Annotated in this window: 96 protein-coding genes, 1 tRNA gene and 1 pseudogene (1 of these 98 running past the window's edge); 37 read left to right on the top strand and 61 right to left on the bottom strand. The window is 56.3% G+C overall.

Annotated features, from left to right (window positions below):
• Together ACR0B7_RS11250 and ACR0B7_RS11245 are read left to right on the top strand one after the other, a co-directional pair.
• Nucleotides 1-711 carry the 3' portion of a bifunctional enoyl-CoA hydratase/phosphate acetyltransferase gene (locus tag ACR0B7_RS11250; RefSeq protein WP_170416010.1) on the top strand. 684 nt of this gene lie to the left of the window's left edge, so only the last 711 of its 1,395 coding nucleotides appear in the window; its start codon lies beyond the left edge, outside the window; the stop codon is at nucleotides 709-711.
• Nucleotides 704-1,876, top strand: coding sequence for an acetate/propionate family kinase (locus ACR0B7_RS11245; protein ID WP_170416008.1), 1,173 nt, complete (start codon nucleotides 704-706; stop codon nucleotides 1,874-1,876). Before ACR0B7_RS11250 ends, ACR0B7_RS11245 begins: the two co-directional genes overlap by 8 nt.
• A 2-nt stretch (nucleotides 1,877-1,878) precedes the next feature.
• On the opposite strand, the gene ACR0B7_RS11240 is transcribed toward ACR0B7_RS11245, so the two are convergent.
• From ACR0B7_RS11240 to ACR0B7_RS11210, 7 genes and pseudogenes are all read right to left on the bottom strand, one after another.
• A complete protein-coding gene (locus tag ACR0B7_RS11240) occupies nucleotides 1,879-2,349 on the bottom strand; it encodes a phage holin family protein (protein ID WP_170416006.1) in 471 nt (156 codons plus the stop codon).
• A gap of 10 nt (nucleotides 2,350-2,359) precedes the next feature.
• Entirely contained in the window at nucleotides 2,360-2,605 is a 246-nt protein-coding gene (locus tag ACR0B7_RS11235; RefSeq protein WP_170416004.1) for a hypothetical protein, read from the bottom strand.
• Between the two features lie 243 nt (nucleotides 2,606-2,848).
• Nucleotides 2,849-3,514, bottom strand: coding sequence for a D-lyxose/D-mannose family sugar isomerase (locus ACR0B7_RS11230; protein ID WP_170416002.1), 666 nt, complete (start codon nucleotides 3,512-3,514; stop codon nucleotides 2,849-2,851).
• A 17-nt stretch (nucleotides 3,515-3,531) separates the two neighbouring features.
• Complete coding sequence (locus ACR0B7_RS11225; RefSeq protein ID WP_170416000.1) at nucleotides 3,532-4,458, bottom strand: carbohydrate kinase family protein; 927 nt, start codon at nucleotides 4,456-4,458, stop codon at nucleotides 3,532-3,534.
• A 38-nt stretch (nucleotides 4,459-4,496) separates the two neighbouring features.
• The gene (locus tag ACR0B7_RS11220) at nucleotides 4,497-5,477 is read right to left on the bottom strand and encodes a glucokinase (protein ID WP_480681609.1); all 981 of its coding nucleotides are present in this window, start codon (nucleotides 5,475-5,477) and stop codon (nucleotides 4,497-4,499) included.
• A gap of 42 nt (nucleotides 5,478-5,519) precedes the next feature.
• Nucleotides 5,520-6,821 (bottom strand): annotated as a pseudogene (locus ACR0B7_RS11215) (GH1 family beta-glucosidase); the annotation flags it as partial.
• A complete protein-coding gene (locus ACR0B7_RS11210; protein ID WP_170415996.1) occupies nucleotides 6,818-7,855 on the bottom strand; it encodes a substrate-binding domain-containing protein in 1,038 nt (345 codons plus the stop codon). The gene ACR0B7_RS11210 and the pseudogene ACR0B7_RS11215, both read right to left, overlap by 4 nt.
• A gap of 220 nt (nucleotides 7,856-8,075) precedes the next feature.
• On the opposite strand from ACR0B7_RS11210, the gene ACR0B7_RS11205 reads away from it, so the two are divergent.
• The 9 genes from ACR0B7_RS11205 (at nucleotide 8,076) to ACR0B7_RS11165 (ending at nucleotide 19,191) form a co-directional block, all read left to right on the top strand.
• The gene (locus ACR0B7_RS11205) at nucleotides 8,076-9,344 is read left to right on the top strand and encodes an ABC transporter substrate-binding protein (RefSeq protein WP_170415994.1); all 1,269 of its coding nucleotides are present in this window, start codon (nucleotides 8,076-8,078) and stop codon (nucleotides 9,342-9,344) included.
• A 66-nt stretch (nucleotides 9,345-9,410) separates the two neighbouring features.
• Nucleotides 9,411-10,418: a carbohydrate ABC transporter permease gene (locus ACR0B7_RS11200; RefSeq protein ID WP_170415992.1), complete on the top strand. Its 1,008-nt coding sequence runs from the start codon at nucleotides 9,411-9,413 to the stop codon at nucleotides 10,416-10,418.
• A 4-nt stretch (nucleotides 10,419-10,422) separates the two neighbouring features.
• Complete coding sequence (locus ACR0B7_RS11195; RefSeq protein WP_170415990.1) at nucleotides 10,423-11,571, top strand: carbohydrate ABC transporter permease; 1,149 nt, start codon at nucleotides 10,423-10,425, stop codon at nucleotides 11,569-11,571.
• Nucleotides 11,572-11,580: 9 nt separating this feature from the next.
• The gene (locus tag ACR0B7_RS11190; RefSeq protein ID WP_170415988.1) at nucleotides 11,581-13,236 is read left to right on the top strand and encodes an alpha-glucosidase; all 1,656 of its coding nucleotides are present in this window, start codon (nucleotides 11,581-11,583) and stop codon (nucleotides 13,234-13,236) included.
• A gap of 3 nt (nucleotides 13,237-13,239) precedes the next feature.
• Nucleotides 13,240-14,328: a sn-glycerol-3-phosphate ABC transporter ATP-binding protein UgpC gene (locus tag ACR0B7_RS11185; RefSeq protein WP_170485897.1), complete on the top strand. Its 1,089-nt coding sequence runs from the start codon at nucleotides 13,240-13,242 to the stop codon at nucleotides 14,326-14,328.
• Nucleotides 14,329-14,645: 317 nt separating this feature from the next.
• Nucleotides 14,646-15,770, top strand: coding sequence for an extracellular solute-binding protein (locus tag ACR0B7_RS11180; RefSeq protein ID WP_170389218.1), 1,125 nt, complete (start codon nucleotides 14,646-14,648; stop codon nucleotides 15,768-15,770).
• Between the two features lie 118 nt (nucleotides 15,771-15,888).
• Nucleotides 15,889-17,001 carry an ABC transporter ATP-binding protein gene (locus tag ACR0B7_RS11175; protein WP_170415983.1) on the top strand — a complete coding sequence of 371 codons (1,113 nt, stop codon included), beginning with the start codon at nucleotides 15,889-15,891 and terminating at the stop codon, nucleotides 16,999-17,001.
• Nucleotides 17,002-17,014: 13 nt separating this feature from the next.
• On the top strand, nucleotides 17,015-17,935 hold the full coding sequence (locus tag ACR0B7_RS11170) for an ABC transporter permease (protein ID WP_170389216.1): 921 nt from the start codon (nucleotides 17,015-17,017) through the stop codon (nucleotides 17,933-17,935).
• The gene (locus tag ACR0B7_RS11165) at nucleotides 17,932-19,191 is read left to right on the top strand and encodes an ABC transporter permease subunit (RefSeq protein WP_170415981.1); all 1,260 of its coding nucleotides are present in this window, start codon (nucleotides 17,932-17,934) and stop codon (nucleotides 19,189-19,191) included. The genes ACR0B7_RS11170 and ACR0B7_RS11165 overlap by 4 nt, the downstream gene beginning before the upstream one ends.
• A 38-nt stretch (nucleotides 19,192-19,229) precedes the next feature.
• Here ACR0B7_RS11165 and ACR0B7_RS11160 read toward each other — a convergent pair whose 3' ends face one another.
• The 10 genes from ACR0B7_RS11160 to ACR0B7_RS11115 all read right to left on the bottom strand — a co-directional run bounded on the left by ACR0B7_RS11160 (nucleotide 19,230) and on the right by ACR0B7_RS11115 (nucleotide 30,483).
• Nucleotides 19,230-21,149 (bottom strand): beta-galactosidase, encoded by a 1,920-nt coding sequence (locus tag ACR0B7_RS11160; protein ID WP_170415979.1) that lies wholly within the window; start codon nucleotides 21,147-21,149, stop codon nucleotides 19,230-19,232.
• On the bottom strand, nucleotides 21,146-22,006 hold the full coding sequence (locus ACR0B7_RS11155; RefSeq protein WP_480681481.1) for an SMP-30/gluconolactonase/LRE family protein: 861 nt from the start codon (nucleotides 22,004-22,006) through the stop codon (nucleotides 21,146-21,148). The genes ACR0B7_RS11160 and ACR0B7_RS11155 overlap by 4 nt, the downstream gene beginning before the upstream one ends.
• A complete protein-coding gene (locus ACR0B7_RS11150) occupies nucleotides 22,003-22,608 on the bottom strand; it encodes a 2-dehydro-3-deoxy-6-phosphogalactonate aldolase (RefSeq protein ID WP_170415975.1) in 606 nt (201 codons plus the stop codon). Before ACR0B7_RS11150 ends, ACR0B7_RS11155 begins: the two co-directional genes overlap by 4 nt.
• Entirely contained in the window at nucleotides 22,605-23,498 is an 894-nt protein-coding gene (locus tag ACR0B7_RS11145; RefSeq protein WP_170485896.1) for a 2-dehydro-3-deoxygalactonokinase, read from the bottom strand. Before ACR0B7_RS11145 ends, ACR0B7_RS11150 begins: the two co-directional genes overlap by 4 nt.
• 4 nt (nucleotides 23,499-23,502) lie before the next feature.
• Nucleotides 23,503-24,270, bottom strand: a complete 768-nt coding sequence (locus ACR0B7_RS11140) for an SDR family oxidoreductase (RefSeq protein ID WP_170415972.1) — start codon at nucleotides 24,268-24,270, stop codon at nucleotides 23,503-23,505.
• Complete coding sequence (locus ACR0B7_RS11135) at nucleotides 24,270-25,979, bottom strand: IlvD/Edd family dehydratase (protein WP_170415970.1); 1,710 nt, start codon at nucleotides 25,977-25,979, stop codon at nucleotides 24,270-24,272. The genes ACR0B7_RS11140 and ACR0B7_RS11135 overlap by 1 nt, the downstream gene beginning before the upstream one ends.
• Nucleotides 25,980-25,992: 13 nt before the next feature.
• Nucleotides 25,993-27,333 carry an alpha-glucosidase/alpha-galactosidase gene (melA, locus tag ACR0B7_RS11130; RefSeq protein WP_170415968.1) on the bottom strand — a complete coding sequence of 447 codons (1,341 nt, stop codon included), beginning with the start codon at nucleotides 27,331-27,333 and terminating at the stop codon, nucleotides 25,993-25,995.
• A gap of 22 nt (nucleotides 27,334-27,355) precedes the next feature.
• Complete coding sequence (locus ACR0B7_RS11125) at nucleotides 27,356-28,204, bottom strand: carbohydrate ABC transporter permease (protein ID WP_170389207.1); 849 nt, start codon at nucleotides 28,202-28,204, stop codon at nucleotides 27,356-27,358.
• Nucleotide 28,205: 1 nt separating this feature from the next.
• Nucleotides 28,206-29,129, bottom strand: coding sequence for a carbohydrate ABC transporter permease (locus ACR0B7_RS11120; protein WP_170389206.1), 924 nt, complete (start codon nucleotides 29,127-29,129; stop codon nucleotides 28,206-28,208).
• 94 nt (nucleotides 29,130-29,223) lie between these two features.
• Nucleotides 29,224-30,483: an ABC transporter substrate-binding protein gene (locus ACR0B7_RS11115; RefSeq protein WP_170485895.1), complete on the bottom strand. Its 1,260-nt coding sequence runs from the start codon at nucleotides 30,481-30,483 to the stop codon at nucleotides 29,224-29,226.
• 138 nt (nucleotides 30,484-30,621) lie between these two features.
• Here ACR0B7_RS11115 and ACR0B7_RS11110 point away from each other — a divergent pair, with 138 nt between their 5' ends.
• From ACR0B7_RS11110 to ACR0B7_RS11080, 7 genes are all read left to right on the top strand, one after another.
• A complete protein-coding gene (locus tag ACR0B7_RS11110) occupies nucleotides 30,622-31,428 on the top strand; it encodes an IclR family transcriptional regulator (protein ID WP_170415964.1) in 807 nt (268 codons plus the stop codon).
• Complete coding sequence (locus ACR0B7_RS11105) at nucleotides 31,425-32,483, top strand: sn-glycerol-3-phosphate ABC transporter ATP-binding protein UgpC (protein WP_170415962.1); 1,059 nt, start codon at nucleotides 31,425-31,427, stop codon at nucleotides 32,481-32,483. The genes ACR0B7_RS11110 and ACR0B7_RS11105 overlap by 4 nt, the downstream gene beginning before the upstream one ends.
• A 157-nt stretch (nucleotides 32,484-32,640) precedes the next feature.
• Nucleotides 32,641-33,600 carry a dihydrodipicolinate synthase family protein gene (locus ACR0B7_RS11100; protein ID WP_170485894.1) on the top strand — a complete coding sequence of 320 codons (960 nt, stop codon included), beginning with the start codon at nucleotides 32,641-32,643 and terminating at the stop codon, nucleotides 33,598-33,600.
• Complete coding sequence (locus ACR0B7_RS11095) at nucleotides 33,591-34,523, top strand: 4-hydroxyproline epimerase (RefSeq protein WP_170415958.1); 933 nt, start codon at nucleotides 33,591-33,593, stop codon at nucleotides 34,521-34,523. The genes ACR0B7_RS11100 and ACR0B7_RS11095 overlap by 10 nt, the downstream gene beginning before the upstream one ends.
• Entirely contained in the window at nucleotides 34,520-35,758 is a 1,239-nt protein-coding gene (locus ACR0B7_RS11090; protein ID WP_170415957.1) for an FAD-dependent oxidoreductase, read from the top strand. Before ACR0B7_RS11095 ends, ACR0B7_RS11090 begins: the two co-directional genes overlap by 4 nt.
• A 9-nt stretch (nucleotides 35,759-35,767) precedes the next feature.
• On the top strand, nucleotides 35,768-36,793 hold the full coding sequence (locus ACR0B7_RS11085) for a trans-3-hydroxy-L-proline dehydratase (protein WP_170485893.1): 1,026 nt from the start codon (nucleotides 35,768-35,770) through the stop codon (nucleotides 36,791-36,793).
• A gap of 207 nt (nucleotides 36,794-37,000) precedes the next feature.
• Nucleotides 37,001-39,214 (top strand): NADP-dependent isocitrate dehydrogenase, encoded by a 2,214-nt coding sequence (locus ACR0B7_RS11080; protein WP_170563298.1) that lies wholly within the window; start codon nucleotides 37,001-37,003, stop codon nucleotides 39,212-39,214.
• Nucleotides 39,215-39,379: 165 nt separating this feature from the next.
• On the opposite strand, the gene ACR0B7_RS11075 is transcribed toward ACR0B7_RS11080, so the two are convergent.
• The 12 genes from ACR0B7_RS11075 to ACR0B7_RS11020 form a co-directional block, all read right to left on the bottom strand.
• Nucleotides 39,380-40,486 (bottom strand): transporter substrate-binding domain-containing protein, encoded by a 1,107-nt coding sequence (locus tag ACR0B7_RS11075; protein WP_170389197.1) that lies wholly within the window; start codon nucleotides 40,484-40,486, stop codon nucleotides 39,380-39,382.
• Between the two features lie 42 nt (nucleotides 40,487-40,528).
• A complete protein-coding gene (locus ACR0B7_RS11070) occupies nucleotides 40,529-41,758 on the bottom strand; it encodes a transporter substrate-binding domain-containing protein (protein WP_170415951.1) in 1,230 nt (409 codons plus the stop codon).
• A 19-nt stretch (nucleotides 41,759-41,777) separates the two neighbouring features.
• Nucleotides 41,778-42,566, bottom strand: a complete 789-nt coding sequence (locus tag ACR0B7_RS11065; protein WP_170415949.1) for a PP2C family protein-serine/threonine phosphatase — start codon at nucleotides 42,564-42,566, stop codon at nucleotides 41,778-41,780.
• A gap of 3 nt (nucleotides 42,567-42,569) precedes the next feature.
• A complete protein-coding gene (locus ACR0B7_RS11060) occupies nucleotides 42,570-43,679 on the bottom strand; it encodes an FHA domain-containing protein (RefSeq protein WP_480681473.1) in 1,110 nt (369 codons plus the stop codon).
• A 101-nt stretch (nucleotides 43,680-43,780) separates the two neighbouring features.
• Complete coding sequence (locus tag ACR0B7_RS11055; protein ID WP_170576784.1) at nucleotides 43,781-45,898, bottom strand: serine/threonine protein kinase; 2,118 nt, start codon at nucleotides 45,896-45,898, stop codon at nucleotides 43,781-43,783.
• 337 nt (nucleotides 45,899-46,235) lie between these two features.
• A complete protein-coding gene (locus tag ACR0B7_RS11050; RefSeq protein ID WP_170485890.1) occupies nucleotides 46,236-47,522 on the bottom strand; it encodes a dynamin family protein in 1,287 nt (428 codons plus the stop codon).
• Nucleotides 47,519-49,561, bottom strand: coding sequence for a dynamin family protein (locus ACR0B7_RS11045; RefSeq protein WP_170576785.1), 2,043 nt, complete (start codon nucleotides 49,559-49,561; stop codon nucleotides 47,519-47,521). Before ACR0B7_RS11045 ends, ACR0B7_RS11050 begins: the two co-directional genes overlap by 4 nt.
• A 67-nt stretch (nucleotides 49,562-49,628) precedes the next feature.
• Nucleotides 49,629-50,489 (bottom strand): hypothetical protein, encoded by an 861-nt coding sequence (locus tag ACR0B7_RS11040; RefSeq protein WP_170485889.1) that lies wholly within the window; start codon nucleotides 50,487-50,489, stop codon nucleotides 49,629-49,631.
• A 23-nt stretch (nucleotides 50,490-50,512) separates the two neighbouring features.
• On the bottom strand, nucleotides 50,513-50,914 hold the full coding sequence (locus ACR0B7_RS11035) for a hypothetical protein (protein ID WP_170485888.1): 402 nt from the start codon (nucleotides 50,912-50,914) through the stop codon (nucleotides 50,513-50,515).
• Nucleotides 50,915-50,945: 31 nt separating this feature from the next.
• On the bottom strand, nucleotides 50,946-52,667 hold the full coding sequence (locus ACR0B7_RS11030) for a dynamin family protein (protein WP_170485887.1): 1,722 nt from the start codon (nucleotides 52,665-52,667) through the stop codon (nucleotides 50,946-50,948).
• Nucleotides 52,668-52,675: 8 nt separating this feature from the next.
• Entirely contained in the window at nucleotides 52,676-54,688 is a 2,013-nt protein-coding gene (locus ACR0B7_RS11025) for a dynamin family protein (RefSeq protein ID WP_170485886.1), read from the bottom strand.
• Between the two features lie 2 nt (nucleotides 54,689-54,690).
• A complete protein-coding gene (locus ACR0B7_RS11020) occupies nucleotides 54,691-55,095 on the bottom strand; it encodes a hypothetical protein (RefSeq protein WP_480681469.1) in 405 nt (134 codons plus the stop codon).
• A gap of 521 nt (nucleotides 55,096-55,616) precedes the next feature.
• On the opposite strand from ACR0B7_RS11020, the gene ACR0B7_RS11015 reads away from it, so the two are divergent.
• Together ACR0B7_RS11015 and ACR0B7_RS11010 are read left to right on the top strand one after the other, a co-directional pair.
• A tRNA-Leu gene (locus ACR0B7_RS11015) sits at nucleotides 55,617-55,701 on the top strand.
• 260 nt (nucleotides 55,702-55,961) lie between these two features.
• Nucleotides 55,962-57,719: an FkbM family methyltransferase gene (locus ACR0B7_RS11010; RefSeq protein ID WP_170485885.1), complete on the top strand. Its 1,758-nt coding sequence runs from the start codon at nucleotides 55,962-55,964 to the stop codon at nucleotides 57,717-57,719.
• 28 nt (nucleotides 57,720-57,747) lie between these two features.
• On the opposite strand, the gene ACR0B7_RS11005 is transcribed toward ACR0B7_RS11010, so the two are convergent.
• The 8 genes from ACR0B7_RS11005 to ACR0B7_RS10970 all read right to left on the bottom strand — a co-directional run bounded on the left by ACR0B7_RS11005 (nucleotide 57,748) and on the right by ACR0B7_RS10970 (nucleotide 72,525).
• Nucleotides 57,748-58,485 (bottom strand): hypothetical protein, encoded by a 738-nt coding sequence (locus ACR0B7_RS11005; protein WP_170576786.1) that lies wholly within the window; start codon nucleotides 58,483-58,485, stop codon nucleotides 57,748-57,750.
• A 422-nt stretch (nucleotides 58,486-58,907) separates the two neighbouring features.
• Nucleotides 58,908-62,747, bottom strand: coding sequence for a non-ribosomal peptide synthetase (locus tag ACR0B7_RS11000; protein WP_170485883.1), 3,840 nt, complete (start codon nucleotides 62,745-62,747; stop codon nucleotides 58,908-58,910).
• Between the two features lies 1 nt (nucleotide 62,748).
• On the bottom strand, nucleotides 62,749-66,858 hold the full coding sequence (locus ACR0B7_RS10995; RefSeq protein WP_170576787.1) for a non-ribosomal peptide synthetase: 4,110 nt from the start codon (nucleotides 66,856-66,858) through the stop codon (nucleotides 62,749-62,751).
• A 5-nt stretch (nucleotides 66,859-66,863) separates the two neighbouring features.
• A complete protein-coding gene (locus tag ACR0B7_RS10990) occupies nucleotides 66,864-67,130 on the bottom strand; it encodes an acyl carrier protein (protein WP_170576788.1) in 267 nt (88 codons plus the stop codon).
• Nucleotides 67,111-68,628, bottom strand: a complete 1,518-nt coding sequence (locus ACR0B7_RS10985) for an amino acid adenylation domain-containing protein (protein ID WP_170415927.1) — start codon at nucleotides 68,626-68,628, stop codon at nucleotides 67,111-67,113. Before ACR0B7_RS10985 ends, ACR0B7_RS10990 begins: the two co-directional genes overlap by 20 nt.
• Complete coding sequence (locus ACR0B7_RS10980) at nucleotides 68,628-69,878, bottom strand: HupE/UreJ family protein (RefSeq protein ID WP_170485881.1); 1,251 nt, start codon at nucleotides 69,876-69,878, stop codon at nucleotides 68,628-68,630. The genes ACR0B7_RS10985 and ACR0B7_RS10980 overlap by 1 nt, the downstream gene beginning before the upstream one ends.
• Entirely contained in the window at nucleotides 69,875-71,032 is a 1,158-nt protein-coding gene (locus ACR0B7_RS10975; RefSeq protein WP_170485880.1) for an acyl-CoA dehydrogenase family protein, read from the bottom strand. Before ACR0B7_RS10975 ends, ACR0B7_RS10980 begins: the two co-directional genes overlap by 4 nt.
• A gap of 167 nt (nucleotides 71,033-71,199) precedes the next feature.
• On the bottom strand, nucleotides 71,200-72,525 hold the full coding sequence (locus ACR0B7_RS10970; RefSeq protein WP_170485879.1) for a glycosyltransferase: 1,326 nt from the start codon (nucleotides 72,523-72,525) through the stop codon (nucleotides 71,200-71,202).
• A gap of 213 nt (nucleotides 72,526-72,738) precedes the next feature.
• Between ACR0B7_RS10970 and ACR0B7_RS10965 the strand changes: the two genes are divergently transcribed.
• From ACR0B7_RS10965 to ACR0B7_RS10935, 7 genes are all read left to right on the top strand, one after another.
• The gene (locus tag ACR0B7_RS10965) at nucleotides 72,739-73,407 is read left to right on the top strand and encodes a Crp/Fnr family transcriptional regulator (protein ID WP_170415918.1); all 669 of its coding nucleotides are present in this window, start codon (nucleotides 72,739-72,741) and stop codon (nucleotides 73,405-73,407) included.
• A gap of 107 nt (nucleotides 73,408-73,514) precedes the next feature.
• Nucleotides 73,515-73,727, top strand: a complete 213-nt coding sequence (locus tag ACR0B7_RS10960) for a YgaP family membrane protein (protein WP_170576789.1) — start codon at nucleotides 73,515-73,517, stop codon at nucleotides 73,725-73,727.
• Nucleotides 73,724-74,158 (top strand): YeeE/YedE thiosulfate transporter family protein, encoded by a 435-nt coding sequence (locus ACR0B7_RS10955; RefSeq protein WP_170415914.1) that lies wholly within the window; start codon nucleotides 73,724-73,726, stop codon nucleotides 74,156-74,158. Before ACR0B7_RS10960 ends, ACR0B7_RS10955 begins: the two co-directional genes overlap by 4 nt.
• 3 nt (nucleotides 74,159-74,161) lie before the next feature.
• Nucleotides 74,162-74,599: a DUF6691 family protein gene (locus tag ACR0B7_RS10950; RefSeq protein ID WP_170415912.1), complete on the top strand. Its 438-nt coding sequence runs from the start codon at nucleotides 74,162-74,164 to the stop codon at nucleotides 74,597-74,599.
• A 24-nt stretch (nucleotides 74,600-74,623) separates the two neighbouring features.
• On the top strand, nucleotides 74,624-75,508 hold the full coding sequence (locus tag ACR0B7_RS10945; protein ID WP_170415910.1) for an MBL fold metallo-hydrolase: 885 nt from the start codon (nucleotides 74,624-74,626) through the stop codon (nucleotides 75,506-75,508).
• A gap of 20 nt (nucleotides 75,509-75,528) precedes the next feature.
• Nucleotides 75,529-77,208, top strand: a complete 1,680-nt coding sequence (locus ACR0B7_RS10940) for a bifunctional protein tyrosine phosphatase family protein/NAD(P)/FAD-dependent oxidoreductase (RefSeq protein ID WP_170415908.1) — start codon at nucleotides 75,529-75,531, stop codon at nucleotides 77,206-77,208.
• Entirely contained in the window at nucleotides 77,208-78,959 is a 1,752-nt protein-coding gene (locus ACR0B7_RS10935) for a sulfate permease (protein WP_170415906.1), read from the top strand. The genes ACR0B7_RS10940 and ACR0B7_RS10935 overlap by 1 nt, the downstream gene beginning before the upstream one ends.
• 54 nt (nucleotides 78,960-79,013) lie before the next feature.
• On the opposite strand, the gene ACR0B7_RS10930 is transcribed toward ACR0B7_RS10935, so the two are convergent.
• Genes ACR0B7_RS10930 through ACR0B7_RS10910 form a run of 5 tightly spaced genes read right to left on the bottom strand, consistent with a single transcriptional unit; the run spans nucleotide 79,014 to nucleotide 84,348 of the window.
• Nucleotides 79,014-79,991 (bottom strand): HpcH/HpaI aldolase/citrate lyase family protein, encoded by a 978-nt coding sequence (locus ACR0B7_RS10930; protein ID WP_170415904.1) that lies wholly within the window; start codon nucleotides 79,989-79,991, stop codon nucleotides 79,014-79,016.
• Nucleotides 79,992-80,019: 28 nt separating this feature from the next.
• Complete coding sequence (locus ACR0B7_RS10925; RefSeq protein WP_170416137.1) at nucleotides 80,020-80,991, bottom strand: 2-hydroxyacid dehydrogenase; 972 nt, start codon at nucleotides 80,989-80,991, stop codon at nucleotides 80,020-80,022.
• On the bottom strand, nucleotides 80,991-81,881 hold the full coding sequence (gene sucD / locus ACR0B7_RS10920; protein WP_170415902.1) for a succinate--CoA ligase subunit alpha: 891 nt from the start codon (nucleotides 81,879-81,881) through the stop codon (nucleotides 80,991-80,993). The genes ACR0B7_RS10925 and sucD overlap by 1 nt, the downstream gene beginning before the upstream one ends.
• On the bottom strand, nucleotides 81,881-83,077 hold the full coding sequence (locus tag ACR0B7_RS10915; RefSeq protein WP_170485877.1) for a malate--CoA ligase subunit beta: 1,197 nt from the start codon (nucleotides 83,075-83,077) through the stop codon (nucleotides 81,881-81,883). The genes sucD and ACR0B7_RS10915 overlap by 1 nt, the downstream gene beginning before the upstream one ends.
• A gap of 29 nt (nucleotides 83,078-83,106) precedes the next feature.
• Nucleotides 83,107-84,348, bottom strand: a complete 1,242-nt coding sequence (locus ACR0B7_RS10910) for a pyridoxal-phosphate-dependent aminotransferase family protein (protein ID WP_170576791.1) — start codon at nucleotides 84,346-84,348, stop codon at nucleotides 83,107-83,109.
• A gap of 219 nt (nucleotides 84,349-84,567) precedes the next feature.
• Here ACR0B7_RS10910 and ACR0B7_RS10905 point away from each other — a divergent pair, with 219 nt between their 5' ends.
• On the top strand, nucleotides 84,568-85,197 hold the full coding sequence (locus ACR0B7_RS10905) for a response regulator transcription factor (RefSeq protein WP_480681460.1): 630 nt from the start codon (nucleotides 84,568-84,570) through the stop codon (nucleotides 85,195-85,197).
• A gap of 11 nt (nucleotides 85,198-85,208) precedes the next feature.
• Here ACR0B7_RS10905 and ACR0B7_RS10900 read toward each other — a convergent pair whose 3' ends face one another.
• The 5 genes from ACR0B7_RS10900 to paaZ all read right to left on the bottom strand — a co-directional run bounded on the left by ACR0B7_RS10900 (nucleotide 85,209) and on the right by paaZ (nucleotide 91,042).
• Nucleotides 85,209-86,546, bottom strand: a complete 1,338-nt coding sequence (locus ACR0B7_RS10900) for a TRAP transporter large permease (RefSeq protein WP_170485875.1) — start codon at nucleotides 86,544-86,546, stop codon at nucleotides 85,209-85,211.
• A 5-nt stretch (nucleotides 86,547-86,551) separates the two neighbouring features.
• Nucleotides 86,552-87,058 carry a TRAP transporter small permease gene (locus tag ACR0B7_RS10895; RefSeq protein WP_170415893.1) on the bottom strand — a complete coding sequence of 169 codons (507 nt, stop codon included), beginning with the start codon at nucleotides 87,056-87,058 and terminating at the stop codon, nucleotides 86,552-86,554.
• On the bottom strand, nucleotides 87,055-88,068 hold the full coding sequence (locus ACR0B7_RS10890; RefSeq protein ID WP_170415891.1) for a TRAP transporter substrate-binding protein: 1,014 nt from the start codon (nucleotides 88,066-88,068) through the stop codon (nucleotides 87,055-87,057). Before ACR0B7_RS10890 ends, ACR0B7_RS10895 begins: the two co-directional genes overlap by 4 nt.
• Before the next feature lie 109 nt (nucleotides 88,069-88,177).
• Nucleotides 88,178-88,915, bottom strand: a complete 738-nt coding sequence (locus ACR0B7_RS10885; RefSeq protein ID WP_170415889.1) for a hypothetical protein — start codon at nucleotides 88,913-88,915, stop codon at nucleotides 88,178-88,180.
• 87 nt (nucleotides 88,916-89,002) lie between these two features.
• A complete protein-coding gene (paaZ, locus tag ACR0B7_RS10880) occupies nucleotides 89,003-91,042 on the bottom strand; it encodes a phenylacetic acid degradation bifunctional protein PaaZ (RefSeq protein ID WP_170485874.1) in 2,040 nt (679 codons plus the stop codon).
• Nucleotides 91,043-91,150: 108 nt separating this feature from the next.
• Between paaZ and paaG the strand changes: the two genes are divergently transcribed.
• The 4 genes from paaG to ACR0B7_RS10860 are packed head-to-tail and all read left to right on the top strand — an operon-like array spanning nucleotide 91,151 to nucleotide 94,298.
• The gene (paaG, locus tag ACR0B7_RS10875; RefSeq protein ID WP_170415885.1) at nucleotides 91,151-91,936 is read left to right on the top strand and encodes a 2-(1,2-epoxy-1,2-dihydrophenyl)acetyl-CoA isomerase PaaG; all 786 of its coding nucleotides are present in this window, start codon (nucleotides 91,151-91,153) and stop codon (nucleotides 91,934-91,936) included.
• 1 nt (nucleotide 91,937) lies between these two features.
• A complete protein-coding gene (gene paaI / locus ACR0B7_RS10870; protein ID WP_170415883.1) occupies nucleotides 91,938-92,363 on the top strand; it encodes a hydroxyphenylacetyl-CoA thioesterase PaaI in 426 nt (141 codons plus the stop codon).
• Nucleotides 92,364-92,374: 11 nt separating this feature from the next.
• Nucleotides 92,375-93,685, top strand: a complete 1,311-nt coding sequence (gene paaK / locus ACR0B7_RS10865; RefSeq protein ID WP_170485873.1) for a phenylacetate--CoA ligase PaaK — start codon at nucleotides 92,375-92,377, stop codon at nucleotides 93,683-93,685.
• Nucleotides 93,686-93,689: 4 nt separating this feature from the next.
• Nucleotides 93,690-94,298: a TetR/AcrR family transcriptional regulator gene (locus ACR0B7_RS10860; RefSeq protein ID WP_170389134.1), complete on the top strand. Its 609-nt coding sequence runs from the start codon at nucleotides 93,690-93,692 to the stop codon at nucleotides 94,296-94,298.
• Here ACR0B7_RS10860 and ACR0B7_RS10855 read toward each other — a convergent pair.
• The 5 genes from ACR0B7_RS10855 to paaA are packed head-to-tail and all read right to left on the bottom strand — an operon-like array spanning nucleotide 94,295 to nucleotide 97,895.
• Nucleotides 94,295-95,362 (bottom strand): ferredoxin--NADP reductase, encoded by a 1,068-nt coding sequence (locus tag ACR0B7_RS10855; protein WP_170576792.1) that lies wholly within the window; start codon nucleotides 95,360-95,362, stop codon nucleotides 94,295-94,297. The genes ACR0B7_RS10860 and ACR0B7_RS10855 overlap by 4 nt on opposite strands.
• An 11-nt stretch (nucleotides 95,363-95,373) precedes the next feature.
• Complete coding sequence (gene paaD, locus ACR0B7_RS10850) at nucleotides 95,374-95,832, bottom strand: 1,2-phenylacetyl-CoA epoxidase subunit PaaD (protein WP_170415877.1); 459 nt, start codon at nucleotides 95,830-95,832, stop codon at nucleotides 95,374-95,376.
• Between the two features lie 5 nt (nucleotides 95,833-95,837).
• Complete coding sequence (gene paaC, locus ACR0B7_RS10845) at nucleotides 95,838-96,605, bottom strand: 1,2-phenylacetyl-CoA epoxidase subunit PaaC (protein ID WP_170415875.1); 768 nt, start codon at nucleotides 96,603-96,605, stop codon at nucleotides 95,838-95,840.
• Complete coding sequence (gene paaB, locus ACR0B7_RS10840; protein ID WP_170415873.1) at nucleotides 96,605-96,895, bottom strand: 1,2-phenylacetyl-CoA epoxidase subunit PaaB; 291 nt, start codon at nucleotides 96,893-96,895, stop codon at nucleotides 96,605-96,607. Before paaB ends, paaC begins: the two co-directional genes overlap by 1 nt.
• Before the next feature lie 4 nt (nucleotides 96,896-96,899).
• Nucleotides 96,900-97,895 carry a 1,2-phenylacetyl-CoA epoxidase subunit PaaA gene (gene paaA / locus ACR0B7_RS10835; protein ID WP_170415871.1) on the bottom strand — a complete coding sequence of 332 codons (996 nt, stop codon included), beginning with the start codon at nucleotides 97,893-97,895 and terminating at the stop codon, nucleotides 96,900-96,902.
• A gap of 210 nt (nucleotides 97,896-98,105) precedes the next feature.
• On the opposite strand from paaA, the gene ACR0B7_RS10830 reads away from it, so the two are divergent.
• Nucleotides 98,106-98,951, top strand: a complete 846-nt coding sequence (locus tag ACR0B7_RS10830) for a Rossmann-like and DUF2520 domain-containing protein (protein WP_170563264.1) — start codon at nucleotides 98,106-98,108, stop codon at nucleotides 98,949-98,951.
• A gap of 36 nt (nucleotides 98,952-98,987) precedes the next feature.
• Here ACR0B7_RS10830 and ACR0B7_RS10825 read toward each other — a convergent pair whose 3' ends face one another.
• The 3 genes from ACR0B7_RS10825 to ACR0B7_RS10815 all read right to left on the bottom strand — a co-directional run bounded on the left by ACR0B7_RS10825 (nucleotide 98,988) and on the right by ACR0B7_RS10815 (nucleotide 102,369).
• Complete coding sequence (locus ACR0B7_RS10825) at nucleotides 98,988-100,319, bottom strand: MATE family efflux transporter (RefSeq protein WP_170559437.1); 1,332 nt, start codon at nucleotides 100,317-100,319, stop codon at nucleotides 98,988-98,990.
• 263 nt (nucleotides 100,320-100,582) lie between these two features.
• A complete protein-coding gene (locus ACR0B7_RS10820; RefSeq protein WP_170485868.1) occupies nucleotides 100,583-101,047 on the bottom strand; it encodes a GFA family protein in 465 nt (154 codons plus the stop codon).
• A gap of 32 nt (nucleotides 101,048-101,079) precedes the next feature.
• A complete protein-coding gene (locus tag ACR0B7_RS10815; protein WP_170559435.1) occupies nucleotides 101,080-102,369 on the bottom strand; it encodes an NADH:flavin oxidoreductase/NADH oxidase family protein in 1,290 nt (429 codons plus the stop codon).
• A 198-nt stretch (nucleotides 102,370-102,567) separates the two neighbouring features.
• Here ACR0B7_RS10815 and ACR0B7_RS10810 point away from each other — a divergent pair, with 198 nt between their 5' ends.
• A complete protein-coding gene (locus tag ACR0B7_RS10810; RefSeq protein WP_170485866.1) occupies nucleotides 102,568-103,611 on the top strand; it encodes an AraC family transcriptional regulator in 1,044 nt (347 codons plus the stop codon).
• A gap of 7 nt (nucleotides 103,612-103,618) precedes the next feature.
• On the opposite strand, the gene ACR0B7_RS10805 is transcribed toward ACR0B7_RS10810, so the two are convergent.
• Nucleotides 103,619-104,554, bottom strand: a complete 936-nt coding sequence (locus ACR0B7_RS10805) for a LysR substrate-binding domain-containing protein (RefSeq protein WP_170741048.1) — start codon at nucleotides 104,552-104,554, stop codon at nucleotides 103,619-103,621.
• 109 nt (nucleotides 104,555-104,663) lie between these two features.
• Here ACR0B7_RS10805 and ACR0B7_RS10800 point away from each other — a divergent pair, with 109 nt between their 5' ends.
• Both ACR0B7_RS10800 and ACR0B7_RS10795 read left to right on the top strand, forming a co-directional pair.
• A complete protein-coding gene (locus tag ACR0B7_RS10800; protein WP_170570488.1) occupies nucleotides 104,664-105,377 on the top strand; it encodes a sterol desaturase family protein in 714 nt (237 codons plus the stop codon).
• A 499-nt stretch (nucleotides 105,378-105,876) separates the two neighbouring features.
• On the top strand, nucleotides 105,877-106,776 hold the full coding sequence (locus tag ACR0B7_RS10795) for a bile acid:sodium symporter family protein (protein WP_170418807.1): 900 nt from the start codon (nucleotides 105,877-105,879) through the stop codon (nucleotides 106,774-106,776).
• A gap of 58 nt (nucleotides 106,777-106,834) precedes the next feature.
• Here ACR0B7_RS10795 and ACR0B7_RS10790 read toward each other — a convergent pair whose 3' ends face one another.
• The 5 genes from ACR0B7_RS10790 to gntH form a co-directional block, all read right to left on the bottom strand.
• Entirely contained in the window at nucleotides 106,835-107,290 is a 456-nt protein-coding gene (locus ACR0B7_RS10790) for an acyl-CoA thioesterase (RefSeq protein WP_170485863.1), read from the bottom strand.
• A 360-nt stretch (nucleotides 107,291-107,650) separates the two neighbouring features.
• On the bottom strand, nucleotides 107,651-108,913 hold the full coding sequence (locus ACR0B7_RS10785) for a HupE/UreJ family protein (RefSeq protein WP_170485862.1): 1,263 nt from the start codon (nucleotides 108,911-108,913) through the stop codon (nucleotides 107,651-107,653).
• A gap of 4 nt (nucleotides 108,914-108,917) precedes the next feature.
• Complete coding sequence (locus ACR0B7_RS10780) at nucleotides 108,918-110,696, bottom strand: hypothetical protein (RefSeq protein ID WP_170418801.1); 1,779 nt, start codon at nucleotides 110,694-110,696, stop codon at nucleotides 108,918-108,920.
• Nucleotides 110,647-111,456, bottom strand: coding sequence for a hypothetical protein (locus ACR0B7_RS10775; protein ID WP_480681453.1), 810 nt, complete (start codon nucleotides 111,454-111,456; stop codon nucleotides 110,647-110,649). The genes ACR0B7_RS10780 and ACR0B7_RS10775 overlap by 50 nt, the downstream gene beginning before the upstream one ends.
• Nucleotides 111,457-111,518: 62 nt before the next feature.
• Nucleotides 111,519-112,853, bottom strand: coding sequence for a guanitoxin biosynthesis MBL fold metallo-hydrolase GntH (gene gntH / locus ACR0B7_RS10770; protein WP_170576793.1), 1,335 nt, complete (start codon nucleotides 112,851-112,853; stop codon nucleotides 111,519-111,521).
• A 170-nt stretch (nucleotides 112,854-113,023) separates the two neighbouring features.
• On the opposite strand from gntH, the gene ACR0B7_RS10765 reads away from it, so the two are divergent.
• Nucleotides 113,024-114,352: a tetratricopeptide repeat protein gene (locus ACR0B7_RS10765; RefSeq protein WP_170485861.1), complete on the top strand. Its 1,329-nt coding sequence runs from the start codon at nucleotides 113,024-113,026 to the stop codon at nucleotides 114,350-114,352.
• Nucleotides 114,353-115,343: the final 991 nt, after the last annotated feature.

Here is a 115,343-nt window from a genome sequence, read left to right as displayed (position 1 = left end):
GAGGCGCGGGACCACGGCCTTGCTGCACATCGTGCGGTGGATTTGGTGGTTGAAGGCAAAGCACAGACCCTGATGAAGGGGTATCTGCATACGGATGACCTGTTGCGCGCCGTCTTGCGACGTGAAAACGGGCTGCGAACCGGTCGGCGTTTGTCGCATGTCTTTGTGATGGATGTGCCGGGCATGCCGAGACCCATCATGGTAACAGACGCGGCGGTGAATATTGCGCCGGACCTAGAAACCAAAGCCGACATCGTTCAGAACGCAATTCACTTGGCTCAATCCATTGGGATCGAAACGCCTAAGGTCGGTGTCTTGTCTGCCGTCGAAACCGTGAACCCGCATATGCCGTCTTCCGTGGATGCAGCACTGCTGTCCAAAATGGCTGAACGGGGACAGATTACCGGCGGATTGGTTGACGGCCCTCTTGCGATGGACAATGCGGTCGACCTGAAAGCAGCCCGAACCAAGGGCATCACGTCCGAGGTCGCCGGGTCAGCGGATATTCTTGTCGCCCCGAATATTGAGGCGGGCAACATGGTTGCGAAACAGCTGACCTTCATCTCTCATGCCGAGGCCGCAGGGATCGTCGTAGGGGCTGGTGCCCCGATCATCTTGACATCGCGGTCCGATGATGATGCCTCGCGCTTGGCGTCTTGCGCGGTTGCGGCGCTGCACGCTTATGCAAGTAAAGGTAAGCTCTATGGCTGATCATGTACTGGCGCTGAACGCCGGGTCTTCATCACTGAAATTTGCGTTGTACGAAGTTGTCGAAGAAAACCGTCCCAGCATGCGCTGGCGTGGCCAGATCGAGCGTTTGGGCGATGCCCCCCGATTGTTGGCTCAGTCTGCCGGAGGTCGGTCGATCGAGCGACCGTTATCGAACACCCAAAGTCATGACGAAGCAATCCACGCTTTTCTTGAAATGGCACGGGAATACCTCCCGGATATCCACGTGAAGGCCGTCGGCCATCGGGTCGTCCACGGTGGTACGGTGTATTCCGAACCGGTTCTCATTGATGAAACGGTCATTGATACTCTGACGGGGTTCGTCCCGTTCGCGCCCTTGCATCAACCTTATTCACTGGCTGGAATCCGGGCGGCCAGCGCTGCATTTCCGGATACGATTCAGGTGGCGTGTTTTGATACCGCTTTTCACCGTACCCATCCCTGGGTCAACGATACTTTCGCGTTGCCGCAGAGTTATTATGACAAGGGTGTCCGACGGTACGGATTTCACGGGCTGAGCTACGACTATATCTCGCAGAAACTGAAAGAGATCGCGCCGGGTCTCTACGATGGCCGCGTTGTGATTGCGCATCTGGGGAATGGCGCGTCCATGTGTGCGGTCTCGGGCGGGCGCGCGGTTGCCTCGACGATGGGGTTCTCGGCGCTGGACGGTCTTCCGATGGGGACCCGCAGCGGTCAGCTCGACCCGGGTGTGGTGCTGTACATGATGCAGCAGGATGGAATGTCGGCGGATGAGATCGCCGAAGTTCTATATCGCAAGTCCGGTCTGCTGGGCCTGTCCGGGGTTTCGTCCGATATGCGCACGCTTCTGGCGGCGGATACGCCTGATGCGCGCAAGGCCATCGACTATTATGTGTTCCGCATCCGCCGGGAATTGGGGGCGCTGTCCGCCGCGCTGGAAGGCATTGATGCGCTGATCTTTACGGGCGGCGTTGGCGAGAATTCGGCTCCGATCCGGCAGATGGTTTGTGACGGAATGCGCTGGATCGGAATCGAAATGGACCACGCGCGAAACGCGGATGGCGGCACGGTTCTGTCGACAGACTTTAGCCGCGTTCGCATTCTGTCGATTCCGACCAACGAAGAAATGGTAATCGCGCGTGCTGCGGTTGACCTGACGCAGTAAGGTTAGTCGCCCGACTTCTTTCGAGCTTTGGAAAATTTGATCAAGGCGCCCAGCAGGGCGCTGACGATCTCGGGCGTCACGGCCCCAAGCGGGTCGCGCCGGAAACCTGTGACAGCGTCGCGCGCCTCGGCCAGGTTGTCCTTGATCTCGGTCTCAATGTCCTGCAGCGCCAGGTCCCTGAGCTCAACCACCGCAGAGATGTCAGTCTGTGATGACATGGAATTGGCGATCAGCGCCAATAGCACAGCCACCAACAGATCGACGCCGGCCATGATCAGTGCCGCGGTTGCGTATGATACAGACTCAGACAGCCAGAAAAAGCCTGCGACGTTCAACATCACGACCGCAAGTCCAATTGCCAGCCCCGCTGCCCCGTAAATACCGGTACGTTTGGCCGCTACTGCGACTTGTCTTTGCGCAATCAGCCTTTCGGCACGCAGAATGATCGAGAGATTGCGGGAAATGCGGCTCATGTGCAGGCTCCTACCGGGAACGGCCAATCAGATAGCCAAGCGCGAAAACGCCAAGCGCAAACAGGATCGGCTTTTTATGCGGCAATTCTCCGAGTTCGGTCATAACTTCGTCCATCTGGTCTGACCAGTTTTCGATCGTGTCGATCAGACTGTCGGAATGGTCTTCCTTTGGTTCCGCCTTATCAGCCTTGGTTTGCTGGGCAAGTTGACGGCGAAGTTCGGCAACTTCGGCTTCCAGCTCTGCTTTTGTCACCATCGTTCAAGTCCCTCTACCGCGTTGTACCGCATGTTAGTCGGTTTTTCCGTTTTGGCAAAAGGGGCTTATCGGGATGGGCAGCAAAGGGCTGTCCCGTCCTTAACGATTGAACACGGGATATTGCTGCCACGCCTTTCGGGAGATCGACATGGCCGCCTGACCAAAGAGATGCTTCAATACAGAACGTACCTTCGGCATACGCCGTTGTAGAGTTCGGTCTATTCCGTGATCACAGCTTTTGCTTCAATAATCAGCAACCAAAAGGAACTCTTGCGCTGCGTCTTCTTCGATGGTGGCAAAGCGGGGAATTGGGTCCTCGAATACGTTGTCCGTTCGATCATCGTTCACAGTCGATACTTCGCCAATCAGGCAATTACCTTTTTCGGCCCAGAAAGCGTGCCAGATTCCCGGCATCAGCGTCACGCTTTGACCCGGTCCGAGCCGTAAAAGCTCGCCGGGCTGGATCGTCACCGGGCACCCGTCGCTGGGCACTGTCACCGAGTTTTCCCGATCGATCCCGCCCTCGGCATCTGAGGCGTAAATCTCCATCACCAGATCGCCGCCGCCGCGATTGATAATGTCTTCGGCCTTTACGATATGACGATGCATGGGCGAAAGCTGCTTGTCCCGCGAGACAAGCAGTTTCTCTGCGTACAGCATGCCGCGCCCTTGGCTTAGATCAGCGACATCGCCGTTTCGCAGCGTAAACAGAAATAGCCCTAATTCGTCGAACCGTCCCTGTCCGTAATCGGTGATATCCCATCCCAGACCACGTTCACGAATAACCGCTGCCTGATCGCTTTTCATCTGGTCGGGCGACCAGTTGGCAAAGGGCGGTAGAACCGTACCGAACGACCGAATGAAAGCCTCGGCTTCGGTTTTGATTGCGTTGATATCTGATCGTTTCATCAATGTCCCTTTCGGGGTCAAAGTTCATTCGCCCACGGCGGGTTTGCCCCTGCGCGTGATACGGTAACGGCGGCGACCTCGGCACCATTGGCAAGAGCTGCTTTCAGTTGATCGGGGGTCAGGGTGCGAAGCCCTTGCTTATTCAAATGCCCGGCGCGTTCCAGCTCGGCCAGTACGCCGGCATTGAACGTGTCCCCGGCGCCGACCGTGTCCACCACCTTGACCTTTTTGACGGGCACCGAGGTTGATCTGCCATCCGCCAGATATCCGGATGCCCCCTCGCTGCCTTTGGTGACGATGACGACAGCGGGGCCTTCTTTCAGCAACAGCGGAACTTTGTCAGTCAGGCTCTCTGGTCCCGGAATGATCCAATCCAGATCCTCATCCGAAACCTTTACGATATCGGCCTGCGCAATCATCGCATTGAGCCGGGTGCGATACCGGGTTTGGTCGCTGATAAAACCGGGACGGATGTTTGGATCCAGCATGACCGCCTTTTCGGACCCGTGTTGATTCAACAAGGACGCATAGGCATCTGCACAAGGCTCGCAAGCAAGGCTGATGCCACCGAAATACAGCGCCGATACCGCAGGCAACTGGCTGGGCATGTCCTCGGGCGTCAACATGCGGCCGGCCGAGTTTTCGTCCAGAAAGTTATAGGTCGCGTGCCCGTCCTTTAGCTGAACAAACGCCAGAGTCGTCGGGCGATCGGAAACGATGACATGGCTGGTGTCCACATGGCTGGCTTGAAGAGACTTGTTGAGCTGCTGCCCAAACATATCTGTCGAAACACCTGTCAGCATTCCCGCCGGAACACCTAGCCGACCAAGCGCAATCGCCGTGTTGAAAATCGCACCCCCAGAATGGGGCACAAAACCCTGTTCACCCGAAACAGTGGGCGAGGCGATCATGTCGATCAGGGCTTCACCGCAGCACAGGATCATGCCGGGTCCTTTCTGTATCAGAGACTCAGGCGGCCATTTTACCGCGCAAGTGCACTTTTACAGAAGTTGTTAGCGCCAACAATGCCAAATTCGTCCTGCTCTGAAACGTAAAGGTTCATTGATCGTCGCAGATCGCTGAAACGTCCGCCAGCGTTGAAGGCATCCATAAAGGCGTCGGTGAAAAGCCAACGATTCTTTTCGGCCACGCCGCCGACAAGGAAAACACCACCCGTTGGCATCATAACAACTGCCAAGTCGCCCATCACGGCACCCAAGTGCGAGGTGAACATCTGCGCTGCCCTGACTGCAAGCGGGTCCGAGGCATTGCGGGCATCATCAAGGATATCCTTGGCGCTGCGCGTTTCGGCAGTCGTCAGACCAGACGCAAGTTGAATGGCCTGATGCAGGATCGGCAATCCCGTACCACTCAGAAACATCTCGGCCTCAAGCGTCAGGGTATCGTTAAAAAAACAGTCCGGAGCAATTTCGCGTGCAGCGCGGAAAATCTCGACTTCGTCCTCGTGACGGGGCGACAATCCAACGTGGCCACCTTCGCCAGACGCGGTGTGAAACCGACCGTCAGAATAGAGCAGAGAACCTACGCCCAACCCGGTTCCTGGGCCAACAACCAAGCGGGTTCCCATCGGTGGCGTTTCGGCGCCTTGCAGAACTTCGACATCGTCTCCGGTGATCTCGGCAACCGACCACGCAGCGGCGGTGAAGTCGTTGATGACAAAGGTGTGCTGTGCGCCCGTCGCGCGCGCAATGTCAGCCTCGGACAGATCAAGCTGCGCGTTTGTGAGCCGGATCATACCGTCCCGCACCGGTCCTGCACCCGCCGCGACGACGGCGCGCGGATCGGTTCCAATTTCATCCCGCAAGCTGTGAAACGCTTCGAGCAATTGCGGCAGCTTACCGGTCGGGTATTTGCGCAGATCGGTAAGTTTACCATTTGAAATAACGCCCAACCGAGTGTTGGTTCCGCCGATATCGGCAACCAAGTTCCAATGCTCGTGCATGGCTCCGGCGCGCTGCGCCAATGGCAGCGAAATCGTACTGCCCTTCAGCGCAGATTTCACCGCGTTGTAAGACGCTTTGGGCGTGCGCTCCATTGTGTCAAAGTCGACATCCACAAGGCCAAAGCGTTTCTCGTATCCCAAGGCCCATTCGTAATTATCCAGCAGGGACCAGATGAAATATCCCTTGACCGGCACGCCTTGGTCCACTGCGTCGCGCACAGCCGAAAGGTGTTGGTTCAAGTAGTCGATCCGGTCGTCGTCTTGTTGGCGTTCCGGGCTGGCCATGCCGTTTTCCGTGACATAGATCGGAAGATCGCCAGTGTGGTCGCGCATTGTGCGGGTCAGGAACCGAGTCAGGGCGCTGGGTTCGACCTCCCAACCCATCTGGGTTTTTGGCAGAGGCCCGGAGACTTCTTTTAAGCTGGGCCAAGCGGTATCTGCTGGGGCGATCAGCTTGCGGGTGTAGTAATTCAAGCCACACCAGTCGACCGGAGTGCCAATCGTATCAAAATCGTTCTGCCAACCCGTGGGAAGGAAAGGTTCTAGCCCGTTCAGAACGTTTTCCGGGTAGGCTTTGTTGAACACGCCGCCAAGAAAGAACCGATTGTAGATACCATCATAAAGATCAGCGGCGCGGCGTGCCTCGGCGCTGTCATCCGCAGGTTCTGCCCATTCCAGATTGAACACCGCGCCCAAGTTGGACATGCCCAGACCGCGCATCGCCTCAATCGCCCGTCCATGCGCAAGTAAAACGTGATGCATCGCGCGCGCCGTGGCGCGAATGTCGCGCAAACCGGGGGCGTGGTGGCCGTCAAAATGGCTGAGCCAGCTCACACACCAAGGTTCGTTGATCGGCGCGACACTGAACATGCGGTCACCGATGCGACCCATGATGACCTCGGTAAAGTCGGCAAACCAGTTGGCGATGTCCCGATTTCTCCAGCCGCCCAGATCGGCCAGAGGTGAGGGTAGCTCCCAGTGATAAAGGGTGGCGCAGGGGCGTATTCCACGCTCCAATAATGCGTCGGCAAGGCGGTCGTAGTAGTCCAGCCCTTCCTGTTTAACTGGACCGCGCCCTTCAGGCAGAACACGCGCCCAACTGGTGGAAAACCGATAGCTGTCAAATCCTGCGTCACGCACAAGATCAAAGTCTTCGCCGAAGCGGTTCAAATGATCACAGGCGCGGTCACCGTTTTCATTGCGCACCACGTTGCCGGGTGTGGCGGCGAACGTATCCCAGTGGGTTTGTCCCGCGCCGCCCTGTGCGTGGCCTTCGATCTGATAAGCAGAGGTTGCAACGCCAAAAAGGAAATCTTCGGGAAAGTCAGAGCGCGAGTATTTCATGATTTGAACCTGTCAGGGGCGGGGCCGGTTGAGCCGCCAACTACCAGCTCGGCCTCCAGCAATCTTGTTTTAACCGGGTCGTCAGGCGACTTGATCCGTTCGATCAACATCTCGGCTGCTATTTCGCCAGCCTGTCGGACGGATGAGCGCGTAGCGGTAAAGATTGGCACGTCCTGTCCGTTTTTCAGATAAGACAGATCGTCGTCATGAGCGATAACGGATACATCTCGCCCCATCTTCAATCCCGCATCATTCAAGGCGCGCCGCACACCAATCGCCGAGATCATGGAGGAGATCAATATGGCCGTTGGCGGATCATCCATCTCAAGCATGGCACGCGTTTCGTGATGGCCATAAACCTCGGTCATCTCGGCACTGCGCATAAGTGACGGATCGCAGGCTATCCCGGCCTCGCGCAGAGCCTCCAGATACCCGGCGCGACGGCGTTGGGCAAAGTCCATATCCTCTAACCCGTTGATCAGTGCGATGCGACGATGCCCAAGGTCGATCAGGAATTTGGTGGCCCTTTGGAATGAGCTTTTGTTGTTTACGTCGATCCAGTCGTAAGGCTCATCAATTCCAGTCGCGCGGCCATGAACGATGAATGGAACCCCCATGCGGGATAGTACGCGGATACGAGGTTCGTTGACCTTCGGCCCCTGCAGGACAACCCCGTCGACTGCGCCGCGTTGGAACAGGTCGCGGTATGCGCGCTCGATCGAGGTATCGTCGGCATTCGTGAACATCATGTCATAGCCATGTTCCGCGTATTTTCGTGCGGCCCCGGCGACGAAATCGCCGAAAATGGGGTTCACCATCTCATGCTGTGAGGAACTGGGAATCACATGCCCAATGACCATGGATCGCCCCGTGGCCAGCCCTTTCGCGCGGCTGTTTGGCCGATAGCCATGTTTCGCGGCAGCAGCTTGCACACGCACGCGCGTGTCCTCGTTCACCTCGGGATAGCCGTTCAGAGCGCGGCTGACCGTCGTCTGAGACAAACCAAGAATTTCTGAGAGCTGCTTTAGGTTCATATTCGCTTCAAAGCGCCTTCAAATTTGCACTGTCACCTGTATTGTGGGGAATTTGCCTGTGCGTCAACAGGTTTCAACCTATAGGCAGAAAATATTAACATAGTTGAGGTCAGGCAAACCAAATATTGACAGAACCTGAATGTTAGCGGATAAAGCCCGGTATCCAAAGCGCTTTGAAATTCGTGATTCCAGAGCGAGAGATGATACGGGAGGAGAATTCATGAAACACTCGCTTTACGCAGGTGCGGCCACGTTCGCCCTGATGTCGGGCGCTGCGCAGGCGGACAAGGTTACCGTGTTCGGCCCTTGGTTGGGGCCGGATCAGGAAAATGTCGAAAAGGTGCTGGATGGCTTTGCCGCAGCTACCGGGCATGAGTACGCCTATGTCGGGTCAGACAGTTTTGAACAGCAAATCCGTATTGATGCCGAGGCGGGTTCAGCGCCGAACGTTGCCGTATTCCCGCAACCGGGTTTGGCGGCGGATATGGCTAAGTCCGGCTTCCTTACGCCGCTTGCCGATGGCACGGGTGACTGGATTCGCGACAACTATGCCGCGGGGCAGTCATGGGTTGACCTTGGCACATATGGCGGTCCTGACGGGGCGGAAAATCTGTACGGCTTTTTCTACAAGGTCGATGTAAAATCGCTGGTTTGGTACGTGCCCGAGAATTTTGAAGATGCCGGCTATGAAGTGCCGACCACCATGGAGGAGCTCAAGGCGCTGACCGACCAGATTGTGGCGGATGGTGAGACGCCTTGGTGTATCGGTCTGGGCTCGGGTGGCGCGACCGGTTGGCCCGCGACAGACTGGGTCGAGGACATGATGCTGCGTACGCAGTCGCCCGAGGATTATGACGCATGGGTCGCCAACGAGATGAAGTTCAACGACCCCAAAGTCATCGCGGCGATCGAGGAATTCGGCGCGTTTGCCCGTAATGATGACTACGTCGCCGGTGGCGCAGGGGCGGTTGCCACAACCGACTTCCGCGACAGCCCGAAGGGAATGTTCAGCTCACCTCCGCAATGCTACATGCACCGTCAGGCGTCCTTTATCCCGGCGTTTTTCCCTGAAGGTACGGTCGTGGGTGAGGATGCCGATTTCTTCTATTTCCCCGCCTATGAAGGCAAGGACCTCGGCAGCCCGGTTTTGGGTGCCGGAACTCTGTGGGCCATTACCAATGACAGCCCCGGCGCGCACGCTCTGATCGAGTATCTGCAAACGCCCGAGGCGCATGAGACTTGGATGCAGTTGACCGGCTTCCTGACGCCGCACAAGGGTGTCGATACCTCGCTGTTCTCGGATCCGACGCTGAAGAAGATGAACGACATTCTTCTGGGTGCGACGACCTTCCGTTTTGACGGGTCTGACCTGATGCCCGGCGGTGTCGGCGCAGGCACGTTCTGGACCGGCATGGTCGATTACGCAGGCGGAGCATCGGCGCAAGAGGTTGCCGACGAAATCCAATCCTCCTGGGACGCGCTGGACTAAGCGTTCCTGATCGGGCAACCCGCACGTCCGGGTTGCCCCACCCCATCGTCGCAAGGGAGACGCGGCATGCATCCGGCATTACAGGGCCTGCTGACCATCGCCATCGGCGTGTCAGGTTGCGTGGGCTATTTCTACCTCTCCAACCAGTTTCTGGACAAAGTGCTGTTTCCGGCGCGGGGTCCGAATGCTGGGCGCAATATCAACCGCGCCAACGTGATCCGACCCTGGTTGTTCCTGTTCCCGGCGCTGGCTGCGTTGGGTCTGTATTTGGCCTACCCGGTGGTCGAAACGCTGCGCCTGTCCCTTACGGATCGTGTGCCCGGTGGGGGCTATGAATGGGTGGGTCTGGAAAACTACATCCAGATGGCCAACGAACCCAAATTCTGGGAAGCCATGCGCAACAACATGTTCTGGCTGATCATCGTGCCTGCGATGTCCACCGCTTTGGGTCTTTTGGTGGCGCAACTGACCGACCGCATCCGTTGGGGCAATATCGCCAAGTCGCTGATCTTCATGCCGATGGCGATTTCCTTTGTGGGTGCGTCGGTGATTTGGAAGCTGGTCTATGATACCCGCCCGGCCGAGCAGGACCAGATCGGGATGCTGAACGCGCTCTATCTGTTTTTTGGCGGGACCGAGCCGCAGACATGGCTGACCATCCCGTTCTGGAACAGTTTCTTTCTGATGGTAGTGCTGATCTGGATTCAGACCGGGTTCGCCATGGTGATCCTGTCTGCTGCCCTTCGCGGTATCCCCGAAGAAACCATCGAAGCGGCCATTCTGGACGGTGCCAACCCGTTCCAGATCTTCTTCCGCATTAAAGTCCCGCAGATCAAAACCACCATTCTCGTCGTCTGGACCACGATCACCATCACCGTGCTCAAGGTTTTCGACATCGTCTTTGCCATGACCAATGGCCAGTGGGAGACGCAGGTTCTGGCCAACTACATGTACGACAAACTGTTCCGCGCGAATGACTGGGGCGTGGGGTCGGCCTCGGCCATGGTGATCATGCTGCTGGTGACGCCGATCCTGATCTGGAACGTGCGCAACGCGCGCAAAGAGATGGAGTGAGGTCATGAGCGATATTGCAGGAACCAAACCGGCTCTGCACTGGGTCGTCCATGCCTCAGTTGTCTTTTTGGTCGTGCTTTGGGTGGTGCCGACGCTAGGGCTGTTGATCTCATCCTTCCGAACGGCGGACCAGATCGCGACCAGCGGCTGGTGGCGGTCGCTGTTCCCATCTGAACAGAACCTGACATTGCGGTCTGCTGGGCCGGAAACTCAGGTGCAGGAAAATGGGATGTACGTGATTGAGGGCAACTTGTTTGATGCGGGCGCCAAGGCCACGATATCGAAATGGGGCGTCAGCTCGCGGGCCGTGGATGCGTTTGTTCCGGGTGAGATTGCCGAGATGCGCCGGGGTGGAACGATCACCGTGGACGCGCAAGGCAACTACAGGATGGAGAATCCCGACGAGTTTACCGGCAGCCGTGGTGCCCGTGTGTTCGTAACCGCCGAGTTGCCGCCCGAGTTCACATTGGCGAACTACCACAAAGTCCTGCTGGCCGAAGACAGTACCGACAGCATGGGGCGGGCCTTTTTCAACACATTGACCGTGACTATCCCGGCGACAATCATCCCTATTCTGGTGGCGGCCTTTGCAGCCTATGCGCTGGCGTGGATGGACTTCCCGGGCCGCGCCCTGCTAATCGCCGCCGTGGTTGGGTTGCTGGTGGTTCCGCTGCAGTTGGCGTTGATCCCGCTTCTGAAATTCCACCTGAATATCGGGATCGGCAAAGGGTATCTGGGCGTCTGGATGGCCCATACCGGGTTCGGGATGCCGCTGGCGATCTACCTGCTGCGCAACTACATGGCGGGGCTTCCGCGTGATCTGATCGAGAACGCGCGGGTCGACGGCGCGACCGAGTTTCAGATTTTCACCAAACTGATCCTGCCGCTCAGCTTCCCGGCACTGGCCTCCTTCGCGATCTTCCAGTTCCTGTGGACGTGGAACGATCTGCTGGTCGCCAAGGTCTTTTTGATCGACGCGTCTGGTCAGACCACCGTCATGACCAACCGGATTGTTGAGTTGTTGGGCACACGGGGCGGCAACTGGGAAATTCTGGCGACAGCGGCCTTCGTGTCGATTGCCGTACCGCTGATCGTTTTCTTTGCAATGCAAAAATACCTGGTCCGAGGCCTATTGGCCGGATCCGTCAAATAGAGGCGTCTGATGAACGTGCAGAACACTGTAGACACAACAAAAGCAACCCAAGCAGCCTCCGACTGGTGGCGCGGCGGCGTGATCTACCAGATCTATCCCCGCAGCTTTCAGGACAGCAATGGCGACGGAATTGGCGACTTGAAGGGGATCACGCAACGGCTGGGCTATATCGCCTCGCTTGGCGTTGATGCGATCTGGATTTCGCCGTTTTTCAAGTCTCCGATGAAGGATTTCGGGTACGATGTCAGCGACTACCGCGATGTCGATCCGATGTTCGGCACGATGGAGGATTTCAAAGAGCTGCTGGATCAGGCGCATGGTCAAGGGCTGAAAGTGATGATTGACCTCGTGCTGTCGCATACCTCGGATCAACATCCTTGGTTCAGCGAAAGCCGTATGAGCCGCGAGAACGCCAAATCCGATTGGTACGTATGGGCCGACCCGAAACCGGACGGGACACCGCCGAACAACTGGCTGTCGATCTTTGGTGGCTCGGCCTGGCAGTGGGACTCGCGGCGGTTGCAGTATTACCTGCACAACTTCCTGACCTCACAGCCGGATTTGAACTTCCATTGCCCGGACGTGCAGGACGCCTTGCTGGACGTGGCCCGGTTCTGGCTGGATTTGGGCGTCGATGGCTTCCGCTTGGACACGATCAACTTCTATTTCCACGATGCCCAGCTTCGCGATAATCCCGGTCTTCCGATGGACCAACGCAACGCCTCGATTGCGCCGATGGTGAACCCCTATAACCATCAAGATCACCTTTTCTCCAAGAGCCAATCCGAGAATATCGCTTTCCTTGAGCGCCTGCGCGCGTTGACCGACGAATATGACGGCCGCGCCTGTCTGGGTGAGGTCGGCGACGCACAACGCGGGCTTGAAATCATGGGCGAATACACATCCGGCGATAAGCGGATGCATATGTGCTATGCTTTCGAGTTTTTGGAAAAGCGCGCACTGACCGCGTCTTACGCTAAACAGGTATTCGACCAGTTGGGGGAAAAGGCCGGTGATGCATGGCCCTGTTGGGCGTTCTCGAACCACGACGTGCAGCGCCACGCCTCACGCTGGAGGCTAAGCGACTCGGCCATCCGGCAACACGCGGTTCTTATGATGTGCCTGCGGGGGTCGGCCTGTCTGTATCAAGGCGAGGAACTGGGCCTGCCCGAGGCGGATGTGGCATTTGAAGACCTGCAAGACCCCTACGGCATCGAATTCTGGCCGGAGTTCAAAGGCCGCGACGGGTGCCGCACGCCGATGGTTTGGGCAGCGCAGGACGAACACTCTGGATTCAGCAAAGGACGTCCCTGGCTTCCGGTCAGTTCGTCGCAAACCGAACGCGCCGTGGACCGGTTAGAGCAAGACCCCAAGTCGATGCTGCACCATTACCGTCAAGCGATTGCGCTGCGCCACGCGCATTCTGCATTGATGTCGGGTGCGCAAGTTCAGATGGTTCAATCCGGCTCGGCTCTTTCCTTTGTGCGTGAAGACCAAGGTGAGCAGGTGTTCTGTGCCTTCAATCTGGGTTCAGACCCGGCAGAGGTCGCCGTGCCGGACGGCAACTGGCGCGTTATCGGGGAGGAGTTGGGCAGTGTCGGCGGGTCAGGAGAACTGACCCTCGGCGCTGCTCAGTTCTGTCTGATGGTTCGGGAAAAGGGGTAGGTCATGTCGGAACTCAATCTCACGGATGTCGCAAAGACCTACGGCAGTATTGATGTCTTGAAGGATATCAACCTCGACATCGAGCGCGGCGAGCTGATTGTTTTCGTAGGGCCGTCCGGCTGTGGCAAGTCCACCTTGTTGCGCATGATTGCGGGGCTGGAAAAAATCTCGGGCGGAACGCTGGAGATCGAGGGTCAGGTCATGAATGACGTGCCCCCGGCGCAGCGCGGTATTGCGATGGTGTTTCAGAGTTACGCGCTTTATCCCCACATGACCGTGCGCGAGAATATGACGTTTGCCCTCAAGATTGCCAAACTACCTGCCGACGAGGTCAACGCCGCCGTTGAGCGGGCTGCCCGTATTCTTCAGCTTGAGCCGTTTCTGGACCGTTTGCCCAAGGCGCTGTCGGGTGGGCAGCGTCAGCGGGTCGCCATCGGGCGGGCCATCGTGCGCGACCCTAAGGTCTATCTGTTCGACGAACCGCTATCTAATCTTGATGCGGCGTTGCGCGTGGCCACGCGGATTGAAATCGCGCGTCTGAAAGAGGCGATGCCCGACAGCACGATGATCTACGTGACCCATGATCAGGTTGAGGCAATGACTTTGGCCAGCCGGATTGTGGTTCTGGCCAACAAGGGGATTGCTCAGGTCGGTACTCCGCTAGAGCTGTATGAGACGCCGGACAACGAATTTGTCGCGCAGTTCATTGGCTCGCCGTCGATGAACCTGCTGCCCGGTGTCATCGTACAAACGGGTGCGACGACCGTTGTCGAGTTGGAAGCCGGTGGAACGATCACCAGCAGTATCGCGACCGAAGCAGAGGATCAGGGCAAACAGGTGAATGTCGGTATCCGGCCCGAAGATTTTGTTCCGAGCGACGCGGATGCCGCCTTTCAGGGGGTCGTGGACTTCACTGAAGCCTTGGGAGAGGTCACTTTGCTGTATTTCGAGAACCGCAAAGGGGCCGATTCCGTGATTGCCAAGTTGCAAGGTATTCAGCGCAACATGCGGGGGAAAACCGTTGCCCTTTCAGCCAGCCCGGACAAGGTGCATCTGTTCCACAATGGCACATCCATGCGCAAAAAGCCCTGATATCCCCGTCGATTACAGAATCGCACCTGTGGTCGGAGCGTGGTTCATACCCTTTCACGCAGCCCACAGAAGCGCCGCTGCCAAAATAAGCAGCAAACACAAGTTGCGTCCCTTGTTTGGGGCGCATTACGCTTTTTGAGGCAATCAGCATCAGCCCCTTTGTTTCATTGCACTACACTGCATATAAGCAGCTTCTCGTTTCCAAACTGGACTTATGAAAACTGGCAACTGTCACTTTTGGACTGACAGCCGGATCGCAAAGGTCTAGCCTGTATCCACAAAAACAAAAAAACGGATTTGCAACGGGAGTTATGACGATGACTAAACACCAAAACCTGTCCCGCCGGACGGTACTAAAAGGTGCGGGCGCGGCGGCGCTGGCGGCACCCCTTTACAGCAAAAGCGCGCTGGCCTCATCGGGTGAGATCAACATTCTGATGTGGTCTGACTACTTGCCGCCCAGTTTCCTGGAGGAGTTTGAAACTCTGACCGGGATCAAGGTGAACTACACCGGTATCGGGTCGAACGAAGAAATCATCAACAAGATGAAGGCCACCAAGGGTCAGGGCTTTGACATTGTCTCGCCCACCAACAACCGGTCCCTGCAGTGGGAGCCGCTGGAACTGTTGCAGCCCTTTGACATGAACAAGGTGCCGATTGATCTGGTGAACCCGGCGATGGCGGCGATCGGCACGGACGCCTGGAACTTTGCAGACAGCGGCGTTCACTGGCTGCCGCATATCTGGGGCACCGAAGGGATTGCTTACCGTACGGACCTGTGGCTGCCTGAAGGGGACGCGCCCTCATATGGCGATGTCTGGTCCGAAGAAAACGCCGGTAAGACCATGGGCCGCGCACACTCCATGATGCTGGGTGCGGGTCTGTATATGGAACGCGCGGGCGAGATGGAGCCGGGTTCTGTATGGGCGGCCTATGGTGACGAAGACACCATGCGTAAAGTCTGGGGTCAGATCACCGACTGGTGTGTCGAGCGCAAGAACCGGATCAAGCTGATCTGGAACGACGCGGATACCCAGAAAAACGGTCTGCTGAACGAAGGCGTCGTGGTCGGTCAAACTTGGGATGGTCCGCCGCTGGCACTGAAATCGGCAGGTGAGCCGGTGCACTATCAAGCTCCGGTCGAAGGTGCGATGGCTTGGGTTGATGGTATGGCAATGCCGACCGGCGCGGCCAATATCGATCAGGTTTACGCCTTTATCGACTTTGCTTACCAGGCGAAACCGGCTGGTGTCGCGATTGATAGCCATGGCTACAACTCGCCTGTTCTGGGTGCCGATCAGTATTCCGGCGATACCTACAAGAAGAACTTCGCCGAAGCGTATCCGGGCGACTCTCTGGCCAACCTGAACCCGTGGCCTGCCGAAGCACCATGGTACGCGGAAACCCGGACCGAGTTCGTCAACAAGTTCAAAAGCGCCTAATCGCGTTGAACTCAAGCCCTCCGCCACTGGGCGGGGGGTAGTCAAACCGCGCACTGATCAGGTGTGACGGATGCTTTTTCGGTGCGTTTTGCAAACGCACCAGACGGGGATACCTAAAATGAGTGCAGGGGTCGGTGTAGATCTTGAGAACCTGTGGATCCGTTTCGGTGACTTTGTCGCTGTGCGGGACGCCAATGTGAATATCAACGGGGGCGATTTCTTTTCGTTCCTCGGGCCGTCGGGATGTGGCAAGACAACAATCCTGCGCGCTGTGTCGGGTTTTCTGGACCCAAGTGAGGGCAGGGTCCTGATCGGTGGCAACGATATGCGTGGTATCGGTCCCAACAAACGCCCGACCGCCCTGATATTTCAAAACCTCGCGTTGTTCCCTCTTATGAAAGTTTGGGAGAACATCACCTTTTCGATGGAGATCAAAGGCTCCAGCGCGACGCAGCGCCGCAAGCGTGCGGACGAGTTGCTGGACATGATCGCTCTGCCCGGTCAGGGCGACAAGCTGCCAAGCGAACTGTCCGGTGGGCAACGTCAACGCGTTGCGATTGCACGGGCGCTGTGTGCCGAACCCGACGTGTTGTTGCTGGATGAGCCGCTTTCGGCACTGGACCTCAAATTGCGCCAGCACATGCGGACTGAATTGCGAGAGATTCAGCAGCGTGTTGGCATCACATTCATCTATATCACCCACGATCAGGGTGAGGCTCTGACCATGTCGGACAATATTGCCGTCATGCGGGCCGGAGTGATTGACCAGATCGCTGACGGCAAGACGATTTACAACGATCCCAACACGGCTTTTGCTGCGTCATTTGTTGGTGAAAACAATGTGTTCCGGGGCAAGATCAAACAGATCATGGGGACGGAAGCACTGATTGCAACGAACCGTTCCGGCGATCTGGTTGCGCGGATATCCAGCGCCAATCAGGGCAAGGTGAAAGAAGGCGATGAGGCGATGATGTTCATCCGCCCCGAGGCGTTCGCCATCGCACCCGAAGGCGCATCTGGCAACCATTTCGTGACGGCGCGGGTCAACCACGAAGAGTTTGAGGGCAACGTGTTCAACATCTTCACCGAAGGTGAAGGCGGCAAAGAGATCAAAGTGTCGATCCCGAACCACGGACAGTCCTTCCAAGACCACACCGGACAGAACATCACGCTGGAATACGAGACCCAAAACGCGGTTCTGGTCCCGGCGGGTGAACTGGCTGCGGAATAAGAGGGTCGGAAACATGCCCAAATTCCTCAAGGAGTTTTTCAATCGCAACGGCACCGGGATGGGGCTGGCGATATTGGGGCTGGTCCTGTTCTGGACCATCGGCCTGATTATCCTGCCGCAACTCTCGATGTTGGACTTTTCGTTCCGTCCGAACCTGCCGCCGCCGGAAATTGGCGGACCAAAGGACGTTTATACGCTCGAGAACTACAAATACCTGATTTACGGCCCGGAAGGGGGATCTCAGGACTACAATTCGGTCGACCTGAGAGTGTTCTTCAGAACGTTGCTCGCGGCTGTCTGCGTGACTATTTTCAACCTGATCATCTGCTATCCGATCGCCTACTATCTGGGGCAGTCCAAGGGTAGTCATATTCGCATTTTCGCGATCATGCTGATCATCCCTTACTGGATCAACGAAATCCTGCGTGCGTTCGCGTTACGGATCATCTTTGGCGAGACCGGAGTTCTGAACACCCTGTTCATGGGTCTGGGGATCTGGGACACGCCCTTTGACTTTATCCGCAACGACATCGCCCTCTATGCGGGTCTTGGATATGCCTACATCCTGCTGATGATTTTCCCGATCTACAACGTGATCGAAAGCCTCGATCACAACCAGATCGAGGCTGCGCGCGATCTGGGCGCGCCTTGGTGGAGGATTCACTGGCGCGTGGTTATTCCCTACGCCAAGCCGGGCATCAGTTCGGGCTGTACAATGGTCTTCATGCTATCCGCTGGTGCCCTTGCCGCGCCGCAGATTCTGGGCGGCCCGTCCAGCCTGTGGTTTACGCAACTGATCTATCAGCAGTTCAACGACAACAATGACTGGCCGCAAGGTGCCGCCTACGCGATCGTGCTGCTTGTGACCTGTATCTTGTTCGTTCTGGCCATAATGCGCCTGTTCAAGGTGAACATGGGGGATATTGGGAAATGAACCTCTCTTTCCTTCGTGTAAGCATCTGGGTCTACCTGGCCCTTTTCTTCCTGTACCTGCTTGGTCCGCTTGTGATCATGTCGGTTACGGCCTTCAATTCATCCGCCTTCCCGCGGATGACTCCGTGGGAGTGTCTGACCTTTCAGTGGTTCGGCGATCTGTTTCAGGATCAGCGTATTCTGAACGGGATCAAGAACTCGTTGATCATCGGTGCGGGAACGGTCGTTCTATCGGTTGCGATGGGGCTGGCGGGCGCGCTGATGCTGACCCAGATATGGCCCAAGCTGCGTGCGACGTATTACACGATCATCATTGCCCCAATCCTGATCCCGGGCGTGGTTCTGGGTATCTCGACGCTGGTATTCTGGGACCGGATCAATCGGATGCTGGGGCTGGGCGCAGATAGCGTATTGTCAAACGGGGTTTTCCTGACTGTGATCGGTCAGTCCACTTTTATCGCAAGCTATTGCATGCTGGTTCTGGTGGCGCGGCTACAGCGATACGACATCGCGCTGACCGAGGCAGCTTTGGACCTTGGTGCAACGCACGCGCAGGCATTTCGCAAGATCTTGCTTCCGTTCATGCGGCCCGCGATCGCGTCGGCGGCTGTGCTTGCGTTCCTTGCATCGTTTGAGAACTACAACACGACCACCTTTACCTTTGGCGAATATCCGACACTGACGATCGAGCTGGCGCAGAAAGTGCGCTATGGCATCACGCCGTCGATCTCGGCACTGGCCTTCATTATCGTGGCGCTGACCGTGTTCTTTGCCCTGCTGAACGAGGCCAAGTTGAAGCGTCAGGAACTGGTTGCAGCCGCGCGCAAGAATGCCACGGTCGAGGAACTGGCAGGGAAGATCAAACTGCCCAGCTTCTTTGCCGGCAATATGGCCGCCGTGCTTCTGGTCGTGTTTGCCGTTGCCACGATTACCGTGGTCGGCACTGCGACCGCGTACAACCCGGCCCAGTGCATCGCCAATGTCAAAGAGGAAAAACGTCTAGAAGCCGAACAGCGTATCCAAGAGCTGCGTAAGCAGCGCGAGGAACAGCGCAAAAAGCGTGAGGCTGAGGAGGCTGAACAAGGCGACGCGGGGCAATCGGCGCCGAAGCCTTCAAACAACAGCGGCTTTGGCAACGTGTTTGCGCCGAACACATTGGGCAACGAGGAAGAAGAAAGTCAGGACACCGAAACGCAGCCGTCAAATAACGGTGGGTTCGGTGGCGTATTCGACCCAAACAGCCTTAAATCTGAATAACTGGAGAGCCTGATAAAGGCCGACTGCGCCCGGAGAGATTACCCCTCTTCGGGCGCATTTTTTGTCAATATGGCAACGTCGCACGCGTTGATCTTTGTTCCGTTCCATTCCACGGGGGTCGCGTTGTAGTTGATCAGGAACGTATGGCCCTTGGTGTCTCGCCGACGAAGGCCGTCGGGCATCGGGTGCAACGCCAATCCCACTTGTTGCGAGGCCATATTGATCACGCGATCCCAAAGCGCCTCATCCGGGAAGCCCGCCAGATACCAAAACCCGTTTTCGCCTTTCAGGGCAGAGGTGCCATCCTCAAAGGTCAGCAGATCGGACGCTGTCCCGGACAAACGGTCAACCCAGTGCTGGGCTGCGCCGCCACCGTCGACGTTGCGCTTTATTGACGGGGGCAGCGTCTCAACCAGATCGACATCACAGTCCAAACCCGACAGGCCTGGGCGTCCTGTTTTCGGAATTTGGAAATCCGGCGTGATCGCCCCTGTGCGCGGGCCGAGGACAGCCAGATCACATCCTTTGTTCAGGCTGGTCTCGAGGTCGGTGTCCACACTCGCCAGACCCGGCGCAAGGATCACTTTGTAAGCGTTCTCGGGGATATTGTCCGAGGATAGAAAATCGACTGAAAGCCCAGCACGCCGCAGCGCGCGGTAGGCCGAGAACACGAGGCGGAAATAATCGAAACCAGCACCTTGTGGTTGTGTCGCCCAAGCCCAGTCCGACGCATAGTCGAAGACGATCGCAACATCAGCCTTACTCTGTTGGACGTCACCCAGTTGGGACAACACATCACAGGTTTGCCGCGCCTCAGACAAGGCCGGAGCCGGGCGGTTGTTCGGTGTCAACAACCCTGCGTGCATCTGCTCTTGTGCGAACGGAGCCTGCCGCCACCGGAAATAACTGACCACTTCGGCACCATGTGCCACGGCTTCCAGCGACCACAGCCGCACCATACCCGGCAGGGGTGCCGGATTGTACGGAGCCCAATTCACCGGACCGGGTTGCTGTTCCATGACCCACCAGCGACCATGTCCAACCGTGCGGTAAAGGTCGTGATGAAACGCCTGCATGTCGGGGTCACCCTGTTGCAGAAAGGCAGCCTTATGTGCTTCGTCAGCCTCAAGCCGGTCGGAAAGAAACCCAATCGGGTAGCTGTCCCATGTCGCGATATCCAGATCGGCCCCGACTTTGAAATGGTCAAAGTCCAGAATCCGCCCCATGTAATTATGTAAGAGGGGCGCGTTTGTCAGTGGGCGCAGCGCATCAACCTGCGCCTTGTTGAACTCTACCACCTGATCAGAGCTGAACCGACGAAAGGCCAGAACATGTGCCGGGTTTGGTTCTGTCACGGTCAGATTTGGCAGGTCGATCTGGTCAAACCCATCATATTCCATCGACCAAAAGACATTGCCCCAAGCAGAGTTCAACGCATCAATGGTGCCGTATTGGTCCTCAAGCCAGTTCTGAAATGCGACCAAGGCAGGGTCGCTGTAGCTGAGTGTCGTATCATGACAGCCATATTCATTATCGATCTGCCACGCGGCGATATGGGGGTTGCCCCCGTAACGCTCGCCCATGATCCGGGCAATGCGTGCGCATTCGGCAATATAGCCTTTGTGGCTGAAACAATAATGACGGCGCGATCCAAATTTTCGCGGTCGCCCCTGCGCGTCTACAGCCAACATGTCGGGGTGCTTTTCCTGCATCCAACGCGGCGGCGTCGCAGTCGGCGTGCCCATCACAACCTTCAGCCCCGCAGACCCGAGTATTTCCACAGCGCGATCCAGCCAGTCAAAGCGCAAATCTCCGGGGGTTGGCTCGATCCGGCTCCAGGCAAACTCACCGATCCGAACCCAACTCAGACCGGTTTCGATCATGCACGCGGCGTCGTCGGCCCACATTTCTTCGGGCCAGTGTTCGGGGTAATAGCAAACTCCAAGTTCTGGCTTCATAGGATAACTCTGGGTTCTGGCTGGCCTTTGCCGACATCGCTAGCTGCAAAAGTCATACCGTTGGAAGGTTGTTCTTTAAGAGCTGTTTCGCCCAGACCCTCACGCGCAGTTGTACAGAACAAGGTTGTAAAGTCAGGTCCGCCAAATGCAGGGCAGGAAACATGCGCGGCCTCAAAAGTCTGCGCTTTCAGAAACCGGCCTTCGGGACTGTATGCTGCGACCCGGTGTGCGCCCCATTGTGCTATCCAGATGTTGCCGTCGACATCAACGACAGCTCCGTCCGGGTTCAACTTGTCTGCGCGTAAGTCCAGAAAAACGGAACTGCGCCCTTCGGGCCAGCCGGTTTCAGGGTCCAGTGACCAGCGCATGACTTGTTGTGTCATCGTGTCCGTGTAGTAGGCGCAGGATAGGTCCGGCGCGAAACAGATTGCGTTCGAGATGGTGATGCCGCTGGTAAGCCTGCGCAATTCCCCGTTCCAAAAGCGATAGATCGAACCCGCGCCCGGTTCGGCGTTCTTGCCCATTGTCCCGATCCAAAACCCGCCCCAAGGATCGGCGCGTCCGTCGTTCGAGCGGGTGACTGGATTTTCGGCTTCCAGTGGAAGGATCAACTCTTTATCGCCGCTGTTCAGATCATATCGCCAAAGCCCGGTTTCTGATGCGATCAGCAGGGTGTCGCGATCCACCCATCCGGCGGCAGATACGTGTTCGGAAAACTGCCAATAGTGCTGTTTCCCCTGCAGCCGTGACATCAGACATTTGTTGACGATATCGAACCAGAAAAGCTGCTGTCGCCCAGGGTGCCACAGCGGACCCTCGCCAAGCTCGCAAGGACGGTCGTCAAAGACATAGCTCATCCAGCTGCCTCATCATAAGCCGAAACGATCCGTGTTGCCCGGTCTGCGACTTCGGTCACGTTCATGCCCGGCTTAAAGAGCGCAGATCCAATGCCGAAACCGTCCGCGCCTGCCTTGATCCACTCTGCAAAATTCTCGGGACCGGCCCCTCCAACCGCAAAGATCAATGTGCCTTTCGGCAGGACCGGCCGCATTGCTGCCAAGCCTTGTGGTCCTGCCATCACGCCGGGAAACAGTTTCAGCCCTGTCGCTCCGGCCTTGAGCGCTGCGAAAGCCTCGGTCGGGGTATAAACACCGGGCCAGCTTTGCATGTTCAAAGAAACCGACCGGTGGATAACTTCGGCATCAAAATTGGGAGAAACGACAAGCTGACCGCCAACATCGGCCACCTGCTGCACCTCTTGCGGTGTCAATACGGTGCCTGCGCCAATCAACGCCTTGTCTCCGCACTGATCGGCCAGGATTCCTATGCTGTCTAAGGGGTTGGGAGAGTTTAGAGGAACCTCTATCCTGTCTATGCCCGCGTCTATAAGCGCGTGTCCGATTGCAGCGGCTTCGGTCGGCTTCAGCCCGCGTAGGATGGCGATAATTGGGCGGCTCATACGGTTTGCCTCGTAAGGTTTCGGGCCCGCATCAGACCCGCCAAAGTGGATTGGGTGCTGTTGACAATCTCAACGAATGCCCCCTGTTTTTCGAGTGCGCTGGCATAAACGTCAGATATTTCCCGAGCTCCGATGATCACGATCTGCTGACCCAGCCAATACGGGCGGGTCGCGGCCAGTTCAGCGCCGATCAGGAAACCTGACAGCCGTGAGCGGGCGACAATCGGGTCGTCTCCGCGCAAGAGGTCAGCCGCCCGCAAGCCAAACAGACGGGCGGCAAGCTGTTCGGGTTTGGACAGCGTGTCGGCGACAGCATCGGAAAAGGCGTTGTCGTCCCATCCTTCCCCGATTGAGTGCTTCAGTACGGATTGTCCGCGTAGCAGCTCAAACATCTCGCCAGTCATGAAGGTGCGAAAACTGACGACTTCGTCCGCACTGATCTGAACCCACTTGGTGTGAGTTCCAGGAAGACAAATGACCCCGTCCCAGTTTTGTCGGCTCGCCAGAAATCCGGCGATCTGCGTTTCTTCGCCGCGCATGACATCGGGCGGAGCGTTCTGTTTCAACCCCGGCACAACAAATGCTCTAATTCGGGGATCAGTGTCGGGCACGCGGATTGGTGCAGCGGGAAGTGGGGCGACAGGAACGGCAGAATAGGGAGCCTCAACCCAGCCTTGTCTTGCCCCGACCATGCCGCACGCGACAACGTCGGTCGGAGAGCTGCCCAGCCAACCTTCGATCAACGCAAGCAGCGCGGATTGAAATTTGTCCCTCGACAGTTTCGCCATGCCCTGATCGGAATGTGCCTGATCCAGGATCGTTTCACCCTGCATCGCCCAAACCCGTAGATGAGAGGTTCCCCAGTCTGCCGCGATCCACTCAATATTCATTGCGCTACCCCGTCACCACTACGCCACCATCGACAACCATGCATTGCCCTGTCATCGCGCGGCTGGTTTGGGACGCCAGAAACAAGGTTGGCGCAATCATGTCTTCTGGCGTCAGGTGTTCCTTGAGGCATTGCCGGTCCATATGCGCGGCCAGATCCTCGGGCGTTGCCCACACGTCCAACTGCTTTTGCGTCAACACCCATCCGGGCGCCAGCGCGTTTACCCTGATGTTCTGCGGGCCCAACTCACGCGCCAGAGAACGGGTCATCCCGGTAATTCCAGCGTTTGAGGTCGTGTAAATTGGATAACCGGCGTTGCCCATCATGTAGCTGATTGAGCTGAAATTGATGATCGACCCGCCCTTGTCCTGCATCTGTCGGGCGGCCTCCTGACAGGCAAAGTAATATGCCTTGAGGTTCACCTCGATCATCCAGTCCCAGAATTCGGTCGTGGTTTCTTCTAAGGAGTGGCGTTTGTCGTTGGCGGCGTTATTCACGAGCACGTTGATTGGGCCGTATTCCTCGGCGGCTTGGTTCATCGTCGCGTGCAGCAACTCGGTATCCGTCATGTCGCCCTGCATGAACAAGGGCGCGCGACCGTGTTTGTCGCGCATCTGCTCGACAAACGCGGCGGCGTCAGAGCGGCCGATAAAGGCAACATTGGCACCCTGAGCCATAAACCCATCGGTCAGCGATGCGCCGACTCCCGATCCGCCACCAGTGATGTAGACAGTGGCCCCGTTCAGGTCGTGAAAAGTGGCAGGTTGGTCCATCAATGACTCTCTCTGGTAACTAAGCGGGTGTCCTTGCCGACAAGGAAATCAAGGTCGGCACCCTGATCGGCCTGCAACACGTGATCAATGTAAAGTTTAGCGTATCCGCGAGTGTAATGCGGGTCGTCCGGTTGCCAGGCTGCGCGGCGCGCGTCCAGTTCATTTTGGTCGACCAACAGCTCTAGCTCGCCTTTGCGGGCGGACACGCGAATACGGTCGCCGGTTTTGACCAGCGCCAGCGTGCCACCCGCCTGTGCTTCGGGACTGACATGCAGAATGACGGTGCCAAAAGCCGTGCCAGACATGCGCGCATCCGAGATACGGATCATGTCGCGTACGCCCTCTTTTACCAATTTGGCAGGGATCGGCATGTTGCCTACTTCGGGCATCCCCGGATAGCCCTTGGGACCGCATCCCTTGAGGACCAGAATGGTCTCGGGTGTCACCGGCAGGTCTTCGCGGTCAATATTGGCTTTCAAGTCTTCGATGTTTTCAAAAACATAGGCTTCTGCCTCGGTCTCCAGCAATTCATCCGTAGCGGCCGAGGGTTTCACAATCGCTCCGTTCGGTGCCAGATTACCGCGAAGTACGCGCAGCCCTGCCGCGGGTTTCACAGGATCATCAAAGCCGTGGATCACATCGCGGTTAAAACATTCCGCCCCTTCGTAATGGGCCGAGATGTCCTTGTTCAGCACGGTTTTCGCGGGTCGCAGAAAGGGTTTGAGTTCATTCAGAACGACCGGCACACCACCGGCGTAGCAGAAATCTTCCATCAGGTATTTGCCCGAGGGCATACAGTTCACCAACAAGGGAATTTCTGACCCGATCTCAAAATCTTTCAGCGACAGATCCACTCCGACACGACCGGCAAGTGCTAACAGGTGCACGACCGCATTGGTCGAACCGCCGACTGCCGCATTGGTCAGGATGGCGTTTTCAAACGCTTCTTTGGTCAGGATGTCCGACGGCTTCAGGTTTTCGTCCACCATCTCGACAATCCGTTTGCCGGTCAGATGCGCCAGCGCCATGCGCCGCGCGTCAACTGCGGGCAGGGCGGCGTTGGTAGGCAGGCTCATCCCCATCGCCTCAACCAATGAGGCCATGGTCGAGGCCGTGCCCATCGTCATGCAGACACCCGCGCTGCGCGACATGCCGGATTCAGCGTTCATGAAATCCTGCAACGTCATCTCTCCGGCGCGCACGGCTTCGGAGAATTTCCAGACATCCGTGCCCGACCCGATGTCCTGCCCCCGATACTTGCCGTTCAGCATCGGGCCAGAGCTGACCACGATGGACGGCAGATCGACCGAGGCCGCACCCATCAACTGCCCCGGCGTGGTCTTGTCGCAGCCGCCCAGCAGGACGACACCATCGATGCCATAAGCGCGGATGGATTCCTCGACATCCATCGCCAGCAGGTTGCGGAACAACATGGCCGTGGGCTTCATCTGCGTCTCGCCCAGCGACATGACGGGGAATTCGACGGGAAATCCTCCGGCTTCCCACACGCCGCGTTTCACGCCCTCGGCCAGATCGCGCAGGCCCGAGTTGCAGGGGGTCAGTTCCGACCATGTGTTGCAGATGCCGATGATGGGGCGGCCATCAAAAGCGTGATCGGGAAAACCCTGGTTCTTCATCCACGAGCGGTGGATGAATCCGTCCTTGTCCAGCTTTCCGTACCAGTGTTCCGAGCGGCGTTTCTTGGTCATAGGATTTGCCCCTTCAAGCAGCTTTGGCGGGCTGGCACCAGTCAGGCAGCCAATCAGCATGGGCGGTCAGAAGGTCGCTGACCATGTTTCGGATTTGTCGGAGGTCCAGTTCGGCGGCGGTATGCGGGTCCATCATCGCAGCGTGATAGATAAACTCCGGGTTTTGTTCGACCAAAGCCCGAACGGTCAGTTCCTGCACGTTGATCTGAGTGCGCATCAGCGCAACCAGTTGCGGCGGTATATCTGCTACGACAGAAGGCTGAACGCCGTTGCTGTCCACGAGGCAAGGGGTCTCAACTGCTGCGCCAAGCGGCAATTGCGGTATCTGTCCTGTATTGGGCAGGTTGCCGTAGGCCACATAGGGTGTGTCCGTGACAATCGCGTTCATCAGGTCGGCGGCAAATTCGTGGCTGCGCTCTACTGTGATGTTACGGCCATCGGTAAGCGTTTTGGCCTGTTCTTTCCAACTGGCGACCTGTTCCTCGCAACGTGTCGGATACTCGTCCAGCGGAATCCCGAACTGGTCAATCAGGTCCTGTCGTCCCTCTTTGATGAACCAAGGGACATACTCGGCCAGATGCTCTGAGCTTTCGGTGCAGAAATAGCCCAAGTGATCCATCACTTCGTATCGCACCTTGTTCGGGCACCGTGGCATCAGCAAAGGGGGCTTTGGCAACCGCCCACTGGCATAGCCCTGACGAAGCGCCGGGTAGAGGTCGCGCCCTTCGTGCTCCAACCGCAAGAAAAAGGCGACGTGGTTTACGCCTGCAACCTTGTATCGGATGTCATGCTTGGGCAGGTCCAGATCATGCGCCAGTTCCTCGACCGTGTTCTGGACCGAATGGCACAGACCCACGTGTTTCAGAGCTGGAAACCGCTCGGCCAGCGCCCAGGTGTTGATCGCCATCGGGTTGACGTATTGCAGCAATGTCGCATTGGGACAAAGCTGCATCATGTCCTGCGCGACGTCCCAAAGCACGGGTACCGTGCGCAGACCACGCATTATGCCTCCGACGCCCAGCGTGTCGGCGATGGTCTGGCGCAGGCCGTATTGTTTCGGGATTTCAAAATCAGTGACCGTGCAGGGTTTGTAGCCGCCCACCTGAAACGCGGTGATCACGAAATCCGCGCCGTCGAGGGCCGCCCGTCGGTCTGTGTGGGTGGTGACCGTCGCGCCCGTTCCGACCGATCGGATCATGGCCTTTGCAACAGTTTCGCTTTCGGCCAGCCGCTCTGCGTCGATGTCCATCAGCGCAAAGTGGCTGTCCGCCAGGGATGGGGTAAGCAGCGCATCGCCCACGATGTTTCGCATGAAAATCGTGGAGCCTGCTCCAACGAATGCAATCTTGGTCATTTTGCAAACCTTTGGTTTGGCGTTATTTTACGGCACCGAGGGTCAGCCCCGCGATGAAGTGTTTCTGCATGAGAAAGAACATGGCGACCGGAGGCAGAGCGGCCACGATCGAACCAGCACTCATTAACTGGTAGGCGGCCCGAAACTGCGCATTGAAACTGGTGATACCTGCAGTGACCGGCTGGCTTTCGGCCCCTTGGGTCAGGACGACGGCCCAGAAATAGTCGTTCCAGATGAAGGTAAAGATAAGCACGCTCAGCGCCGCAATCGCCGGTTTCATCAGTGGCAGGACGACGTACCAGAAGATACGCCATTCGCTGATACCCTCGACCCGGGCTGCTTCGATCAACTCGAACGGAAGGGCGCGGATAAAGTTGCGCATGAACAGGGTGCAAAAGCCTGTTTGGAACGCGATGTGGAACAGGACGAGGCCGGTTTTGGTGTTGTACAGGCCCAGTTGCAGCGTCAGGTCGCGTACCGGAACCATCAGAATCTGGAACGGTACGAAATTGCCCGCCACGAACATGAAGAAAATCCAAAGATTCGATCTGAACTTGTAAATCCCCAGCGCGAACCCGGTCATGCAGCTAAGGGCAACGGCCCCGATCACGGTTGGGATTGTGATCAGGAACGAGTTCAGCAGATACCGCGGCATGTCCGAGTTGAAGAAGACCTGCCCATAGTTGAACGCGCCCTCGAAACTGGAGGGCATGCCCCAGTAGTTCGCATTGGTAAAGTCCGCAGCCGGTTTGACCGAAAACAGGGCGACGGCCAGCAACGGCCCCAGCCACAGCAGAAGGGCAAGCGGCAACATGGCCTGATACGAAATCTGTGCCGCGCGAGATTGTTTTTCGATAGGTTTGGGAAACATCTCAGTGCCCTCTCTCTTCGCGGTACATCGACCACAGGAAATAGGCGATGAAGCAGAGCATGATCAGGAACAGGATCACCGCGATGGCCGCGCCGTACCCCATGCGGAAACCGTATTCGGACAGCGCGACCTCAAACATGTAATAGGCCAGCACACGGGACGAACCGAACGGCCCCCCCTGTGTCATGATTGAGATCAGGTCAAACGACCGCAATGCGCCGATGATTGTAACGACAAAGGCGATGAAGGTGGCCGGGCGCAGTTGCGGCAGGATGATGTGCCACAGCATCCGTCCACCTTTGGCTCCGTCCAGACGTCCGGCCTCGATCTGTTCGGGGTCCACCGCGTTCAGGCCAGTCAGATAGAGGATCATGCAATACGCCGTTTGCGGCCAGAGGCCCGCGACGATGATGCCATAGGTGACGAACCGTTCATCCCCCAGAACATTCAACGGTCCGAGGCCAAAGAAGCCCAGAAATTCGTTCAGAAGCCCGAATGTCGGGTCATAGAACCATGTGAAAACCAGCCCGACGACGACCTGCGAAATCACGAAGGGAAAGAAAAACAAGGATTTGTAAAGCCGGATGCCCCAAACCGTCTGGTTCAGGAATAGCGCGATGAACAGGCCCGCCGGGATGGCCGCCAGATAAAGGAGCAGCCAGATCAGGTTGTTCTTGAGCGATACGAAAAAAGCATCCCGGTCGACCCATTCCCAATACAGGTCTTCGTAGTTGCGAAAGCCGACATATTCGGCCGCGCCAAGCCCGTCCCATTCGTAAAGTGACAAGTTGAAGGACTGAAAGACCGGGATGATCACGTAAACCATAAAGAACAACAGGCCGGGGGCCAGAAACAGCCAAGGCGCGATGCGTTGTTGGTTTCGGTGGAACCAGCTTTCTTGTTCCGGGGTGTCGACAGCGGACATAGGGTATCTCGGGTCTGGTGGGGCGAGGGCGGGCTGATGCCCGCCCTACAATTGAGGGTGACGTAGGCCGGGCTTCAGCCCGGCCCATGCCGGATCAGTTGTCGTAGATACGCTGACGCGCGCGCTCGAGCTTGGCGAGGATCTGGTCGGCGTTGTCAGGTTTTACCATGAATTCTTGGAAACCTTCCATCGACACCTTGGCCATTTCAGCCGGTGCGTCACGGTCCCAGAACTGGGCCACACCGCCGGGGCTGTTTGACGAAAGCATCTCGAAGCCTTGGTTCAGGAATTTGTCGTTGTCGACCGAAGACTTGGCATTGACCGGGAGCTGTCCAAGGTTCGAGCCGTTGTTGATTTCGGTCTGTTCGTCAGCCGAAACAACGAACCGCAGGAATTCCCGCGCGGCTTCTTTGTTGGACGCGTTTGCTGGGATGTGGAACGTATCGGTCGGTGCGTCTTCTGCCAGTTCAACATCGGGGTTGATGGCAACGAACTGGTAGAAGTCGAGTTGATCGTCGCTGAGACCGGCCTCACGCAGCGGTGCGACAGCGAAGTTGCCCATCAGATAGGCGGCAGCTTCACCATTCACCATAAAGGGCAGGGCTTCCTGCCAGCTATAGGTCTGGTGGTTGTCGATGAAAGCGCCCATATCGATCAGCTGTTTCCAGTTCGCGAAAGTCTGTTTGACGCGATCGTCTTCCCAACTGACTTCGCCATTGGCCAGTTGCTGGTGGAAGTCGAAGCCGTTGGTACGCATGTTCAGATAGTCGAACCAGCCACCCGCGGTCCAAAGGAACTTTGTCCCGATCGTATAGCAGGCACGGCCTGAATCGACGATTTTCTGGCAGTTTGCCAGTTCTTCTTCCCAGGTGGTCGGCTCGGACAGGCCCAGCTCATCAAAGATGTCTTTGCGGTAGTAAACGCCCCACTGGTAGTAGGTATAGGGCACGCCCCACTGCTTACCGTCGATGGTCATCGCGCCTTTGGTCGATGCGAGGTTGTCGGCGATCTCGGGCTCGGCCCACAGATCGGACACGTCCTCGAACAGGCCGGCCTCGACATATGGCTTCATTCGGTTGGCTGCATACCAGGTTGCGACGTCCGGCGTGTCCGCGGTTAGAAAGTTGCGGATCTGCGTCTTGTATGCCTCGCGGTCTATGACGGTTGTTTCGATAGCAAGGTCCGGGTGCTGCGCCTGAAACCGCTCGATCATCGCTTCCATCGTCGCGCGTGGCGCCGGGTTCGACGTATCGAGGAAAATTCGCAGTTCACCAGTCAGCTCGGCGGCTGCCGGAACAGCAAGTGCAACGCTCATGGCCAGCGCGGCCGTAGTGCGCTTGTAGATGGAATGCATGGTTTCCTCCCTTAGCTTCCATTCAGTTCCAAATATTGAAACCAAGTTTTATATATTGAAAACTACACATCGAATCGGTTACGCTTGTCAAGACCCTCGTGCCAATGGACGTGGGTAAACGGAGGAGACTGCGCGCCCGTGGCTGGTGACGGAACTATAGGAAAAGCATGTGATGTGCTGGATCAGGTGGCTGCCTTTCAGCGCCCGGTTCGATTCGGAGAGCTGTTGGACACCAGCACTTTCCCCAAGGCAACGCTGTATCGGTTTCTGCAATCCCTGACCAATCAGGGCATGCTGTCATACGATCCCGACCGGCAGACCTATGCGCCGGGGCTGCGATTGGTCAGGCTGGCGCATGCGGCATGGACCCAGAGCTCACTTGCCCCGATTGCGCGGCCCTTTATGGAAGCCCTCAGCCGCGAAACGGGAGAGACCGTGCATCTGGCGCAGATGGATTCGGGGCAGGTGTTGTATGTCGACAAACGGAACGCGACACAGCCGATAGAGATGTTCTCGCAGGCCGGAAAGGTGGGCCCGGCCTATTGTACGGGCGTCGGCAAGGCGATGATGGCCTATCTGGACGATGCGGCGCTGGACAAAGCCTTGTCACAACAAAGTTTTCATCGGTTTACAGAAAAGACCCTTGCATCAGAGGAAGCTCTGAGAGCCGATCTGGAGATGATCCGAGATCGCGGGTACGCGGTCGATGACGAGGAACACGAGCCCGGCATCATCTGCGTTGCCTGCCCCATTCTGACGGCAGGAGGGCGGATGCTGGGGGCAATTTCGGTGACAGGGACCACCGAGCGAATGGATTTTAACCAGTTGGAGACTTGGGTTCCCCGTGTTCGCCGTGTGGCGGATCAGATTGGGGCCGAAGCACAGGCGTGGCGGTTCCCTGAAACCCGCCCGGACGCAGACAATGACAGGATGCAAGCGACATGACGGGTGTGACTCTGAACCAAGCGATTAAGCGCTACGGCGAAACGCAGGTTATTCACGGTATTGATCTACAGATTGAAGACGGCGAGTTTTGCGTGTTCGTCGGGCCTTCGGGTTGCGGCAAGTCCACGTTGCTGCGGATGATCGCGGGGCTGGAGGAGACTTCGGAGGGGCAGATTCACATCGGCGCTCGGGACGTGACCCATGTGGACCCCGCCAAACGTGGTGTTGCGATGGTTTTTCAGACATACGCCCTGTATCCGCATATGTCGGTGGCTGAAAATATGGGTTTCGGCCTTCGGATGAACGGCGTCGCTAAATCTGAAATCGACCAGAAGGTGCAGGAAGCGTCCAGTATCCTGAAGCTGGATCAGTACCTGAAGCGCAAGCCAAAGGCGCTGTCAGGCGGCCAGCGTCAGCGGGTCGCAATCGGTCGCGCGATTGTGCGAGGGCCAGAGGTGTTTCTGTTCGATGAGCCTCTTTCAAACCTGGATGCCGAACTGCGGGTCGAGATGCGCGTTGAAATCGCCCGTCTGCACAATGAAATTGGCGCGACTATGATCTACGTAACCCATGATCAGGTCGAAGCAATGACAATGGCCGACAAGATTGTGGTGCTGCGCGACGGAAGGATCGAACAGGTCGGCGCTCCGATGGATCTGTACCGCGACCCGGACAATCGTTTTGTTGCCGGTTTCATTGGATCTCCGGCGATGAATTTTCTGGAATGCGATGTCGTGGACGGCAGGGTTTCGCATCCCGCGCTGAGTGAACCTTTGGCGCTGAGTGTGACTGTGCCCGCCGAAATGACCAATGTGACTCTGGGCATCCGTCCCGAGCATATCGAGGTTGATCGCACGGGTGAGACCTGCACCGTTGATCTGACGGAGGCTTTGGGTGGGGTCAGTTACTCGTATCTGCTGACACCGAATGGCGACAAATTGATCGTCGAAGAACGCGAAGACCAGCGCAGCAAGCAAGGTGAGCAGATCGGCATTGTCGTTCGCCCCGAGCGCGCCATGCTGTTTGATTCAGGCACTGGTCAACGGCTTCGTTGATCGCAAATTCCAGCTTGGAGCAAGCGCGCCGGTCCATCGATCCGGCGCGTTTTTCTTGATCTGCATTTCTTCTGGATTTTGTATCCAATATCCGATAAGGCGAAACCAAAGGGCCAGATTTCTGCGCCCGAACTCAATTTTTTGGAAGGAAACGCCGATGTCGACCAATGTTTTCACGGGTACCATGCCTGCGTTGATGACCCCCTGTAAGGCCGACCGCACCCCTGATTTTGATGCGCTGGTCCGTAAAGGGCAGCAGATGATCGAAGCAGGAATGTCGGCTGTCGTCTATTGCGGATCAATGGGGGACTGGCCCTTGTTGACAGATGAGCAGCGCATGGAAGGTGTTGAGCGTTTGATTGCAGCGGGGCTGCCCGTGGTTGTTGGAACCGGCGCTATAAATACGAAGTCGGCTGTCGCTCTTGCCGCCCATGCTCAGAAAGTCGGTGCCGTCGGTCTTATGGTCATTCCGCGCGTTCTGTCACGCGGCAGTTCCCCGACCGCTCAGAAGAACCATTTCAAGGCTATCTTGACGGCGGCCCCGGATGTGCCCGCGATTATTTACAACAGCCCTTATTATGGCTTCGCGACGCGGGCGGACTTGTTTTTTGCCCTGCGCGCAGAACATCCCAACCTGATCGGTTTCAAAGAGTTTGGTGGAAAAGATGACCTGCGCTACGCGGCTGAAAACATCACCAGCCAAGACGATCAGGTCACCTTGATGGTCGGTGTCGATACCGAGGTCTACCACGGGTTCGTAAACTGCGGCGCAACCGGTTCGATCACTGGTATTGGAACAGCCTTGCCGCGCGAGGCTTTGTTGTTGGCGGCGTTGTCCAAAAAAGCGGCTCAGGGCAATGCAGAGGCCCGTCAGCGTGGGCAAGAATTGACCGAGGCTATTCATGTTCTCTCAAGCTTTGACGAAGGCCCGGACCTGGTGCTTTATTACAAGCACTTGCTGGTGTTGAACGGTGAAGAAGAATACCGTCTGCACTTCAATGAAACGGACGAGTTGACCGATGCGCAGCGGAATTATTGTGAGCAACAATATGCCCTGTTCGGGTCTTGGTTTGCCGATTGGTCGAAACAGGGCGGGGTGATCGCTGAATGCATGTGATCGACAGCCACACCGGAGGGGAACCAACGCGGGTTATCCTGAGCGGTGCGCCCGATCTGGGGTCCGGCTCTTTGGTAGAGCGCGCTCGTCGGCTGGCGAGCGAACACGAGGAGTTCTATCGGTCGGTTATGCTTGAACCGCGCGGTCAGCCCGCGATGGTCGGGGCTTTGCTGGTCGAGCCGGTGGACCCGACATGTGTTGCCGCCGTGATATTTTTCGATGTGGATGCCGTTCTGGGCATGTGTGGGCATGGCACGATCGGGCTGACAGTGACCCTGGCCCATATGGGGCGGATAGGGATAGGGTCGCACCGGATTGAGACTCCGGCCGGGGTCGTCACCGCCCAGCTTCATGATGCCAACACGGTGACCGTGACAAATATCGAAAGCCGGCGGGTCCATCACAACATTTCAGTTCACGTGCCCAACTATGGGGAAGTAACCGGCGATGTTGCCTACGGGGGAAACTGGTTTTTCATCGTCGATCCCAGCCCGATTCCGGTCCAAACTGGCAATATCGGGCAGCTGACCGATCTGAGTATCGCGATCCGGCAAGCGTCGATTGCGCAGGGGGTCGGTGGCGAAAAGGGCGAGCCAATAGATCACGTGATCTTTCAGGACGCTTCGCCAGACGAGACTATTTACAGCCGGAACTTTGTTCTGTGCCCTGACAACAACTACGACCGTTCCCCCTGCGGCACCGGCAGTTCAGCGCGGTTGGCTTGTTTGGCTGCTGATGGTCTACTGTCTCCGGGAGAGGAAATCACTCAGCAGAGTGTGATTGGAAGCACTTACCAGCTGTCATACCAGCCCGGTTCGGATGGCGGCGTTATCCCTTCGATAACCGGACAGGCTTTCGTTATGGCCGAGTCCAACTTGATCTTTGCTGAAACTGATCCGTTTCGGTTGGGAATTGCGCCATGACTGAACAGGTCGTCGTCATCGGAGCCGGTGTAATCGGCATCACCACTGCGCTTGAATTGCAGCGCCGGGGACATAACGTTCTGGTTCTGGACAGGGATGGAGTCGCTGCTCAAACCTCGGCAGGAAATGCCGGTGCCTTTGCATTTCCCGAAGTCGAGCCGCTGGCGACGCCCGGTATTATGCGAAAAGCGCCAAGGTGGTTGTTGGACCCTTTGGGGCCGTTGTCAGTTCCTCCGGCTTACGCATTGAAAATTGCCCCTTGGATGTTCCGCTTTTGGCGGGCAAGTCAGCCCGGTCGATATGCCGAGTTGCTTAGCGCTCAGGTCAACTTGATGCAGCTGTCCAGCGCGGCATTGGATCGTTTGATACCATCCGTCGATGGCGAAGCGCTGATGCAGCGTGACGGGCAGATGCAGCTCTACGAATCCCAAGATGAATACCGCGCCAGCCTGCCCGCGTGGGAATTGCGCCGTGAATATGGAATCGAGTTCGAGCTGTTGGAAAGCCGGGCCGAGATTGCAGAAAGGCAGCCGGGTCTCAGCCCGCGTTTCACGCATGCCGGATTTACTCCAAACTGGCTGAATGTCGTCGATCCGAAGAAATGGGTCGAGCATCTGGCGCAGGCGTTCCGAGATCGCCAGGGAAGGATCGAGCGGCGCGATATTCGCGCGCTGACCCCGTTGGAAACCGGCGTGCGCATCACGGTGGAGGAGGGTGCCATAGACGCTGCCAAGGTTGTGGTGGCGGCCGGTGCGTGGTCACATCACCTTGCGCAGACGCTAGACGATCACATCCCTCTTGAGACAGAGCGGGGATATAACACGACTCTGCCAGAAGGCGCATTTGACTTGCGGATGCATCTCACGTTTTCTCGCCACGGGTTCGTGGCCAGCCGAATTAACGGCGGTGTACGCGTAGGCGGCGCGGTCGAGTTGGCAGGTTTGAAGCTGCCTCCAAACTTCAAGCGCGCGGACACGTTGCTTAAAAAGGCCGAGGACTTCCTGCCGGGCCTGAAAACCGAAGGCGGCACCCAATGGATGGGTTTTCGACCGTCATTGCCTGACAGTATTCCCGTGATCGGAGTATCGCCCAATTCAGCCGACGTCATCTACGCGTTCGGTCACGGGCACCTTGGGCTGACGCAGTCGGCGGGGACTGCAGAGATTGTCGGTGCGGTTCTGGATGGTCAAAACGCTCCGGTCTCGCTGGCCCCGTATTCGCCAGCGCGGTTTTAAGGAGGGGTAATGCGGAGTGTGAAGACGGTCCACGTCATTTCAGCCCATGCCGAAGGCGAAGTTGGCGACGTAATTGTCGGGGGTGTTCAACCGCCGCCGGGCGACACCTTGTGGGACCAGAGGTCTTTCATCGCGCAAGATCAGACACTGCGGAATTTCGTTCTCAACGAACCGCGCGGTGGAGTCTTTCGTCATGTAAACCTGCTTGTCCCGCCGAAACACCCGGTCGCTGACGCCGCTTTTATCATTATGGAGCCTGAAGACACGCCGCCTATGTCCGGGTCGAATTCGATCTGCGTGGCTACGGTGCTGTTGGATAGTGAGATTATCCCGATGCAGGAACCCGTCACGCATCTGACGTTGGAGGCTCCTGGCGGATTGGTCCATGTGCGTGCCGAGTGTCGGAACGGTAAAGCCGAGCGAATTTTTGTAAGGAACCTTCCCAGCTATGCCGACAAGATCGCAGTACCTCTTGAAGTGCCGGGCATCGGTACTCTGACGGTGGACACCGCATTTGGCGGAGACAGTTTCGTTGTGGTTGATGCGGCTGCTATTGGGTTTGACATTACCGAAGACGCAGCACGCGAAATCGCGCGATTGGGCGTGGCAATAACGAATGCAGCCAACGAACAGATTGGATTCAACCACCCCACAAACAGCGAGTGGAACCACATCTCATTTTGCGCATTTTGCGGCCCGCTTGACACTACGGAAACCGGATTGCGCGGTAAATCCGCAGTGGCCATTCAGCCGGGCAAGGTCGATCGGTCTCCGACCGGAACCGCAGTATCGGCGCGTATGGCGCTGATGGCTGCCAAAGGGGAAATGGTCGTAGGTCAGACATTCGAGGCGATCTCGATCATCGGGTCGCGGTTTTCGGGAAAGATCGTCGAGGCCACCACGATTGGCGACTGCGCGGCGATCGTGCCCGAGATCAGCGGTCGTGGCTGGATTACCGGAACCCATCAGCACATGCTGGACCCTGACGACCCGTGGCCCGGTGGCTATAGGCTGAGCGATACCTGGGGCGCTTAATCTGGGTGCGCCGGGCGGTTTTCCGCAAAACGTGTCAAAATGCGCATCCAGATGCGATTGATCCCAAGCCAAACGTGTTTTAAGGGAAGCCCTGTCAAATCAGAGTCACCGTTGGGGCGGTAGGATAGACGCGCCCCACCCACGCCACGCAAACGTGGCAAACTCTTGGATCGCACGCCCCGAAAGGCTTAAAAAAGGTAAAAGAATATGGCAGATAAATCGAACTTCGACATATTGTATACCATTGTAGACGAAGCGCCCGAACTGGCCAGCGCCTCGTTCCTGCCCATCATTCGCAAGTTCGCCTCGGCCGCGGGCGTCAGTGTTGGCACCAAGGATATTTCATTGGCTGGGCGCATTATCGCGACTTTTCCGGAAAACCTGACCGAGCAACAGCGCATTACCGATGATCTGGCCGCTTTGGGTGAATTGGTGAAGACGCCAGAAGCCAACGTGATCAAACTGCCGAACATCTCGGCGTCGGTACCGCAGTTGGTTGCGGCCGTCGAAGAACTGCAGGCGCAGGGCTACGATATCCCGAACTACCCCGAGGAACCTTCGTCCGACGAAGAAAAAGCGATCCGCGCGCGTTTTGATGCCATCAAAGGCTCGGCCGTGAACCCGGTTCTGCGCGAGGGCAACAGCGACCGCCGCGCCGCGCGTGCTGTGAAGAACTATGCTCAGAAGAATCCGCATTCGATGGGTGAGTGGGCTTCGGACAGCAAGACCAAAGTCTCGTCCATGTCGGGCAATGACTTCTACGCCAATGAGAAATCGGCGACCATCACCGCAGCTCAGGCAGGTGACGCCAAGATCGAATTCGTCGGTAAAGACGGCAGCACCACCGTTCTGAAAGACGGCTGGCCGTTGGCCGAGGGCACCGTGGCCGATGCGACATTCATGTCGGTCAAGGCGCTGTCTTCCTTCCTGGCGGACGCCATTGAAGACACCAAGAACGACGGCACCATGTTCTCGCTGCACATGAAAGCCACGATGATGAAGGTCTCGGACCCGATCATCTTTGGCTATGCGGTCAAGGCGTGGCTGGCTCCGGTCTTTGACAAATTCGGTGCTGAACTGGATGCGCTGGGTGTGAACCCGAACTCGGGTCTGGGTGACCTGCTGGATCGGGTCAAGGACAATGCCGATATCGTGGCCGCCATCGACGCGATCAAGGGCGACCGTCCGTCCATGTATATGGTCGACAGCGATAAAGGCATCACCAACCTGCACGTGCCGTCGGATGTGATCATCGACGCCTCGATGCCTGCGGTGATCCGCGCAGGCGGTAAGGGCTGGGATGAGACAGGCGCCAAGGGCGACACCAACTGCGTGATCCCCGACCGCTGCTATGCGCCCGTCTATGATGAAGCGATCAACTTCTTCAAAGCCAATGGCGCGTTGAACCCGGCCACCGCTGGCGCGGTCGCCAACGTGGGCCTGATGGCGCAGAAGGCTGAAGAATACGGTTCTCACCCGACCACATTTGAAGCGCCTGCCGATGGCACCATCCGCATCGTTCTGGCCAATGGTGAGACGTTGCATGAGCATGCAGTCGAAAAGGGCGATATCTGGCGTTCTTGCACTGTCAAGAAAGCCCCGATCGAGAACTGGATTCAGCTGGCTATAGACCGTCAGCGCCTGACCGGGTCCGAGGCGATCTTCTGGCTGGACGCAAACCGTGCCCATGATGCCGAGCTGATCAAATACGTCAAACCGGCGCTTGAGGCTGCTGGTGTGGCCGACAAGTTCCTGATCATGGCCCCGCGCGAAGCGACGCGCCAGTCGTTGGAGACGATCACGGCGGGCAACGACTCGATCGCGATCACCGGCAACGTGCTGCGTGACTATCTGACCGACCTGTTCCCGATCCTCGAACTGGGCACCTCGGCCAAGATGCTGTCCATCGTCAAGCTGATGAATGGCGGCGGTCTGTTTGAAACAGGTGCTGGTGGGTCTGCCCCGAAACACGTGCAGCAGTTGGTCGAGGAAAACCACCTGCGCTGGGACTCGATGGGTGAGTTCTGTGCTTTGGGTGAATCCCTGAATTTCCTGGCCGACAGCAAAGGCAATGCCAAGGCGGGTGTTCTGGGTGCAGCCGCCGAAGCCGCAACACAGGGTATTCTGGACCACAACCGCTCACCCAGCCGCAAAGTGGGTCAGCCGGACAACCGTGACAGTCACTACTGGTTCGCCCGCTATTGGGCCGAAGCGCTGGCCGCGCAATCCGGCGACGCGGCGCTGGCGGCTGAATTTGCGCCTCTGGCCAAAGAGCTTGCGGATAAGGAAGAACAGATCCTGTCCGAACTGGCGTCGGCTCAGGGTGTGGCTGCCGATCTTGGCGGCTACTACCACACTGATCCCGCCAAGGCCGCAGCGGTCATGCGTCCCAGCGCGACATTGAATGCGCTTATTGGTTGATCAACAGCGTCCGAACCGAAAGGCTAGGGCGCCAGAAATAAGACAGGGGCCGACTCTTTGAGTCGGCCCTTTTTTGTTGGCGATTCAGATAGAACTCGCCCGGCTTGCAAAAAATAAGGGGCCAGTTCGACAACTGGCCCCAAATCAACTGGTTTGGTCGTTGTATCAGTTCGATGCTGCGTTCAGTTTTTCATTCTGCTCGCGCAGTGTGTCCGAGATGATCGCATACCATTCGCCGGATTCACGCATTTCGTTCAGACCCTTATTCATCATCGCGACGTATTCACGAGCAAAGGGATTAGTGCGGTGCGCGAGGAAGCTCATCGACGACAAGGTGGAAACATAGGGGTTTTCAACTATGTCGGCCGAGGTCAAACCCATGTCTTTCATGGTCGCGGCGAACAGTTCAACCTCAAACGCGGCAACGTCCGCAGTGCCCGTCAATACAGCGTCAAGGCATTCACGCGCCGTGTTGGGTTGAACGACGGTGGTATTTGTCCGGTTCAGACCGATTTCTTCAAGAACAACCATGCTCCAGCCTGCCATGCGGCAAATGGTTGAGCCTTCAAGGTCTTTGAAGGTTGTTGCGTTCGTGTATTCGCTTTCCGGCAATGTGTAAAAGCCGCCAACAACGTCATAAACTGGAACGGAGGCGACGAACTGTGTGCACCGGGCTTCGGTTTCAGCCGACCACTCATAAGTGCGGTTGGTGCAGTCCGGAATGGTCCACGCGATCGAGATGTCAAATGCGCCGAGCGGAAGCAGAGTGTCCAGATGCGAGCCCCAGTCATCCACAAAGCTGACCGAGAAGTCACGGCTGTTGCCTGCACGCTGCAGGCTTGTTGTGGCCAGACGGGTCATGATCCCGCCGCCGCTGAGGGATTCACTTGTAAAGGGTTCCCATCCGTTGCCGGCGACCAACTTGATCGGCGGAGCATAGACGTTCGAGCGCTTGATGCTTGCGGCACGCTTTTCTTCCGCCGCGATCACTTCTTGTGCGCTCTGACCATTCGGCAGGCTGCCGTCTTCACAGGGCAGGGCCAGAACAAGTCCGGGCTCAAGCGCGTTGGGGTTGGTGATCGCATTCCGGTTGGCGTTAAAGATCGGCTGATAGTTCGAGGTGCCGTAGGCTGCGATGGCGATTGTTGCCATCGTGTCGCCATCGGCAACCGTGTAGTTGCTGCAGGCTTCCTGCGCGGCGGCAGCTCCGGCGCTTAGGACCGTGACGGTGGTGGCCGACAGCGCGACCTTTTTCAGATTAGAATTGAACATCCACTTTCTCCAGACTGTATAAGTGTGCGGCCGTTGGGGGGCTTAGCCATTTTCCATTTGATGACGCAGAGCGGTTGAGACGATGTCGCGCCACTCTCCTGATTGCTGCATGATCGCTAGACCCTGGTTGAGCGTCTCAAGGATCGCTTCCCCATCCGGATTATCTTTGTGGGTCATGACGTTAAGCGACTTGATCGCCGCCAGGTTGGGGTTTTCGATAATGCGGTGCTCGTATCCAAGGCGGCCGATTGCTTCGACGGCCAGGTGTGCTTCGATGGCGACGATGTCAGCGGTTCCGTCCATCAATGCGCGGAAGCAGTCATCTGGTGAAACCGGTCGCATAAGCGAGATTGCAGGCTCGTACAGGCCGACCGAATCCATATGTGAAAGGGACCATCCTTCGGGGCGGCAGATCGTAGTGCCCGCAAAGTCGGCATAAGTCAGCGTCTGTTCATAACCAGACCCTTCCCGCGCAAAGAATGTGTCCACAACTTCATAGAACGGGTTTGAAAAATTGTAAGTTTCGCACCGCTCACGGTCATTTTCAGACAGCGAAGCGGTCTCTTCGCAATTCGGACGTGACCAGGGGAAGGTTGCATCGAAGGCCAGTGTCGGCATCAGCAGATCAAGATGCGAGGACCAGTCATTGACGAACTGAATCTTGTACCCTTGTTCGGGTGCGGCGCGCAGCATCGCGGTTTCCACGAGATTTGTGTACAGGCCGCGATTAGGCAGATTTTCGTCAGTGAAGGGCGCGTAGTTGCCCCCTGTGATCAGCAACAACTGCCGGTCGCGTATACCCGGACGCTCGGTCGTGTCGGCATTTCGGATCAGTGCCGCAGCCTCTGTGCGTGCGGCCTCGATTTCCTCTCTGGCCTCTGCCTTGGCGGCTAAAGCAGCGTCTTCGCTGGCTTTCTTGGCTTCTGCAATTGCCTTGGCAGCACGGTCCTCGGCAGCCTTGACCAGTTCAGCCGCCATTTCAGTGGCCATCGCCTCGGCCTCTGTCTGTGGAAGCTGCGTCGCGCGGCCGATGTCTTCGAGGCAGGGCAACGTCAGAACGTCACCAACACGGATGACGTTCGGGTTTTTCCCGATCACATCGCGGTTGGCGTCATAGATGATGCGAAAGTCTTCGGTGGAATAGACTTCTATGGTGAGTTCGCGCAGGCTGTCGCCACGCTGGATTTCATAGGTCGAGCATGCCTCTTGCGCTGAGGCGGCGCCCGCTACGGCAGCAAGTGCCAGGCTGGATATGATCAGATGGGGTCTCATTGGTCCTGTCGCTTTGCCTTCATTCATTTATTGTGAGTTTCACGACACCGATTGACACATTGTCCTGGTCGGGATCGTTTTTGGCCCTTAGCGCCTGAAACAGCGCGTCGGCTATATCTCGGGCAAGTGCATCAGTATTGGCTTCGAGAATGGCTTGAATTTCCAAGTCACCGAGGTATTGCAGCCCGTCGCTGCCTGCGATCAGAATATCCGTTCCTGTCAAGCTCAGCGGGGTTTCGGGGCAGTCCACCTTTGGAATGGCCGCGCCCATGATGACCGACGTCAGTTGATTGCGGTCAGGGTGCGACCTGGCCTCGTCCTCGGTCAAAATACCCTGGGCGAGTTGAGCGTCTATGACCGGCGCCATCGAGTGATCCTCGTTGACCTGTTTTAAGGCTCCGTCGCGGAACAGATACAGCGGGCTGTCACCGATCGAGATCCAGAACACACGCTGGGCCAACAGCAGGACGCCCAACAGCGTCGATCCCATTTTCAGGCCGCCGCCCTGTTCTTCACAGTGGTTTTCGACCGCGGCGTTGGCCAGCATTGCCGCCACTGGTAGCGCGTCGATCAATGCGTTCTCGGACGGTGTAGCTTGCTCCAGTTCGGGGTCCAGAGCGTCACGCCAAGCCTTGATGACCAGATTGGACGCGACCTCTCCGGCGGCGTGACCGCCCATGCCGTCCGCGACGACGATGTATGCGGCGTCTGCTGCATCGAACATACGAGCAGCAACGGCATCTTCCTGTGTGTCGCGCTGACCCTGATCGAGGATCAACGCAATGTCATATGCCGGGCTCGCCAGCATCTATCAGGAATCCCGCCAGTCAAAGCCGTCATCGCAGAAGGCTGTGAATCGGATCGAGGTTTCGCTGATGCGGATCAGATCGCCACTGGCCAGCGCTACGGTGCTCAGAACCGGCTTGCCGTTCAGGCGAACCAAATTGGCTTTGCCGCCATGACCCAGATAACATTTGCGATCTTCGGGGTCATAGGCGATCACCGCATGATTGCTGCGGGAAATACCGGTATCGCCAAAGTCGAGTTGGATAGCCTGATCGTCGTTGCGCCCGATCTGCATCAGACCTTCGGACAGTGTGATGCTGGTGCCGCGGCCCGGACCCGCCGTTACCACGAGCCAACCAACCGGGAAAGTCTGCTGGGCAGACTCTGTCTTGTCGATGGGTTCCGTAGTCTCGATCAAATCCTGAACATGTGTATCTGCGCGTTCAAATCCCAGGAAAGTCGTTTTGACCCGACCGCGACGATCCGAGGCCGCCGGTGCAGGGGCTGGAGCTGCTACGACGTCTTCTGCCGTGTCCGCTGCAGGTGCTTCATCCTGAATAGGAGGGTCTTCGGCAACGACTTCGACAACCTGCTGTTCCGGCGTGGCGTCGAACACAACGACCTCTGGTTCTTCCTCTGGCTCGTCGCTCGCTACGTGCAGCGTAACGACCGGCTCGGAATCGGTGTCTTCCGACTCTTGAGGCTCGTCAGAGGTTTCCTGAATTTCCGCGATGACCTCTGTCATCACAATTTCATCCTCGGCTTCAAGTTTTTCCGAGTCTTCGTCCTGCTGTTCGGGGAACTCTGGCATTTCTTCTTCGGGCAGCAGTTCGTCTGATTCCTCGTAGCTTTCGGAACTCGACATATTGCCGCCTGCAAGCGCCTCGCGCAGAGCGTTGAAATCCGCGATCGGCTCGGGTTTCTCGGCTTCGGTTTCCGTGTCCTGTGCCGCTACGTCTTCGGCTTCGGTTTCTTTTGGTTTGCCGGCACCTTCTAGAAGCCGGCTGAGAGGGCTTTTGTATTTGAACATGGTGACGACACCTTTGTTTTGGCCACAGGACTTCTGTCCCATGGGGCTGCTACTCACCTCTGCGCGGAACCGCGCAACGGCACTGATGATAAAAACCAAAGTCACTCTTACTTTCCGCGACGGGCCGGTCCCCGTCAGGATGCGCGGGTTTTGGGGCGCATCCCTCAGCAAAAACACACTGGCAGACTACAAATGAACCGGTCAGATCACTCCTGCGCTAACTGCATGATGGCATCCGCCTCGGCACCGTTTCGCAACACAGTCAAACGGGCCTGCGGGTGGTTTTCGGACACGAGGGCTTCCATGACAGCGTCCAGTGTTTCTGGTCCGTCAAGCCTGATACCGGTCTGTGTCTCCGACAGCAAAATGTCGCCAGCTCGCAAACTGCCTGATGACGTGGACGGAACGGTTTCGGCGACGGTTGTCCAGCCTTCGCCCTTTGAATTGCGGATCGTGAACCCGTATCCGTTTTTCAGACCGACCATGCGCATCGCTGGCAGGGCCAGCAATCCGTTCTTTGCGCGTGTTTCGCCCAATGGACGGTATCGAGCTGTAACGCGAATATAACCGTCAGGGTCCACATTCAGGTCACGAAGAACCTGCGAGGCAAAGCTGGCGTCGGCCTGCACCGGATTGCCGTTTAGGGTGTAGATCGCGGCACCACGTTGAACCCACTCGCCGATCACGGACATGTCCTGCGCACTATCTACGCCAGTGATCGCGATCACGTTGCCAGTAGAAGCCCTGCGTTTTGAGGTTTGAAACGGTATTTCAACGTCCCAGTGGGAAAACGCGACCTGCGTTTCACTCAGTTCGACCGCCTCGGAGGTTGCAGGTGCCTGCGATGGGGTGTCGGCTGCTGAGGTTTCGACCTCTTGTGTAGCTGCCGGTTGGTCCAGGGTCTGCTCGATAGGCTCTGGCTCTGTTGCTACCTGCTTGGGCGTTACTTCTGGGGCGCTTTCGGTTGGCACATCGTCCTGTTCAGACACTGCCTCGTTTGCACTTTCGGCAACGTCGGCCGTTGGTGCCAGTAAGGTTTCATCGTCCTGTGTGGTCGCAGCTTCCTTGCCAGCCGTCAGGAAAAAACCACCGGCGGCCAGTGCCGCGACGAGGATCGCCGTGCCCGCGACCAACTTGCCGCTGCCGCCCGAACCGCTTTTGACGACTGTATCTATGGCGACTGGAGGTTCTTCCTTTGGGGCGAACTGCGCGAGTTCTTCTTCTTTTTTGTCTTCGTTGCCCAGTGCAATGTCCGGGTTCCCCGCCAGCAGTGCGGTTACGACGGCTTCTGCGTTTTCGCTTTCGGCTTTGATCCGTGCTTTTTCGGCGGCTTCGTCCTTGCGATCCATCGCGACGATGACTGAAACCGGGCGGTAGGCGAACGTGTCGAACATCACACCCGGCCCGCGGAACATGCGCAACCAGTCCAGCGCGCTTTGAACGCGGTCCGTCGCGTGTACTTCCATTGCTTTGTCGATCGCCTCGAGGAAGCCTTCAGGATAACCCTTGAACCGGCCTGTCAGGGGCTTATATGGGTCGTCCTGACTGTTGTTGAACGCGTTCAGTCGGGTCTGGCCGTCAATGGGGCGTTCGCCACTGATGGCGTGATACAGCGTGGCAGCAAGGACATACAGGTCGCTGCTGGGATCTTGTTCCGCGCCTCGAACGTAAAACTCATGAGGCGAATACCCGTCCTTGATCACCCGCAGGGTCAGAAGGGCCGCGGACTGGTTCGCGGCCTGTTCCCGGGCCGCGCCAAAGTCGATCAACTCGGGCTCACCGTTTTCGTCGATCAGGATGTTGTCTGGTGAGATATCGCGGTGCAACATGCCGCTTTGGTGGATGAAGGACACCGCCGACAGCATCTTTTCGGTAACCTGGACGATGAAATCTGGGCCTGCGTCATTGTCGGGGTTTTCAACATAGTCCAACAAATCGCACCCTTGGATGAAATCCATGGCGATATAGGCTGTGTTGTTGTCTTCAAAGACCTGATGCACATCCACAATGTTGGGATGTACCAATCGAGCGTGATTGCGGGCTTCCTGAATGAAAAGCTCGATAATAGACCGCAGGTCGTTTTCGTAGCCGGGTTCAACAGGTTCGACGAGATCCCCATTACGGTGACACAAGGCGCCGGGGTAGCACTCTTTGATCACCACGTCCCGCTCGAGGCTGTCACGAGCCAGATACGTGATCCCGAAACCACCATTGCTGAGAAAGCGCAGGATTTCATACTGTCCGCGCAAGAGCTTGGCGCCCGGTTGAAGTCCTTCTATTTTCGGTTCGTCGTGCGTTGCGCCGACAGCCTGGTTGTGGCTCATTTCTTCCCGCCCGTTCTAATCGTTTTGCGGTTCATTCAACGGGGCAAACTGCCCAACTACTCACAACCAAACACAACCGCAGGACACTAAAGAACGTTAGACGTTTCAAATTTGACTTTATTGGGGCCGCCTCATGGCTTCACTGAGAACTGATTTTGGCGATCAACTAGATGAGGTATAGGGCGTCACGGTTGCCACTACATGTTGGTTGTGGGGATGTTAAAAGCGCGGACTGAGTACCAATTTCTCGTGGATTGGTCGTTGATTCCGAAACAATAGCGACTCGATTCCATTGCGCTCGAATCGCTGCCGTGACGCTCAATTTAGGCGTGAAAAATCAGGTTCCGGTTTTCGACTTTAGGGCTTCAACCCGGCTGCCGGCCCAAGCGAGGTTGTCGCTCAGTTGCGCCAGAATACTGATCGCATCCTTCAAGGGTGCATCGCCGCTTTCAAATTGCAGCAAGAGCAACAGGTCCGTGGCCTTTTCAAACTCGCCGGGAATCCAATCGGCATCTGGATTGATCTCGCCTGATTGTTCCAGCCGTTCGGCGAAATCTTCGACAATCTCCTGGCAACTGCTCAGAAACGCGGAAGGCTCAATATCAGAGTTTTCGCGCAGGTCTTCATAGATGCTTGCAATCGCTGCCAGCCAATCTTCAAGAATTGGGTTCTCCAGCGGAGGCATCGAGGCTTCAAGTGCCGTATGCATCGGCGAAATCTCGGGCCGGTCAGAAGCGGGTTCGGACAACTCCAACGAATCCAGATAGGGCTGAAAGTCGCGGTCTATCTCAGTTCGTGCGGCTTCTAAGTCTGACAATCGGCGGTTTGATGCGATCTTCAGCACCTGCTCGGCCAGGTTTTGGCCCCCGCAGGTTTCCCACAGATCAAAATCAGGCTCAGGTTCCTGCGCCATTGCCCGAACCGCGACCGGGGTTCCGATTGGCACCACCGAACGGAACATTCCGTCCTTTTCCTTGTCCAGACGTGCCAGTACCCGGTCCATGGCTTCTTGGACAGGTGGCAAGTCGGCGTGGGTGACGGCCAAAAGGCTGTTGTCGCGCAACTTCTGTGGAACTTGTGACCACAGGTGGCGTTCTGTCTCGCGCCAGGCATTCGCGCCGTTTGTGCACCAGATCGCGCAGTCGACAAACTCTAGCAAATCAAGTGTTGGCTTGTAGGATTCGTCCAGCGCCCCGGTGCCCGGCAAATCAAACAATGAAATCTCTTGAAGGGCCGGAGTGTTCAGTCCGACTGAGATAAAGTCAGGATTGTCGGCCGCTGCTTTTTCAAGTGCGATACCGGAATAAACCTTGGGTTCCTTGCCCCACCATCCAACCGTGGTCTCAGGCGCTTCGGCATAAGCGACTATCACCAGCGGCAGTTTCAAGTGCTGGGGACCTGTCGGCAAAATATCGGCCCCGGCCAGCATATTGGCCAGGCTGGACTTACCTGCGCCAAATTCGCCTGCAAAGCCGATATTGACCGAATTCGACAGCCGCTCTGCATGTCCCAGTGCGCGCGCGCGCATGTCGTCCAGCACCGGGTCTGAAGGAAGATTTTCAGTGGTGCTCAGAAAGCGTTCCAGCTTTCGGACTTCCTGCTGGGTTCCAGGAAATTCGATCATTCTGCGGCCTCGGGTAAATTATTGAGTGAGGGGTCAGAGCCAAAAATGGCGTCCAGTTCGTCTGTAACACGTTGAGCGTTGTCGAACGCCTCTTGTGCTTCGGCCCGTGCGTTGGTCTCGCCAGTACCGGACCGGTGTTCAAGGTGGCCGGCCAACAACGCCAGATAGTGATCCAGCACTGTATTCAGCCTTTCCATCAAGTCCCCACGGGCAGTGTCCACAAGATCGTCGCCAATCATCTCGAACTCTTGCACGATCATCTGTTCAGCACGCGAAACAACACTCTTTCGCGATATCAGGCGCGATAGCCAGGTGACTCGCAACTCAACGGTGATACCGCGTGTCAAAGCGGTGGTGTCCGGGCGGAACCACCTGACAGCGCTGGTGTTCATCCGGTTATCAGTTGTGTCCTGCCATCCGGGCAATGAGCGCAAAGCAGCATTGCTTTGCATATCAATGGCATAAAGCTCGCTGAGCATTCGTTGACGCACAACCTGTGTCGCGCCTTGAACAAGCTCTCGCATGCGGTCGCGCAGGGGGCCAAAATTCAATTCCGTCTCGCCGCCCTTGGCCAGCAAGGGCGAAGAACCGCTTGGTCCACGCACAACGTCTGAAACTGCTTCGGCTACGGTGTCGTCCATTACCCCTCGCAGGTTGGCAAGGACTTCATCCATATCGTTGACGATTCCTGCGGTCTTGTCTCTGACCAGCGTGCGCAGCCGCGCAAGTGTCTTGTCATTCTCTGACCCACTGTCCGGCGTGTTCGCGCTTTCGCTTTCGATGGCGCGCAGATGTGCCTGGGTCCGCTCAAGTTCGCCTTGCGCAAAGCTGTGAAGGTGCTGCCAGGCCATGTGAAGATGCTCGTTGCGCGGACCATCGTTCAGGGCGCGGGTCACATACCCGCGCAAATCAGGAAGACCCGAAGCGATCATGGCCGCAAAACGCAAGACACCTTCGCGGCTGATAGGACCAGGACCTTTTTTGATTTCTTCAACGCCGTCCAGATACTGTTTCATCAGCTCGGGATGTGCACGCAGCCATGCAAGTATCTGGTCGTGGTTCACTCCGGTTTCGTCACCTGTCAGCGCATAGTGAGCCCACTGTGCGCTGCCCATGAGAACATCGATGTCCGAGTTTCCAAGTGCCTTTTCCAAACCGTCCATCACATCGGTACGCACCTTGGCAGCGTCATCCGCGCCCTCGCCCAGCTCGTCTACGCGGTTGATAAAGACCACGATCTGACCCAGTTCCAGTGCCTGCATCAATCGGAACAGTTTCAGATCAGCCCGCGACAGCGCTTGATGCGCAGACAGCACGACAACAAAGAAATCAGATTCCTTTAGGTATTGGCGAGAGATCTCTTCGCGGATCAGCAGCGGATCGTTTACGCCCGGCGTATCCGTGACGGTCACCGGAAACGGGAAGTGACCGATATCAAAATACACTTCGGCCTTGCGGGTGATGTCACTATACAGACCGCGATCCGACCCAGGATCAAGCGTGCCGTCCTCTGACGGCTCATCGCCCGCGCATACATAGCGCGCCAGATCGTCCGAAGTCAGCTTTTCAAGGTCGTGATGTTGCCCCAGCAGGTGTTTGTAGCTTTCACCCAGGCGCAGCTTGGCGCGGGTTTTCATCGCATCGACCTGTTCTTCTATCATCTCGCGCTTGTAGCTGTCCTCGTCATCCGGGAACATGTTGCGCAACTCTTCGCCCTCAGCGATGAGCGATTGCCACTGGCGATTGTCGAAGAAATGGAACTCGGCACCGTCTGTTCGACCTGACGGGTGCCCAAAATGCATATCCGTGATCACGGTTGTCCACGGGTTTACGTCTGACGGAAGGTATCCGGCCTGCGCCGTGAAGCCATTGATCAAGCGAGATTTTCCGGCCTTGATTTGGCCCACAAACGCGATGGACGGTTTCAGGTTGGAAAGATCGCTGACTATACGAGAAATGAACTGCCGGGTCTCATCGTTGCTGACCCGGTGCATTTCTTCGGCGATACGTATCAACTCACGTCGTTGATTTTCACTCATAACTCTTACCCTGGTGAATCCTAGTTAAGGAAAGGATTCGTTGAAAATTTGAACTTTTGGAACGACCTCATTCCGCGTCCTCGGTGAGATCCTTCCAAAGATTGACGACGGCACCCAGTTTTCTTGCTTCGTGCACGGCCACTATGATTTCGTTGGCATCGTGCAGGACGGCCAAGGCTGTGCCATTCCCGCCCGAGGGTCTCATGACAATAAGCTGCGGATAGTCCAATTCCACCAGCGCGTCACCATCCCAACCGGCCAGATCATCAGCAAACTTTTTCAACAGGCTCTGACCCGCATGCAGGGGCTGGTCCGGGGCGCAGGCACCGTCGGACCGGTGGGTTGTTCCGTCTTGTTTGCTTGCCTGAATCCGCCCAAGGGAACAACGATCTGCGCCGTCATAGAACCGGCTTGAGAGGCTCTGGTCAGAAACAGGCGGATTATCTGGCAACGTAGACGTCGTTTGATCGGTGACAATCGAAACGACCGGTTCGGACGGCAACTCAATCGCGAGACAGGCCTTGGAAATTTCGCTGAACGTAATGCCCACATCGTCGGCCTCAAGCGCGATATCTGGCTGAAGCGATATAAGTTCCAGCGGACCCGGTGCCGAGGCGATGTCGGACACGAGATGCGCCAGACTTTCGGCCAGCGCGTCGCGCTGCTGGGTTTCAAAGTCAGGCACCAAGCCGGACCGGACGCGAAAAACATCCGTCACCCGAGAGCTGTTAACCTCGATCGCCAGGCAATCGCCGTTGGCCGCCGTAAACTCCAGTCGCCGGGGCAAGACCGTGCCGCGAATGGTGCGCAGCACTTGTTCACGCCTTGCCGCAGCGGTTTCTCCGGTCAGAGTAACTGCGGGATTGAGACGCGCTACTGTCGTGCGCCCAATGTCCTCGAGCAGATCGAGTATCTCAGTGTCCATCATGTCGAGACCCCCTCTGGTCCTGTCTAAACTGCAGCCGAGACAGGCCCCAGGCTGAGATGTGATTTCGTTAGAGCCAATCCGACATTCGCGCTGTCGCGGCATGTGTAGCAGATCACATGATCAGGATAGGCCGAAGTGCGCAGAAAGATGTTCAGCCGACCTTTGGAAAACACCGCAATTTCCCCAAAACCCGTCTTTTCGGACCCCTCAGAGCCGGCCTCACGCAGAAGTTCTTCAAACCCACCTATGCCGCGTCCCTGAAACAAGTTGGCGACAGCGATCGCCAAGCTGTCCAGCGCGCGTGCGTCTTCCGGGCTGGCAAAACTTGTTCCCAGCAACATCCCCGTTTCCATATCGACATACCCGGCTGCTATACAGTCGGGTATGGTGTGGATCGCGGTGTTTAAAGCTGCTTCGATAGACATCTTGCGTCCTGTTTCTCTGCCTTAGTGATATCTACAACACATGCCATTCCGGGCCGTTGTTTTTGTCGGGTTTCGGGATGGTCGGCATCGTTCCCTTGGAACTGCGCGCGTTATGTTCTGCCGCGATCTGGTCGAATTCCTGAAGGAAGGACTGGAACATTGTTTTCAATCCATCTGCGTCTTGGGGCAGTTCTTCGTCCTGCGTGATCTCGCGCCACATTGCCGCCGCGCTAATCAGCGTTCCGGCGGGAACGTTCAATAGATCCTCAAGCCGCTCGTTCTGCTCCGGCCCGTTCAATGCTTCGACATTAGTTAGTGGCACGACTTGCATGTCGTGCAGGTCGTTTGATTCAGGTTCCGGTTCAAACTCATCGTCTGTGTCGGAGGTTTGTTCAGCCATCAGCGCAGCGATAGAGGAAACGGAAACGTCTGCGGGCTGGCTTTCAGCTACTTCTTCCTCGATCTCGGCTTGTTCGGGCAGGTTTGCCAGCTTGCCTTCCAGCGACTCCACAAAGGCGTCCGGCTCGGACGCAGCATCGTCCGGTTGGTCCAACTCGGCTGCAGATGTCAGTTCAATCCCGGCATCGTCACCAAATTCCTCATCACTTATCGGGTCGATCTGGTCTGCTTCGATCGATGACGAGTGCAAATCGGTGAGGTTGAGGTTTTGACTGGGCGATTCCTTGAAGAACGCGCGCAGATCATCTTCCTGTTCGGGTGTATCCGCCAGTGGCGCTGCTCCCATTTCGGCCCTCAAACGATCAGCCTCGCCAGCGTCGATTCTGGGTGCCCGTTCCGCTTCGCCCGACCGCGCTTCAACGCGGGCAGGGCGCACTGGAAAATTGGTCACAACCTCGTCGTTGGCTGCCGATGGGTCCTCGGCCTGAACGGGATCGACCAGTTTCAGTGGCCGCGAATGGCTGGAACCACTCGCGGATTTTTCAGGTCGAAGCGGTTGCACGCGCGTCGAAGCCTGAAGGCCGCTATCTATTTGGTAACGAGACAGAATTTCGGCGCGATTGCCCATGATTTGCTCAGTAATCTCAAGAAAACTGTCGACCATCTTTCCGCCGCCACTGCGTGCCCACAGCTCGGCGTCACCGCTTTTGTCTCGGGCGACAATAGCGTCCCGCGCTGAAAACAGGATAGAGCGGTTAAACAAGTGTCCTGCCTCGCGATTGACGCGGCGCAGTACCTTCTGGCGGTCTTTGGAACCCAGAACATCGGCCCGCGTGACCAGCAGCAACGAGTTGTTCTGAAGTCTCTCGGGAAGGGAAACCCATGTTGCCCTCTCGGTTTCGCGCCAGGCTTGCGTAGCGTGGGTGCACCACAGCACCCCATTTGCCTGGCCGACCGCCCGCCGCCAGACATCGTCTGATATCTTGGGATCCGAAATGCCGGGCGTGTCGATCAGATCAACAGCTTCCAGAATGTCTGATTCCAGGAAAATGCGAACGAACTGGGCGTCGTTTACCCCAACAGATTCAAGCTGATCCAACCCGATATTTTCGCGGCTGCCATCGTGACCTTGCACATAGGCGGATTGCTTGCCCCAACTAAACCAAACCGGGGGCAACTGCGTCGCCGTCACCTGTGTGGGCAATGCGTGCGAGCGCAAAAGAAAGTTCATCAATGTGGATTTTCCGGCGCTGAACTCGCCCATCAGAGCGAACACGGGTTTGCGCCGGGACCACTGCTCGATGCGTTCCCATTTTTTGTTAGAGACGAAGCGGGTTTGTGAATCTTTTGCCATATCGCTACTTATGCTGCCTCGTTGCTAAGATCTTTTAGGATGTCGCCCAGTATGTCGTCGGGTGATTTTCTTGCCGTCATACCGGCCATCAATGCTGCATTGCGGCTTGGGTCTTTTTCGGCCGCTGCTGAAATGCTCAGCAACGTTTCTTTCTGCTCACGCATGAAATCCGACAGGCTGGCCCGAACGTTCTCAAGGACGGCTGCAATCTGATGTTCTTCGATATCCTTGGTGATCGAGTTTGCTTCGGATGCAATCAGACGAGTGTAGTCCGCTGCATAGGCTTCAAATCCCTTTCGACGCTGCCACCAGCGGCGCCACCAGGTGCTTTGAAGGTCCAGGGCGATGGTGCGTCCGATCCCCAACGGCGGCGGCACACGGGGAACAATAGGCGCTTCGATCGTGAATTCGCCCAAATGGTTGCCCAGTAGTTTCTGGTAGAGGGCTTCGATGTCGGCTGCTGCCGCGCCATACAACGCCCCGGCCTCTTTGCGCATCGAACGAGCAAAGCTGAAATAGGCCGCTTTTTGCAGGGTCCGCAGCCCTGCGGGGTCGTATTGCCAAGTACCTTCCTCGCCGTTTTGCTCAAGATGAGCTATCAGAGAATCTGTTGCCCGTTTGACAAAGTTGGCCTCGGCGGAGGTCAGTCTCTCAAGTACTTTTTCGCGCAGGGATGAGGTCAGTTCAGCCGCTTTCTTATCATATTGCTCAGCGACTTGCGCGATTGCGTCTTCGGTGGATACGCCATCCAGATCACGAACAACGCCTTCACCGGCGGACAGGCTTTTGGCGACCGCAGTGGCACGGATTTGGCTCGCGATGTTGCGGGCCTTGTGCCGGACTCGGTCCAGAAGACGGTTACCGGCACCATCTGCAATGCGTTCGTTCATAGCCAACAGCAGATCCGGCAGGCCGGACAACGCCCAAATCTTATCCAGCGAAGGCGCCTGATCTCCGAACCCAGCGGCCAGATAGAATGTGTTCAGCGCCTGACGGGAATCTTCATTCAGAATATCAGGGTTTCCGGTTATGGCGGCTTCTGCCCAAAGAGCGCTGCCGAATACGACGCTGGTGTTGGTGTCGATATTGTTCTGCTTCAAAGTGTCCTGAATTCGGTCGCGAATTTCAGGGACTTGGGTGACCGGATCTGCCAGTTCGTCGATCCGGTTTACGAACAAGATGATCTGACGGTTCTCAAACTGGGCGATAATCCGCATCAGCGCCATGTCCATCGTCGTCAGAGCTTGGCTTGCCGCCAGAACAACAATGCATACTTCGGACCCGCGCAGGCTGCGAAGGGTAATCTGCTCGCGCACCATGAAAGTATCGTTGACGCCGGGCGTATCGCAGAGTTTCAACGAGATCGGATATTGCGGAATGTCCATGAACAGTTCCGCAGATTTGGTCACGTCCGCAAACCGCCCGGTCTTTGGGTTGATGTCCGGGTCGTCTTGATCGCCCAGACAGACGTACCGCTGAATCAGTTCTTCGTCGAAATAGTCATACTGATGGCTCTGACCAAGGATCAGGTCGAAATGTTTGCCCAGACGTTCCTCTGACTTGGCCTTCATCTCGCCGATCTGACGGCGGATATCGTCCATTTCGTCATCGGCACCGGCCCGGTTCGCCAGTTCGCCCAAACGACCCCCGCCGACCATCAGGTTGTCCCACTCTTCCTGCTCGAAGAATGTGAACTTGGACTTTGTGTCGCCTTCGGTGCGGGTGTTGATGTTCAGTGTGGTTACCACCGATGTCCACGGGTTTACATCCGATGGCAGCAGCGCAGGGCGCCCGGCAAGGATGTTCACAATCGAGGACTTCCCAGCCTTGACCTGCCCAACCAGCGTAACGCTGGCCGAGAAGTTTTCCATGCGCGTCTTGAGGGTAGCGAGACGGGCAGAGGAACGGGCGTCTGCCACCTCTGTCAGTTGGTCAATCTGCGTCGTCAGCGCAGCCATTGCCGAGGTCATTGGCGTCAGCGCTTCATTGCCGACAGACAGAAGATGGTCGTTGCGCGCCATGGTTAGCCTCCGGTTCCTGTCGCCGCCATGTGATGCTGTCCATGGTCGGTCGGAGTACTGGTCAGCGTGTCAATGCGAGCAATCAAATTCAAAGCGTTGCCCAGAATGGCAGCTTCGGCGCTTGGGGAAATCTTCTCGAACGCGCGCTCGTCGGCGAGAACTTCGATCGAGCTGAACTGCTCACTGTTCTCAAGGCAGGCGACACGGCGTCCGGTCGGGAACCCCGCAGACTTGGTTTCGGGCAACGGCATTCGTGAGTTTGCGAGCAGGTAATGCCCGCCAGAATGTGTGCGCAGCGCGACCCCAAAACCCGTGTCCGGGTGGTCGCGGCTCAGGGTTTTGAGTTCACCAAGAAAACTTTCGCGTGCAAGACCAACGGCGTCTTGCTCGGCTGCGGCAGAAGTCATCAAATTGGTCACAGTTTCCGACCCTTGTTTTAGAGTTGAGCAGAAAAACTCGTACGGTGCCCGAGGGCAAAAAGACTCACTAAGTCCTTGCCTCCATCAATTACTGGCAAGGCGGAATTTGTTTGACGCGAATAAGATTTTTTGGCGTTTGAAATGTGGCGCAAATGTGATGCGGGGGCTTTGAAGCCTTGCAGCTACGCAAGAATCTGTGACTTGGCAGAGGATTTATTGAAGGTTTCCAATGTCGCAGCGGCATTCCCTGACGGGCGCTTCAGAATCTTTCGGGGCCCTGAAAAATGGGTGCAACGACCTCCGAATCTCTTTTGAGGGGGGCGGATAGCCGTACTTGAACGGCGGCAAGGTAAGCTACCTGCCCGGCTGGAACTGACCAGAGAACGCACTGCCCACGTGACGCTACGGGGCTGTGTTTAATAATCTTTCATGTTGGCTCAATTTCCCTCTCGCACTTGGTTTCAAGCTTTGCTATTGAGCCGGTCAATCTGACAGGTGATGTCAGCGATGCGGGTGTGGCGAAATTGGTAGACGCACCAGATTTAGGTTCTGGCGACGCAAGTCGTGGGGGTTCAAGTCCCTCCACCCGCACCATATTGAAATTAAAAGCTAAAAATATTCTTGTTGATGCCTTTGCCTAGTCCCGTTTGCAGAAAGTTTCCCATACTGTTTCCCGTTTTCACCTTTCGTTCTTGAAACGTGCTACAAAGCATTTATGACAGGGAAACGGCAGGTTCTTAATCCAATGCAAAGTTGCTGTCCGAACAAATACGTTTAATTCCGTTAGAGAACTCTCAGCTGTCTAGTTGATAGGTCTGGTTGCCAAAGCCTGTATTCGATTCCAAAAGTCTCTTATGACCATAGAAAAAACTGCCTTCCTTGTGAGAACTCACGAACGTAACTTGCAAACTCAGAGGCTCTTAGACTGTCTGAGAAGCAATGTTTCACCCAACACGTTTGTTGTATGCGACGAAACAAAAGGCGTCCTAGACTACCCAGACGCGACAAAAGTTTCTTTGTCAAAATCCGTTCTGGCAGATTGGCAATTCAAAATTCATCCACGAGACTGGGGCTGGCTGTGCGGAGACTACTGCTATTATGCCGCTGCAAACCAACTTTCAGGTTATGATTATTTTTGTTTGATAGAGTCCGATGTTTTTTTGAGCGATGCCGGAGCGAAAAAGGTTAAAGCCATCCTGCAAGGAAATAATAGTGACGCAGTTGCTGCTGATTTGCGAAGGTTTGATAGACCGCGCAAGTTCTCAAAGCCACTGGCGCAAATTGGAGAAGACGCGAACTATGGATGTATTTTTCCGTTCACCCGAGTAAGCGCAGATTTGATCCCCGAAATGTTCTCGCTTAGGAAAAGGGTTCAAAACCACCATTTACCACTTCGCGTAAACGATGAAGCCATACTCTCGACCGCTGCTCACAAAGGAGGCTTCGACGTTACTGATCTCTATGACTATGTGGATATTTTTCACCGAGACTATTTTGATACAAACCCTCCTCACTTGCATGAAATCGTTGAAAAACGCCATGATGACACACTTGTTGTACACCCTTCAGTTCCGATGGCGAAAATATATGAACGAATTCAAGGTGGTCAAAAGGGTTACTTGAAGAAAAACCGATTGAGAAAAATACTGGCAACGTCACCGGATCATGTAGGCAGGGCACTGTCGAGGACACTTGATAGGGCTAAAGAATCGCCCGTTCGTGGCCGAGTAAATATTGATGAAAACAACGAAAAAACTGAAAGGCTGGTGTGGTTAATAGATCGACTAGAGTATTTCCAACCTGTTAAAATTGTTGATGTTGGTGCAAACCCAATAGAAGGTGATCCCTCTTATCTACACCTGCTTGCACACGGCCAAGCTGAAGTAGTTGGCTTCGAACCAAATCCTGAAGCTCACCAAGAACTTTTGAGTAAAGCCGCATCTAACGAAACTTATCACTGCCGAGCACTTGGAGATGGTGGGCAAGAAAGACTTTTTCTGACGAGGCACTCTGGATTTTCTTCGCTTTTTCAGCCTGACCTAAAAAGTGCAACCTACCTCGGATTCAAAAGACCGATGCAGATAGCAGATGTGGAAAGTATCTCTACCGATCGGCTAGATGACTTGGGAGTCGTGCCCCCCATCGATTTTTTGAAGATCGATATTCAAGGTGGAGAGTTAAACGTTATTTCAAATGCTCGAAATAAGCTAGCTGAAGCAATGATTGTTCAAACTGAAGTTCGCTTTTTTCCATTGTATGAAAAGGAACCAACATTCGGTGATCTTGAGAGGGAGCTGAGAGATCAAGGATTCATTTTCCATAGCTTCGATTTCTTGAAACCTGTTTTGGGTAGCCGTTCGTTAAGAACGAAGTTTCGGCGACGAGCGTTTTCTCAGATAGTGGATGGGGATGCGTTCTTCATCCGAGATCTTCGAACCCTACAATCTTTCAGCGACGAGCAATTATCTAAGCTTTGTATCTTGGCAGACAGTGTTGTTGGCGCATTTGATCTCGCCAGTCTTTGTTTGGAGGAGTTTGTCAGAAGAGAAAAATTAACATTAGAAGATATTGAAAAATATCTCTTATTGTTGCCTCAACGAATTTTGAGATAGGAAAAACCAAAATTTCCCAGAACGGGGTCTAAATCGAGTAACCGCAACGAGCTTCTAACTTGAGGTCCAAATTTTGAGTTATGTGATCTAAGTCTTCTGGTTTAAACATCGTGTCTGCGTTCGGGCGCGTCGAGCTTGGTCCAACTCTATTTTTAACCGGAGTGGGAGTAGTTTTGCACCGTATTCCAAATTCCGTTGCTAGTAAAAATAGTAAATCACTTGTTGTGTTTACAATATCTTCATAACGCACAATCAGTGCGTTAACTCCTCGATTTAAAATCGAAAGATGCCCAGCCAACTTTACACTTCTCAACTCCAGAACATTTTTGTACCTGCGCCCTTCAATAGGGTGACGATCCAACTGAAGGATTTCGCCACGGCCCAATCGATAATTCAAATCGTACCCATGCCTAGACCAACCTGAATCCAAGGGGGTATAAATACTTTCCCATTCAGCTCGTATGAAATCCGAAAAAGATAGCTTAGAAATCCCAGGGTCCACCTCAAAGGGAGCACGATAAAAGCTTTGGAGCCAATCCTTTGGATTTCTCACGACTACGATGAAAAGACAACAGCTTGGTAGTATTGGATAAGTGGGTATGCCATGCTTCCATCCAAACCTACTAACAGGTTTTAAAGTGTTGTTTTTCTTAATCAATTTTTCAATGAAATTTGTACCGGATCGACGTTCGCCGTAAACCTGAAAAATGTTGATTTCACTGTCAGAAATAGCCTTGCTGATGCCAATATGTGCGCTTTGTACCATTTCTGCCTACGCTCGGTTACGCAATTTGTGATAAACGATTTTCCACATGGCCACATATGGAAACTTTGGTTTTTCATATAGTTTGATTCGGGTTTAGCTTAACAGCACACTCATCCATGTTGATCTCAGTTTTGTTGCGCGACTAACTCACTTGCGTAAACCTGACGAAAGTCCGGCATTTGGTAGTGATCGCCAATGAGATTGGTAGTTTACTTGGGCACTGCCCATTGTGGAAGCAAACCACGAAATGAACTGTCTTGGTATAGGGTTTCCCAGTTTCCGTCTTTGTTCACGATATGTCTTGGGAAACTTTAAGGCTAAGAGTTTGATTAAATTGAATACTCGTGAAATTTAGGTTCTGGCGCCGCAAGGCGTGGGGGTTCAAGTCCCTCCACCCGCACCACTTTTTCCGTTCTGAAGGATCAAGCGCTTTTGTCCGATTGAACGGGTTGATCTATCAGGTCCCTGAGCGCGGCAGCGACGGTCACAAAGGCATCTGGTCGCCGCATAAGCTCTACGTGTTTCATGTCCAGGGGGTGACATGTCTTTTGGCGTAAATGCGTGTCCAGAACGTCGCCAGACCGCAGTGAGGGGTTCCCTCTGGTCAGAAACACATGGGCAGGTCGATCAAATTGGGGTACGCGAAAATCGCTGATCGCCAGGGCGTGAACGATTTCAACAGCTTGGATGCGGAACTTTTCGGACTCGGGCTCTTGTGCCAGAGAGGTTTTGATCCTCGGCAATATGCGGCGAGCTTTGACTTTGCGTTTGAACCCTTTGAACAGGTACCTCCATCTTTTGTAGGTCCGGAAATACAGTGGCTGTAGGGCAGGTTCGGCCCCGACCATTTTGAAAGGCGGGTCTAACAGAACCATTCCCTTCACAGTTTCCGGCCCAAGTTTCTTGGCCATTTCCATAACCATCGGACATCCCGCCGAATAGCCGCATAGCACAACCGGACCTGTGTTGGAGGATTGCGCCAGATGCGAAATCGTGTCGGATGCCAGATCGCTAAACGATTTCCCGTAGGGGACCGCCATTCCCTGTGTACGGTGACTGCGAACAAGAACGACGGAACAATCCGGGCCGAGGCTGCGCGCCATATAGCGACAGAACTGGACAGAGCAATGCGCTATGACAACGGTTGTCTTGCCGTCGCCAGGATTGGAGATCTGAAACGTGCTGTCATCTTCGGAAAATGACTGGTCCACTTCTCGGTCACGTATTCGCTTGGCCAATTCCGCAACGGTGGGGCAACTGAACAGATCGGTGGGTTCAAACAGCAGCCCGGCGTCCTGACCCTTGGAAAAGGCTGCGATCGTGGCCAGGCTGTCTCCGCCGAGGTCAAAAAAGTTTGCGTCGCGAGACGGGCAAGGGATGCGTAAAACATCCGAAAAAACCTCTGCGACCAACGTTTCCAAGGCATCTTTGGGTGCGGCACCGGGTTGATTACCAACGGAACGCGCAACGATCGAAGCAAGCGATGTCTGATCCGTCTTCCCGTTGGGAAGGTTTGGAAACGTCTCAATGCAAACGACAGCATTTGGGTGAAACGGGGTAGGCAGTGTCGCTTCCAGATGCCGGCGGACGGTGTCGCAGAGTTTGGCGTCTGGCGGGCTTTCGACGGCAACGCCTATGCTTTTTGAATCTGAGCGTTCCAGAACAACTGCGGCCACTCGCAGATCGCCTGCAACAAAGCTGGCTGCCGCTTCGATTTCCGTCAGCTCGATGCGGTGCCCTCGAATTTTGACTTGCGAGTCCTTGCGGCCCAAGAACAGGATGCGACCTGACGCATCTTCGACACCTAAATCTCCGGTCCGGTAGGCGCGGATACTCTCTGGGCCAATATTGAAGAAACTCTCTTGGGTCTGGTCGGGGTCATTCAGATAGCCGAGCGCAACAGTTTGTCCCGCCACGACGATTTCTCCGACCTGTCCGGTCTCGGCTGGGCAATCGTCTTTGTCCACAATTCCGACCCAGGTGCCGGGAATTCCCGATCCGATGGGAATATCGCCTTCCCCTGTGTGGTTTGTGGCGTCGTAGGACGTGCACCAGACTGTTGCTTCGGTTGGCCCGTATTCGTTGACCAGACGACAATCCGGCAGGATCGTGCGGCATTGCCTTACGAGGCTGGGGTAAAGCGGCTCTCCTGCCGTGATCAGTGTTTCCAGACTGCCAAGATCACCGCCTGGCACGGCCGTCAGCAAAACCTGCGCCAGTCCCGGCAAGCAAAGTGTATGCGTAACGCGGTGCTGCGAGATCAACTTCCCGAGCTTGTATGGCTCTTGTTCGCTGCGATTGTCCGCGACGACAAGGTGTCCGCCCGCGCCCAACGTCCAGTAGATGCCTGCAACCGAACTGTCGAAGGCCAACGAGGACAAAAGCAGATATACCTTTGGCGGCGTCCCGTAGATGTTGTCACGAGCGGCGGTTGAAATGGCCAGACCTTGACGGGATATCTCGACCCCCTTGGGCTGGTTCTGCGACCCCGATGTGAACATGACATAGGCACGCTCGCCGAACTCCACTTCGGTCACGTCCATTGCATCGCCGAGCGACCCCAACGTGACGATCTTGGCATCGGTGTCGGGCAGGAGACCGTCCATGCTTGCATCCGTGACAATGTACCGAGGCTGGATCGTATCCAACATCTGCGTGATGCGATGTGGTGGGTAATCCATGTCCAACGGCACATAGGCCGCGCCTGACATCATCACCCCTAGAAATGCGGAAATGGCCTCGGTGCCCCGAGGTAGGGCAACTGGCACGATATCGGATTTCTCAACACCTGCTTCCTTCAGCGCCAAGGCGATCTGTCGTGCGCGCAGTGAAAGCGCGGCGTAGGTCGTCGTTCCCTGCCCGTCAGAGATCGCAGGGGCATCCGGAGTCTGCTGCGCGTGCGACAAAAACTGTTGAACGACGTCGAAATGCCGGGGTTCGGGTCGCAGTTCTATGGCGTTTTGCGATCGCTGCAACAGGTTCTTGATCGCAACTTCGGGGTTCTTGATTATCGCCGATAGAATGTTCTTGTAGCCGGAAAATATCGCGTCGACCGTCTTGGCCTGAATGATCTCGGGATCATGGTAGATTTCGACCGTTAGCTTCTTTTGCGGCGTCACAAGTACCGTAAGAGGATAGTTGCTGAACTGCGAGGTTTTCAGGTCGCAGACCTCAACCTCTCCGAGATCGACACTTTGGGCGCCAAGCCCTTCGTTCACGAACATCGTATCAAACAGCGGTGAGCCACTGGCGATCGGGGCGCAAGCCTGCACTTCAGAAAGCGAAGCAAATTCGTGCTTGCGGCGATTAAGTTCCGCTTGGGCATGGTTTCGCAGGAAATCCCGGACCGAGTCCGATGGGTTTATTTTGCACCGAACAGGCAGTGTGTTGACGAATGCGCCTACAGCCCTTGTGATCCCGGCGATTTCAGCCGGACGGCCTGCCGTCGTCGTTCCGTAAACAACGTCGTCCTGTTGTAGCAAACGCCGCAATTCCAAAGCCCACGCTGCAGACAGAATACTGTTTGATGTGACCCTGAGTTGACCGGCCAAGCTTTCGATGGACGACATCACATCGCTGCCGAGCGTTTCAGACCGCCAGACTTGCACCGAGCCGCCTGAATGTGCGTCTGGTCGGGGGAAGACACTTGAATCCTCCAGACCGTGAAACTGGGTTTTCCAAAAGTCAGTGTCTGTCAGATTATGCTGATTTCGCAGCCAGGCGAGATAGGTTCTGAAGGGCGGTGCCTTGGGTTGATCTGCTTTTAGACCTTGGTAATGCTTACATAAATCTTGAAGGGCGACTCCGGTCGACCAACCGTCGCTGATCAGGTGGTGGACCGTCCAGACAAGCCGCCACGCGTTGGTCGAAATCTTGATCAGCGTCGCCGTCATCAGCGGTGGTTTTGTCAGGTCAAACTGACGGATCTGTTCTAGCCGCAACAGGTCTGACCACTTCTGTTCGACGTCTTTCGCAGTGGTCCAATCCAGCTCGATCCATGGTAGGGAAACCTGTTCACGGATGACCTGCACTGGTTGCTTCACACCTTTCCAGACGAACCCGGCACGAAAGGCGTCACGTTCGACGAGTACGGCGTTCAGGGCGCGCTTCAGGCGTTCCGGTTCCAGCGGTCCGTTCAGGGAACAGCTAATCACAGCCACATATTGCCCAAGCTGACGAGTGTCGCCGACCGAGTGAAATAACATTCCCTGCTGTGCTGGCGTCAATGGCAGGATATCTACTACACCCTTGGGAAGGCCCATTTCAGTCCAATGCCTCCGTGATGCGGAAAAGTTCGTCGTCATCCAGATCAACCAGTGGTGTGTGGTCGTCGGCATTGGTTTGTTCAGCAGGCAAGGTGTCAGCGTAATCGGCCAGTGCCCTGAGAGTGCGATGCTCGAACAATGCGGTCGCGGGCAGGTTCAGACCCATTTCGTTGGCTCTCATCGCTATTTCTATGGCGGTAATGCTGTCCACGCCAAGATCGAAGAATTCCCGGGTGGCGCTGATTTCGGCAACCCCCAAGACGTTTTTGAGGATTGAGGCCAGGCGGCGCTGAGTTTCGGTTTCCGGGGCTACATGTGCTTCTTGCGGTTGACTGCGCCAAGACCCAGCGGGCAGCCGTGATGTGTCTACCTTTCCGTTGCCATTGATCGGCATGTTTTCAAGGATCACAATCTGGTCTGGCAGCATTTCGCGTGGCAGGCTCTCACGCAATGTGTCCCAGATATTCGGTTCGACCAGCCCGTGACCGGCGACGTAGACGGTTAGTTTCGGGGCGCGCGCTACAGGTTCGTCAAAGCCGATTTCTTCCAGGATGGCTTGCACGCGCCCGGTGTCGATTTCGTCGTTCAACTCTTCCAATGCCTGCTCGCGGGTTTTGTGCCCCATACGTACGTCCCACGAATAAGGCAGCGCGTAATTGTGGAACCCCTCACGGGCCTTGTGAACATGAATCCCGGCATCGTTGATAAGGCAATTGGTGGATCGACCGGTATCCGAGGGCCGCTTCCACGCGGTTCGTGTTTCCAGAAAGTCGTAAATTTCTGATACCGGCACGTCGATATATCGATAAATGTCGAGCACTTCTACTTCGCTAAGGAAACGCCCGTCCTTCAAATCGTCTGTTTCCAGCAGCCGCGCCACCTCATCGTCTTCGGCGTGATACGCTTTGCGCGCTTTCGTGACCAAGTCGTCTAGCTGCCCGCATGTCGGGGCCGCGTGACGAAAAAGTTCGGGGGTCAACCGGGTTTCAAAGAACTGTCCGCGGGACAGCCCGGTCACGACGATCGGTGCGCCTTCGGTCAGAGCCGTGCGGAAGGCCAAAGTGTATAGTGCTTTGAAACAGCCTTGGCAGACATTGGAATGAGTCTTGAGACTGTCCACGAAAATCTGGTTCATCTTGTCCGTGGACAGATACCGGTGATCCCAATTCAGGTCACTGACAACCCTTTGGATATTGTCCTTTGCTTCCTTCGAGATATACCCGTTGTCCAAAGTAACCGCGAGCACGCGATGCGTGTGCGCGGCCAGACGATATGCGGCGTAGGTGCTGTCTTTGCCGCCACTCAGCATCATGACCGCATCATACGGCCCCCTGCGGGATTTGGCGGCGTCGACAATCCGGCGTTCAAGCTCGGGTTCAGTTTGGAAATAGGCTACGGCGCGATCCTTATAGTCGTCGAATTCCGCGCAGATCGTACAAATGTTGTTTTCCTCGAAGCGTACTCCGGGAACAGTGTTTGTCAGGCCGCAGCGAATGCACTGATGGCTTGGCTGTGTGTCCGGTTGCACTGAGGAAAACGCGACATGAACGGCGTCGACACCGGAAAGTCGCCGTAGTACCCGATCATATTCAGCCGTCTCCAGGCGGACACCGTTTTTCTTGATCTGCTGATCACTACGGCCAAGATATTCGACCTTCCCGTCATTGGTCATCCGACCGAGGTCGCCTGTGCGGTAGACGCGACCCTGAAGGTTCAGTGGATCGTCCATAAACTTCTCGGCAGACAGTGAAGGATTGCCAAAATACCCTTGGGCCAGCCGCCCTCCGATCACGATCTCGCCGGGTATTCCCAAAGGACAGACATTCAGGGCGGTATCCCGGATACTGATCGACATTCCCGAGGCAGGTTGGCCAATTTGAACAGAAGGCCCGGCGTCGGCACGGGGGTCATATGCGTGATGCATCGCGCCCACGACGGCTTCCGTGGGGCCATATTCGTTGATGATCTCCAAGTTTGGAGACAAAACGTCCCGAGCCTGCCTGCAAAGTTGCGAGGTTAGGTTTTCACCGCCCAGAACCAGTGTTTGTATGCGCGTTAGCGGCTGCCCCTGCTTACAGGCCAAAGCAAGATGCGAGGGGGTCAGTTTTACGATGTCGACAGCGTCATCGGCAAAGACATCCAAAACCGCCAAGTCCGGGTCGGATCTTTCCGGGTAAATCCTGACCGATCCTCCTGTGATCAGCGGAACAAACATCGACGTCAGAGTCAGATCGAAAGACACGGACGAAAAGAAAGCGAAATGTGCGGGATTGCTGCCCGCGAAGGTGTATGCGGCCCAGTTGATATACCGCGCCAAGTTTTTGTGGCTTACTTCGACGCCCTTCGGAATTCCGGTCGAACCAGAGGTAAACAGGACATAGGCCGTATCTTGGGGCCGGATTGAAAAGTCGATCTTAGCCGGGTTCAGTGTCTCGGCCGCCGAGATGCTCGGACACGGATAAGTTCCCGTGTTTTCGTGTGCCACGAATACAGCCGCCGCCCGACACCCTTGCAAGATTTCTAATGCCCGCGCCTTGGGTAGATTGGACGCGATAGGGACAAAACAGCAGCCAGCTTTGAGAATACCCAGAACTGCCGCCATAAAGTCGAATGATCGCGGCAGGTGGACGGCTATGCATGATGCTTTCGGTATGCCCAAGCCAGACAGGTGGGCCGCGATCTGATCGCTGCGCTGGTGTAGCTTGTCATAGCTCATCACCTCATCCGCGCAGGAAAGCGCAACCAAGTGAGGGTCTTTTTCGACCTGCGCCACAAATGCATCCAACACAGACCCAAATGGGGACGGAGTTTCGAGCGGACCCTGTATAATAGCCTTGTCTCGGACGTCACCGGAAAGCCCGACGGTCGAAATTCGAGTATGGAGATCCGATAGAACAGCCTTCAGGCAACGCAGAAAATGCGTGGACATATCTTCTTCGGAAACTGAGTCCAGAACTTCATTCTGCACATCCAGAAAGAGTTTCGGGCGCGCGCTGCCTTCAAAATCCATGATATGAAGGCGCAGCGCGTGCATGGCATCATGTGCGCCACTATGAAGCCATTCCACGGTGGCGGGTCGCCCGGCAAACCCGCCAAATCGCGCTTGGATGTAGTTGCAAACGGCGCTGATGCCCGACGTGTCGACGTGTGATACCGCACCGGGCCTTGCACTTTTCAGAAATGTACCAAGGCCCGTTTTGATCTTGTCGTAAAGGGTGCGCAGTGTATCCGTATCTTCGATCCCGACCGAGAACGGCAAGACTTCGACAAAAGGCCCAATGGTGTTGCGGTCCTCTTGCGTCAAACGATTGTGTGAGGGCAGCCCGATCGTAATCCGCTCATCACCCGTTACTCGGTGAAGGTAGGCGAAGTAAGCCGTGAGATAGATGGCCAGGCGGGACAGTTCGGGGGTAAACAGCCGAAACTCTTGTTGCGTGATTGCATTCTCGAGTGCGGTGAAAACTTCGGGCTCTACGGTGATCGGAAATCTTTTCGAGTCGGACGCCCGTTTTGGATTGCTGCCATAAGGGGGGGCGGATGACTTTGGCGCAGCGACGGTCGTGTTTGATCGCGAAGGGGCTTGCAACACCGAGCTATGAAAAAAGCCCGGCAAAGCTTCGGCGTTGTTGTTTCCGGTCTGCTCCAGGTTTGAATAGCGTTGCGAGACTTGCGCGAACAACAGCGCCCCCGACTGTGCGTCACAGGCAATGTGATGCTGGCAAACAAGCCAGACCCAGTGGGTTTCAGCCAGTTTGACCAACTGGCTTCGCAAGGTCCCGGATGACAGATCGAATGCGGTCTGAACCCAAGAAGGTAAATCCGACGCCAACCTGTTTTCTGGCTGCGTGTCAGAGCTGAGATCCCTGACGTCAAGCAAATCCCCGGTTTCGTCTAGGGCGTATTGTCTTGGACCGTCCGGCGTATCACGGACCGCGCTTCTCAGGATTTCGTTTTGCCGCAGCGTTTCTGCAAAAGCGGCCCTGAACAAATCTGGCTGCAAGTCAAAATGCAGATCAAACCGCCAGGCCATATTGTACAGCGGTTTATTTGGATGAAGCAGATGGCCTTTCCAAAACAGCATCTGGCTGTCTGTGAGGGGAAAAGTCATGCCCATCAGCCCAGACACGTTTTCTGTCGTGTTTTCGCATAGCTCAAAATCGCGCTAATTGTTGCCAGATTTTCCAGCGTGACATCTTCAAAGGGTATTTCGATCTGGTAGCTTTGTTCGACAAAAGACACCAAAGACATGACCCCGAGCGAGTCGATCATTCCGCTCAGCAGAAGTTCTTCATCGTCGGATACGTGTTTTCCGCCCAGAAGCGTCGATTGAATGTAGCGCCGCAATGCTTGGTCTGGTGAGTCAGGCTGCTCGTTGCTCATTTGCAATTCCTATTAGCTTTTTGCGGTCGATTTTGCCGGTCGAAGTGCGCGGCATTGCCTTGAGACTGCCTATCCGATGCGGGACGGCGTATTGCGGCAGCACGGAAACCAGATCGGATCGGATAGCGTTCAAATCCGGGTCAGAATTGCAGGTCACGAAGGCATGAATCTCGTCTCCGACCAGAATTGCGGCGGCTTCGGTGACGTCAGGGATATTCACCAGTGCCAGTTCAATCTCATCCAGTTCAATGCGGAACCCCCTGAGCTTGATCTGCCGGTCCTTGCGCCCAACCAAAATGAGTTGCCCGTCAAAGGCGCGGCGCACGATGTCCCCGGTCCGGTAGAACTGTCTTGGCTGCCCGCTTTCGTCCGGCAATGTGCAGAAAGCCGCCCGATTTTGATCCGGTCTGTTCCAGTACCCGGACATCACCTGATCAGAAGCGATAAGCAGTTCCCCGCTATCCGGTTCCACTGCCTCTGTTCCGATGCGGGCTGATACGCCGACGTCTGGGTGACCAATCGGCAGCGGTCCAACGCCGTCCAGATCGTCATGGGTGAAGGTGGCAGTCGTACAATGGTTGGTTTCGGTTGGTCCATAAGCGTTAAGGAACTTTGCGTTCGGTGTGTGCGCGGAAAAATCCTTGAGGGCTGCGGGCGGCATTTTTTCCCCCGCGAACATGACAACGCGCAGAGCTTGCAGATTACGATCTGCCAACGTACCGCGTTCCAACATTTGGATTATGGCATAGGGCACGGAATACCAGACCGTAATGCTCTCTTGTTCGGTTAGTTGAGACAGCGACGCCGGAAGTTTGGCATGCATCTCAGGGATGATCACACAGCACGCTCCGGCCAAGGCTGTGCTGAACACGTCGAAAATTGACATGTCAAAATGCAGTGGGGTGTGGTGACTGACACGATCAGACGCGGTCAAATTACACAGATTTGCAGCCATTCTGGCATAGGCAAGGCCACTTTGGTGCGTGTGAACGATGCCCTTTGGCGTGCCGGTCGTCCCAGAGGTCATCAGGATATAGGCTGCGTCAAACTCTGATCGTTGCGACTGCCGGGATTCCAGAGCCTTTTGCGCGTTCAGCTTGGGCAGCGGTTCCGAGATGTCCACGATCTGAGATGGTGCGAAGCTGTCCGAAAAGTGACCGACTCGGTCGGAATCTGTCAGGACAAGCCGTGGCGAGATCGCTGAAACTTGCGTGGCGATACGCTTTGCCGGGGCGGCTGGATCCAGAGGAACATAGACAGCCCCAACGCGAAGAATTGCGTGCAGCGCAGCTATGGCTCTTGGGCTCTTGGCTGAACAGAGTATCACTCGGTCCCCTGCTTGGGTGCCACGGTCCAACAGCAGCGCCGCAATCCTGTCCACCTCGGTGTTCAGGTCCGCATAAGTCGTTACCTTGCCCAGCAGCCGCAAAGCGGGCGCATCTGGTGTTAGCCTGGCATAGTGCCTGACTGCGTGGTCAAGGTAAGCTGCATCGATCATCAGTTGACGACCTGCGCCAAGGTTTCGCCGAACTCTGGAAACCAGCCAACCGTGCGTTCGTAGAACCAAAAGGCCGCAATCGCGATCAGCGCAACCGAGCCGAATTGCAGCCCGATTACGCGATAAGCCGTCAATCGGCGCAACGCGAAGAATATTGGGAAAAGCACCAGCACAATGGCAAGTTGTCCGACTTCAACGCCGATGTTGAACGTCGCCAGACCAAGCGCCTTGCGCGTCGGATCCAGCCCAAGTGGTTCAAGAACGTTCGCAAAACCAAAGCCGTGGAAGATGCCGAAAAGGAACACCACTTTCCACGACCCAGCGTGGAAACGAGGGACCAGGTTGCCAATGGCCACTGCTGCAATCGAGAAAGCGATGACCGCTTCGACCAACGTCACTGGCAGTGTGATGACTTCAAACGTGGCGAGGCACAGCGTGATCGTGTGCGCAACGGTGAACACCGTGACGATTTTCACAGTCTCGCGCAGGCTGTCGCGAATGCTTTCGGACGGAACCCAGCGCTGGTTCTCGATCCGCATTACAGCGCCCAGTAGCAGCGTCAGCAGGAACAGGACATGATCAAAACCAAGCCAGATATGCCAAACCCCGTGTTCAAAGAAAGTCAGGGCAATATCCTTGGTCGGTTCGTCGTTCAGATAGAGGTTCTTCTCACCATCCCCAGGCGCAAAAATCAGCGAAATATAAGCTTCGTTTTCGTCCATGCCGTTGCGCGTGTTGCTTCCAATCAACGCAAATCCGCGATGTGCTGGGTCGACGTCCGAAAATAGCCCGTCATACGACATCTGGATCGTAGTGGGTGTCTCGGTAATGCCGAGAACCTTGAAGTGGAGTTGGGCAAAAGTGTCGACGGAAGTGTCGAGGAACGAAATGTCGTCAAACTCAACCTGATAGGGCTGGCCTTCGGACGACAGGTTCATGCGATCCTCGAAATAGTCGAAGATCTCTTGCTGCGCAGCAAGGACTTTGTCCCGTGTCAACGCTGTCTCCACGTCCGCCGTGCCTTGTTGAAGTCGGGTAAGGTCGGTGAGTGTGGCTTCGACGCGCCCGCTCAGGCTGTCTTCAGTCACGTCAAAATACACATAGCTTTCGTTGTATTTGTGGGCGTAGGCGGTGGATGCCAGCGTGATTAGGACCAGTGCACCAAGCCCGAGCTGCAGAAAATGCGTCATCTGTGCGGCAATCCGACGGAAGGTTCCGCTTGGATTTTCCGAAAAGCGGGTGTTTGTCATAGGTCGGATCTCCCTTTCGTGCCCGGCCGGGCCTGCTGTCCAATTTCCATCTTTGCGATGATCTGACGTTGAATGTCCGAGGTGCCCGAGTAGATCACGCCGCCTAGCGCGTCTTTCACGTCGTCCCCGCTCGGCGAACCTTGGAGGTATCCGCGTCCGCCATGAATCCTGAGCGCGTCCGTGCTTGAGTTCAGGAAAGCCTCGGATATGTGAAGGTTCGCCATCGCTGCGAACTGTGTGAGGGGTTTTCCAGCGTCGTACAGGTCTGCGGCGCGCTGTAACATCAATTCGCAGGTTTCCAGGCGCACGCGCATGTCGGCAATGCGATTTGACACAGACTGAAATTCGGAAATGGCCTGCCCGAACAAATTGCGAGAGGCTGAAAATTCGACGCAGTCCGCCAGTTGCCGACGCATGGCGCCGACCTGCGACGTAAGAATGAAACTTCTTTCCCAATCAAGCGTAGATTGAATGATTGCCGCGCCGGACCCTTCTGGCCCCAACCGACGGTCTTCGGGAATGCGGCAGTCGTTAAGTTCCAACTGGCCCAAGGGGATAGAGTTCAGCCCCAGCTTTTCCTGCCCCTGATGTCGAATAAAACCTTCATCTTCGGCGCGCAGGATAAAGGCTGACAATCCCCAGCGACCCTTTTCGGGCGCTGTCTGGGCAAAGACTATGGCGAAATCGCAGACCGGCCCCATTCCGACAAAGGCTTTGCTACCGTTCAGGACATATCCGCCCTCAACACGTTCGGCACGGGTCTGAAGGGCAAGGGCATCCGACCCCGCCGCCGTCTCGGTCAGGGCAAATGCGCCAATCGCCTCTCCGGTCAACAAGTCCGGCAGATTGGTGTCCTTGATCTGTAGACTTCCAAAGCGGATCAAAGGCTGCTGCAAGGTCCAGATTTGCGAGATCACAGCCATCGCCAAACCGTTGTCGCGACAGGCTTCGCCAAACGCGATGAACTGGTCACAGAACTCTTTGGCGGAACGCTGATCACCGCCAACTTCGACAGGGGCAAAGCGTTGGAAAAGCCCAAATTCCGCTATGGACCTCCAGATTTCACGCAAACTTTCAGAGGTCACGCGCGGAAGCGATGCTGCAAAACTCTTTACGTCAGAGCCGCAAGTGGTGTTTTGGGTTGCTTGGTGCACTGTTGGGTTTCATCGGCTGCTTTTGAAAGGACTACGCAGCAGAATTCCAACGGGATCAAAAAAACTTAGGCCGACGATGCGGTGACGTGGACTTTCTGTATTCCCAATTGCCAAGTAGGGCATCGCAAGTGGTAATTGTGACCAAATGCCCGGCGATCTGACGGTCGCTATCTTTCGTTCGCTGTGCTCGTCAACTGCTCCAAAAAGCGGTTTAGGGTCTGGTTTTCCTGCTCGGATCTGCATGCGGTCTGCATCTCACGACATGTTCGTTTCAGGTCCTCGTCGTGCAGCAAAGACAGGATGTCGTCCTCGATTTTTGAAACAGGATCGCTAGGATTTCCCGCACGGCCGATGTTGTGAAACACGACCCGAGCCGCGCTTCCTCTTTGGTCGATCGCATGGGGATACATCAACATCGGTGTTGCGGTCTCGATGGCTTCGAGCAGGCCGCCCGTTCCACCATGCATTATCGCCAAGTCCGCGTGTTTCAGAACCCGATGTTGCGGAACCCAAGGGACCACAAGAACGTTCTCTGGCGTTGCCAACGCAGATGCGCTGTCCCAATCTCGGCCTGCCGTTATCAGAAACTGCCATTCAGGTCGCCGTTCGGCCACAGCACAGAGTTTTGAAATCAAGTCACCTTTGGTTTTTATCATCGTGCCGAAGCCGACAAAGATGCGTTTTCTTTTCAATGCAGGATCGCAAAAATCAGCCACCTTTTCTTTGTCATAGGGCTTCTCGATCCGGTCTTCCATTATCATGGGGCCAAGATAAGTCATGTTGTCATAGGGTTTGGTCGGAAGGTCCACTGCCTGTGGGACAAGCAGCGCAGTCGGTAACCTGTAAGTCCACGGCATCTGCCAGCATAAGCGACGCCTTATCTTTGAGATCGGAATCCCGTTTCGCCGCGCAAGTTCGACAATGGCCGTCGGGTAATCCGTACCTTTTCCGGACACCCGATTTCTTAGAATCTTTAGTTGTTTCCAGAGCAGAAAATGAGCCCACAGCAGGGAAATACCGAGTCTGCTACCTCGAAATCCTTGCCCGGGAACGCCTCGCCTGTTCAAAGGCAGAGCTTGCGGGCTGGGCGGGGAAAGAAACATGTTGCTGTATTGGACGACCGGAATGCCAAGTGTCGTCGCAACGATGATATGCGCGTGCAACTCACAATCGACAAAAATCGCATCTGGCGAGCGTTCAGCCAATTGCCTATTGAGGTCGTCGACGCCAAAAGCCGACACCGCAGCATCCAAACGATCTGGTTTTGTCATCAGATTGGCTTGGTCCGCGGACAACAACGGCCTGAACGCGTCATATTTCGGTTTGGCAATAATGTGATGTTGCAGTCCCGCATGGGCCAGTAGACCGGCCGATGTTTCAGGGGCAAAGAAGTCTATCTCAAATCCATTCTCTTGGGCGATGCGGGCAAACTCGACGGCGCTGCTTAGCGGACTGTTCAGACCGCTGGAAATAACTGCCAGGCGTTTGGTCATTAATCGGTCTTCCCACGTGCCGCTAAAGCGAATACGCCTCAAGATCGCTTCGGCCCGGCGATATGAGAGCAGAGAATGAAGTATTCTGACATTCAGGGCCGTCAAGAATTGACCCGGTTTCGCGGCAACATTCTTGGTCTCTGTTATATTCGGCAAACCAAATGTATCGTGGCGAGTGCCTGGACATTTTCGCAAGCCAATTAGGAACCAGACATGGACGCTTCGTGGATTGATAGATTCAAAGGGCTGAGCCAACTGCCGGCCGATATTCGCAGCCAACTGGAAAGTGGCAGCCAGATCGTCAACGTTCCGGCAGGTACACAGGTATTCTCGCCGGGTCAGACGGCGGACAACCTTTTGCTGCTGTTGGACGGCACGATACGTGTTCAGCAAAAGTCCGATACGGGTCGCGAGGTCTTTCTTTACCGGGTCCATGCAGGGGAAAGCTGCGTCCTGACGACGGCATGCATGCTGGCCTTTGAAGACTATTCCGCTGATGGCATAGCCGAAACCGATGTCAGTGCCGTTGCTATACCGCGTGAAACCTTTGATGATCTGGTGGCAAGGTCCGAGGTTTTCCGCAATTTTGTTTTTGCCGCGTATTCACGGCGGATCACGGACCTTTTCACGCTGATTGATGATATCGTTTTTCAACGTATGGACGTCCGTCTGGCTGCTCGTCTTCTCGAGCTTTCGGACCATAACAATATTGTTCGCGCAACCCACGCCGTATTGGGGACCGAGCTGGGTACAGCGCGCGAGGTGATCTCGCGCATTTTGTCCGAATTTCACCGCCGTGGATGGATCGAGCAGTCGCGCGGCGAGGTTCATCTGATCAATCGGGATGGTTTGGAACAAATGACGCGCGCTACCGCCATCTAACCCGGTGCCCGAGGTGGCTGAAAAACTGAACGGTTGGTGACCAAGTCACCAAAGTCTGGGTCACACCCGTGTCAATATCGCTCTATCGATTCTCGACGGAGTGAGACATGACCACCAACATGGGAAAATTCGATCGTGCTTTTCGCATCCTGATCGCGGTTGTCCTGCTGATCGCGGCTTTTGGGACCGGCATGACCGGCGCGGGCATTATGTTTTGGCTGACCTTGATCGTCGCCGCTTTTTTCACGGTGACCGCCATTGTCGGGAACTGCCCGATCTACAGCAATTTCGGCCTAAAAACATGCAAGGACCGGGGATGATGGAAACTGCGTTTACGCCTTTTGCTTCACTGTCCGGCGGAGTTCTGATCGGGATTGCCTCGACCCTGCTGATGCTCGTTCTTGGTCGGGTCATGGGGGCCACCGGCATTTTGTCCGGGATGGTACAGCCGGCCACAGGCCCGGATTTCGCCTGGCGCACGGCTCTGGTCGCCGGAATGGTGACCGGGCCAGTATTGATCTGGCTGTTCTCGGGGCAAATGCCAGCGGTCGAAGTCCCCGTGACCACCCCGGCATTGCTTTTAGGTGGGGTGATTGTCGGGCTGGGTGTGACCTTTGGATCAGGTTGCACGTCAGGTCACGGAGTTTGCGGAATGGCCAGGCTGAGCCTGCGGTCGATAGTGGCGACAGCAACGTTCATGCTGTTCACCTTTGCCACCGTCTTTGTCGTGCGCCACGTGATCGGAGGGTAATTCATGAAACTGTTCGCAACATACCTCATCGGCGTAGTGTTTGGCCTTGGAATCTCGATTTCAGGGATGGCCAACCCTGCGAAAGTGCTTAACTTTTTCGACATCGCAGGAAGCTGGGATCCCTCTTTGATATTCGTCATGGGCGGCGCTTTGGTAACCACTTTCTTTGGTTATCGGCTGGTGTTCGGGCGCATGGCGCCAATTTTCGCGGACGGGTTCAACCTGCCCACCAAGCACGCAGTAGATATTCAGCTTGTGGCCGGTTCGGTCCTGTTTGGTGTCGGATGGGGTTTGTCCGGGTTTTGCCCCGGCGGAGCACTGCCGGCACTTGGGACGGGGCATTGGCAGGTCTTTGCCTTTGTCGGTGCTTTGGTCGCCGGGATTCTATTGGCGAAATTTTTGCAAAACGCAGCGGTTCGCCGAACTCAAGCCCTGTCTTGAACCTATTGAGGAGGAGTTACCCAAATGACCGAGTATAGCGTTGACCTAAATGTGCAACCGACCGTCCAAGCCTTTTTCGATGCGGCGACGAATACCATCAGCTACATCGTCAAAGACCCTTCGTCGCCAGCCTGTGCCATTGTCGACAGCGTCATGGACATTGACTATGCGGCGGGCAGGATCACCTATGACCACGCGGACGAATTGATCCGTCAAATACAGTCGCAGGGCTTGCGGCTGGAGTGGATCATCGAAACCCATGTCCACGCGGATCACCTGTCGGCGGCCCCCTATATTCAAAGCAAGCTGGGCGGAAAAATCGGCATTGGCTCCAAGATCATGGTCGTGCAGGACACGTTCGGGAAAGTGTTCAACGAAGGAACGGAATTCCAGCGGGACGGTTCGCAATTTGATGCCTTGTTCGAGGACGGCGACACTTACAAGATCGGCAACATGCAAGCCTTTGCCATGTACACGCCCGGTCATACGCCGGCCTGTATGGTGCATGTCATGGGCGACGCGGCTTTCGTCGGGGATACCCTGTTCATGCCTGATGGCGGTTCCGCGCGCGCGGATTTTCCCGGCGGGGATGCGGGCGTCCTGTACGACTCGATCCAAAAAGTGCTGTCGCTTCCGGACGAAACACGTTTGTTCATGTGCCACGACTATGGGCCTAACGGACGCGAGATTGCGTGGGAAACTACTGTCGGGGAAGAAAAAGCCCTGAACATCCATGTCGGTGGCGGCAAGACGAAAGACGAGTTTGTCAAATTCCGAACCGAGCGCGATGCGGTTCTGGATATGCCAAAGCTGATCATACCTTCGCTTCAAGTCAACATGCGCGCAGGCGAAGTGCCTCGGGATAATGACGGCAACCCGATGCTCAAAGTGCCCGTGAATACCTTGTGATTGGTCGAGGGATAAGAAAGATGGACATTCGGACTATCACAGAACAGTTTTCAGCCAGCCCGCAGATCACGGTCGAAGATGTCGCGGCGATTGCAGCCAAGGGTTTTCGCACCATTATTTGCAATCGACCGGACGGAGAAGCCGCCGACCAGCCTACGTTCGATGAAATCGAGACTGCGGCCAGGAAGCTGGGGATCGAGACGCTCTATGTTCCGATCACCAGCGGCATGGTCCGTGATCAGGATGTAGCAGCGTTTGGCACCGCGTATCTGGATGCGCCCAAACCAATACTCGCCTATTGCCGAACTGGAACACGGTCGGCAACGCTGTGGTCGTTTCACGAAGCCGAACGGCGTCCTTTGGCCGAAATCCTCGCGGCAACTGGGGCCGCCGGGTACGACATGAACGGAGTGGCCCGGCGTATTGCCAATGGTGGCAAGACACCAACTGACAAGGGCGATGCACATTTTGAAGTGGTTATTGTGGGCGGCGGTGCTGGTGGCATAGCTGTCGCGGCCAGTTTGAAGGCGCGTAGTCCCGATTTGAACATCGCGGTAATCGACCCGGCTGATATTCACTATTACCAACCCGGATGGACGATGGTCGGAGGCGGAATTTTCGAGGCCCAGAGCACGGCCCGCACCCTTGGCAGCCTCATCCCCAAGGGCGTGCATTGGTTAAAATCCGCGGTGGCGGCGTTCGAGCCCGACAACAACGCCGTGATCCTCGATGGGTGTCGAGTGGTGAAATACGACCGGTTGGTGGTGTGCCCGGGACTCAAACTGGACTGGGGCAAAGTGGAGGGCTTGGAAGAGACGCTAGGCCGCAATGGGGTAACCTCGAACTATCGGTATGACCTTGCCCCCTATACGTGGCAACTTGTGCAGCAGATGCGCAAGGGAAGGGCGTTGTTCACCCAGCCTCCGATGCCGATCAAATGCGCTGGTGCGCCGCAAAAGGCGATGTATCTGTCCGGCGACGCATGGTTTCGCCGTGGTGTTCTTGAGGACATGGATATTCGGTTCATGAACGCGGGCGGAGTGTTGTTTGGGGTCAAGGACTATGTGCCCGCGCTTGAGGACTATGTCCGCAAGTACAATGCCAAACTGAACTTTTTCCACAATCTGGTCGCCATTGACGGTCCCACAAGAACCGCCCGTTTTGAGGTAAGCAAACCGGGCAACGATGCCGAAACCGTCGATGTCGAGTTCGACATGATCCATGTCTGCCCGCCGCAGGCAGCGCCCGATTTTATCCGTGTGTCAGCTTTGGCTGATGCCTCTGGATGGGTCGATGTGGATCAGGCGACTCTGCGGCACAAAAGCTATGACAACATCTGGTCCTTGGGCGACGTCATGAACGCGCCCAATGCAAAGACGGCGGCTGCGGCGCGCAAGCAGGCTCCTACGGTTGCCGATAACATTGTCGCCGACATCGCTGGCCGGTCTGCGGTGGCGCAATATGACGGGTATGGTTCTTGTCCGCTAACAGTCGAACGGGGCAAAATCGTGCTTGCCGAATTCGGCTATGGTGGCGCGCTCAAGCCGAGCTTTCCAGCTTTCCTGATCGACGGAACCAAACCCTCACGAGCGGCGTGGTTGCTGAAAGAGCGTCTGCTGCCGCCGATCTACTGGAAGGCAATGTTGCGTGGGAAAGAGTGGCTGGCGAAACCTGAGAAACTGAAGGTCGCGTCTGACTGATGTCCAATCAAGATTCTCTGGCCGTTCTGAGGCACATTGTGCCGGTGCTGGATTGGGGCCGTAATTACTCTCGCTCTACCCTGTCCAATGACCTGATAGCGGCAGTGATTGTGACGATTATGCTGATCCCGCAGTCGCTGGCCTATGCGCTTTTGGCGGGGCTGCCACCCGAGGCGGGGCTGTACGCCTCGATCGTACCGATTGTCCTATATGCAGTTTTCGGAACCAGTCGGTCGTTGGCAGTCGGTCCCGTCGCGGTGGTCTCGCTGCTCACCGCATCGGCAGTGGGGCAGGTGGCCGAGCAAGGCACGGCCGGATACGCGGTAGCTGCCCTGACATTGGCGTTTTTGTCAGGAGGTTTCCTTGTTCTGATGGGTGTGCTGCGGTTGGGGCTGCTTGCCAATTTCCTGAGCCATCCCGTTATTGCAGGGTTCATCACGGCTTCGGGAATCCTGATCGCGGCCAGCCAGCTCAAGCATGTTCTGGGGGTCGAGGCGCACGGGCACACGCTGCCCGAGATTGCAGGTTCGATCCTGACGCATTTGCCTGAAACGAACTGGGTATCTGTCGCGATCGGGGCAGGGGCGATCCTGTTTCTGTTCTGGGCGCGCCGCCACCTGAAATCCGCTCTGGTCCGTTTGCGCGCGCCGCAAATGCTGACTGATCTTCTGACCAAGGCCGGACCGGTCTTTGCTGTGGTGGCAACCACGGCAACCGTCTGGGCGTTCGACCTGTCGGCCAGCGGCGTTCGCATCGTTGGGGACGTACCCCAGAGCTTGCCGCCTTGGACGGTTCCCAGCTTTTCGCCAGAATTGATCCAAGCCCTGCTTGTCCCGGCAATCCTTATCTCGGTCATCGGCTTTGTGGAAAGCGTTTCGGTCGCGCAAACACTGGCGGCGAAGAAACGCGAGAGTATCGACCCTGATCAGGAACTGATTGGGCTTGGCGCTGCCAATCTAGGAGCGGCCTTTGCCGGCGGGTTCCCAGTGACAGGTGGCTTTGCCAGATCCGTTGTCAATTTTGATGCCGGGGCTGAAACACCCGCAGCGGGGGCGTTTACGGCTATCGGCTTGGCATTTGCTGCGCTGGCTCTGACGCCGCTGGTTTATTTCCTGCCCAACGCCACGTTGGCGGCAACAATTATTGTGGCTGTCCTTGGCCTTGTGGACTTGTCCATCCTGAAAAAGACATGGAACTTCTCGCGTGCCGATTTCGCGGCGGTGGTCGCGACCATTCTTTTGACATTGGGTCTGGGCGTCGAGGTGGGCGTGGCGTCAGGTGTGGTCCTGTCTGTCCTGCTGCATCTTTACAAGACATCCCGCCCTCACGTGGCCGAAGTGGGGCTTGTTCCTGGAACTCAGCACTTCCGAAACATCCATCGACATTCGGTTCTGACTGACCCTGAAATTGTCACTCTGCGCGTGGATGAAAGTCTGTATTTCGTGAATGCGCGATTTCTAGAAGATCTGATTCAGCGCCGGGTTACAGATGGTTGCACCGTGCGTCACGTGGTTTTGATGTGTTCGGCGGTCAATGAAGTGGATTTCTCAGCTTTGGAAAGTCTTGAAACGATCAATCTCCGCCTTTCGGCAATGGGGGTGGGATTGCACATGTCCGAAGTCAAGGGACCGGTCATGGATCGGTTGAAACGATCGCATTTCCTTGATGACCTGACCGGGCAGGTTTTCCTGTCGCAATATGATGCGTGGACGTTTCTTGCCCGGTCGCCGAAACCCGATGCGGCAGCATAACGTGGCGCGGCGCAGCATGGGACATGACCGCGCCGCACGCACACATCAGAAAAATTACGCTGCTGCGATCTGCCTGGCCTTTTCCACCATAACCTCGGCTTGCCGGATCGAGGCGTAGTCGATCAGACGGCCGTCCAGGGATACAGCGCCTTTTCCAGCGCTTTCAGCCTCGGTCATGGCGACCAGAATGCGCTGCGCCTTGGTGACTTCGGCATCGCTGGGGGACATGACCTCATTGGCCAGCGCGATCTGGCTGGGGTGGATGGCCCATTTGCCTTCGCAGCCCAGAACAGCCGCGCGTTTGGCCGCTGCTTTGTAGCCTTCGGGATCCTGAAAATCACCGAATGGGCCGTCAATCGGGCGCAACCCGTTAGCGCGGGCCGCCACGACCATACGTGCCAGCGCATAGTGCCACATGTCACCCCAATGCGATGCACGGGCCGCATCATCATCCGGGTCGGTCAGGACTGCATAATCGGGGTTCACGCCGCCGATGATCGTGGTGCGCGCGCGGGTCGAGGCCGCATAGTCGGCCACACCAAAATGCAGGCTTTCGTTGCGTTTTGAGGCGGCGGCGATCTCGCTTACGTTCTGCATCCCCAATGCGGTTTCGATGATGTGCTCGAACCCGATGCGCTTTTCATAGCCCATCGCGTCTTCGATCTGCGTGACCATCATGTCGACCGCATAGACATCGGCGGCGGTGCCCACTTTGGGGATCATGATCAAGTCCAGACGTTCGCCCGCCTGTTCGACCACATCGACCACGTCGCGATACATATAGTGGGTATCCAGACCGTTGATCCGCACAGACATGGTCTTGGTGCCCCAGTCAATGTCATTGAGCGCCTGAATGATATTCTTGCGGGCTTGTTCCTTTTCGTCAGGTGCGACCGCATCTTCCAGATCGAGAAAGATCACATCAACATCCGATTTGGCTGCTTTCTCGAACATTCCGGGCTGGCTGCCCGGCACGGCGAGTTCGCTGCGGTTCAGGCGCGCGGGGGCTTGTTCTATGGCGTGAAAGCTCATGATTTCAGTCCTTTGAAAGATAGGTGTGTCAGATGACGCGGTCGCGAGGGGGGCGGCCGGCAAAGAAGTCGCCCAGATTGTCCAAAACGCGGAAGCCCATCGCCTCGCGCGATTCCTTTGTGGCGCTGCCCAGATGAGGCAACATCACCAGATTGTCGCATTGCAGCAGGTCCGGGCTGATGCGCGGTTCGCCGTCGAACACGTCCAGCGCAGCGCCTCCGATCGTGTCGAATATCAGAGATTGAACCAAGGCGCGTTCGTCCACCACCTCACCGCGCGCGGTGTTGATCAGGAAGGCGTTGGGTTTCATCAAATCCAACCTGCGTCCGTTGATCAGGTGCCGGTTGGCGGCCCCTCCGGGGCAATGCAACGAGACGAAATCACAGTGCGGCAGCAACTCATCCACCGTTTCGACCTGCGTCGCATTGAATTGCTGCAGCACATCGAGCGCCACGGCGCTGCGGTTCTGCACGAGGATTTTCATGCCAAACCCGTGATGGGCGCGGCGGGCCATTTCCTGACCGATGCGGCCAAAGCCGATGATGCCCAGCGTCTTGCCGCTGACCTTGGTGCCGACCAGATGCGTGGGCCGCCAGCCGGTCCAGCCGCCTGCACGCAGCTCACGTTCGCCCTCACCCGCACGACGGGCAGCCATCAGCAGAAGGGTCATCGCCAGATCAGCCGTGCATTCGGACAGAACGTCCGGCGTGTTGGTGACCGTCATACCCAGATCGCGGGCAGCCGGTTCGTAGATATGGCTGTAGCCGACACCGTAGTTGGCCAGGATTTTGGTTTGGGCGGCGGGCACGTCCAGCGCCTCGGCGCTGAGCGTGTCGGTCACCGTGGGCAGAACCGCGTCGTATGTCTTTAGTGCGTTGCGGATCTCGGACGGGGACATCGGAATGTCCCCGGTATTCAGCACGGTATTGTAGTTTTCGGCCAGTTGCGCTTCGACAGCAGCGGGCCAGCGACGGGTGACAAGGATCGAAGGTTTGACCATCACGCAGCCTTTCCCATGACGCGGGCGATGGTCTCGCCGATCACCGCCGGGTTTTCGGCCACGGTCACGCCGGCCGCCGTCAGGATTTCCACCTTTTCGCTCGCGCTTTCACCAAAGGCCGAGATGATGGCACCCGCATGGCCCATGGTCCGGCCCTTGGGCGCGGTCAGACCGGCAACATAAGCCACAACGGGCTTGGTCACATGGTCACGGATATATTCCGCCGCTTCCGCTTCCTGAGGGCCGCCGATTTCACCGATCATGGCAATGACCTCGGTATCTTCATCCATCTCGAACCGCTCAAGGATGTCGCGGAAGGACGATCCGTTGATCGGGTCGCCGCCGATGCCGACGCTGGTGGACACTCCGATGCCGCGCTCTTTCAACTGCGCCGCAGCCTCATAACCCAGCGTGCCCGAGCGTCCGATAATGCCCACATTGCCCGGCAGGTAGATATGGCCCGGCATGATTCCCAGCAGCGCCTTGCCGGGGCTGATGGTTCCAGCACAGTTCGGGCCAGTCAGCACCATGCGCTTGTCCTTGGGATAGCGGTACATGTAACGCTTGACGCGGATCATGTCCTGCGCGGGGATGCCATCGGTGATGCAGACACAATACCGGATGCCTGCATCTGCGGCTTCCATGATCGAATCCGCCGCAAACGGGGGCGGGACGAAAACCAGGCTGGCATCGGCGCCGGTGGCCTCGACCGCTTGCTTGACGGTGTCGAAAACCGGCACACCTTCGACGGTTTCACCGCCTTTGCCGGGGACGACACCACCCACAACATTGGTGCCATATTCGACCATATCTTTGGTGTGCAGGCGCGCCATGCGCCCGGTGATGCCCTGAACGATTACACGGCTGTCGCGGTCCAGAAGAATGCTCATTACACGGCCCTCATCTTGGTGTTTTGGGTCAGATCATTGCGCCACGCGCCCACGGCGCGCTCGGCGGCTTCCATCAGAGTTGTTGCGCGGATGATCGGGAGACCCGATTTGGCGAGGATTTTCTGACCTTCCTCGACATTCGTACCCGCTAGACGCACGATCACCGGCAGGTCGATTTCCAATTCGCGCAGCGCCTGCACCACACCCTCGGCCACCCAATCGCAGCGGTTGATGCCTGCAAAGATATTGACCAGAACCGCTTGCACGTTGTCATCCGACAGCACCAGCCGGAAGGCTTTCGCCACCCGCTCGGGCGAGGCACCGCCGCCGATGTCCAGGAAATTCGCAGGCTCGCCACCGGCCAGCTTGATCGTGTCCATCGTGGCCATAGCCAGACCCGCACCGTTCACGATGCAGCCGATATTGCCGTCCAGTCCCACATAAGACAGACCCCGGTCTGCGGCGCGACTTTCGCGCGGGTCTTCCTGGCTTTTGTCGCGTAGCTCGGCAATCTGCGGGCGGCGGAACAGGGCGTTGTCGTCAAAGCTCATCTTCGCGTCCAGCGCCAGCACCCGGTCGTCGCCGGTGATGACCAGCGGGTTGATCTCGACCATGGTCGCGTCCAACTCGCTGAAGGCGGCGTAGCAGCCCTGCAAGGTGCGGACCATGTGCTGGATCAGCTTTGGCTCAAGCCCCAGCTTGAACGCGATCTCACGCGCTTGGAATTCCTGCAACCCCGCCGCCGGTTCAACGATCGAGCGAACGATACTGTCGGGACGCTCGGCCGAGATCTCCTCGATCTCCATCCCGCCCTCGGACGAGGCCACGATCATCACGCGCTGGCTCGAGCGGTCCAGCACAAAACCCAGATAGATCTCGCGATCAATCGGCACGGCCGCCTCGACATAGACGCGGTAGATGCCTTTCCCCTCGGGGCCGGTCTGATGCGTGACCAGCTTGCGGCCAAACATGTCATCGCAAGCAGCGTAGATTTCGCTTTCCGAGTTGCACAGCTTGACGCCCCCGGCTTTGCCCCGCCCGCCTGCGTGGACCTGCGCTTTGACGATCCACTTGTCGCCGCCCAACTCGCGTGCGCGGTAAGCGGCTTGTTCCGGGCTGTAGGCCAAAGCCCCCGAAGGGGTTTCGACACCAAACTTGGAAAGAAGTTCTTTTGCCTGATATTCGTGAATATCCATCTGCATGTTCTCCCGTGAATGCAGTGCGGTCAGGCCGCAATCGATGTCCCGTAGCGGCTTTCCAGCAGAGCTTCGATTGCGTCAAAGTCCACGGTGCCGCCAAGATCCTGTATCGCTTGGGCGAACAGGTGGATGATGTGGCTGATTGCCTGGTGATTTAGCTGATTCAGGATGCCAATCCGCACCTGAACGGGGGCGCTGAGTGTTGGCCAGATGCCAAATCCCTTGGCGCGGCACGCCTGGACCAGTTCCATCTCGCGGCCTGCCAGCTCGGGCGGCAGGTTCAGAACAACAAGGCTGGGCATGTCCGAGGTCACCTGACATCCCATCGCGGTCACGGCGTCCCGCAGGACGGCTTCGTGCGTTTTGTAGGAAAGCGCGCGCTTGGCCAGCCCCTCGGTCAGAGTCAGGCGCAGGGATTCGTGAAAGGCGGCCACGGCATAGCCGGAATGGGTCCGGTGGTAGGTGCCTTTATCAACGTCCTGTCCGTCGACGATACCCCAGTGACGGGCCTCGAAAATCGGGTTGTGAACGTAGGTGTAAGCCCCAGACGTCTTTAACGTGTCTATGTAGGCGTCGGTAAAACTGACGGGTGCATAGGTCAGCGGCAGGCAGCACAGGCCCTTTTGCGGGCAGGACGCCCAACCCGCGATGCCGGGGAAGTCATCAATACGGAAATCCGCAACACCCAGCGACGATACGGCGTCAATCAGACCCATCGCGCCATGCCGTTCACATGCGTCCGAGAAACCGCGCAGATCGTTGACCCGGCCGGAACCAGTTTCCCAATGCGCCATGAACGCCCATTTTGGTTTGTGCTCTGCCAGTGCCGCTTCCACGATCGCGCCAGTCACAGGTTGCCCGTGGGGAATTTCGACAACGGTGACGCTTGCCGCCTGTGGGTCCAATGGATTGGCCGCGTGTTCCTGCGGCGTTGCAGCCTTGATCCGAAGCGTCAGCGCGTCGATTCCCGAAAATGTGCCGTTGGTGAAAGCAACGACTTTGTCGCCCGGCATCACGGCCGAGAACATCGTGTCCAGCCCGCTCCAGCCGGTTCCGGCCACGGCGAAGGTATAGGTGTTTTTGGTGCCCCAAATCTCGCGCTGCATATGCTTGCATTCGATCATACCTCTCAGGACATCACCCTGCATGTGGTCCGCGACGCCTGCGCTGGCAAAGGCCCGCAGTACTCGGGCATCGGTGTTGCCGGGTCCGGGACCAGCAGCAAGGGTCTCGGGGATTTCGAGAGCTGGGTAGACTTGAAATGTCACGTGCGATCCTCCTCAGTGATGGGGTCTGTGATGGCCCCATGCGTCGCGTTGGAGGTGAGGAAAACCGAAGCTTGCCAGTTAACGCAACGTAACTTACTACTGCTTCCGGGTATCTGTTTGGATGGGGAAAAACCTACCCAAATTGGTAAATATACGGCTGTATACCAAAGAATGACCTACCCGTTTGGGTGGTTGGTGCGAAATTTGCACGGGAAATCAATGACGGAAAAGACTTTAGCTCCGATCGACATCATGCTGGCTGACAACAACCCGTTGGTCCTTTCGGCGATGTCGGAAATTTTTGAACGCGATCCGCGATTCTCTTTGGTGGCGACATCCGCCACGGCCGAAGGGTTCTTGGGTGCGATTATGCGGGTGCCCGTCCAAGTTTGCGTGATTTCGTGGAACTTGCCAGTTCTGGGTGCTGCCAAGCTGATCGAAGTGTTGCGCGAACAGGAAAACCCGCCACGGTTCGTGATCTATGGAGATGATCTGGGAGATATCCCGCGACTTGCCATGCAAGCGGGCGCAGCCGGGTTCGCGTCTCGGTCTGGTGAGGTTGATGGCTTGTTGGAAACCTGCGTGGACGTGGCAAAAGGCAAGATGGTCTTTCCATTTATTGACGTGCGCAAGATGCAAAAGGATCCTCTGCACGGCTTGTCCCGCAAAGAGATTGTCATCCTCGAAGCCTTGGCCAAGGGGCTATCGAACAGAGAATTGTCGAAGGAACTGCAGATATCGGCAAATACCGTGAAGTTTCACCTTTCAAACATCTATGAAAAGCTGTCGGTCAGAAACCGAGCACAGGCCATCGCATATTATTATTCGTCCAAGGCGGCGTCAGAATAATTCCTCTGCATTCATGGGCCAAAGCCAAATATGCCCAAGGGCAGGAACAAGGAAAGCGCAGGCAGAGCCACTAGTAGCGCCAGCCTTACGATATCGGCGGCCCAGAAAGGCGTCACCCCGCGGAAGATCGTGGCCGTTGATACGTCTTGCACGACGGACCTTAGAACAAAGACATTCAAGCCGATGGGGGGCGTGATCAGCGAGATTTCTGTGACCACCACAACGATGATCCCGAACCAGATCAGCGCGGTTTCCCCGGTGATATCGCCCTCGAAAAAGCCCAATGACGCGATCAAAGGTGCGAAGACCGGTACGGTCAGCGTGATCATGGACAGGCTCTCAAACACGGCGCCCAGAACGATGTAGATCAAGATGATAATCAGCAGAATCGTGAACGGCTCCAGCCCGGCCCCCTGGACCAATGCCAGTAGGTCGTCTGGCAATCTGGCACGTGTAATCAGCCGGTTAAAGATGTCTGCACCGATCAATAGGACAAACAGTCCAACAGATGTTTTCACTGTCTGAACCAGCGCCTCGATCAGCCCCTTGAACGTGAAACGACCGATCAGGATCGAAATGATGATCGCCCCAAATGCGCCGACGCCCGCGGCCTCGTCCGCTGTGAAGACTCGACCGTACAAACCGCCAATGATCAACGTGAACAGCGCGAGGATTGGAAGGACGCGCAACAAAGCTTGCCGCGTTTCAGACCATGAGCTTTTTTCACCCGCAGGACCGTAGTCGGGTTTGCGCCAGACAACGAAGGCGACAGCGCCCAGATACAGCAGGATTCCCAGAAGACCGGGCAAAATGCCGGCTAAAAACAGCTTCCCGATGGATTGACCCGTCAGAAAGCCGTAGATGATCAGGATGATGCTGGGCGGGATAAGTATTCCCAACGTACCGCCCGCAGCGACGGATGCGGTCGACAGGCTGTCGTGATAGCCAAACTTGCGCATCGGTGGCAGGGCGACTTTGGACATGGTCGCAGCCGTGGCCAGCGATGAACCCGAAACAGCGGAAAAGCCACCGCAGGCCAAAATCGTCGACATCGCCAACCCGCCGGGCAACCGTCCGACCAACGTGTAGGCGGCGCGGTATAAATCCAGCGCCATGCCGCTTTGCGCGACGATCATGCCCATGAAGATAAACAGCGGTATCACCGACAGCGCGTCGTTCTGGGTCACGTCCAGTATCGAGTCCGCCGCCGGGCCCAGCCCTGCGGACCAGCGCCCGTCGCGCAGGTAAACAAAGCCGATTGCCCCGATAAATCCCATTGCAATTCCAATCGGCACGCGCAGCAGCACAAGGAAGATGACCAGCGCAAAAGCAATCAGTGAGACTTCCATCTTGGTCAGAGTCCTTCAGGGCCAGATGGCCGTATGATTTTGAGCATTGCACTGACCGCCAACAGTACGCCGGTCAATCCCACGACGAGCGCGATGAAATAAATGAGCGGATATTTTGGGATGAACAGCAACTCGCTGGTAACGCCGCGTTCTAGCGCCTTGTCCGCGCGCGCGAACAGCCAAATCGCCATCGTCAGTAGGCAAAGCGATGTCAGCGCGTCGATACACCGGTCGCGCCAAAACGCAGCGCGGCGTGGGAATAGGTGGTCAAGCAGGTCAACGTCAATCTGTTCGCGCCGCAGGGTGACCACGGGAAACGCGAAGAAGATGGACAACGCCAACAGAATTTGAGCCAGATCCTGACGCCCGAAAATCGGTGCGTTGAAGATATAGCGACCGATAACCTCTACGACTGTCAAACCCATTACGAGCATAAGACAAAGACCGCTGCCCAACAGACATAAGCGGGCAAACCAGTGGCTTGCCCGTTTGAGGTTCGACTGTGCGCTCATTTCGCGCTGTATTCGGACATGGTGTCCCGGATCAGTTGCATCGCAGCTTCTGCATCGACGCCCTTGCCAGAGACTTCTTCAAGCACCGATGCCTGTATCTGTGGCACCAGCGCTTCAAACGGGGCGGCTGCATCCCCTTCAAGGTCAATGATCTGACCCGAGGCAGCCTGCGCATCCAGACCCCTCTGGTTGCCGACGTCCCACGCTTTGCCCGCGAAGGCCGAGAAATCCTCGCCCAGAGCGGCTCGGATGGCAGTGGCGTCTTCTTCGCCGACAGACTCAAGGAACTCTTCACTCATGATGATCGAGAAAGAGCCGCGATAGAATCCGCCCGGTACGCGATAGGTGTAGGGTAGAACTTCGGTCAAGCGCAGGATGGCAATCGTATCACCGGGAAAGAACGTCCCGTCGGCGACACCGTTAGAGACGGTTTCATAGACTTTGGGCGCAGCAACCTGAACGCCAGCCATGTCCAAACCTTTGAGGACATCCCCCATAACGCCACCGCCCGAGCGGATTTTGAGACCCGCGACATCGTCAAGCGAGCTGACTTCCTTGGACAGGTGCAACATGCCCGGGGCATGGACCATCATGGCAACCGGAACAACGCCGTCATGTTCGTTGGCTGCGGCCAGGTATTGCTCATGCGCTCGCCAATGGGCGGCGGATGCAGCGGCAGAGTCACCTTCAAGCCCCGGAATCTCGATCAGTTTGGTGGTGACAAATCGGCCGGGATTGTAGCCATGGAAAATCCATGCCGCATCCGCGCCGCCATCTTCGATCAGGTCGGCTTGCGCTGGGGGTGAGGCCAGATTGTATTCAATAGCACCGGTCACACGTCCATCGGTTGCTTCTTCGATGCGTGAAATGAACTCTGGCCAGATGATTTCGTTCACGATGTGGCTGGGTGGCAGCCATGATGAAACCACCATGGTTTTCTCTGCCCAGGCAGAGCCCCCAGCCAGCAACGTGGAAATCCCCAGCCCAAGGGCCGCAAATGTCTGTTTCATGTTGTCCTCCCATAATAAAAGCTGCGGACAGCTTTTGAATACAGTTTCATAAACCAACCGGTCGGTCAACTATTGGTGAGCGCTATTTTGCCACTTCGGGCGCTGGTGTTTAGCCCGAATACGCCTTGGGTGAGAGCTTGGGCAGGTCCGCCAGCAAACCAGTGACGCGGTCGTGACAGATCGCCAAGGGTCCGTCAGGGACAAGGGAAATATGCGCCCAGCTTGAACTTCGTAGTGCGATCTTGCGCCAATGATGCAGCAGTAGCAGCCGCACCGCCGCCAGGGGCAGGGGCGCAAGCTCTGTTTCCCGGACGCGGCCCGCCAGGTCGAAAAGGCGTTGCGCGTGAAACAGAGTCTGAGGGGGAACGATCCGAGTAGAAAACCAATCGGGTATCGCGTCCATATCCAGCCGCAGGCAGACTTCGGACCCATCGCCTAGGGCAGAGTCCATCGGAACCAAAAGCAGTGACCGCTCAAGTCGGATTGCCGGGTCGGGCGCTTCGATGTCTTCCTTGGTCAACAGAAACTGCCAGCCTTCCGGGTATTTGACATCTTGCCTATAGACGTCCTCGTAAGCGGCATGCGTTTCTGCAAGGCCGTGGTCTGAAAGGCTGTAGGTGACTTCGCGCCCAGATTTTGTAGATACGATCCACCCGTCTTTTCTGAGCCGGTGCAAGGCGACCCGCATGGCTTCGGTTTTTATGCCCACATGCCCTAACAGCAAGCCCAGCTCCTTGCCTGTAACATGCTGGCCGTTGAAGTCGCCAAACAAGGTGACGATCAGTGACCATGTCTTTATTGGTTCAAGCGTACTGAGGTCTTCAATCAGAGTTTCTGCCGGGGTCAAATGCGGGTCTTTCCAAAAGGCTTAAACTAGGGCTGGCCTCTTGGATACCATGTGGGCGCGTTGCGTGGCTATGGGAAAACCCGGCGGTCAGGCTGTCTTGAAAGCGTTCATTGTCAGCAACTGGTATTCCGCGGCCATATCGCCATTTTGATTGAGCAGGGATACATGCCACCGAACCTCACCATAGTCCCGATTGCGCGGCGTTTTTTGTAGAACGGTAAGGCGCACATGAATGCTGTCGCCCGGCTGAACGGGCTTTAGAAACCGCAGATTGTCCAACCCGGTATTGGCCAGGACCGGGCCTTCGTCCGGTTGAACAAAAAGTCCGGCTGCAAAGCTTAGTAAAAGATACCCGTGGGCGACCCGTCCGGGAAAGAAAGGGTTCCGTTTGGCGGCAGCATCATCCATGTGGGCATAGAAGGTGTCGCCGGTGAAATGGGCAAAGGTTTCGATGTCATCCAGCGTGATTTCACGTTCCCCGGTGTACAAGGTTTCCCCAATTTCAAGCTCGTCGAATGTGCGCGTGAACGGGTGGGCGCGGTCTGTGTGTTCCTTGGCGCCGGGAACCCATTGTTGCCCAATGCGGGTCAGGATGTCAGGGCTGCCCTGAATGGCGGTGCGCTGCATGTAGTGCATTACGCCGCGCACGCCACCCATCTCCTCACCGCCACCCGCACGACCGGGCCCGCCATGCACCATATGCGGCAGAGGAGAGCCGTGGCCTGTGCTTTCCTTCATCGAAGTCCGGTTGTTGAAATAAAGTCGGCCGTGGAAAGCCCCGGCACCCAGCGCGACTGTTCGTGCGATGTCCGGATCATTGGTGATTGCCGATGCCACAAGGCTACCGCCGCCTCGATTGGCCATGTCTATGGCATGATCCAGATCGCGATAGGGCATCACGGTGGAAACAGGGCCGAACGCCTCGACGGAGTGCAGCAGGTTGGCAGTGTCCGGTGACGCGCAATGAAACAGCATTGGGGGCACAAAAGCGCCGTTGTCGCGGTCTGCCCCATGAACCTCAAAGTCTTGGGGGTTTCCGAAAACACGTTCCGCCTCTTGCCCGATCAAGGCAGCCTTTTCCAGAACGTCGCGCCTTTGGGCCTGAGACACCAATGCGCCCATCTGCGTCTTTTCGGCGGCCGGGTCGCCGACAACGACCGATCCAAGCTGATTGCGCAACCTGCTTATTACCGCGTCAACCTGAGATTCTGGCACCATGATGCGCCGAATGGCCGTGCATTTCTGACCGGCCTTGGTTGTCATTTCGCGTGTGATTTCCTTGATGAACAGATCAAACTCTGGCGAGCCGGATACAGCATCCGGCCCGAGGATCGAGGAATTCAGGCTGTCCTGTTCGGCAATGAACCGCGTCGCATTCTGGAGAAAACAGGACGCGCTGTGCAACGTCCTGGCCGTAGCTGCCGAGCCCGTGAAGCTGACGATATCCTGCCCACCCAAGTGATCCAGAACTGGCCCAAGACTGCCGGAAATCAGTTGAACGGAGCCTTCTGGCAGCACACCGCTGTCTAACATCATCCGCACGCATCGCTCGGTGACATAGCATGTCGCCGTCGCAGGTTTCACGATCGCCGGGACGCCGGCCAAAAGGGTCGGGGCCAGCTTTTCGAGCATGCCCCATACCGGGAAATTGAACGCGTTGATGTGAAGCGCCACTCCGGTCAGAGAGGTGCAAATGTGCTGACCTAGAAACGTTCCCTGACGCGACAGCCGTTCGATCTGGCCATCCAGATAGACCGTGTCATCGGGCATCTCGCGTCGGCCTTTGCTGGCATAGACCATCAGCGTGCCGATGCCGCCGTCAATGTCGATCAGGTGATCACTTTGTGTTGCGCCCGTCGAAAACGAGATATCATATAGCGCCTGTTTTTGTTGCTCCAGGTGTAGCGCCAGCGCCTTGAGCATCCGCGCACGGTCGTGAAACGTCATCTTGCGCAGGGCAGGGCCGCCCTTTTCGTACGCGTATTGCAGCAGTGCCGAAACATCCAACGCGCTGTTGCCTGCGCGACCGATTACGTCTCCGGTTACGGCGGAATGAATATCGCGGGCCGAACTGTCGCACCCGATCCACTGGCCTGCGATATAGCTTTCAACGCTTTGTACGGTCATGTGGCATTCCTCGCGTCTGGTTCCGGTATGACTCCAATCATTAATTGACCTACCGGTCGGTTTATGAAATGTTTAAGGACAAGGCTAAGGAAGATCAAGGAGAATATGGTGTCCGACACTGTGCTTGTCACGCGGCACGCGGACTGGGTCGAGCTTACTTTGAACCGTCCGGAAAAGCTGAACAGTTTTAACGACGAGATGCATCTGGCCCTGCGCGACGCGTTGAATGCCGCACATTCCGAAGCTGCGAGGGCAGTGCTGCTTACCGGTGCGGGGCGTGGTTTTTGCGCGGGTCAGGATTTGGGTGATCGTGATCCGTCAACCCTCGACGGGCCGCCGGATCTGGGGCGGACGCTGACAACTTTCTATAATCCCTTGATCCGGCAAATCCGGTCATTTGAGGCACCGGTTATTTGCGCCGTGAATGGTGTTGCCGCGGGTGCAGGCGCGAATGTGGCGTTGGCCTGCGACATCGTGCTGGCCTCTGACACAGCTAAATTCGTGCAGTCGTTTTCCAAAGTTGGTCTGGTTCCGGACGCAGGCGGGTCATGGTTGCTGACGAGGCGTTTGGGCGAGGCGCGCGCCATGGCGCTAGCAATGACGGCAGAACCTCTTGCGGCGCAAAAAGCCGAGGCATGGGGTCTGATCTGGAAATGCGTTGCACAAGATGCACTGATGACCGAGGCGCGGTTGCTGGCGGAAAGATTGGCACAAGGGCCAACCCTTGGTCTGTCTCGTACCAAAGAGGCGATTCAGGCAGCCGCGCATAACGATCTGGACGCTCAGTTGGTTCTTGAGGCTAAGTTGCAGAAAACCTGCGGCCAAAGCGCCGATTACGCCGAAGGTGTGTCGGCCTTTCTGCAAAAACGGCTACCAAGTTTCGAGGGGCGCTAGCATGACACCAAAAGAGCGCGCCGAACGCGCGGCACAAGCTATGTGGAGCGCAGATAATGCAAGCCCATGGGTCGGGCTTCAGATCGACAAAGTCGACGAAGGCCAAGCCACGCTGTCAATGACGGTCGAGCGACACCACGCGAATGGTCATGGCATCTGTCACGGCGGCATAATCTTTTTGCTGGCCGACAGTGCATTTGCGTTTGCCTGCAACAGTCGCAATCAATCCACGGTCGCCCAGCACAACACGATTTCCTATATCGCGCCGGGCCGATTGGGGGACAGGCTTATTGCAGAGGCACGTGAAGTCAGCCTGACGGGACGCAGTGGTATCTATGATGTCACCGTTACCAACCAGCTCAACGAAGTGATTGCTGAATTCCGAGGCTGTTCCCGCGCCGTACCGGGCCAGTTGTTCGAGGAATAGGGGAGGAGCCAATGAAAGATCTGACACCGGCCCGAGATTTGCTCGATCCGATTGAAATCGCATCCATCGACGAGATCCGCGCCTTGCAGTTGCAGCGCCTGAAATGGTCCGTGAAGCACGCATATGAAAACGTGCCCATGTATCGGCAAAGGTTCGATGAGGCGGGCGTGCATCCGGATGATTTGCAAACGTTGAGTGACTTGGCAAAGTTTCCTTTCACCTACAAAGACGACCTACGCTCAAACTACCCCTTTGGGCTATTCGCCGTCCCGCGTGAACAGATCGTGCGGGTCCATGCCTCATCTGGAACGACGGGCAAACCAACCGTCGTGGGATATACGCGTCGCGATATCGACATGTGGGCAAATCTTGTCGCCCGGTCGATGAGGGCCAGCGGCACCAAACCGGGTGATATTGTGCACATAGCCTATGGCTATGGCCTGTTCACCGGCGGATTGGGTGCGCATTACGGTGCGGAGCGTTTGAATTGCACAGTCGTTCCGGTGTCTGGCGGAATGACCGAGCGGCAAGTGATGCTGATACAGGATTTCAAGCCCAGCACGATCATGGTGACTCCGTCGTACATGCTCAACATTCTTGAACAGTTTCGTGCCGCTGGAATAGACCCGCGGGACAGTTCGCTGGATGTCGGGATTTTTGGTGCAGAACCCTGGACCAACGCGATGCGGGCAGAAGTCGAGGATGCCTTCGACATGCACGCGGTCGATATCTACGGGCTTTCGGAAATCATGGGGCCGGGTGTAGCCAACGAATGTATCGAGACCAAAGACGGGCTGCACATCTGGGAGGATCACTTCTACCCCGAGGTCATAGACCCCGAAACAGGCGAGGTTCTGCCTGACGGAGAAATCGGTGAGTTGGTCTTTTCAACACTCACCAAAGAAGGGCTGCCGATGATACGCTACCGTACGCGCGATCTGACCCGGCTGTTGCCGGGGACAGCGCGTTCAATGCGGCGGATGGAGAAAATCACCGGGCGATCTGACGACATGATTATCCTGCGAGGCGTGAATGTCTTTCCCACTCAGGTCGAAGAACTGGTTCTGGCGACCCCTGACCTTGCACCCTATTTCCAGATTGAATTGACCCGCGATGGCCGCATGGACGCGATGACCGTGCATGTCGAAGCTGGGTCCGACACCGCTTCGGCAGAGGCGAGAAACGCTGCGGCAGGGGTCTTGTCCAAGAAGATCAAAGACACCATAGGGGTCGGAACCAAAGTGACCGTCGGAGCCCCCGGCACAGTCGAGCGCAGTCAGGGTAAGGCCCGCCGTGTGATCGACAACAGACCAAAGGAGTAAGCCCGTGGCGCGCACGATCGCAAAGGACCACGACCAGAAGCGTCAGAGCATCCTCTCTGTTGCGGCCAGTGTTTTCGCCCGAGAGGGCATCGCGCGCGCCTCGATGAATCAGGTGGCGAAAAGCGCTGGGATATCAAAGGCTAATATCTACCACTACTATGACAGCAAAGAGGCATTGCTGTTCGATATTCTGGACTCATATCTCTCGGAATTGAACGATCGGGTCTCGGGCGTGGACTTGGAAGGCAAGCCTCCCGAAGAACAACTGCATCTGGTTTTGCGCGAATACCTGCTGGCCTATGAGGGCATGGACTACGAGCACAACATTCAAAGCGAAGGCGTGTCGTTGTTGCCAGAGGACATGCAAAAGGTGCTGAAAGCCTACCAGAAGGACATGGTCACGCAGATGAGTGGCATTCTGGATGCGGTCAGCGGCGGCAAGCTGAGCACAGAACGACGGCTGCTGCGCGAGTTGACTATGTCGGTCTTTGGGATGTTGAACTGGTACTACATGTGGCACCCAAAGGCGTCACGTTCCGACCGCGAGGATTATGCGGTAACCTTGTCGCGGTTCATTATGGCCGGATTGCCGGGCGTGCAGGCCGCCGACTAGTACCCGCCCTCGTCGTAGTCCCAAACCACTTTGTCTGCCACAGGAAAACACTGACAGGTCAGAACTAAGCCCGCCTCAACCTCGTAATCTTCCAGGGCGTGGTTCGCGACCATTTCAACCTCGCCTTCAACCACCCGCGCCTTGCAGGTTGAACAGACCCCGGCTTTGCAGGCATGCGGTGCGTCCAGATTTTCGGCAAGGGCGGCTTCCAACAGACTGGTATCTTTTGGAATGGTAAAGCTGCGGCTGACACCGCCCAAGGTGACGCGGCCTTTGATCCCCTTGTCGTCATTGGTTTTTGAAGCGGCCCGTGACTTAGCCCGCCCAGGTTGCGAAGACGCGAACAATTCGTACCTAATCTGATCCTTGGTCAATCCGTGATCTTTCAAGGCTTGCGAAATCGCCAACATCATTGGTTCCGGCCCACAGATATAGGCCAGAGATACCGAGTTGATGTCGATCCAGTGCCGAAACATTGCCGCGCATTTCTCACCGTCTACCCGCCCTTGGAAAAGGTCGATTTCTTGGCTGTCATCCTCGAGGATGTGAACGATATTCAGCCTTTGCAGATAGCGGTTTTTCAGGTCCTCCAACTCTTCCCGAAACATGATCGTGTTTGGGTTCCGGTTCGCGTAGACCAATGTGAAACGCGCGGATGGATCCTCAGACAGCGCGGTTTTCAGGATCGACAGGATCGGCGTGATGCCAGACCCGCCAGCAAACCCCAGATAGTGTGGCGCATCCACGTTGGCTGCCGCGTGAAAATTGCCCATTGGGGTCATCGCGTTCATCACGTCCCCCACTTTCAGTTCCGAGTTGACCCAGTTTGAAAAGGCTCCTCCGTCGACACTCTTGACTCCGACCTGCAAGATGCCCTCGTGCGGTGCCGCGCAGATAGAGTAGGACCGGCGCAGCTCCTCGCCATCGAAATCTCTTTTGAAGGTCAGATACTGCCCCGGCGCGAAGGCGAAGTTCTCTGGAACTTCCGCCTTCAACGTCACTACGACGGCATCGCGGATAGTTTTATGGATGTCTGTCACCGTGAGAGGATGAAACTTGGCCATGATGTGGGACCTCAGATGCATTTGAAATAGTCGAAGGGTTCCAGACAGTCTTTGCACCGCCACTGCGCCTTGCATGGGGTCGAGCCAAATTGACTGATCTTTTCCAACTGGTCGGACTTGCAATGCGGACATCGGGACGGCCCACCCGCAGGCTGGGGGGGTGCGATCCCAAAATCTTCAAGCCTTGCACGGCCTTTCTCGGACAACCAATCAGTTGTCCAGGCCGGAGCGATGCGCGTTTGGATGTTCAAGTTGTCCACGCCGTTCTTTGCAAGCGCGGTTTCGATGTCCATCGAGATCACGGCCATTGCCGGGCATCCTGAATAGGTCGGCGTTATGGTCACAGTCACCTGATCCTGCGCGACCGAGACATCGCGGATGACGCCCAAGTCTACTACCGAAATCACCGGAATTTCCGGGTCAGGCACTGTTTCGAGCCAATCCCAAATTTGCGCTTCGCTTACGGACATGGCACCTACCACGCGGCTCCGGGGTAGGAACGTTGCAGGGTCTGCATGACGGCCAGCATATGACCCAGATGTTCCGTGTGTCTGAAACCCCTGCGGCCTCCGCTCTGGGCGTAGCTTCCTTCGGGTACGGTCAGACATGCCTCGTTCAGAACGCACTGTACCGTGTCCAGCCAGAACGCGCGCATATCCGAGGGCAGAGGGGCAATTCCGGCCTCGGCCATTGCGTTGTCGGTTGCGTCGTCGGCAAACATTTCACCGCTATACGGCCAGAGATACGACAGCGCATCAGCCATCCGATGATTGCTTTCGGCGGTTCCGTCACCCAAGGCAATAACGGTGTGGGACGACCGGTCGAGGTGATACAGAGCCTCTTTCAGGCACTTCGCCGCGATTTCGGCCACGCGAGTATCCGCCGAGTCCTGCAGCCGTGTCAGCCACGGCACCTGATACGCATCAAACAGGAATTGCCGCATCTGAGTGCGCCCAAAATCACCGTTTGGCACTTCGAGCATCAGAAGGTTCCGAAAGTCGTAAACGTCCCGCAAGAAGGCCAGATCATCGGCAGACCGATCAGCGCCTTCGACTTCACCAGCGTATCCCAGCCACATCTGCGTCTGTCCGATCAGGTCCAGCGCCATGTTTGCCAGCGCGATATCTTCCTCCAATACCGGTGCCACGCCGCACCATTCGGACGTCCTGTGCCCCAGAACCAACGCGTTGTCCCCTTGTCGCAAGAGGAACTCGAACAACGGGCTATTCTGCTGCGCCTGCATCACATTTTCCCCACTTCTTCGGGGATGTCATAAAAGGTCGGGTGCCGGTAAACCTTGTCACGGGCCGGATCAAACAGTGGACCCTTGTCCGAGGGGCTGGATGCCGTGATCTTTTCGGCCTCGACGACCCAGATGCTGACGCCTTCATTCCGCCTGGTATAAACGTCGCGCGCATTGCGGATTGCATGTGCCGCGTCCGCAGCGTGCAAAGAGCCGACATGACGGTGGCTCATTCCGTGCTGCCCGCGAATAAATACTTCCCAAAGCGGCCATTCGTTGTTCTGTGTCATCGGGTTACTCCGCGGCTTGAGAGCGTTTCTTGGATTTTTGCGCGTGGGCAAGCATCGCCTCACGAACCCATGCGCCGTCGTCCCACGCTTTGCGACGTGCGCTCAGGCGCTCGGCATTGCAGGGACCGTTGCCGGATATCACTTCAAAGAATTCCGACCAGTCAGGCTCGCTGAACTCGTAATGGCCGGTTTCGTCGTTCCAGCGCAGGTTTTCGTCAGGGATCGTCAGGCCCAAAAACTCGGCTTGGGGAACGGTTTCATCAACGAATTTCTGTCGCAGCTCGTCGTTGGTGTTGATCTTGATCTTCCACGCCATTGACTGCGCGGAATGGACACTGTCCTTGTCCGATGGGCCGAACATCATCAACGCGGGATACCAGAACCGGTTCAGCGCATCCTGTGCCATGCGCTTTTGATCGGCGGTGCCCTCTTTCGCCATCTTGATCATGATGTGATAGCCTTGGCGCTGGTGAAAGCTTTCTTCCTTGCAGATACGCACCATGGCGCGGGCGTAAGGCCCGTAGGATGTGCGCTGCAGCGGCACCTGATTCATGATCGCAGCACCATCGACCAGCCAACCGACCGCGCCCATATCGGCCCAAGTCAGGGTGGGGTAGTTGAAGATTGACGAGTACTTCATCCGCTCGGAATGAAGCATTTCAACCAACTCGTCCCGACTGACCCCAAGCGTTTCCGCAGCGCAATACAGGTAAAGACCGTGGCCTGCTTCGTCTTGCACCTTAGCGAGCAGGTTTGCTTTTCGTTCAAGCGTCGGTGCGCGGGTGATCCAGTTTCCTTCGGGCAATTGGCCGACAATCTCGGAATGTGCATGCTGACCGATCTGGCGGATCAGGGTTTTCCGGTAGGCGTCCGGCATATAGTCCTTCGGCTCAATCTTTTCGCCTTGATCGATGCGATCCTGAAAGACCCGGTCCTCGGGGCTCATGTCGTCGCGGGACTGTACACCTTTGCCGGTGGATTTGACCATCTGTGCATACATGTTTGCGCACTCCTCAAACGCAATAACCTGCAAATGCCGATCCCCGTCGGCGAATCCATATATGATTCAGCATCAGGATATTTGATGCATAATATGTTACTGAAAAGTAGAAAAGCAATATTTGTGTAACATATTTTGACGAAACGCTCTGCTTGAGAGTTTGGGCCGCATCGACAATAGATGTTTCAAGCAGGACAGGAGGCCGACGGTATGCAGAGTTTGAGCGTTAATATCATTGGCGCCGGGCGGGTCGGCCAGACATTTGCCCGACTTTTACAGGACAGGGCGGGCTATGTCCTTCAGGACGTCTCGAGCGCGCGGGGGGCATCGGCGAAAGCCCTTGTTCGTGCGGTCGGGCAGGGCCGCGCAGTTGATGATCTGGCCGAGGTTCGACCGGCAGAAATTTGGCTGCTGACCGTGCCTGATACTCAGATCGCTTCCGTCGCGGGTCAACTTGCCGAGGTCTTCCAGGCGCGGGCAAAGCCCACTGCTTCGCCCTTTGCGTTTCATTGCAGCGGCTTTTTCCCTGCCGATCAGATGGCCGCCTTGCGCCAGTTGAATTGGAGGCTGGCAAGTGTGCATCCGGTTCTTTCTTTTGCCGATCCAAAGGTTGCCGAAACGCAGTTCCAGGGTGCGCTTTGCGGAGTAGAAGGAGACAGCGATGCAAGCGGAGTGGCGACAGCCCTGTTCGAGACCCTTGGCGCCACATGCTTTCCCATTAGCTCTGATCGCAAGAGCCTATACCATGCTGCCGCAGTCATCTCGAATAACTTCACGGTTGTTCTGCAGGCCGTTGCGCGTGAGGCATGGGAATCGGCAGGCGTGCCCGATCACATTGCCCGGCAGTTGAATGAAACGCTGCTGCGCGGAACGTGTGAAAATGTCTGTGCGCAAGGCCCCCAGGCCGCTTTGACCGGCCCGGCAGCCAGGGGTGACGATTTTGTGGTCAAAACCCAAGGTCAGGATGTGTCCAATTGGAATCCCCGGGCCGGACGCGTTTACAGCGATCTCAGCAAGCTGGCCAAGTCACTCAGCAAGAGCGGAAAGACGCTTTGACGTGTGGGCCTGTGTCATCGGTCGAAGACCCGCCTCTTATCGCAGCGCTTTGCCCCAATCCAGTTTCCAGACACTTAAGCCAGTGATCAGGCCAAAGACTGCCATTCCAACAAATACTGTGCTGAAGAACAGGTCAATTGACGCCCCTGATCGCATAAGGAGCCAACCCATAACGGCCACAAGAACAAGCCGCGAAGTTCCAGCTATGATCGGCCAAATCACCTGTCCAGCGGCCTGAGACGCGAAATAGAGGCACAGGCCAAGGCCCATGAACGCGTATCCGGGTCCCGCCCAACGGAAATATGCGGCGGATGCGGCAAGTACTTCGGGGTCATTCGTGAACAAGCCGGACCAAAGCGATGGAAACATGGCTACGGCACAGCCAACGAACCCTAGAACCACTGCGCCCATCAACCCTCCGATCCAGCCGGCAGCTCTGGCGCGGGCAAGGTCCCCTGCACCAATTGCTGTCCCAACAAGGGGAAGTGTTCCGATGCCAACGGAAAAGGCGATCGGGATCAAGAGGAATTCCAATCGTGCCCCAATGCCATACCCCGCAATTTCGGCTGCACCCTGCGACGAAATATAGATCGTAAGAAGCATCGCGGTCAGCGTGCCCTGTATCGGAGACAGACACGCCAGACCGCCGACACGGCCGATTTCGGACAGGATCGACCGGTTCAATTTGCCAAGATCAAAGCTGAGCCGTACCTGACTTGGGCCGAAACGCAAGATAGCAATGCTTGCCACTGCGCCGCAGGAAAAGGCGATCACTTGCCCCCAAGCGATACCGGCAATTCCCAGATCTAAAACGATGCCCAACACTCCGCCCAGCACCATCTGGCTGATCGCAACTGAAATGGTCAATATGGCCGGGCCTGTCATATGCCCTGACCCTCGCAACACCGAAACAAGGGCGTTCATGATCCAAAGACCGGGAATTGCAAAGGCGGCGACCCGCGCATAGCTCCACGTGAAGTCCAGAACTTCCCCCTGAGCACCCATTGCCCCGAGCAGAGTAGGTCCGGCCCAAAGCAGTCCAGCGGCAAAAGTCAGCCCCAGCAGAGCGCCCATAACAAGCGCGTGCAAGCCCATTACCTTGGCTTGGTCAATGTCCCCGGACCCCAGCGCCCGACTGACGGCGGAAGACACGCCTCCGCCCAAAGCGCCGGCTGACATCATATGTTGCAGCATGACGAGAGGGAAAATGAAGGCATGGCCAGCAAGCGCCTGAACGCCAAGAAGCCCGACATAGTAGGTCTCGACCGTGGCCGAGGCTGTCACGATCGTCATGGCCGCAAGGTTGGGCACCGCAAAGCGGACCATTTGCGGCAGGATGGGTGCAGTTAGAAGTTCGGGTTTTATCATGTTGAGTAGCGTCGCGCAGTGAGAGGAGGATTGGCGCAAGTTGCCGCGAATAGTCCGAGCGATAGGGTCCCGGTCAATCCTTGCAACTGTTCAGTTGCGTCACGTTTTTTGTTTTTGAGCGTGACGCTGGGTCGGAAATGTCGATTGCCTTAAATTAGGGCGTAAACGAGGCCTTGGGTGGCAGGTTCGATTCAGAACTATTCGCTTGGCTTTCAAAGCTGGGCGTCATTGTCGGTCATGCCCGCTGATAGCCCGACACTTAGTCACCCGTGTCCGCGCCAAAGCCCCTTGAGAAGATGTCGTGATAGCCTGATCTGGCTGGGAAGGTATCCGTTGGCCTTGGGTGCGGCGTCATCGTGATCTCGGACCCGATGATTATAGAAGATGTGGAAATCTGGTGGCGGAAGCTGCGCCTGCTCGACGATCCGCGCCGAAGGCACCAGCAGCAGTTTGGGAAGCAGCGGGATTTCCAGCTTTTCCAAGGCGGGATTTCCGCAGCTTGTGCATTTTCCGCGCTGAACAACCGGGGGCTGTTTCAGACACTCATACGCAATTTGACCGCATTCTGTCTGATCCACGTGCGAGGGTTGGTACAACAGCACGTCGCCAAATTCTGCATTGTTGAACCTCTGACAGATCGTACAGTGGCAGATCGCCCGAAACAGCGGGCGACCTTGTGTTTTGAATTTGACCTGTCCGCAAGCGCAGCGTCCGTTAGACTGAGTCATGATTGCTCCCCAATTTTTTAGCAGCTACGCAATCATGCTCTGACGCGTTTGACGGCTTTTCCGTTTTTCCAGAAGCGGTACATGACCTTAAGAGCGGGCCAGACGCCGTCGGCCTTGGTCTGGACCTTTTTGCCCTGCGAGATCCGTTCCAGTTGCATCGTGTACCAGCTGATCTCCATGATCGCCATCGCGTCGATCTTCTTGATGCCCGAGCGGATCGGGGCGACCGGCGATGCGTGGCTGGGGTTCTGCATCACATGCGCGCCAAACTTCACGTCCACGGCAAAGGGCCGGGCAACTCCGGCCATGTCGACGGCACCCGAGGCCAGCGCCTCGCTCATGCCAGCCGCCGAGCGGAACCCGCCCGTCACAACCAAAGGAGTGTCGATCTGCTTTTTCACCTTCTCGGCATATTCCAGGAAATACGCCTCGCGCTTCTTGGTGCTTTCTTTCTTGGCCTCGGCCTTGCCCCTGCGGTTCACCGGATTTTCCCAGCTGCCGCCCGAGATTTCGATCAGGTCAACGCCAAGCCGGTCCAGACGCTTGGCCACCTCGATCGAGTCCGCCTCGGTGAAGCCGCCCTTCTGGAAGTCCGAGGAATTGATCTTGATGCCCACATTGAACCCGCCGCCGGTGCGCGCTCGGATGCGGTTGTAGACCTCCTCGACAAAGCGGAAGCGGTTGTCAAAGCTGCCGCCCCACTTGTCCTCGCGCCGGTTGTGATGCGGCGACAGGAACTGGCCGATCAGATAGCCATGCGCGCCGTGAAGCTGAACGCCCGAGAACCCGGCCTCCTCCAGACGCGCGGCGGCTTCTGCAAACCGGTCGATGATCTCTTCGATCTCGGCATCCGTCAGCGCGCGCGGAGGGACGAACAGGTCATTCTCGATCGGCACGACCGAGGGCGCAACGGGCGCGTCATTCACCATCTTCGGCGATTGCTTGCCGGGATGGTTCAGCTGCGGCCAGATATGCGTGTTGGTCGCCCGCCCCGTCGCCGCCCATTTGCGCAGAAGCTCCATGTTGCTGTCCAGCAGCGTGTCAACGACCAGCGGCTCGTTCATGTGCTTGCCGTCGACCATCATGTTGCCGGTGATCAGAAGGCTCGCTCCGCTGTTGGCCCAAGCCTCGTACAACGACACATGCGCAGGTGTCGCACGCCCATCCGCCGTCGCCAACGCCTCGTTCATCGAAGCCTTGCAAATACGGTTCCGAAGGACCGTACCAGACCTAAGTGTCAGGGAATCCCCTAGCGTCGCGGGTTTAAGATTTTCCTGAGCCGTCTTCGTTTCAGGCGGCTGTGTTGTCAGAGTGGCAACCATCAGATTTGCTCCCTTTTCTGCGGCGCCGACTGTGCAGTGCGGAAAGCCTTTGGGTCATTGAATGCCAAGGCGTCACACTGTGGGTCGCAAAAGCGCCGTGATCTCTTGCACGCTATGTATGTCACCACATCCAAGATGCCGATGTTTGGAGCGGACATGTTTTTGACATTTTCGGCCATTCTCTGTACTGCGCGACTCATGGATAGAAATTCGCGAAATAGATCTCCGGGCAGCATACGTATCTTGTGCGAGGCGGCCCCCGGCTTTGGGGTGGCGCCTGAAACCTGCCTGCTAGGCACCGGACTGGTTACGTTTGACCTGTATGGGAACGACACCAAGGTGTCCCTGACGCAGGAAATAACCGCAATTGAAAACTTTCTGCATCATGCTCCACGGCGCCATGGATTGGGGATCGAAATCGGGCGACGTTTTCGACCCGAAGTGTTTGGAATATGGGGGTACGCGATCCTCAGCAGTCCAAGTTTTCGGGCCGGCCTGAAGGTTGCTATGGACTATGTGAACCTGTCTTTTCTTTTTGCCAATCTGGAGTTGGTCGAGGACGATGACACACCGCGATTGATCTTCGATACCAGCGATCTGCCTGCAGGTATCAGGAGCTTTGTGCTAGAGCGTCATCTGACAGTCATGGCCAATTTCAGCCAAGAGGTGTTGCCCGGGTTCTCATTGTCGAACCTGACGTTTCGCACGACGGTCCAGGACCCCGATTTTGCCACGGCCGTTCACAGCTATCTTGGCGTCAACGTCGCTATTGGGTGCGATACGGATGCCATCGTTCTTCCCGAAAAATTGCTTGATCTGCCTCTGCCCAAGCATGATCCCGCCGCGATGGAATACTGCCTGCGTCAGTGCCAAACCCTGCTGAATATCGAGGAAGACACACAGCCCAATCTGACCTCGCAGGTGCGCGAAGCGACCTTGATGGAGATGGGAAACGATCCGACAATCGTCTCGATCGCGTCCAAGCTGGGTGTAAGCGAGCGCACGTTACGGCGGCGTCTGTCGGAAGAAGGTAGCAGTTTCAGGAAAATTTACGTCGAGGCGCGCCTGGCCATAGGCTACGAGTTGCTAAGTACGGCCGGGCTGGATGTATCGACCGTCGCGTGGCGGACAGGATATTCGGAGCCTTCCAGTTTTGTCAGAGCGTTCACCAGACAATACGGCTATCCTCCGGGCTCTTTGAGAAAGCGTGCGGGACAATCTGTCGAGCGTTTGACCGGATGACAGCGCTTCACTGGGCTTCGTTCAAACTGCGGGCAGATTGCGCAATGAGATCAGTCAGCCAGGAATGACCCGGATCAGTGGTTCGGCTTTTGTGCCAATAAAGGCTCATCTCAATGTTTGGACTTTCAAATGGCAATTCCAGCGTGGTCAACTTTCCTGCACCAACAAGCGGATGAGCCAGTCGGCTTGGTATTACCGCGATCAGATCGGTTTCGGCCACGACTTGCGGCATCGAAACAAAGCTGGACATCTGCATTACAATATTCCGCGCAGGAAGGGCACTGCCCATCATGAACTCCAAAGGGGTTGTCCTTCGGCTGTTCTGGCTGCGTAGCACGCCGGAACGCCGAACCAGAGACACTTGTGGCAACGTCTGGAACTGTTCCAGCGAAATGCCAGTTTGGGCGCAGGGGTGATCTGTTGCGCAAATCAGGGTCAGGGACTCTTGTAGGAGGCTGAGCGAGTCAAAGTGGTCCTCGGGCAGTCCGGTGTAGTCAAAGGCATAGCTTAACCGTCCATCTTTCAATCTGGTTGGAATGTCGTCCAGATAATCGGGATGAATCTTCCATTTCAGATTTGGGGCGCGCTTTCGAGCCGCATGCATAAAGACCGAGGCCCACAGATGTTCGACAGCGTGGTTCATCGAGATGTCAATTGTACGGGAAAAAGTGGCGGCCGAAAAAGCCTGACCTTCGATGCCGCTCCGAATGAGACCAAGCGCAGGAGCGATTTGCGCGTGCAGCTCAATTGCCCGTTGCGTGGGCCTCAGCCCTCTGCCGGTGCGCACGAACAGGTCATCTTCAAATCCCAGTCGCAACCTCTTGAGCGCGTTGCTGACCGCTGGCTGGCTCATGTTCAGGCGCTCGGCGGCTTTAGAGAGATGTTGTTCCTGCATAAGCGAATCGAAAATCGGAAGCAGGTTTAAGTCGTGGTTTCTGAGCATTGTTCGCAACATTCACCGTGATGATAATATTCTTAGATAATATAAATTAGACACTATAACAATTCTGCATACTTTCCTCCGAAACTTTTTCAATTGGGAGGATCGAGTCGTGAATGACAATGCCAGAGCGAAATTCCGCGCAAAATATCGTGCCGAAGTAAGCCCCAACTACAGTGGGTTTCTGCACCTCGCCGTGGTGGTTTTTGGCGCGGGTTCGCTGATCTGGTGGGGCGTGAGCAAGCTTGTTGATTTTCAACTCTACCAACTTTGGTTCGTTGTCGTGGCATATGTTGCGTACAATCTGGGCGAATGGGCGTCTCACAAGTATTGGGGTCACAAAAAGACAAAGTTGTTCAAGTTGTTCTACCAGCGCCACACGGGGGATCATCACACCTTTTTCGTAGATAAGGCGATGGAATACGAAATGGTTCTGGATTGGCGGGTGGTGATATTCCCGATTTACCTGCTGTTTGTGACAACCGCCTTCCTCTCGGTCCCTGGTGCTCTGGTGTCCTACTTTCTGTTTGGTGGAAACTATGGGTACTTGTTCTTCATCACGATGACCTCGTGCTATCTGGCATACGAAGTTCTGCACTTCAGTTACCATTTGCAGCGCGGCTCGGTTCTCGAACGTATTTTCCGCCTGATTCCAGGATGGACATATCTGCGCCTGTTTCACACGGTTCATCACAACCGCGATCTGATGGCAGAAGGCAACTTCAACATCACCTTGCCGTTGTTCGACTGGATACTCGGCACCCTGTATTTTGACGCTGAATCGAGCGGGAAGACCTCAAAGAAGGGCAGGGCGGCGCAAACCTAATACAGTCTTGCGTTGCGGATGGCGGGCTGAGCCCGCCATTTTGCGTTTCAAGTGCTCGCCTTACTGCGAGCTTAGGGAAATACCCTTGATCGGCAGGCGGCCAACGCGATCAGGCCGCCGCGCCGATATGAATATTTGGCCGAATGTGTCAACATATTGTCCGGTCAAGCGCTGTCACCGCTGGCTCTATCCAGTATTTTTTTTTGCAACGGGATGAGGCGTGGTTACCCCACGTACAGGACGGAGGAGGACCGGCCGATGCAAAGGCACCGGTCCGTCAATACGGAGACCAAAAGGCACAAGCATTTTCGTACGTCAGTTCACCACTGAAGCGATCAATGAACTTGCGGCTACAATGATCAAGGCAACCGAGTGATCGGCAGTCGGGTCAACAAAACAGTGAATTTTTAAATACCAGTCACCACAACCGGTAGGCCCGCTTGAATGCCGCGATGACGGCACAGGCGGGCCCATTTTCATACAAATACGGGAGAGCACGATGGATTTTGCAATTAACGTAGGGGTGCCGATCGCTCAGGCATTCATAATGTTCTCACTAGGGCTTGGGCTTGAGATCGAAGACTTCCGCCGCGTATTCCGCCGCCGGACCGCTTTTGCGATCGGAGCGTTTTCTCAACTTGCTCTGCTTCCGGCTGTAGCCTTCCGCGTAATCGTAGCCTTTGATCTGCCTCCGGTTATGGCGGCCGGTCTCATGTTGCTCAGCTTTTGCCCCGGCGGTGTCAGCAGCAATGTGATTACCAAACTGTCTCGCGGAGATCTTGCCCTGTCCGTGTCGATGACTGCGGTCACAAGCGTCGTGGCATTTGTCACGGTTCCGCCGCTCGCGACTTGGTCGATCCTCTACTTCATGGGCGAGAATGCGCCCGAGTTTTCGTTCTTTGAAATTGCGATCTTTACCTTTCTTGTCACAACGTTGCCTGTCCTGACGGGCATCTTGGTGCGTCACTTCCTCAGCGGTCTGGCCCGCCGATTGGAAAGCCCGTTGCAGAATGTCGCTGTTGTGTTCTGGGCTTTGCTGGTCGCTGCGCTGTTCGTTACAAACCGCGATCTGATTGTCACTTACATGCCAACGCTTGGGTATTCGACAATGACCTTGCCATTCGTTCTGATGCTGATTGGTTTGGCCCTCAGCAAAATTCTCGGATTGACCAAGTCCGAGAGCCGAACGGTTGGAATTGAGACGAGCGTCCAGAACTCGCCGCTTGGTATTACTTTGGCGATCGTGATTACCGGCACAAGCACGTCACTCAGTGAGGTTCCGATGGCACTGCCTTCGGCCATGTATTCGATCACGATGTACCTGGTGGTGCTGCCGTTCATGTTCTACTTCCGCAGGGCGGGCCGAAAGGAAGCTGTCGAAGGCGTGGCGGCAGAATAGCCGCTCAAACTAAAGCCCTGCCCGATATCGTGTCGGGCAGGAGAACCGGCCGTGCAGGTCAGCCCGTGACCGAGATTTTCACGTCGTAGTTTGTTTTGAAAATCTCGGGCATCCGAACAGGGCGGCCTGTTTTCAGATTTGTGCTGACATAGTCAGATTGCGCCCGCAGGATTGTTTTTTGATCCCCGAGGCGGACGACTTGAAACAGACGGCTGATCCGAAGGCGCTCGTCATTCGACAAAATCCAATTAAACACAACGACTTCGTCGTCCAGAAACGTTGATGACAAGTAATTGATTTCATGGCGCACAGCCGCCATTCCGCGGTTCAGGTCAATGCAGGCTTGCTCGGTCAGCCCAACAGAGCGCGTATGTTCCCAAACAGTAGCGTCCAACCATTTTAGGTAGACTGCATTGTTCACATGGTGGAACCCGTCGAGATCATCAGAAGTCACGCGAAAGCGCTTCCAGAATGAATGTGGATGATCGGCAAGGTCCTCAATATTTGCTTCCATTTCCATTTTCCTGCTTGGATTGGGCGGAATTGTCCGTTTTTGGATTTATTGGGTTGCGCTGTCAGGCAATGGTAGCCAGATGCCGTTGCCGTTTTGTGGCTTTCGAGCGCAACTTGGACGTCGCCAAAAACACTTGCCTGATACCTCTGAACATTCCCGTGTTTCCTGTTTTCCCAATATTGTCAGCAGGTTTGGAATTGTGGTCAACGCTAAAGCGCGTTGGTTCCGCAGCGTTCTTTAGGGCTGAGTGGACTGTGGTTGTGTGGCAGAAATCCATGTCTGAACGCCGCGATTGGCGAACTGTCAGAGTGAATGAATTTGATTTTCTGGAGTTCAAGCCCTTTTGAGCAATCGAAAGCGTCAGGTAATCAACGCTGAAAATCGTTCCACAGCCCAGATCATCGCAACCACTGAAATCGACGCGGCTATGAAAGTTCGTGCCCCGAACCATATGGTCGCGGGCATACGCCTTAACATGACGACCAGAGGCCAGGTTACCAGCACGATCATCAATTGCCCGACCTCGACCCCGACATTGAAGGCCAGAAGACTTTGCCAGACGTTGTCGGCGTCGACCTTCAAGATTTCCCGAAGCATGAACGAAAAGCCAAAGCCGTGCAGCAACCCGACACCTGCGGTCACGCCAGCGGCGACCAGATAAGAATGTTTCCGTTCGGGTCTTTGAAACACGGCATCGGCTGCCGCCAGAATAATGGTAAGCGCAATGGCCGTCTCAACCGCTGGAATGAACCACGGAGCCGACGGAGCCAAACCGAAAAAGCCCATGATCAAGGTTACGCTGTGTCCCAGCGTGAATCCCGTCACCCGTGCAAGCAACGCACGCAAACTCAGTGAGCCGATGACCATGCACAGAACAAAAAGTACGTGGTCTATGCCCTCAATGATGTGCCGGATGCCTTCAACTACAAATGTAGCAGCGGCAGAGGACGCCGTTCCAGTTATTTCCAGAGGTGAGGCCAGCAATCCCTTGGCGCGATAGGTGCGGGTTTCGTCATTGCGATAGTCCAGGATCAGATTTGCGGTTTGGTCCTGCTCGGGAAGACCCGGATCGGCCAACATGGACAGTGTGTAAGCGGCATCCGATGCGTTCGAGAATTGCAGCATCACATCGACGACAGCGTCCCCAACATAAACCGGCCCAGCCAGGCGCAAATCACCGGGTTCCGTTTCAAACGCCTGCAATGCCTCGGCTTTTGTCGCAAATCCCGGTTCTTGTCCAAGCGGATAGACCCTCAGAGCGACACTGCGACCCGGAAGCCTGACACCACCTTGTTGAAAGACAAGCTCGTTTCGGACAAGTTCGGCCAGCGCGAGCGGGTCTCGGAACACTGCGTCTGCGTCAACCAGATGCATCAGGGCATCGTCCTGAAGCTCGTTTGTCGTGAAAGGTGCCGGGTTGGGCAGGCCGTCCGCACCCATTGGGCCGACTTTATCGGCCACGATATAGGGCATTGGCGTCCGCATCATTATGGTCAGCCCATCGTTGTCGTGCACCACGTGAAAAATGCGAACGTTTTGGTTCAGGTTGAAATGCGCCAGTGCGCCGCCAGAGAACAATATGGCTGATAACACAAAGACGAGGAATGTTTCGATGAACCGCATGTTTCTAGCCTTCTTTCTTGGCGCTCAGGACAGTCAATCCGTCCAGTTGCCACTGATCACCATAGCGCGATACGTTCATCAACCCTCGGTACTGGATAGATTGACGATGTAGATGCCCCCAATGCCCGCCACTGACCTGTGCTGTCCAATTTGCAAGGATTTGATGATCCCCGCGGGTTTCTCCGGGGGAAAGGCTTTCGATCTGCAAATCGACGATCTTGTCTGTTCTTGCCAATGCCCCTGACGGCAGCGTCACGGAGAGGCCGCGCCGTAGTTCATCGCCTACTTGTGTTCGACTGTCCGCGTCGACAAACGGGTTCAGAGCGGTCTCAAACCGCTGCGCGTTCGGCTCAAGCATCGCGGTGCTGATGTTGCCAAGCAAGCCTTCCACAACCAAATGGGTTGCCGCTTCATCCGGTGCCCGATCATTTAAGAAGGGCAGAGAATACCGTATCGGTAGGGTTACAACTGATGCGGCTGCGAAGGCGCCAAACAATCCTACAAATACTGTTCGCCGCGTCGCCGTGCTGCGCCGAGCCAAGACAGCACAAAGCGCGGCGGCCAAACCAAGCCCGATGGCAAACAACGGAAGATTCATGATACCGGCGGTTTTCACCACAACGGGCTGCGTTTGGGGGTCTTCCCAAGACGTAAGGTGGTTGTTCCAGACCACGGCAGGATCAGACTTGTAAATCTGCGAGGGTACGGCCCCGGCGGGGTCGCTCAGGGTAACAGGAATAGTTTCGACATCATTGGGGAAAAGCTGCCATGTCATGTCTACACGGTTTGCAAGCGCGTTGTGCGGATAGGACAGAACAACGCCCAACAACATGGTTGTTCGCAGGGCTTCTGCCTCGTCAGGAAGAACACGTAATCCGTCAGCGCCAACCGCAATCCGAGAAACCTGAACAGTTTGGGCATCAACGTTCGCTCCATCGATCGAGACTGGATTGTGGCGCTCGAAAAACGCCGCCGTTTCCGATTTTATCTTGGCGACCTGATCGGGCGAAAGCCGTTCGGCATTGCCCAGATCCAAATCGGTCCATTCTTCAAAATCCTTCAAGCGAAAGATGATCTCATGGCGAACTTCACGTGGTTCCATCGATAGGAATGACATCAGGGGTGACTTGTGATGGCGCGTCAGGTTTGGGTTCTCGAATGTGGTGAACCACGGGTCTTGCCAATTGGGTAGCATGGTTTCCGAACGCGACAGATACCGGTAGTCTGTTACGGGAACCCCGGCATGTTCTGCCACCATGCCAATCGAAGCCAAAGGAATACCTGCTTCGTTCAATGGCGGCGTGAATGTGATCTGTTCGGGTTGGCCCTGAAATTGAAACTCCATGTCCACAAAGACGACATCCGCGCTTCGCGGTCGGGGGGCCACGACCCTGCTGGCGGCAGTCTGTCTGGGCGTTCTGGGCCGGACGTCGATCGCCCGCACCACCGGGTTCAGAGGTTGTCCGTCAGCCGAAACTATAAACGTCTGCCCCGTCCGGTCCGCCAGAGAAGTGCCTTCTCCGTCATCCGGCGCGACGAAGTGGGGGTAGTCGCTCAGGTCAATTTCCAGCGCGACTCGGACGCGATCGTTTTCAACCACCAGTTCCGCAAAACTGGGCGCTGTCTCGCCTCCATAGGGCGAGACAAGATCCGCAATGGCGGGACTGGGGCCAAGCATAAGACAGCCCAGAAAAATAGCGCCTGAAAGGCTTAGAGTGATGCGCTGGCTGGCCTCAGAAGTGAAACGCGACAGCCGCATAGAGGCCGTTTTGATCGACATCATACGCAAATTCTCCGTCTGACCGATCCGTCGAAAAATCGATTCCATAGAATTGATAACCGAACCGCAACGAGGTGTTCTCCCAGCCTTTCCAGTCAAATCCGGCCAGGATCAGGTACTGAAGGTTGTCGCCGTTCACACCAAAGCCGCTTAGTTCCGCACGGCTGGCAAAGCCCCATTTTTCATTGATCTCAGTCGCATAGCGAATGGCCACCATCGGTTCAAACCACTCTTCTGTGCCGCCCAAGGTTGTACCCGGACCGGGGCCAGCTATGTCTAACTCTTGTTTCAACCGGTTCCACTGCACTCCAAGAGCGACATCGGCAGCGTAGCGTTTGCCCGATGCGTTCACTCCGTTGGCGAACCTGTACGCACCCTGCACGTTTGCGAAGGTCTGACGAATGTCCACATCTACTGTTGCACCACCGACCGGCAAAGTCGCATCCTCGCCAAGTTTTACGTAGTAGACCTCAGAGATGATCCCGAAATCTCCGTTCCAGCCTTCGTACCGGACCGACGCTGCCCCTTGCAGCAGGTCGAGAACTTCGCTGAGGTTCAAATCGAGATCGACACTTGTTCCGCCGACCGTGGATGTGCCCGTAGTGCTGAGAGGAAGAAAAAGGTACGGCGTGATCGAATGTCGCCAAGACCCGTCGTCGCCTTCTGAACGGGCAAGCGACTGTGCCGTTGCGACCTGAGCCGTTGAGATTGCAAGCCCGAAACTCAGAACCAATCCCGCTATGAAACCAATGTATTTTTGCATTGCGGTTCACCAGATAACTAACAAAAAGGCGCGGGAACTGGCCCCGCACCTTTCATCCTATGTTACTGTTCGTCTCCGGGATAGGGAAACTCTTGACCCAATGCCTCGGACGCTTCCTCGAAGATCGGGCGAAGCACGTCATCCACGTCATCATACCCCGATTTTGTGAAGTCCGAAAACTGCATGGCCTCTAGCGGCACACCAGATCGTTCGGCGAATTCAGCCCTGTCGTCCTGTGACGGCACTTCGGCAGGGGCGGCGAGGGGCGGTGACCAAGTTCGTTCTTCAGTGGCCGCCATTCGGACGGTTATGTCGTCCTTGGTGACGTTCCAAACCATGAAGTCATCGGCCATGCTGAGCGGCCCGTCATAGGTCGAGCGAATGCGCTCAAAAACGCCGGAAGACGTATCGAAGTCGTTGAAGAAGTGATAGGCCACAGCCATACGGGGCTGGATGTCGCTCATTACTTTGCCGAAGGCTTCGGGTGCCGTGTGAACCTGTGTTCCGACCAAAAGAGCGGATTCCGGTGTGAATTTCATTTTCGTCACCAGTTCAGGGACCGCGATAAAGCATTCATGGATCGCGAGATCAGCGTTTTTTGCGTATTCCTTGAACCATTTGTTCGGGTAGGTGTCCGAGCTAAAAACGAACTTCAGGCCGTTCCATTTCAGCGCATAGCTGACAGCACCATCGATTGAATGGATGGCGGGGAAGGTGCGTATCTGAACCCCGTTTTCATCATAGATCACCTCGTTTTCGAGCTTGTAGTCGAATTCGGTGACCTCCATTGAATAGCCGCGGAAATCAACATTCCCGGCGCGCCCGGCCAGGTCCCATGTCAGCATCTTCTGCATGTGGTCCAAAGCGTAGGCGGTTCCAAGTTCCTCGGCAGGTCCGCTTGGTCCCCATATCCGCAGCGGGACATTCCGCCCCATCAGCGCGCCACCGATAAAGAGGTCATGCAAGGCACCAAAATGATCGGTGTGCAAGTGGCCGATAAATATCTTGTCCAGATAGTTGTAGGGGATTTGCAGCGATGAAATTCGTTCGGCCGAACCCGAACCAATGTCGAAAAGAAACTTGTCACCGTTGCCCAGTTCGACAAGGAAGCACGCGGCTGCCTGTGCCGCGCGCGTTGTGGGCATCCCGGTTCCGCAGGCGATCACGCGCATTTCGTCTTCTGCCAGGTCTTCCGTGTTAGGGTAGTAAACGTCGCGTGGCCGATCACGTACTTTGGTCGGTGAAACCGCCTCGGTCTCCTGCGCGTATGCGGCACCTGGTGAAAGCAATTCACCCAATGCTCCGGTTAAGGATGGGGGCGCTATGGCCCAGGCTCCAAATGCCAATCCAATAGAAAAGTGCTTGCCGAATGTCGCGAAATCTGTGCGCCGTGTCATGAGGTTCCCCTTTTTCGGTCGAACGACGGTGCGTTCAAAATCGAGGTCAAGAATCCGGCCTCGTCAGGTTGTTCTGGTCCAACACTGCTATTGAATGACAGACAACGTAAGTGACTCACGGTTAGAATAGGGGAGACTCACGCGGATTTCGTTGCAAGTATGTGAATGTGATGGATTTTCCTGACGACATCCCAGAAACTGCGAAGCGCCAAGCCCTTGCGGGCGTGTTGGGCGATACTCATTTCGATGGATCAGACAGGCTGCGATCCTTTCTGACCTACGTGGTCGAGGAAGAGCTGGCAGGTCGCGGCGGTGACATTCGCGGAAAGACGATTGCGCAAGATGTTTATGATCGCGATACAACGGAAGGTGTGGACCCAGAGAACGTGGTTCGGGTTGATGCAAGGCGCCTTCGGCAGCTTTTGGAGCTGTATTATGAAGGGGCGGGCAAAGGTGATCCGGTTCGCCTGCACATCGACACAGGAGGATATCGCCCACGGTTTCAGGAAGTGAAGACCGCCTCCGGCCCCCTTCGCGCGGCAAACCAAAAAAGGCAGTGGATACCTTTCGCGGCATTTTCCGCAGGCGCCATCGTGGGTGCTCTGATCGCGGCTAGTTTCTTGCCATCCAAACCAGCAGAGGAATTGAATACACAAAGCGCGGATGCCGCGCAGAACACACCCGAACTTTTGCGGCACGCGGCAATTTATGAGAAATCACCTGCTGCTTTGCAGGCATTTAACCTTGCACGGCAAGCCAGGGCGATGATTTTCCCGATCTTCGATCGGCCACGCCAAGTACTTGTTCTTTCTGTTTTTGAACGCGTGATCGAGATGGATTCGACCTTCTTTGGCGGCTACGCCGGGGCGGCTCAGGCGCTGGCAACGCTGTCGATATTGTCACCGGACCCGCAGGACAAAGAGAACTTTGCGACAGCGGCAATGGAATTTGCTGACGAGGCCGTTCGATTGGCACCGGATCAGGCGTGGAGCCAATCGGCAAAAAGTTGGGCGTACCTGGCCAATGGCAATTATGACGAGGCATTGACGCTAGGGCGCCGCGCCTCTCAGCTTGATCCTCGGGACGGGGCTGTGTTGGATTTCTTCGGTGCGGTGGCCCTGTTCTCTGGCGAATTTGAAGCAGCGGTTGAGACGGCGGATCGTCAGTCTCTGCTGGCGTCCAGCAATCAGAGATTTGCCAATCGCAACATATCCGGGGCTGCGCATTTTCACCTGGGCGAGTACGAGACAACGATTATCAGGTTTGAAGAAGCAAAGCAGTTGGGTGATCCTCTCAGCGCGCCATCCCTGGCCTATGCGACGGCTTCACTGGCCGCGTTGGGACGCGAGAAAGAAGCGCGCTCGAAACTGGCAGAGTTGGAACAGGCGTGGCCTGAAGCGCCCGTGGATACAATGTTGAAAAGTATCTATCAAAATGACTCCCATGCCGAGGAGGTCATTGACAGGCTGGTCGCATTGGGATGGTCCGGCCCTTCGTAATTTCCAGAAAGTCTCAGTAAGGTTTCTGGCTCCAACCTTTTTCACGGTTTGGGTCTGTGCACGGTTTTTCAGAGCCTGGCCGAGGAACTGGAAGCTGCTCCCTTTTGGGCGTTGCAGGAATTTGCGCACCTCATAAGCAGAGCCCTTCACGTGCCGAAAATTTATCCCTTGTACAAATTGGACCAGATTTTGAAATGGCTGAAATATGCGATACTTGCCGGTCTGCGCGCTGCGATTTTAACGGTCGTTTGTCGGTATGTTTGTCCGCGCGTTGCCTTTCTGGCAATCGAAGGTTTGATCCCTGTGCGCTATCGGATAAACCGCCGGGCCGACCTATTGGCGTCGCTCTGCAATGGGCGCCGAAGTCAGCCAAAAAGCAGCTGCCGCCATGGCAAAGTCAAAAGTTGTTCTTGAATAGGGCGGCGCAATTCAGCCGTCATAGACGGCTTCCGCAAGCGGCGGAAACCTGACAGCAGCAAGAGACCTGATCGGTTGGGATCGCGTAAGAGTTTCTCAGCATATGGTTGAACCCGGCCCCGGGGCATATGTTGACGCTAAGTGGGGTGGTTCAAGGGTATGCAACCGATCTGGTCGCTCGGGTGCAGAAGCAGGCGGGTTGGAGAAATACTCTGGTCTATGTCGGTGAATTCCACGCTGGCGCAAAGGTTTGGTCTTTGGGGTGCCAGATCCAAGCCACGGTATTTCCAAAACCGTCAAGTTGAAGAACAGAGCCATTGCAACTTCTAGCCAATTTGCAATGCGGCTGAACTTTGTGCGATCCCATATTCTCGATCCCGCTTGGTCCGCAGTCAGCGTTCAAGAGGCCGATGCGACGACGGCCTGTCGCGTCCGTGCTGACGGCGTTATTCGCACCCTCACGCCCAAACCAAGGCCCAAGTAATATGGGCCCTGGTTTGAGTTGTGTTTTTAAGCGCAGGCGTTGATTGCGCGTTTTGTCATGACGCTGACGAGGTGCGCGCGGTAGTCCTTG

This window comes from Ruegeria sp. BB6 (genome assembly GCF_056539385.1).
Note: the sequence above shows the minus strand (reverse complement) of the source record. Positions and strands in the feature narration are given on the sequence as shown.

What these genes read in the sequence shown, in the direction of transcription:
- ACR0B7_RS11035 (WP_170485888.1), bottom strand. Translation starts at nt 50,914, where the DNA reads ATGTCTATCGAAGCAGCTTTAAACACCGCGATCCACACCATACCCGAC.
- ACR0B7_RS10820 (WP_170485868.1), bottom strand. Translation starts at nt 101,047, where the DNA reads ATGACTCAGTCTAACGGACGCTGCGCTTGCGGACAGGTCAAATTCAAA.
- ACR0B7_RS11080 (WP_170563298.1), top strand. Translation starts at nt 37,001, where the DNA reads ATGGCAGATAAATCGAACTTCGACATATTGTATACCATTGTAGACGAA.
- ACR0B7_RS11240 (WP_170416006.1), bottom strand. Translation starts at nt 2,349, where the DNA reads ATGAGCCGCATTTCCCGCAATCTCTCGATCATTCTGCGTGCCGAAAGG.
- ACR0B7_RS11140 (WP_170415972.1), bottom strand. Translation starts at nt 24,270, where the DNA reads ATGGACCAACCTGCCACTTTTCACGACCTGAACGGGGCCACTGTCTAC.
- ACR0B7_RS11135 (WP_170415970.1), bottom strand. Translation starts at nt 25,979, where the DNA reads ATGACCAAGAAACGCCGCTCGGAACACTGGTACGGAAAGCTGGACAAG.
- ACR0B7_RS11225 (WP_170416000.1), bottom strand. Translation starts at nt 4,458, where the DNA reads ATGATCCTGTGCTGCGGTGAAGCCCTGATCGACATGATCGCCTCGCCC.
- ACR0B7_RS11210 (WP_170415996.1), bottom strand. Translation starts at nt 7,855, where the DNA reads ATGAACCTAAAGCAGCTCTCAGAAATTCTTGGTTTGTCTCAGACGACG.
- paaA (WP_170415871.1), bottom strand. Translation starts at nt 97,895, where the DNA reads ATGTATGCACAGATGGTCAAATCCACCGGCAAAGGTGTACAGTCCCGC.
- ACR0B7_RS11000 (WP_170485883.1), bottom strand. Translation starts at nt 62,747, where the DNA reads ATGGGCCTTCCCAAGGGTGTAGTAGATATCCTGCCATTGACGCCAGCA.
- ACR0B7_RS11100 (WP_170485894.1), top strand. Translation starts at nt 32,641, where the DNA reads ATGTCGACCAATGTTTTCACGGGTACCATGCCTGCGTTGATGACCCCC.
- ACR0B7_RS11245 (WP_170416008.1), top strand. Translation starts at nt 704, where the DNA reads ATGGCTGATCATGTACTGGCGCTGAACGCCGGGTCTTCATCACTGAAA.
- ACR0B7_RS11125 (WP_170389207.1), bottom strand. Translation starts at nt 28,204, where the DNA reads ATGTTTCCCAAACCTATCGAAAAACAATCTCGCGCGGCACAGATTTCG.
- ACR0B7_RS11205 (WP_170415994.1), top strand. Translation starts at nt 8,076, where the DNA reads ATGAAACACTCGCTTTACGCAGGTGCGGCCACGTTCGCCCTGATGTCG.
- ACR0B7_RS10905 (WP_480681460.1), top strand. Translation starts at nt 84,568, where the DNA reads ATGACGGAAAAGACTTTAGCTCCGATCGACATCATGCTGGCTGACAAC.
- ACR0B7_RS11030 (WP_170485887.1), bottom strand. Translation starts at nt 52,667, where the DNA reads ATGGCAAAAGATTCACAAACCCGCTTCGTCTCTAACAAAAAATGGGAA.
- ACR0B7_RS10930 (WP_170415904.1), bottom strand. Translation starts at nt 79,991, where the DNA reads ATGAGCTTTCACGCCATAGAACAAGCCCCCGCGCGCCTGAACCGCAGC.
- ACR0B7_RS11145 (WP_170485896.1), bottom strand. Translation starts at nt 23,498, where the DNA reads ATGAATATTGAGTGGATCGCGGCAGACTGGGGAACCTCTCATCTACGG.
- ACR0B7_RS10940 (WP_170415908.1), top strand. Translation starts at nt 75,529, where the DNA reads ATGGACATTCGGACTATCACAGAACAGTTTTCAGCCAGCCCGCAGATC.
- ACR0B7_RS10995 (WP_170576787.1), bottom strand. Translation starts at nt 66,858, where the DNA reads ATGACTTTTCCCCTCACAGACAGCCAGATGCTGTTTTGGAAAGGCCAT.
- ACR0B7_RS10900 (WP_170485875.1), bottom strand. Translation starts at nt 86,546, where the DNA reads ATGGAAGTCTCACTGATTGCTTTTGCGCTGGTCATCTTCCTTGTGCTG.
- ACR0B7_RS10830 (WP_170563264.1), top strand. Translation starts at nt 98,106, where the DNA reads ATGCAGAGTTTGAGCGTTAATATCATTGGCGCCGGGCGGGTCGGCCAG.
- ACR0B7_RS11025 (WP_170485886.1), bottom strand. Translation starts at nt 54,688, where the DNA reads ATGGCGCGCAACGACCATCTTCTGTCTGTCGGCAATGAAGCGCTGACG.
- ACR0B7_RS10960 (WP_170576789.1), top strand. Translation starts at nt 73,515, where the DNA reads ATGACCACCAACATGGGAAAATTCGATCGTGCTTTTCGCATCCTGATC.
- ACR0B7_RS11230 (WP_170416002.1), bottom strand. Translation starts at nt 3,514, where the DNA reads ATGAAACGATCAGATATCAACGCAATCAAAACCGAAGCCGAGGCTTTC.
- ACR0B7_RS11190 (WP_170415988.1), top strand. Translation starts at nt 11,581, where the DNA reads ATGAACGTGCAGAACACTGTAGACACAACAAAAGCAACCCAAGCAGCC.
- ACR0B7_RS11045 (WP_170576785.1), bottom strand. Translation starts at nt 49,561, where the DNA reads ATGAGTGAAAATCAACGACGTGAGTTGATACGTATCGCCGAAGAAATG.
- ACR0B7_RS11065 (WP_170415949.1), bottom strand. Translation starts at nt 42,566, where the DNA reads ATGCTGGCGAGCCCGGCATATGACATTGCGTTGATCCTCGATCAGGGT.
- gntH (WP_170576793.1), bottom strand. Translation starts at nt 112,853, where the DNA reads ATGACACGGCGCACAGATTTCGCGACATTCGGCAAGCACTTTTCTATT.
- ACR0B7_RS10805 (WP_170741048.1), bottom strand. Translation starts at nt 104,554, where the DNA reads ATGCTCAGAAACCACGACTTAAACCTGCTTCCGATTTTCGATTCGCTT.
- ACR0B7_RS11150 (WP_170415975.1), bottom strand. Translation starts at nt 22,608, where the DNA reads ATGAGCCGCCCAATTATCGCCATCCTACGCGGGCTGAAGCCGACCGAA.
- ACR0B7_RS11005 (WP_170576786.1), bottom strand. Translation starts at nt 58,485, where the DNA reads ATGGTACAAAGCGCACATATTGGCATCAGCAAGGCTATTTCTGACAGT.
- ACR0B7_RS10980 (WP_170485881.1), bottom strand. Translation starts at nt 69,878, where the DNA reads ATGACAAACACCCGCTTTTCGGAAAATCCAAGCGGAACCTTCCGTCGG.
- ACR0B7_RS11120 (WP_170389206.1), bottom strand. Translation starts at nt 29,129, where the DNA reads ATGTCCGCTGTCGACACCCCGGAACAAGAAAGCTGGTTCCACCGAAAC.
- paaB (WP_170415873.1), bottom strand. Translation starts at nt 96,895, where the DNA reads ATGACACAGAACAACGAATGGCCGCTTTGGGAAGTATTTATTCGCGGG.
- ACR0B7_RS11095 (WP_170415958.1), top strand. Translation starts at nt 33,591, where the DNA reads ATGCATGTGATCGACAGCCACACCGGAGGGGAACCAACGCGGGTTATC.
- ACR0B7_RS11170 (WP_170389216.1), top strand. Translation starts at nt 17,015, where the DNA reads ATGCCCAAATTCCTCAAGGAGTTTTTCAATCGCAACGGCACCGGGATG.
- ACR0B7_RS10970 (WP_170485879.1), bottom strand. Translation starts at nt 72,525, where the DNA reads ATGACCAAACGCCTGGCAGTTATTTCCAGCGGTCTGAACAGTCCGCTA.
- ACR0B7_RS10890 (WP_170415891.1), bottom strand. Translation starts at nt 88,068, where the DNA reads ATGAAACAGACATTTGCGGCCCTTGGGCTGGGGATTTCCACGTTGCTG.
- ACR0B7_RS10855 (WP_170576792.1), bottom strand. Translation starts at nt 95,362, where the DNA reads ATGGCCAAGTTTCATCCTCTCACGGTGACAGACATCCATAAAACTATC.
- ACR0B7_RS11050 (WP_170485890.1), bottom strand. Translation starts at nt 47,522, where the DNA reads ATGATCGAATTTCCTGGAACCCAGCAGGAAGTCCGAAAGCTGGAACGC.
- ACR0B7_RS10950 (WP_170415912.1), top strand. Translation starts at nt 74,162, where the DNA reads ATGAAACTGTTCGCAACATACCTCATCGGCGTAGTGTTTGGCCTTGGA.
- ACR0B7_RS10965 (WP_170415918.1), top strand. Translation starts at nt 72,739, where the DNA reads ATGGACGCTTCGTGGATTGATAGATTCAAAGGGCTGAGCCAACTGCCG.
- ACR0B7_RS10915 (WP_170485877.1), bottom strand. Translation starts at nt 83,077, where the DNA reads ATGGATATTCACGAATATCAGGCAAAAGAACTTCTTTCCAAGTTTGGT.
- sucD (WP_170415902.1), bottom strand. Translation starts at nt 81,881, where the DNA reads ATGAGCATTCTTCTGGACCGCGACAGCCGTGTAATCGTTCAGGGCATC.
- ACR0B7_RS10810 (WP_170485866.1), top strand. Translation starts at nt 102,568, where the DNA reads ATGGATAGAAATTCGCGAAATAGATCTCCGGGCAGCATACGTATCTTG.
- ACR0B7_RS10790 (WP_170485863.1), bottom strand. Translation starts at nt 107,290, where the DNA reads ATGGAAGCAAATATTGAGGACCTTGCCGATCATCCACATTCATTCTGG.
- ACR0B7_RS11090 (WP_170415957.1), top strand. Translation starts at nt 34,520, where the DNA reads ATGACTGAACAGGTCGTCGTCATCGGAGCCGGTGTAATCGGCATCACC.
- ACR0B7_RS11085 (WP_170485893.1), top strand. Translation starts at nt 35,768, where the DNA reads ATGCGGAGTGTGAAGACGGTCCACGTCATTTCAGCCCATGCCGAAGGC.
- ACR0B7_RS10985 (WP_170415927.1), bottom strand. Translation starts at nt 68,628, where the DNA reads ATGATCGATGCAGCTTACCTTGACCACGCAGTCAGGCACTATGCCAGG.
- ACR0B7_RS10780 (WP_170418801.1), bottom strand. Translation starts at nt 110,696, where the DNA reads ATGATGTCGATCAAAACGGCCTCTATGCGGCTGTCGCGTTTCACTTCT.
- ACR0B7_RS11040 (WP_170485889.1), bottom strand. Translation starts at nt 50,489, where the DNA reads ATGATGGACACTGAGATACTCGATCTGCTCGAGGACATTGGGCGCACG.
- ACR0B7_RS11010 (WP_170485885.1), top strand. Translation starts at nt 55,962, where the DNA reads ATGACCATAGAAAAAACTGCCTTCCTTGTGAGAACTCACGAACGTAAC.
- ACR0B7_RS11070 (WP_170415951.1), bottom strand. Translation starts at nt 41,758, where the DNA reads ATGAGACCCCATCTGATCATATCCAGCCTGGCACTTGCTGCCGTAGCG.
- paaD (WP_170415877.1), bottom strand. Translation starts at nt 95,832, where the DNA reads ATGTCCGTAAGCGAAGCGCAAATTTGGGATTGGCTCGAAACAGTGCCT.
- ACR0B7_RS11165 (WP_170415981.1), top strand. Translation starts at nt 17,932, where the DNA reads ATGAACCTCTCTTTCCTTCGTGTAAGCATCTGGGTCTACCTGGCCCTT.
- ACR0B7_RS11115 (WP_170485895.1), bottom strand. Translation starts at nt 30,483, where the DNA reads ATGCATTCCATCTACAAGCGCACTACGGCCGCGCTGGCCATGAGCGTT.
- ACR0B7_RS10785 (WP_170485862.1), bottom strand. Translation starts at nt 108,913, where the DNA reads ATGCGGTTCATCGAAACATTCCTCGTCTTTGTGTTATCAGCCATATTG.
- ACR0B7_RS10765 (WP_170485861.1), top strand. Translation starts at nt 113,024, where the DNA reads ATGGATTTTCCTGACGACATCCCAGAAACTGCGAAGCGCCAAGCCCTT.
- ACR0B7_RS10955 (WP_170415914.1), top strand. Translation starts at nt 73,724, where the DNA reads ATGATGGAAACTGCGTTTACGCCTTTTGCTTCACTGTCCGGCGGAGTT.
- ACR0B7_RS11200 (WP_170415992.1), top strand. Translation starts at nt 9,411, where the DNA reads ATGCATCCGGCATTACAGGGCCTGCTGACCATCGCCATCGGCGTGTCA.
- ACR0B7_RS11160 (WP_170415979.1), bottom strand. Translation starts at nt 21,149, where the DNA reads ATGAAGCCAGAACTTGGAGTTTGCTATTACCCCGAACACTGGCCCGAA.
- ACR0B7_RS11220 (WP_480681609.1), bottom strand. Translation starts at nt 5,477, where the DNA reads ATGCACGAGCATTGGAACTTGGTTGCCGATATCGGCGGAACCAACACT.
- ACR0B7_RS11105 (WP_170415962.1), top strand. Translation starts at nt 31,425, where the DNA reads ATGACGGGTGTGACTCTGAACCAAGCGATTAAGCGCTACGGCGAAACG.
- ACR0B7_RS11180 (WP_170389218.1), top strand. Translation starts at nt 14,646, where the DNA reads ATGACTAAACACCAAAACCTGTCCCGCCGGACGGTACTAAAAGGTGCG.
- ACR0B7_RS11155 (WP_480681481.1), bottom strand. Translation starts at nt 22,006, where the DNA reads ATGAGCTATGTCTTTGACGACCGTCCTTGCGAGCTTGGCGAGGGTCCG.
- ACR0B7_RS11195 (WP_170415990.1), top strand. Translation starts at nt 10,423, where the DNA reads ATGAGCGATATTGCAGGAACCAAACCGGCTCTGCACTGGGTCGTCCAT.
- ACR0B7_RS10825 (WP_170559437.1), bottom strand. Translation starts at nt 100,319, where the DNA reads ATGATAAAACCCGAACTTCTAACTGCACCCATCCTGCCGCAAATGGTC.
- ACR0B7_RS10925 (WP_170416137.1), bottom strand. Translation starts at nt 80,991, where the DNA reads ATGGTCAAACCTTCGATCCTTGTCACCCGTCGCTGGCCCGCTGCTGTC.
- melA (WP_170415968.1), bottom strand. Translation starts at nt 27,333, where the DNA reads ATGACCAAGATTGCATTCGTTGGAGCAGGCTCCACGATTTTCATGCGA.
- ACR0B7_RS10990 (WP_170576788.1), bottom strand. Translation starts at nt 67,130, where the DNA reads ATGAGCAACGAGCAGCCTGACTCACCAGACCAAGCATTGCGGCGCTAC.
- ACR0B7_RS11020 (WP_480681469.1), bottom strand. Translation starts at nt 55,095, where the DNA reads ATGACTTCTGCCGCAGCCGAGCAAGACGCCGTTGGTCTTGCACGCGAA.
- ACR0B7_RS11235 (WP_170416004.1), bottom strand. Translation starts at nt 2,605, where the DNA reads ATGGTGACAAAAGCAGAGCTGGAAGCCGAAGTTGCCGAACTTCGCCGT.
- ACR0B7_RS10945 (WP_170415910.1), top strand. Translation starts at nt 74,624, where the DNA reads ATGACCGAGTATAGCGTTGACCTAAATGTGCAACCGACCGTCCAAGCC.
- ACR0B7_RS10935 (WP_170415906.1), top strand. Translation starts at nt 77,208, where the DNA reads ATGTCCAATCAAGATTCTCTGGCCGTTCTGAGGCACATTGTGCCGGTG.
- paaI (WP_170415883.1), top strand. Translation starts at nt 91,938, where the DNA reads ATGACACCAAAAGAGCGCGCCGAACGCGCGGCACAAGCTATGTGGAGC.
- ACR0B7_RS10775 (WP_480681453.1), bottom strand. Translation starts at nt 111,456, where the DNA reads ATGCAAAAATACATTGGTTTCATAGCGGGATTGGTTCTGAGTTTCGGG.
- paaZ (WP_170485874.1), bottom strand. Translation starts at nt 91,042, where the DNA reads ATGACCGTACAAAGCGTTGAAAGCTATATCGCAGGCCAGTGGATCGGG.
- paaC (WP_170415875.1), bottom strand. Translation starts at nt 96,605, where the DNA reads ATGCAGGCGCAGCAGAATAGCCCGTTGTTCGAGTTCCTCTTGCGACAA.
- ACR0B7_RS11075 (WP_170389197.1), bottom strand. Translation starts at nt 40,486, where the DNA reads ATGTTCAATTCTAATCTGAAAAAGGTCGCGCTGTCGGCCACCACCGTC.
- ACR0B7_RS11055 (WP_170576784.1), bottom strand. Translation starts at nt 45,898, where the DNA reads ATGAGCCACAACCAGGCTGTCGGCGCAACGCACGACGAACCGAAAATA.
- ACR0B7_RS10795 (WP_170418807.1), top strand. Translation starts at nt 105,877, where the DNA reads ATGGATTTTGCAATTAACGTAGGGGTGCCGATCGCTCAGGCATTCATA.
- ACR0B7_RS11185 (WP_170485897.1), top strand. Translation starts at nt 13,240, where the DNA reads ATGTCGGAACTCAATCTCACGGATGTCGCAAAGACCTACGGCAGTATT.
- ACR0B7_RS11175 (WP_170415983.1), top strand. Translation starts at nt 15,889, where the DNA reads ATGAGTGCAGGGGTCGGTGTAGATCTTGAGAACCTGTGGATCCGTTTC.
- ACR0B7_RS10815 (WP_170559435.1), bottom strand. Translation starts at nt 102,369, where the DNA reads ATGGTTGCCACTCTGACAACACAGCCGCCTGAAACGAAGACGGCTCAG.
- paaK (WP_170485873.1), top strand. Translation starts at nt 92,375, where the DNA reads ATGAAAGATCTGACACCGGCCCGAGATTTGCTCGATCCGATTGAAATC.
- ACR0B7_RS10895 (WP_170415893.1), bottom strand. Translation starts at nt 87,058, where the DNA reads ATGAGCGCACAGTCGAACCTCAAACGGGCAAGCCACTGGTTTGCCCGC.